Consider the following 111,642-nt stretch of genomic DNA (forward strand, 5'->3'; position numbering starts at 1 on the left):
CCGACTCCACCCCGCGACTCCGCCTCCCGGCGCCACCCGCACACCACCCCGCACCACCCGAGAACGAACGGACCCCATGACCGCCATCGCGCCTGCGCCGCTGCTGCTGACCAAGCGGCGCATCTGGATCATCTTCAGCGCACTGATCGCCGGGATGCTGCTCAGCAGCCTGGACCAGACGATCGTCTCGACCGCCATGCCGACCATCGTCGGCGAGCTCGGCGGTGTCGAGCACCAGGTGTGGATCACCACCGCCTACATCCTGGCCACCACCATCGTCATGCCGGTCTACGGCAAGCTCGGCGACGTGCTGGGGCGGCGGTGGCTGTTCATCATCGCCATCGCGGTCTTCACCGCGGCGTCCATCGGCTGCGCGTTCGCCGGGGACTTCTGGACCTTCGTCGTCTTCCGCGCCCTGCAGGGCCTCGGCGGCGGCGGGCTGATGATCCTGTCGCAGGCGATCATCGCCGACATCGTGCCGGCCAACGAGCGCGGCAAGTACCTCGGCCCGCTCGGCGCCATCTTCGGTCTCTCCGCCGTCGCCGGCCCGCTCCTCGGCGGCTTCTTCGTCGACCACCTCACCTGGCAGTGGGCGTTCTACATCAACATCCCGGTCGGGATCGCCGCACTGGTCATCGCGATCGTCGCGCTGACCCTGCCGACCAAGAAGGCCACGAACCCGATCGACATCCTGGGCATCCTGTTCCTCTCCATCGCGACGACCTGCCTGATCTTCTTCACCGACTTCGGCGGCGACAAGGACTACGGCTGGGGCTCGTTCGCGACCTGGGCGTGGGGCATCGGGATGCTCGCCGCGGCCGTCGCCTTCGTGATCGCCGAGGCGCGCGCGAAGGACCCGATCATCCCGCTGAGCCTGTTCAAGAACCCGATCTTCATCAACGCGACCGCGATCGGCCTCGCCCTCGGCATCGGCATGTTCGCTGCGATCGGCTTCGTGCCGACGTTCCTGCAGATGTCGTCCGGCACCTCCGCCGCGGCGTCCGGCCTGCTGATGATCCCGATGATGGTCGGCCTGATCGGCACGTCGATCCTGTCGGGCATGGCGATCACCAAGACGGGTCGGTACAAGCTGTACCCGATCCTCGGCACGATCATCACCGGCATCGCCATGGTGTGCATGACGACCCTGGCCGCCTCCACCCCGATCTGGCTGATCTGCGTCTACCTCTTCATCTTCGGCGCCGGTCTCGGCCTGATCATGCAGGTCGTCGTGCTCGTCGTGCAGAACGCGGTCCCGGCCGCGCAGATCGGCACCGCCACCTCCACGAACAACTACTTCCGCGAGGTCGGCGCCGCGCTCGGCACCGCCGTGTTCGGGACCCTGTTCACCACCCGCCTGACCGCGAACCTGACGGACGTGTTCACGAAGGCCGGCGCCTCGCCGTCCGATGCCGCCGGCGCCACGGCGACCCTCAGCCCGGAGGCGCTGAACAAGCTCCCCGAGGCCGTGCACACCGGCGTCGTCAACGCGTACGCCGACGCGCTCGCCCCGGTGTTCTGGTACCTCATCCCGTTCATCGTGGTGGCGCTCCTGTTGGCGATCTTCCTCAAGCAGATCCCGCTGTCCGACCAGGCCGGGCTCGTCGCCCGCGGGGAGGCGATCAGCGGTGAGGAGGCCGAGCGCCTGGAGGCCGAGCAGCGCGGCCGGGTGCCCGCCGGTGCCGGTGCGGGTTCGGGAGGCGCGACATCGGGAGGATCCGCAGGGGCGGGCGCCCCGGGTGCCGGGGGCGCGACCATCGCGCCGCCGACGGACCCTGAGGCCTGACCGTCCGTCCACCCCTCGTATCCACTTGGCGAGACACGCCGCCGTGGTGTGAGCGCAGACGGCGCGTCGTGACCATTGGATCGACCGCGGAAGGGGGCTAGCGTGTCCGCCATGAACGGGCTCACGGTCGACCGGCAGCTGGCCGCGCCTCCCGACCGCGTGTGGGAGGCGCTCACGGACCCGGACCGCCTCGCGCGCTGGTTCTGGCCCGCCCGGTTCGAGACGTCGGCCGCGTTGGAGGCGCGGGAGGGCGGTGCGCTCCGCATCGCGTCGGCGCCGGTCGGCATCGGCGTGACGGGGACCGTCACGGCCGTCGACCCCGGGCATCTCCTCGCGACGACCTGGCGGTGGGACGGCGAGGACCTCGAGACGCGCGTCACGATCGCGCTCACCGCCGACTCCGCCGGCACCCGTGTCACGGTCCGCCACGAGGGCTTCGCCGACGGGGAGGCCGCGGCCGACCACGTCCAGGGCTGGAACGACTGCCTCGACCGGTTGCGCGACGCGCTCTGAGGCGCGCGACCGTCGAGCCGGCCGGGGCGCGCTCCACCATCGCCCGGACACGAGCCGCCCTCCTGTCCTAAGCTGTTCCCCAGCGGCCCGCCTCCACCCGGCCGCCGGCCGGAAGGGGATGCCATGGGGACCATCGCAGTGCACGAGTTCGTCTCGCTCGACGGGGTCTTCCAGGACCCGAGCTGGACGGTCGACTACGGTTTCGATCCCGCGATGGGAGACGACCTCGGCCGCATCACCCGGGCCTCGGACGCCATCCTGCTCGGGCGCCGGACGTTCGAGATGTTCGCCCCGGCCTGGTCGACGCGCACGGCAGCGGACGACCCCGGAGCGCCGTTCTTCAACGACTCGCCCAAGGTCGTGGTCAGCGGCGGTCTGGACGACGCGGCGGCGGAGTCCGTCTGGCGCAATTCGCGCTCGCTCGGCGCGTACGACGCGGACCGGCTGCGGGAGTTCAAGGACAGCGTCTCCGGCGGCATCTACATCAGCGGCAGCGGCACCCTGGTGCGCGCGCTGCTCGCCGACGGTCTGATCGATGCGCTGCACCTGTTCGTCTATCCGGTCGTGCTCGGTTCGGGGGAGCGGCTCTTCCCGGAGGGCACGTCCACCGCGAAGCTGCGCCTGCGGCATTCCGACGCCTACGACAACGGCGTGCTGCACCTGCACTACGCACCGGCCTGAACCCCACCCTCCGCCCGCCCCTTCTTCCCTGCCTCCGACCCGGATTGCGGTCACGACCTGACCGCATGCCCGCCTAGCGTCGGAAGCGACAACTCCATCGGGTACGGATGTCGGCGACCCGCGCTACCGTAATCGTTGTTCGAGGGCACTCAGACAGCGGCGTCATGATCGCGGACCCACGGCGTCATGTTTGACTGGGGCGTTTGCGCCCCGGCCCACCCGGCACCTCACCAGCACTGCGACACTCAGGAATTCTCGTGACTCTTCTCCGAATGGCACTGCGGTTCGGTCGACCCTATTGGCGGTCGGCCCTCGCGGTCGTGCTCCTCCAACTGATCGCGACCCTCGCCGCCCTCTACCTGCCGACCCTCAACAAAGACATCATCGACAAGGGCATCGTCACCGGTGACACGGACTTCATCTGGTCCACCGGTGGGATGATGCTCATCGTCTGCTTCGTGCAGGTCGTCGCGGCCATCGCCGCCACCTACTTCGGCGCCCGGGCGTCGATGTCGGTCGGCCGTGACATCCGCCGCGCCTTCTACCGCAGGGTCGATTCCCTTCCCTCGCTCGACCTCGCCCGCTGGGGCATGCCGACGCTCATCACCCGCAACACGAACGACGTGCAGCAGGTGCAGATGCTCGTGCTGCTGACCCTCAACTTCATGGTCTCCACGCCAATCATGTGCATCGCCGGAATCGCGCTCGCGGTGAACGTGGATGCCGGTCTCTCCTGGCTCATCTGGGTCTCGGTGGCCGTGCTGTTCGTGGTCGTCGGCGTCCTGGTCTGGCTGCTGTTGCCGCTGTTCCGCGAGATGCAGGAGCGCATCGACGGCGTCAACGGCGTCATCCGCGAGCAGATCGTCGGCATCCGCGTGATCCGCGCGTTCGTCCGTGAGAAGTTCGAGGGTGTGCGCTACGACGAGGCGAACCTCGCACTGACCCGGGTCTCCGTGCGGGTCGGCAACATCTTCGTGCTGATGTTCCCGATCATCATGCTGATCCTCAACGCCGCCACCGCCGCCGTGCTCTGGTTCGGCGGGCACCGTGTGGACGCGGGCGACATCCAGATCGGAGCGCTCACCGCGTTCCTGCAGTACCTGCTGCAGATCCTGACAGCGGTGATGATGGGGGTCTTCATGGCCATGATGATCCCGCGCGCGATGGTCTGCGCCGAGCGCATCGACGAGGTGCTCAGCGCGACGCCGTCGCAGCAAGGCGGGGGAGTCGGCGCGCAGCTCCCGGCGAACGGCCGGGTGGAGGTCGAGGGCGTCACCTTCGGCTACCCCGGCGCCGAGAAGCCCGTGCTCAGCGACGTGTCGTTCACGGCCGAACCGGGACAGGTGACCGCGATCGTCGGATCCACCGGCTCCGGCAAGTCGACGCTCGTGTCGGTGATCGCCAACCTGTTCACGCCGCAGAGCGGACACGTGCGCATCGGCGGGGTCCCCGTCGACTCGCTCAGCCGGCAGCAGTTGGCGGGACAGCTCGGGCTCGTCCCACAGCGCCCGTACCTGTTCTCCGGCACGGTGGCGACGAACCTCCGATTCGGGCGTCCCGACGCCACGGACGACCAGCTGTGGGAGGCGCTGCGCGTGGCGCAGGCCGAGGACTTCGTCCGGGCGAAGGAGCACGGCCTCGACGAGCGGATCTCGCAGGGAGGCACGAACGTCTCCGGCGGCCAGCGTCAGCGGCTCTGCATCGCGCGGGCGCTCGTCGCGCAACCCACGGTGTTCCTGTTCGACGACTCGTTCTCGGCGCTCGACGTCGCGACCGACGCGCGGCTGCGCGCCGCGCTCGCGGAGTCCACGGGCGACGCGACGGTCATCGTCGTCGCACAGCGTGTGTCCACCATCCGGGAGGCCGACACGATCGTCGTGCTCGACGACGGCCAGGTCGTCGCGCGCGGCACCCACGACGAACTGCTCGAGACCAGCGAGACCTATCGCGAGATCGTCGAGTCCCAGCTGAGTCTGGAGGTGGCCTGAGATGGCGCGCGACACAGCGGCCGGGCGGCCGAAGAAGAAGCAGACCGAGGCCGATCGTGCGGCGCACGAGTCGGCCGTCGAGGCGACGCTGGAGGAGGTCGACTACGAGTACGAGCCGTCGGCGTCCGACGGCGACATGTTCGGCGACGCCCCGGCGCGCAAGGCCGAGAACTTCTGGCCGTCGTTCAAGCGCCTGCTCGGCCTTCTGAAGACCGAGTGGGTCGGGATGACGTGGGTCACCCTCCTGGTGACCGTGTCGGTCGTCCTCATCGTGATCGCACCGCGCATCCTGGGCAACGCGACCGACGTGATCTTCCAGGGCGCCGTCGGCACGATCGACTCGAAGGGCACGTTGATCCCGGGGACCGGCATCGACTTCGTCGAGCTGGGGCGCCTCTTGATGATCGTCCTGGCGATGTACATCGCGGCGTCCCTGCTGCAATGGTGGCAGGGCTACATCCTGAACGCGCTCGTCATGCGGGTGGTCTACGGCCTGCGCCGCGACATCGAGGACAAGCTCAACCGCATCCCGCTGCGCTACTTCGACGCCCGCCAGCGCGGCGACCTGATGTCACGCGTGACGAACGACGTCGACAACATCCAGACCGCGCTGCAGCAGGCGTTCTCGCAGCTGATCCAGTCGGTCCTGATGGTCGTCGGCATCGGCATCATGATGTTCATCGTGTCGTGGCAGCTCGCCCTGATCGCCCTCATCTCCATCCCGCTCTCCGGCATCATCGCCGGGGTGATCGGCAGCCGGTCGCAGAAGCTGTTCAAGCAGCAGTGGGCGTCGACGGGCAACCTGAACGGTCACATCGAGGAGTCGTACTCGGGTCTCGACCTGGTGCGCTCGTTCGGTCGCGACGGCGTGATGCTGGAGGAGTTCGACTCCCGCAACCAGAAGCTCTACCGCTCGATGGTCGGTGCGCAGTTCGTGTCGGGCATGATCATGCCGGCGATGAACTTCGTCTCCTACCTGTCGTACGTGCTGATCGCGGTCGTGGGCGCGCTGCGCGTGGTCTCCGGCCAGATGACGATCGGCGACGCGACGGCGTTCATCCAGTACTCGCGCGAGTTCTCGCAGCCGATCGGCCAGATCGCGGGCATGGCGAACATGCTGCAGTCCGGCGTCGCGTCGGCCGAGCGCACCTTCGAATTCCTGGACGCGGAGGAGCAGTCGCCCGACCACGAGACGCGGCACCTGCCCGCTCGCGCCGACGGCCGGGTGGAGCTGGAGGACGTCGAGTTCTCCTACGACCCCGCCGTGCCGCTGATCCGCGATCTCAGCCTCGCCGTGAAGCCGGGGCAGACCGTCGCGATCGTGGGGCCGACGGGTGCGGGCAAGACCACCCTGGTCAACCTCATCATGCGGTTCTACGAGTTGAACGGCGGCGCCATCCGACTCGACGGCATCGACACCACCGAGCTGTCGCGCGCCGAGCTGCGCGGCCAGGTCGGCATGGTGCTGCAGGACGCCTGGCTGTTCTCGGGCACCATCCGCGAGAACATCCGCTACGGGCGCCTCGACGCGACGGACGAGGAGGTCGTGGAGGCCGCCAAGGCCACCATGGTCGACCGGTTCGTACGCCAGCTGCCCGACGGGTACGACACCGTCATCGAGGCCGACGGCGGCAACGTCTCGGCGGGCGAGCGGCAGCTCCTGACGATCGCGCGCGCGTTCATCGCGAACCCGTCGCTGCTCATCCTCGACGAGGCCACCTCGTCGGTCGACACGCGCACCGAGCTGCTCGTGCAGCACGCGATGGCGGCCCTGCGCACGGACCGCACGTCGTTCGTGATCGCGCACCGCCTGTCGACCATCCGGGATGCGCACACCATCCTGGTCATGGAGAACGGCAGCATCGTCGAGCAGGGCGACCACGCCACGCTCCTCGAGCGTCGAGGCGCCTACTACGACCTCTACATGACGCAGTTCCACGGCGCCGCGGCCGAGGCCGACCCCGCGCCCGAACCGGACTCCGCCGAGATTCCTGCGTAGCGGTCGCGCACGCGGCGAAAAGTGCGCCGTCTCCGTGTGAGACGGCGCACTTTTCGCACTCTGGGCGTCGCGCTGCAGCGCGACCGGTGACTAGGCCAGTGCGCCGATGGCGAAGCTGACCGAGCCCTGCTCGTCGACCTGGGCGTCGAGGACCTTGTCGTCGAGCGCGGCCGCGGCTCCCTGCTCCAGGAAGAGACGGGCGCCTCCGGCGTCGACGATCTGGTCGGCGGGGTCGGGCGTCTCGGAGACGGCGGCGGCGAACGCCGTGTGCTCCGGGTTGCTGCTGCTGATGCGCAGTCCGGCGTCGTCCGCGGGGGACTGGTCGGTGAGGGTCTTGACGATCGTGCTGGCGTTCTCAGTGAGGGTGAGCATGAGCTCTCCTTCCGGTCGATGGCTCCAGGCCGTTCGATGGCCCCAGGAGCCAGCCACGTTCCCGCGGCCCCGGTGGGGCCGCAACCCCGAGGGACGGCATTGCCAGGAAACACTCACGAAGGCTCGGCAGCAGGCCGTTTCCGCGACAGAATGAGCGCATGACGGACTCCCACGACTGCTGTGCGCCGTCCCGCGCCGACCTTTTCCTCGGTGCGCGACCCGACGGGGTCCCGGCGGTGGCCGGGGGAGGCGGCCGGCACCCGATCGCGCAGGCCACGGTCCCCGCGCAGACGTTCACCATGGGCGACGCTCACGGAGACGATCGCTGGCACGACGGCGAGACGCCGCTGCACCCGGTCACGCTGGCGTCCTTCGCGATCGACACCACGAGCGTCACCAACGCGGCCTTCGCGGGCTTCGTCGACGCCACCGGCTATCGCACCGAGGCGGAGACCTTCGGCTACTCCGCCGTCTTCCACCTGGCTCTGGCGGCCGACGACGAGGACGTCCTGGGCCAGCCCCCGCAGACGCCGTGGTGGCTGGGCGTCGCCGGAGCGGACTGGCGTCACCCGGGCGGCCGCCATTCCGGCATCGACGGGATGAAGGAGCACCCCGCCGTCCACGTCAGCTGGAACGACGCCATGGCGTACTGCGCCTGGGCCGGCCGTCGCCTCCCGACGGAGGCGGAATGGGAGGCGGCGTCGCGCGGTGGCCTCGAGGGCGCCCGCTACCCCTGGGGCGACGACCGCGGCGGTGCCGAGGAGGAGCCCGGAGGCTGGCGTGCGAACATCTGGCAAGGTGCATTCCCGCACCGGAATACGATCGCGGACGGCTTCCTGACCACGGCGCCCGTCCACACCTTCGAGCCCAACGCCTACGGTCTGTGGCAGACCGTCGGCAATGTGTGGGAGTGGGTCGCGGACTGGTACGACCCGGGCTACTACGCCGTGTCGCCGACCGCCGACCCGCAGGGCCCGGAAGCCGGGGCACAGCGCGTGATGCGGGGTGGATCGTTCCTCTGCCACGACTCCTATTGCAACCGGTACCGCAATGCCGCGCGCTCCTCGAACACGCCGGACTCGTCGATGGCGAACACCGGGTTCCGCACGGTGGCGCTCTGACCACCGTGCGCCGACCGCCGACCCCTAGGCGAGCGCCGCGAGCAGTTCGCGGTTGAACGCGGGCAGGTCGTCCGGCTTGCGCGAGGAGATCAGGGGGAACGATCCGTCGTCGACGACGACCTCCTCGTCGACCCAGGTCGCGCCGGCGTTGCGGTAGTCGGTCTGCAGGCTCGGCCAGCTCGTGATGCGCCGCCCGTCGACGACACCCGCTTCCACCAGCACCCAGCCGCCGTGGCAGATCACGGCGATCGGCTTGCCGGCGGCCGCGAACGCTTGCACCAGCGCCACCGCTCCGGGGAAGGTGCGCACCTGGTCGCCGTTCGCGACGCCGCCGGGCAGCACCAGTGCCGCGAAGTCGTCGGCCGATGCGGCATCCAGCGTCACATCGACCGGGAAGCGGTCCGCCGGGGTCAGATGCTCGAAGGCCTGCACCTCGCCGGCGGCCTTGGAGATCAGCCGCGGGACGCCGCCCGCGTCGGCCACCGCCTTCCACGGCTCGGTGAGTTCCGCCTGCTCGATGCCCTCCGGTCCCACCAGGAAGGCGATTGCACGTCCGTCCACTGTCATGAGGACTCCTCTCGTCCCTCCACACCTACGCCGGGGGAGCGGGAGAATGAACCCATGACGAGCATCCCCCAGGTCCCTCTCAACGACGGCGGCAGCATCCCGCAGCTCGGCTTCGGTGTGTACAAGATCCCGGAGGCGGAGACGGTGGATGCGGTCGTCGCCGCGCTCGACGCGGGCTACCGCCACATCGACACGGCCGCCTTCTACGAGAACGAGCGCGGTGTCGGTGAAGGCATCCGGCGCTCCGGACTCGACCGCGGCGACATCTACGTGACGACCAAGGTGTGGTGGACCGACAACGGCTACGACTCGACGCTGCGCTCCTTCGACGCGAGTCTGGACCGGCTGGGCTTCGACACCGTCGACCTGTTCCTCATCCACTGGCCGGCCCCGAAGCACGACAAGTACGTGGACACCTGGCGTGCGCTCGAGCGGATCCGCCGGGAGGGCCGGGCCCGCTCGATCGGCGTCGCCAACTTCCACACCCACCACCTCGACCGGCTCGCCGCCGAGACCGACGTCGTCCCGGCGGTGAACCAGGTGGAGCTGCACCCGTGGCTGCCGCAGGCGGAGGTGCGTCGCTACGACGCTGCACACGGCGTCGTGACGGAGGCGTGGTCGCCGCTGGCGCGCGGCCGTGTGCTCGGCGACCCCGCCCTGGACGCGCTCGCGCGGAAGCACGGCGCCACACCGGCGCAGATCGTGATCCGGTGGCAGCTGCAGCTCGGCAACGTGGTCATCCCGAAGTCGTCGACCGCCGCCCGCATCCGCGAGAACCTCGACGTCTTCGGGTTCACCCTGGACGCGGACGACCTCGCTGCGATCGCCGCGCTCGAGACGGGGGAGCGGACGGGGAAGGACCCGGACGACCTGGGCTGACCGGTGCGCACGCGCCCGGCGGGGTGAGCGCGGTGCCCCGGGACGACCGCTGCTGCGCGCCGCGCCGCGGTCGTCCCGAACGACCGCGGGCAGGTTCCGCCGACCGTGGCCGGCGCCACGCTCACGACGGTGGCGCGGCAGCCTCCGATCGACCGGGGCCGCCCGGACGCCCGACGAGGGTCGTGATCCAGCCGGCGGCGACGATGCCGGCGGCGACGAGCAGCACCGTCGCGCCGCCGAGGGCGTCGAAGACGAGCCCGCCCGCGAACGCGCCGACCGCGATCGAGCCGTTGAAGACACCGGACCACATCGCGGAGCTCCGCTCGACCTGAGCGGGATCGGCGGAGCGGATCCAGGCCTGGGTGGCGACGCTGATGCCGCCGTACCCGGCGCCCCAGAGGGCGAGCACAACGAAGACGCTCGCGATCCCCGCGACGGCGATGGGGAGGAGGCCGATCCCGAGAGCGATCGCACCGAGGGTGAGGAGGAGTGCCATGCGCGGGCGACGGGCCGTGACGGGGCCGACGACGAGGTTGCCGATGATGCCGGTCAGACCGAACGCTGCCAGCGCCGCCACGATGAGCGCCGGGGTGATGGCAGGGTTGGTCTCGAGGACCGGTCGGACGTACGTGTAGGCCATGAAGTGCCCCATCACCACGAGAGCGGTGATGACGAAGCCGGTTCGCACCCCGCGGTCGCGCCACGGGAGGAACATGCCGGCGAGACGCGCGCGCTCCACGACGGGGAGCCGCGGCATCGCCAGCAGAGCGAAGAGCGCGACGGCCGCACTCAGCGCGGCGATCGCCCAGAACGCGGCGCGCCACCCGGCGAGTCCGGCGATGAAGGTCCCCGCGGGCAGGCCGAGGACCATCCCGATCGAGACGCCGGAGAAGATCGTCGTCATGGCCCTGCCGAGGTGGGCAGGATCCGCCAGCCGCGGTCCGAGCCCGCCGGCGGACGCCCAGACGACGCCCATCGAGACGCCGATGAGGACGCGCGCGATCGCGAACATGGCGAAGCTGCCGGAGACGGCGCTGGCGGCGTTGGCCAGCACGAGCAGCGCCAGGAACCCGGCGAGGAGCGTGCGCCGGTCCCGGCGGCCAGCGATCAGCGGCGTGAGAGGTGCCACGATCGCCGCCATCACGCCCGTGATCGTGAGGGACATGCCGGCCAGACCGGGGTTCACCTGAAGGTCCGCCGCGATCGAGGGGAGCAGTCCGACCGGCATCATCTCGGCGGTGACGACCGTGAAGGTCGACAGCGCCACGGCGATCACCGGAGGCCAGCGGAAGGCCGGGGCGACGGAAGGGGCAGGGGCGGGTGCGGGCGCGCGGGCGGGGGTGGTTCGGTGGATCGGCATGGAGGCAGGGTTCTTTCGTGTGGCATCGACAGAGACATACGCCGCGTATGTGAGTGAGGCTATTGGCATACGCCACGTATGTCAATTCAGCTGCGGCGCACCGGTGGGTTAGGCTGAAGCCCCACCCGGACCACCACGGAGAACCGATGGCTGCGACCTCCACCGCGAAGAAGACCGATCGGCGGTCGCGCGCGCAGATGATCGACGAGACGCGGGACCAGCTGCTCTCCGCCGCCCGGGCGCACTTCGCGGAGCACGGGTACGCGGCGACCTCCATGGACGACCTGACGGCCTCCGTCGGGCTGACCAGGGGCGCCCTCTATCACCATTTCGGTGGCAAGCAGGGTCTGCTGGACGCGGTCGTCCGCCGGCTCGACGCCGAACTGTGCGTGCAGCTCAGGGAGGTCTTGAGCGACCACGACGACCCCCTCGTCGCGCTCGACGAGCGCAGTCGCGCCTACATCGAGAAGACCCAATCGGTCGAGTACCAGCGGATCATGTTCACCGACGCCCCGGCCGTCATCCCGGACGCGGTCGAGGAGACGGCGGCCGCGTGCATAGCGACGCTGGCGGAGGTCGTCGATGAGGCCCGGGAGCGCGGCATCGTCGCGGAGCACGTGTCGCCGGTGGCCATCGCGACCATGCTGAACGGGGCGCTCGCGGATGCCTCGCGGTGGGTCGCCGCCGCACCGGAGGCGGACGCGTCGCGCCGCCGTCGCGTCGCGATCGAATCCGCATCCGCGCTCATCGGAGGGTTGCGCACCGCGCGGTAGCCCCACCCCCCTCCCGCCGTGCCGCCCTGCCGCCCCGCCGCCCCGCGAGCGCGGTGCTGCGGGACGACCGCTGCTGCGCGCCGCGCCGCGGTCGTCCCGAACGACCACAGACACGCCGAGGCGGTGCGTGTCGGGACACGCAGTGCGGGGCCGTCGGTACGCAATCGGGGAGGCGCGGCCCCGCGCATCTGCGTCGCGACCGCCGCACTTCGCTCCGCCGCCGCCCCTTCGGGGCCCCACCCTGCCTATCCTTCTCGACGTGAATCACCCGATCCCCGTCGACCCGACCCGTGAAGCCCTGCTGCGCCGACCCAACGGCGTCAGCCTCCTGCAGGTGTTCCTCGTCGACGGCGTGGCACCTGCGACGGTGACCCTCCCGTCGCCTCTGCCGACCGGAGGGTGCGATCGCTACCGACTCGTCCTCAGCTCGCCGACGCGCTTGGAGTACGTGCGCGAGGAGACGGTCGCCGCCGCGGCCTGACGCGCCCGCTCCGCGCTCGTGAGTGCGGTCCTGCGGGACATCCGCGGTCGCGCGCCGCACCGCGGTCGTCCCGAACGGCCGCGGTCGTCCCGAACGGCCGCGGTCGTCCCGTACGACCGCGGACACCGCACCGCAGCGCCGGCCGGGCGTCGCCGCGCGCTACTCCCCGGTCGGGTGCGCTCCGATCACGTCGAGCATCCAGGCGAGCGAGAACGCGCGCTCGCGCCATGCCGAGTACCGGCCGGAGACGCCGCCGTGCCCGGCGGCCATCTCGATCTTGAGCAGGGCGTCGGCGCCTGCCACGTCGCGCAGCTTCGCGACCCACTTGGCGGGCTCCACGTAGAGCACCCGGGTGTCGTTCAGGCTGGTGACCGCGAGGATGCGCGGGTAGTGCGTCTCGTGCACGTTCTCCAGCGGCGAGTACGACTTCATGTAGGCGTACACGTCGGAGTCGTGCAGCGGGTCTCCCCACTCGTCCCACTCGATCACCGTGAGCGGGAGCGACGGATCGAGGATACTGGTCAGCGGGTCCACGAACGGCACCTCGGCCAGCACCCCGGCGAAGTACTTCGGTGCGAGGTTGGCGATGGCGCCCATGAGCAGGCCGCCCGCGCTGCCGCCCTGGGCGACGAGGCGGTCGGGGGAGGTCCAGCCTTCGTCGATGAGGTGCCGCGCGCTGTCGACGAAGTCGGTGAAGGTGTTCTTCTTGTGGAGCTTCTTGCCGTTCTCGTACCAGAGCCGGCCCATCTCGCCTCCGCCGCGCACGTGCGCGATGGCGAAGACGACGCCCCGGTCGAGGAGGCTGAGGCGCGGGATGCCGAACGACGGGTCCATGCTGGCCTCGTACGATCCGTAGCCGTAGAGCACCAGCGGAGCCGGCTCGCCCGGGGTCACCAGGTCGGTGCGGTAGACGAGCGAGATCGGGATGCGCGTGCCGTCCGCGGCGGTCGCCCACTCCCGCTTCTGCGCGAACAGCGCAGGGTCGAACTCGCCGAGCACCGGCTGCTGCTTGCGCAGCGTCAGCTCGCGGGTGCGCACGTCGTAGTCGTAGACGCTCGACGGGGTGACGAAGCTGCCGTACCCGAGCCGGAGCGAGGGCTGGGTCCACTCCGGGTTGCCGCCGACGCCGACGGTGAAGAGCTCCTCGTCGAAGTGCAGCTCGTGGAGGGTGTCGTCCTGCGATCCGCCGTCCTCCGGGATGCACGCGACGGCCACACGGGTGAGGCCCTCGCGCCGATACTCCAGCGCCACGAAGTCGCGGAACGCGTCCACGCCTTCGATCCGGACGGTGGGGTTGTGGGCGAGGATCGTCTTCCTGGGCCCCTGGGGGTCCTCGGCGGAGACGCTCACCAGCTCGAAGTTGACGGCGTTCTCGTTGTGCACGATGAGGAGGCGGTCGTGGCCGTTCACGACGGCGTGCTCGAGGTCGTACTCGACACCCTCGGTCCGCGGCCAGACCACCGTGAACTCCCCGGTCGGGTCATCCGACCGCAGGAGCCAGGCTTCGCTCGTGACGTTGGAGCCCGCCTCGATGACGAGGAAGCGCCGGCTGCGGGTCAGCCCCACACCGATCCAGAAGCGCTCGTCGGGCTCGTGGAAGACCTGGACGTCGTCGATGTCGGCGCCGTCGCCGACCCGGTGCCGCCACACGGTGTCGGGGCGCCAGGCGTCGTCCACCGTGGTGTAGAAGATGAACGCGCCGCTCTGGTCGAACAGCGCGCCAGTGCCGGTGCCCTCGATCTCGTCCGCGAACTCCCCGTCCGCTGTCAGGGAGCGCACCCGGACCGTGTAGCGCTCATCGCCCTCGGTGTCGACGGCGTAGAGGAGGCGGGTGCCGTCCGCGCTCACGTCGAAGCTGCCGAGCGCGTAGAAGTCGTGCCCCTCGGCCTCCACGTTGTCGTCCAGCAGGATCTGCTCGCCCGGGAGGCCGGCGACCTGGGCCGCGTCGTCGAGCGCCGGCGGCTCCCAGTCGTCGGGGGAGGCGATGGGGGCGCGGCAGTGGATGCCGTACTGCTTGCCCTCCACCGTGCGGGTGTAGTACCACCAGTCGCCCTCGCGCACCGGAACGCTGAGGTCGGTCTCGCGGGTGCGGCCCTTGATCTCCTCGAAGATCTGCTCGCGCAGCAGCGACAGGTGCTCGGTGCGCGCGTTGGTGTACGCGTTCTCCTCGTGCAGGTGCGCGAGCACCGCCGGGTCATCCTTGTCGCGCAGCCACTCGTACTCGTCGATGTACACGTCTCCGTGCTGCAGGCGTTCGGTCGGCTTCTTCGCGGTGGTGGGCGGGGTGAGCATGTGCTCAGGCTACCGGGCCGCCCCGCAGCAGGGATGCGAGGGCGGTCAGCCGGGCGTGCACCCGCTCGAGGTCGGCCGGAGCGGCGAGGCTCGCGCGCGCCTGCCGGAGGGCGTCGCGGAGCTGCTCGCGCTGTTCCGGAGACCGGTGCCCCTGATCAGCTGCCCCGAGGCACGTGCCGAGCGTGGGACCAAGAGCGGTACCCAGTGCGCTCGCCGCGTCGATGCAGTCGATGGGCTGGATGCGGTTCCCGCCCAGCAGCCGCCTCGCCCGGTGGGCCGGGGCGAGCTCCTCGACCCGGCGGAGCGCCGAGCGGAAGGAGGCCGCACGCTGCGCCCGGTCGTCCGGGCCGGCCGTGAGCACCGCCCCGAGCGCGATCAGGAGGTCGGAGAGCCGCCGACGCAGCACATCCGTCGATCGCACCGGGAGCACGAACCAGGCCGCGCCGATCCCGAGCCCGGCGCCCACCACGATCGCCAGCACCCGTTCCAGCAGCAGGCCGGCCTCCCCGGCGGCCGGTGTCGTGCCGAACAGCTGCTGCAGCACGGTCAGCACCACGGTCACCGCGAGCGCCCAGAAGGCGTAGCTGTAGGAGCGCAGCCAGGTCCCGGCGAAGAGGGCGACGAACACGACGACCACCGCCGCGAAGCCGCTCGCCTGCGGTGCGGCGGCAGCGAGCCCGAGCGCCAGCACGGTGCCGCCGATCGCACCCGCCACCCGCAGCGCGCTCGTGTGAAGCACGTCCGCCCGGCCCCGGTTGCCGGAATTGACGATGAACGCGGTGAGCACGACCCACATCGCGTGCTGCGGGAACACCAGCCCGCCCACCACGAACGCCGCCGCGAGCGCGACCGCCATCTGGACGGCCATGCGCGTGCTCGCGGGCAGCCGGCGGGAGGGTGCGCGGGTCGCCTCCCGGCCGCGGGGAGGGGACGCCGACGTGCCCGGCGCGGGAGCCGTCGCCGCCGACGCCGCGCCACCGGGCGCAGTGCCGAGGCGCAGCAGCCCGGCCACCTCTCGGGCCACAGCGACCCAGAGCACCGCCACCACACCGGCGGCGGCCGTCAGCAGGGCGGCCTCCCACCAGGGCGTTCCGGAGGCCGCGGGGACGACCGGCACGACCAGCACGGCGGTCAGGGGCAGTGCGACGAGGGCCCCGAGCCGGGCGGCGGACGGTCCGAAGCGGCGAAGCCAGATCGGGACGCTCATCCCGCCGATGTAGAGCAGCGCGCCGACCGGAGGCAGCACGACGAGCAGCCAGCCGACCCCCGCCGCCGCGACGCCGATCACCGGCAGCAGGGCCGCCGATCGGACGAACTCCCTGCGGCCCGGCACGCTCTGGCCGGGCACGCTCTGGCCGGGCCCGCTCTGGCCGGGCACGCTCTGGCCGGGCACGCTCTGGCCGGGCACGCTCTGGCCCGGCACGCCGCGGCCCGAGACGCTGCGCCGTGCGAGGCTGAGGGCGACCACCGTGGCGAGCACCGCGGGCGAGCCCGCGGCGGCCGGTCCCGCGAACGCGGCCACAGCCAGCCAGACCGTCGCGCAAGCGGCTGCAGCGGCGGCCGTGGTGATGAGGGCCGCCAGGCCGAGCCGCAGGTGCTTCACCCGGTCATCTTCCCACCGGGTCCCGGAGGCGGAGCGCCGCGGTCAGCGTGCGGCGCCGAAGGCCAGCAGTCCCGCGCCGGTGCGCCCGGCATCGCCGCCGAGCGCGCTCTGCACGATCGCGGGGGCGGCGCGCCAGGCGAGGCCGGCGCGCACCTTCCGCTCCAACGGTCCGAACATCGCGTGGCCCGCTTGCGAGACGCCGCCGCCCAGCACGATCACGCCGGGGTCGAGCATCAGCGTCATCGTCACCAGCCCCTGTGCGAGCACGGTCACGGCCTCGTCCCAGATCCGGTCGGCGAGCGGGTCGACGCCGAGCCGGCCGACGATCGCGCGAGCGCTGAGCGCGTCCCCGCCGGCCTCCGCGTAGCGCCGCGCCACCCCGGCGCCGGACATGTAGACCTCCAGGCAGCCCCGCTGGCCGCAGGTGCAGGGCTCTCCGCCGGGGATGACGGGGATGTGACCGAACTCGCCCGCGGCGCCGGAGGCGCCGGTGATGGTGCCTCCCGCGGTGACGAGGGCGGCCGCGACGCCGGTCCCGATCGGGATCAGCACGAAGTCGTCGAACCCGCGGGCCGCGCCCAGGCTGCGCTCGGCGAGACCGGCGGCGCGCACATCGTGGCCGACCGCGACCGGCAGCCCGAGCCGGGACTGCAGGATGTCGAGCAGCGGCACGTCGCGCCAGTCGAGATTCGAGGCGTAGTGGACGATGCCGCGCTCCTCGTCGAGGATCCCGGGTGTCGCGACTCCGGCGCCGACGACCTCCTCGGGGGCGATGTCGCGCAGATCGTGCAGCAGGGTCACGAGGGCGCCGAGGATGTCCGCGGTGGGTGTCGGGCGGGTGAGCTCGGCGACGACGGTGCCGCTCTCGGACACCACGGCGCCCTTCATCGCCGTGCCGCCCAGGTCGACCGCCAGAGCCAAGGGGCCGCCGCTCACGCCGCGACCCCGCGCGCGGCCTCGGCGACGGCGGCGACGACCGCCGAGGACGTGACCTCCCGGTGCCCGTCGTCGTACCCGCTGCGGACGTGGGAGGCGCTGGGAGCCTGCTCCGCGGCGCGCAGGTGCACCTCGCGGACGCCTGTCCGCCGCACGAGGTCCGCGACGTTGCCGGGGCGGACGCCTCCCCCGGCGAGCACAGCGATCCTGTCGCCGGCCTGCTCGACGAGAGTCGCGAGCTGCACCGCCCCCTCGGGTGCGGTCGCCGCGCCGCCCGAGGTCAGCACGCGCCCGATCCCGAGCGCGATCAGCTCCTCGAGGGCGGCGGCGCGGTCCGGGGTCTGGTCGAACGCCTTGTGGAACGTCACCGGCGCGTCGCCGCACGCGTCCACCAGCGCCCGGGTGGCCTCCACGTCGACCGTGCCGTCGGGCCGGAGCGCCCCCACGACGAAGCCGAGCGCCACCGCGGCCGGGCGGTCCAGGTCGAGGAAGGCGCGGATGTCGGCGATCATCGCCGCCAGCTCCTCGTCGTCGAAGACGAAGTCCCCGGGCCGTTGTCGGATCAGGACGTGCACGCCGACACGGGTGGCGAGCGCGAGCGCGCGGGAGACCGTGCCGATCGACGGAGTGAGGCCGCCGGTGGCGAGGGCGGCGCAGAGCTCGATGCGATCGGCCCCCGCCTCCTCCGCGCGGCGCACGCCGGCGAGGTCGTCGAGGCAGATCTCGATGACGGTCACGCGAGGCGGTCCAGGGCCGAGACGAGGTCGGCGCCGAGCTCGATCCGGCCGACCGGGACGCCGCCGCCGAGCACGGGGAGCTCCACCAGCGGGAGGGCGCCGTCGATCGACGTGCCGAGGGCCTCGAGCACACGCAGGGCGATGAGTGTGGTGGCGCGCGGGCTGCCGTCCACGATCTTCATCGAGACCGCGGTGCCGTCCGCGGCGGCGACCCCGATGACGCCTTCGGCGCCGCCCTTGGCGAGGGCGCCGGGCACGCCCTCCATCAGGGCCGAGTTCTGGTGGCCGGTGCCGCCGACGTAGAACGGATGAGCGCGCATGGCATCCGCGACCGCGCGCTCCGGCGTTCCCGGCTCGGCCTGCACGAGCCGGCCGAACGCCCGCGCCACGCCGCGCACCGTCGTGCCGAAGAGCGGGGCGCCGCAGCCGTCGACGGCGTCGTGCGCGACGGGGACGCCGGTCAGCTCCGCCATCGTCGCCCGGACGTGCTGCTGCAGCGGATGCGCGGTGTCGAGGTAGCCGGCCGTGTCCCAGCCGTTCGCCGCGGCCGCGAGGATCATGGCGGCGTGCTTGCCGGAGCAGTTCATCCGCACCCGCGCGCGGGGCTCGCCGGCGCGCACCAGGCGCTCGAACGTCCCCTCGTCCTCGGGGCGGTCGACGGGGCAGCCGAGGGCGTCCTCGTCGAGGCCTGCCCGGGCGAGGAGCTCCCGGACCACCCGCACGTGCTCGTCCTCGCCGGTGTGGCTCCCCGCGGCGATCGCGAGCTCCGGGCCGGCCAGCTGCGCGCCCGCCGTCAGGCAGGCGAGCGCCTGCAGCGGCTTGACGGTGCTGCGCGGCAGGATGACCGCGTCTGGGTCGCCGAGTTCGAGCAGGGTGCTGCCGTCGGGGGCGAGGGCGACGAGGCTGCCGAAGTGGCGGCTCTCGATGATCCCCGAGCGACGGACGGCGGCGAGCTCGGCGAGGGCTCCGGCGGGGAGGCTGACGGTGCTAGGCATGGGACTCTTCCTGGTGCGGGGCCGCCGGTAGGGGCGGGAGGGGTGGCTGCGTGGAGGGTGTGCGCCGCGATCCGCGGCGCGTCCCCCGGCGGGGCCCGCGCTGCAGTCGTGACGCGAGCGCGGAGAGGCTGCCGTTGACGACCAGGTAGATGACGGTCACGGCCACATAGGTGGGGATGAGCAGGTGCAGGTAGGAGGCCAGCACCTGTCCGCGGTAGAGCAGCTCCGTGAAGGCGACGATGTAGCCGAGCGAGGTGTCCTTGAGCAGGCTGACCAGCTGGGTCACCAGTGACGGTGCGACGTTCCGCAGCGCCTGCGGGAGCACGACGAAGCGGGAGGCCTGCGAGGGCCGCATGCCGAGGCTCAGTGCCGCCTCGCGCTGCCCGCGCGGCAGGCTCAGCACACCGGCGCGGACGATCTCCGCGAAGACCGCCGAGTTGGCGATCGTCAGCGGGACGACCAGCTTCCAGAGCGTCGGAAGGTTGATGCCGAGCTGGGGGAGCCCGAACAGCATGAGGTAGATCATCAGCAGCACCGGGATGGTGCGTGCGACCTCCACGTAGAAGCCGCACAGCCAGCGCACCGGCCGCAGCCTGCTGAGGCGGCCGAGCGCGAGCAGGATGCCGAGGGCGCTGCCGAGGACGGCGACGATGGCCGCGGCCTCGAGGGTGCCGAGGAGGCCGACGAGCAGGTACTGCCAGATCGCCCACTCGGTGAACGGCGCCCAGCGCTCCGGCGCGAATTGGCCGTGGGAGGCGAGCTGCCAGATCCCGTAGCCGATCACGATGGCGAAGACGACGCAGCTGATCAGCGAGCCCAGCAGGATGTTCCGTCGGCCGCGCGGGCCCGGGGTGTCGTACATGAACGAGGCGGCATACGTCCGCTTCGGTCGCTTCGCCGGCGCGGGACGGTCGGGGATGAGCTGGGCGGTCATCGGGCGATCGCCACCTTTCGTTCGACCCAGCCGGCGGCCAGGCCGATGGCGAGCGCGATGGCCATGTAGACGAGGCCGGCGCTGGAGAAGATCAGGATGGGCTGGGCGGCGACGAGGTTCACCTTGTTGACCTCGGCCGTCAGCTCGACGACGCCGACCGCGGCGGCGAGGGCGGTGTTCATCGCCAGGGCGATCATGACGTTGCCGATCGGCTGCACGACGGCACGCAGCGCCTGGGGGACGACGACCAGCCGCAGCGTCTTCGCCAGGGTGAAGCCGAGCGCGCGGGCCGCCTCCACCTGGCCGACGGGGACGGTGTTGACGCCGGAGCGCACCGCCTCGGCCACGTAGGCGGCTTCATAGACGGTGAGGACGATGATCGCCGTCGGGGTCAGCGGGAGCAGGAGGCCGGCGTCGGGAAGGGCGAAGACGGCCAGCAGCAGGAGTGCCAGGAGGGGCACGTTGATGAAGAACTGCACGTAGAGGAAGGCCGCGGTGCGCAGGATCGGGATCGGGCTGACGCGCGCGATCGTGATCAGCACGCCGAGCACGATCGAGCCGACACCGGCGACGACGGCCATCAGCAGCGTCGTGCCGAGCGCCTGGACCAGCGGTCCGAGGTTGTCGATCAGGGGGTTCATCGCTCGCTCACTCGTGAGAGAAAAGGGGGAGGGCGGGACCGGCGAGCCGGTCCCGCCCGGTGGCTCAGGAGCCGGGGACCGAGCCGATCTTCGGCGGCGTCGGGATGTCCGAGTCGGTCACGGTGCCGAGCGTGGTCTTCCACGCCTGGCCCCACTGGCCGCCCTTCTGGATCTTCGTCAGCCAGTCGTTGACGAACGACTTGAAGTCGGAGTCGCCGTGCTTCAGGCCGATGCCGTAGGGCTCCTTGGTGAACGGCTGGCCGACCACCTTGATCTGCTTCTCGCTGGCCGCGTCGCTCGCGAGCAGCGTGTAGTCCTGGACGTACGCGTCGCCGCGGCCCTGGATCAGCGCCTGGACGGCGGCCGGGTCGGTCGCGAACGCGGTGACGGTCGCGGTCGGGGCGATCTTCGGCACCTCGGTCACGGCCGGGGTGTTGGCGCCCACGATGACGGTCTTGCCGTCGAGGTCCTTCGAGCTGGTGATGTCCTTGTTGTCGCTCTTGACGGCGACGGCGAGGCCGGACTCGAAGTACGGACCGGCGAAGTCGACCTGCTGCGCGCGCTCCTCGGTGATCGTGTACGTGTTGAACACGACGTCGACGGTGCCGTTCTGCAGCATCGCCTCGCGGGTCTCGCTGGCGGGCGGGACGATCTCCACGTTCGGCTTGCCGAGGATGTAGATCGCGAGCAGCTTGGCGAGGTCGGCGTCGAAGCCGGTCACCGAGTCGGGGTTGGTCGGGTCCTGCTGCGAGAGCAGCGGGGCGTCGAGGGCCTCGGCGACGATGAGCTTGCCGCGCTTCTTGATCTTCTCCATGGTCGAGCCGGAGATGATCAGGTCGGCCGAGGCGACCGGGGCTCCCGAGAAGACGGCGTCGGCGGAGGCCGACGAGCTGGAGCCGGCGCCGGGCAGGCTGGTGGTGCCGGACGAACAGGCGGTGACGGCGAGCGTCACGGCCGCGAGCAGGGCGCCGGCGAAGGCGGCCTTCCTGCGGGTCGTGCTGCGGGTCATGGTGCATCCCTTTCTGAGTCGGACATGTCGTGGTGCGGGTGGAGCCGGGTGCTGCGGTGGAACCGGTGGTGCGCAGGCCTCAGTGCGACAGCACGGAGGCCAGGAACGATCGCGCCCGCTCGGAGCGGGGCGAGTCGAAGAATTCGGCGGGCGTCGCCTGCTCGACGATCTGCCCGCGGTCCATGAAGACGACGCGGTCTGCCGCACGGCGGGCGAAGCCCATCTCGTGGGTGACGACGATCATCGTCATGCCCTCGCGGGCGAGGGAGGTCATCACGTCCAGCACCTCGCCGACCATCTCCGGGTCGAGGGCGCTGGTGGGCTCGTCGAAGAGCATGACCTTGGGCTGCATCGCGAGCGCCCGTGCGATCGCCGCACGCTGCTGCTGGCCGCCGGAGAGCTGCGCCGGGTGGCTGTGCGCCTTCTCGGCGATGCCGACCCGGTCGAGCAGCTCCATGGCCTGCTTCTCCGCGTCGGCCCGCTTCACGCCGCGGACCTTGATCGGTGCCAGAGCGACGTTGTCGAGCACCGTGCGGTGGGCGAACAGGTTGAACGACTGGAACACCATGCCGACCTCGGCACGCAGGCGGGCGAGGGCGGCGCCCTCTTCGGGCAGGGCCTCGCCGTCGACCAGGATCTCGCCGGAGTCGATGGTCTCCAGTCGGTTGATCGACCGGCAGAGCGTCGACTTGCCGGAGCCGGACGGACCGACCACCACGACGACTTCGCGGGGAGCCACGTCGAGATCGATCGTCTTGAGCACGTGCAGCTCGCCGAAGTGCTTCTCGACGCCGCGCAGGCTGACCATGGGCCGTGCGTTCGGGGCTTCCATCGCGTTCCTCGCATCATTGTCGGGCAGATTGCGATGAGCGTACTAAGTAATCGAAGTTCGTGCAATTTTGATTTTGGTTGATTCGAAATCGAAGAAAGTGACTACACTATCCTCATCACCAGCAGCGCGTCCGAGACCGCGCCAGACGAGGGGGACGCGCGGATGACGACCAGCACGTCGAGCAGCACAGGGACCGGCACAGGGACCGGCACAGGGACCGGTCCGGGGAACGGATCCGGGGCCGGCGCCAGGACCGCGGCGCAGGACACTCTGCCGCCCTTCCCCTCGACGGCATCGTCGGGCCCGGGCGGCGTCCTCGACCTCGTGCGTTCCGGGCGGGCGTCCTCGCGTGCCGACATCGCCCGGCACACCGGCCTCTCGCCCTCCACGGTCGCCCAGCGAGTGGACGCACTCCTGGCCGCCGGCTACCTGCGCGAAGCGGGCGAGGGAGTCTCGCACGGCGGGCGCCGGCCGCGCGCCCTCGAGGTCGACCCGAGCACCGGTGTGGTGCTCGCGGCGGATCTCGGCTCCCATCACGCCACATTCGGGCTGTTCGACCTGGCGGGCCGGCTGCTGGTGTCGCGTACCGATCCGATGGACATCGGCGCGGGCCCGGACCATGTGCTCGGCTGGATCGCCGCGGTCGCCGAAGACCTCCGCTCCGCTCACGCCGACCCCGGCCAGGTGCTGCGGGGCTACGGGATCGGCCTGCCCGGCCCGGTCGACTCGACGAACGGCCGTATGGTCTCGCCGTCGCGGATGCCCGGCTGGAACGGGCTCGACGTCGCCTCCGAGCTCCAGGCGCGCACCGGCCTCCCCGCGGTGGCCGACAACGACGCCAACCTGATGGCCCTCGGTGAGCACGACGCGCTCGGGGGCGGCACGGAGCAGCTCGTGTTCGTCAAGGCCGGGTCGAGCATCGGCTGCGGCATCGTCGCGTTCGGCGGCGTCTACCGCGGACATCACGGCATGGCGGGCGACATCAGCCACGTGACCGTCCCGGGCGCCCCGGAGATCCTCTGCTCCTGCGGGCGCATCGGCTGCCTCGACGCGGTCGCGGGCGGGGCGGCCATCGTGCAGGCGCTCCGGCGCGAGGGGGTCGATGTCGCCGACACCCGCGACATCCTCGCGCTGGCCAGGGACGCCCACCCGCTGGCGACGCTGATGCTGCGCGAGGCGGGGCTGCGCACCGGCGGCGTGCTCGCCACGATCATGAACTTCTTCAACCCGGAGCGACTCGTCCTCGGCGGGATCCTCGGCGAGGCCGAGGCGTTCGTCGCCGGCGTGCGCTCGACGATCTACTCGGACTGCCTGCCGATGATCACCGATCAGCTCGACATCGCCATCACCGTGGCGAAGGAGGAGGCCGGCATCCGCGGAGCGGGTCGGCTCGTCCTGAACGCGCTGTTCGACCCGGCGCAGATCGACCGGGCGGTCCGATGACCCACGCGGTCGCGATCGTCGGCGCCGGCCGGATGGGCCGGGCCCACGCCGCGGCCTGGGAGGCGCTCGGAGTCCCGGTGCGCTGGGCGGTCTCCCCCCGCCGTCGGCCGGTGCTCGCCGCCGCCCCGGCGGCCCGCTGGGCCACGGATCTCGATGAGGCCCTGGACGACCAGGCGGTCACGATCGTCTCGATCTGCACCCCGACGCCCACCCACGCGGACCTCGCCGTCCGCACGCTCGACGCCGGCCGTCATGTGCTGCTGGAGAAGCCGATCGCGCTCACGCTCGCCGATGCGCACCGGGTCGCCGCGGCGGCGGAGCGCGCGGCCGGGGTGCTGCTGGTCGCCCACGTCGTGCGCTTCTTCCCGGGCTACGCCGCCCTGCACGAACGGGTGGAAGCAGGGACGATCGGCCGGCCTCGACTGGTGCACGCCTCCCGCCTCTCCGCCGCATCGGGCGAGGCGGCCTGGCTGGAGGACGAGGACGCGTCGGGCGGACTCGTGGTGGACTTCGCGATTCACGACGTCGATCAGGCGAACGCGCTGCTCGGCTCACCCGTCGCGGTGACCGCGGTGCGGACGCCGGGCAGCGGATTCGGTGCTCCGGTGGCGCTGACCGTCGAGTACGCAGGCGGCGGGCTCGCGCAGATCCAGGCCGCCGCCGACCTTCCGCCCGGAACGCCGTTCCGGACGACGCTCGAGGTGGTCGGGGAACGGGGGATCGACGCCATGGCCGAGCTCCCCGGCGACCCGTTCCTGGAGCAGGCGCGCTCCCTGCTCTCGTGCGCCGAGACCGGCGCGCGGCCCGCTCGCGTCCCGGTCGAGGCGGCCGTCGACGCGCTGCGGGTGTGCCTGGCGGCCCGGGAGTCGGCGCTCACCGGCTCGCGGGTGCTCCTCGCCGAGTAGGGTGGCCTCCGTGAGCGACAAGTGGTGGCAGTCCGCGGTGGTGTACCAGGTCTATCCGCGCAGCTTCGCGGACAGCGACGGGGACGGCATCGGCGACCTGCGCGGCATCATCCAGCACCTCGACCATCTGAAGGAGCTGGGGGTCGATGTCGTGTGGCTGTCGCCGATCTACGCATCCCCGCACGACGACAACGGTTACGACATCAGCGACTACCGGCGCATCGACCCGCTCTTCGGCACGTTCGACGACTTCGACGAGCTGCTCGCGGGTCTGCACGAGCGGGGGATCAAGCTGGTGATGGACCTCGTGGTCAACCACACGTCCGACGAGCACCCCTGGTTCGTCGAGTCCGCGTCCAGCCGCGACAGCCCCAAGCGCGACTGGTACTGGTGGCGGCCCGCGCGCGACGGTGCGCAGCCGGGGGCACACGGAGCCGAGCCGACCAACTGGGGATCCTTCTTCTCCGGGTCCGCCTGGCAACTGGACGAGCAGACCGGCGAGTACTACCTGCATCTGTTCTCGCGCAAGCAGCCGGACCTCAACTGGGAGAACCCCGAGGTGCGCGACGCGGTCTACGACATGATGAACTGGTGGCTCGATCGCGGCGTCGACGGCTTCCGGATGGACGTGGTCAACTTCCTCTCGAAGGATGTCTCGCTCCCCGACGGCGTCATCCCTCCGGGCGGCCTCTACGGCGAGGCGTACCCGTTCTTCGCGCAGGGGCCGCGCATCCACGAGTTCCTGCACGAGATGCACGAGCGGGTCTTCGCCGGCCGTGAGGACCGCTACCTGACCGTCGGCGAGATGCCCGGGGTCGACATCCCGGAGGCCCGGCGGTTCACCGACCCGGCCCGCGGCGAGCTCGACATGGTGTTCCAGTTCGAGCACGTCGACCTCGATCACGGCCCCGGCGGCAAGTGGGACCATCGACCGGCGACCGTGCTCGACCTCAAGCGCAACCTCGCGCAATGGCAGGAGGGTCTGCTCGACACCGGGTGGAACAGCCTGTACTGGAACAACCACGACCAGCCCCGGGTGGTCAGCCGGTTCGGCGACGACGGGGAGCACCGGGTCGCCTCGGCGAAGGCGCTCGGCACGGTGCTGCACCTGCTGCGCGGCACCCCGTACGTCTACCAGGGCGAGGAGCTCGGGATGACGAACGTGCCGTTCGACACGATCGACGACTTCCGCGACATCGAGACCCTCAACCACTACGCCGAAGCCGTGGACCTGCTCGGTCGCCCGGCCGACGAGGTGCTGGCGGCGCTGCGCCGCACCAGCCGGGACAACGCGCGCACGCCGATGCAGTGGACCGACGGCCCGCACGCCGGATTCACGACCGGCGAGCCATGGATCACCGTGAACCCGAACTCCACCGTGGTCAACGCCGCAGCCGAGCGTGCCGACCCCGACTCGGTGTTCGCGCACTACCGCGCCCTGATCGACCTGCGGCACCGGTCGCACGTCGTCGCCTCGGGCGGCTTCGAGCTCGTGCTCCCCGATCATGAGCAGATCTTCGGGTACGTGCGCGCTCTCGACGACGACGCGCTCCTCGTGCTGGTGAACCTGAGCGGCACGGTAGCCGTGTACGACCCGGCGGACCTCCCCGGCTGGGAGGCGGCGACGGTGGTGCTCGCCTCCGGCGGCGACGGGCCGGCCGGGCTCACGGGCGCCGTGCAGCCGTGGGAGGCTGTGGTCCTCCAGCGCTGAGCCGGCCGATCGTTCGGCCGCACCGTCCGCTCGCGCGCGGAGGAACCGGTGACCCCTTGCACCCGACCGTGGTCGGGTGTGGGATGGGCGCACGACGCGGGAGGCGATCATGGGTGATTTCGTGGCGAGGGCCGAGGTGACGGTGCGGGCGCCGCGCGCGGCGGTCTGGCGGGTGCTGACCTCCGACGGCGCGCATCCCGAGATCATGTTCGGCGCCGAGATCCGCTCCGACTGGCGACTCGGATCGACCATCACCTGGAGCGGGGAATGGAACGGTCGCGCCTTCCAGGACCACGGCCGGGTCATCGAGCTGGAGGACCGCGAGGATCCGTGGCGCATCGTGCTCACGCACTTCAGTCCGCTGTCGGGCCTGCCGGACGAGCCGGAGAACTACCACACGCTCCGCTTCGAGCTGGAGGAGACGGCGGCGGGGACCGTGCTCACGCTCGATCAGGACAACAACCCCACCCGGGAGGCCGCCGAGCACTCGCAGCGGAACTGGGCGCAGATGCTCGACGGCGTCCGGTCGGTGGCCGAACGGGACGCCGGAGAGGAACGGGTCGCCGGAGCCGAACAGGACTCCTGAGCAGGGTCAGTCGCCCAGGGCCTCGCGCAGGGCGGCGTCGAGGACGAGGTCGAAGGCGGCCACCGTCGCCGTGCGATCGCCGGTCAGCAGGAAGCCGAATTGCAGCCCGGCCGCCGCGTCCACCAGCGCGTGCGCCAGGACGCCGGCCCGCCGGCTCTCGACCCCCTGCCTCTTGAGCCAGGCGCGCACCGTCTCGCGCCACTCGGTGAAGGCGGTCGTGATGCGCTCGCCCAGGTCCGGCTCGATCGGCTCGAGCACGCCGGCCTCGAACTGCAGACGCAGGCCGGTCCGATTGCCGTCGCGCAGCGAGTGACGGAACGCCTGGCGGTACCAGTCGCGGAACTGCTCGCGATCGAACGACGGGATGTCGAACCCGATCTGCGACTCGGTCTGCTGCCGCACGCCCTCCTCGAGGATGGCGTCGATCATCTCCTGCCGGGAGCCGAAGTGGTAGACGAACGAGTACGTGCTGACGCCGAGTGCGTTCGCGAGGCTGCGGAACGTCATGCGGGAGAGCGGCTCGGTGGCCACATGGTCCATGATGCGGCTGAGGAGCTCCGGTTTCCGTGTCGGATCAGGTGTGCGTCCCACGCGCTAACGATAACGGAGTTTTCGTCATTTGTGCGGGGGAATTCGACGGCCTGCGGCAGCGGGGATCAGTGCCCGGCACCGCCTCCGCCGCCTTGGCCGCCGCCTCCGCCGTTGCCCTGGCCCCCGCCCTGAGCGCCGCCGTTTCCGCCGCCGGTCCCGGTCCCGGTGCCGGTCCCCGGCTGAGCGGGCGCGGTGGGCGTCGCCGGCTTCGGCGCCGGCGCCTCGTACACGTACTTCGAGGGAGGCGACGGGAAGGCGCTGCCTCCGTACGCGGCGTTGAGGGCGGCCACGATCGGCTTGACGATGGAGAACTTGACGTTGCCTCCGCCGACCCCGTTGAAGCTCTGACTGCGCAGGGCGACGGCTCCTTCCACATTCCCGACCCAGGTCGCTTGGGCGGTCTTGGTGGTGGAGGTCACCAGCCAGTTCTCGAGCGAGTCGTCTGTCGTGCCGGTCTTGCCGAAGATCGGGACGCCGTCGCCGGGGTTCGCGGACGCCGCCGTTCCGCCGCCGCGGAGAACACCCTGGAGTGCGTAGATGGCGGCCGCGGCCACTCCCGGATCGATCGGCGTCGGCGAGCACGTGCTCTTGGGGACCGCGTGCTCGCTGCCATCCGCGTCGACGATCTTGTCGATGGCGATCGGACTGCACGCGACGCCGTTGTTGGCGATGCCCGCGTACGCGGTCGCCATCGTCAGCGGCGCGATGTAGTTGGTCCCGAGCACCGACGACGGGTTCGCACGGAACGGGTTGATCGACTCGTCGGCGCCGTGCACGAGCAGGTCCTGCGCGCGTTGCTTGATGCCGCAGAGATCGAGCTGCGTGGCCATCTTCGCGAAGATCGTGTTGATGGACTGGGCGGTCGCGTTCATCACGGTGGTGCTGCCGACCGTCTCGCCCTCGTCGTTCGCCACGTTCCAGGGCTGACCGCCGATGTCGGCGCACGGGTCGCTCTCGTGGAACGCGCTCTGCGGGAAGCTGTGCTGGGTGCCGCTCACCGTCTGGTAGAGCGAGTGGCCCTCCTGCAGCCACTCGAGCAGGTCGAACGCCTTGTACGACGAACCGGTCTGGAACCCTTGGGAACCGCCGTAGTCGCTGTCCGTGTTGTAGTTGACGGCGGTGGTCCCCGGCGCCGGTTGCGCCGTGTTGTCGTACGGCCGGTTCTGCACCATCGTGATCACCCGCCCGCTGCCGACCTCCACCGATACATTGGAGGCGCCCAGATCGAGACGCGGACTGGTGGGCGGGATGTAGGCGCTGAGAGCGGACTGCGCCGAGTGCTGCAGATCGAGGTTCAGGGTCGTGTAGATCTTGAGCCCGCCACGGGTGAGGAAGCTGGAGCGCTCGTCATCCGTCTTGCCGAAGGTCGGATCCTTCTCGATGATCCGCTCGACGTAGTCGCAGAAGAACGCCGCGTTGTACTGTTGCGCCGTCATGCACCCGTTCTGCACGGGGGTGATCTTGGGTTCGACAGGCGTCGCCTTGGCCGCGTCGTGCTCCGCCTGGGTGATCTTGCCGTTGACCAGCATCCGGTCGAGCACGTAGTTGCGGCGGTCGAGGGTGGCCTTGTACCCGTTGGCCGCGCCGTTCTCTTTACTGTCCGGCTGGTCGATGCGCAGGTTGTCCGGGTTGTTCAGGATGGCGATGAGTGTCGCAGCCTGCTGCAGGTTCACGTCTTTCGCGGAGACGCCGAAGTAGTACGCCGCGGCGGACTGCACCCCGTAGACGCGGCCGCCGAAGAGGGCGATGTTCAGGTAGCTCTGCAGGATCTCGTTCTTCGAGTACTCCTTCTCGAGCCCGATGGAGTAGCGCATCTCCTTGAGCTTGCGTACCGGGTCGACCTCGGTGGCGTCGTTGTAGCAGGCCCTGTAGGCCGCGAGCTGCTTCTTCTGCACCTCGGCGGAGGCGGTCAGATCAGGCTGCTTGTTCTCGCAGCGCTGCACGAGGATGTTCTTCACGTACTGCTGGGTGATGGAGGACCCGCCCTGCACCGACTTGTGCAGAGCCGTGAGCACGGCGCCGCGCAGCGTGCCCGTCACATCGATCCCGCCGTGCTCATAGAAGCGCGGATCCTCGGTGGCGATGGCCGCATCCTTGAGGTTCTGCGAGATCGCGTCCCAGCCCACCTCGACCCGGTTCTGCGAGTAGAAGCTCGCGATCGGCACCGGCTGGCCGTTGGAGGTGGCGTACATCGTCGATGCCTGCGCCAGCGGCTCGACCTTGATGTACTCCGGGAGGCCGTCGAACACGCCGATGGTCGAGTCCGCGGCGGAGCCGGTGAGGGCGACGGCCGGGGTGACGGCCGCCGCGGCGAGGACTCCCGCGATGCCGCTCAGCGCGACGAATCCGACGAGCGCAGGCGCCCACTTCCATCTTCTGCGTGTCGTCGAGGCCATGCGCGTCATGATACGCGCGGCGTCCCGCACCTTCGCCGAGGCAGACGCTCAGATTCCGGAGAGGCGACGGGACGGCCCGTGGCGGGGATGACGAGATGCGCGCGTGCCAGCGGGGACGGCGCACCCGACGCCTGAGCATGCTCGCAGGAAATGCCCTCACGGGTCGGACCTGCTGTGGCGTCAGCGCGCTCGCATCCGCCGGGGAACGATCAGGCCGCGCCGCGCAGTTTGTCGCAGAGGGCCGCCAGCGTCTCCAGCTCGTCGGGATCGAGCCGTCCACCGACACGGTCGGTGATCGTCTTCATGTGCTCCACCGCCACGCTGCGGAACATCTCGAACCCGGTGTCGGTGAGCATGATCAGGGTGCCCCGCGCATCGACGGGGTCGGGGCACTTGGCGACCAGTCCGCGGGCCACGAGGCGGTCGACCAGCCGGCTGACGCTGGGCTGGGTGAGGAGCACGTGCTTGTTGAGGTCGCGCAGTCGCAGTCGGCGGTCCGGCTGGCGGGAGAGGTTGAACAGCACGTCGTACTCGTTGAACGAGATGTCCTTGGTGGGGAACTCCGTGGCGAGGGAGCGCATGACGGCCACCTGGGCGCGGAAGAGCGATTCCCACGCCGTGACGGCGGTGATGCGGTGTCGGGCGGGAGCCGTCCCGGTGGCGCTGCTGCTCATGACGCCTGCCTTCCCTGTTCGAGCGCGACTCAATGCATTCGCATCTTCTCATCATCCGCCGACAGCGCCATCCGTGCCAGCACGGCAGGAATCGGGACCGACGAGAGGGGGGACCGAGAGGGGGGACCGAGAGGGGAAGGAGAGGACGGGGAGACAGATTGAGGGCCGGCCGCAGAGGCTAGCGGCCGGCCCTCTCCCTTGCACCAAGAGTGTCCTGCAATCACATTCCGCGATGGCTGCCACAGCAAACAACCATTGCTCTTGAACTATATAACGAAGTGGTAACGGGATCTAGTTATCAAGTCGTTATTTTTGCTGCGAGTTCGCTATGTGCCGATGCGGAGGCGCTCAGTTCAGGGTGAACGTCTGCGCCGGGGCTCCGTTGCAGTCCCAGATCCGCAGCTGCGTGCCGTCGGCGGTCGCCCCGTTCGGCGCGTCCAGGCAGTAGCCGGACGCGGGGTTGCGCAGAGCGCCGTTCGCCTGCGGGACCCAGTGCTGGCCGCCGACCCCGTTGCAGTCGTGCAGCTGGACGCCCGCCCCCATCGTCGTCGAGTTGTCGATGACATCGAGGCAGCGACCGATCGTCCGGACGCTCTGGTCGGCGGGGGAGTACGTCCACTGCTGGTCGCGCGCCTCCGCGTTGCCGCCCGGTGCGCCGGTGACGATGTTCTGGCAGGTCCAGAGCTGCACGCGCTGGTTGTTCACATCCAGATCGTTTCCGGCGACATCGACGCACTTCGACGCGGCGCCGGAGACCGGGTGCAGGATCGGCGTGGTGATCGTGAACTTCTGCGCGGCGGCGCCATTGCAGGTCCAGATGCGCAGAGGCGTGCCGTTGGCCGTGTTGCCGTTCGGCGCGTCGAGGCACAGGCCCGAGGCGGGGTTCTTGATCGAGCCGTCCGCCTGCGGGAGCCACTGCTGGCCGGCGACCCCGTTGCAGTCGTAGAGCTCCACGCCGGTGCCGAGGGTGGTGACGTTGCCGTCGACGTCGAGGCAGCGGCCGAGGGTGCTCAGCGTCCCCTCTCCGATGATGCTGCCCGCCCAGTGCTGGTCCGCCGCCAGGTCGCGGCAGTCCCACAGCTGGACGACGGCGAGGTTGCCCCCGGTGTCGTCGCCAGCGACGTCGACGCACTTGCCTCCGGGCCCGACGATCGCACGGCCGGGGCCGCCTCCCGTGCTGACGCCGTCGTAATGCTGCGCCACGATGTTGGCCTGGACGGCGTCCTCGGCGGCGTTGGTCGCGTAGCCGGTGGTCATGACGCCCTCGAAGAACGACTGGGTTCCGCGGTTGGAGTTGTCGCCGCCGGCGCCGAGTCCGATCGAGCCTTCGAGCTTCATCGGCTTCCACGTGCTCCCGAATCGGTCGACCCCGTCGGGGAGGGCGCCGTCGTACCAGGTCGAGAGTGCGCCGGACTGGGAGTTCCCGCCCTTCAGGGCGAAGGTGTTCACGCCGTTGTTCTTGAGCACGGCGGTGACGAACTTCGACGCGTTGCCCTGATTGGGCGTCCAGACGGCGGTCTTGCCCTGGAAGACGCCCTCCTCCAGATCGGCCTGCACCCACGGGCCGTGACCGGTCGCTCCCTTCGCGCCGAGGGTGGAGAGGTTGAGCGTGTCCATGTGGCCGGCGCCGGTGTCGACGGTGTCGGTCTCGACGTTCCCGAAGTCGGAGCAGCAGGCGCTGTTCACGTTCGTCCCGCTGGCGACCTCGTACATCGACTCGGGGTTCGCGCCCCGCGCCGTCCCGATCGTCACGGTGCTGGAGCGCCGGTACGCGACGCCCGGCGGCAGGTAGAGGCCGTAGGCCTTGGTGCCGCCGACCGTGATCGGCAGGGCGGCCGCGTTCGCGGGGGCGTTGGCCGCGCCTTGCTCTCCGGCGGGCGCCGGCGTGAGGTCGTTGTGGTTCGCCGACTGGTCGTAGACGATTGGGATGGCGCAGCTGGTCCCGGCGCAGAACGCGTCCTGCTGCGAGGCGTCGGCGTAGCCGCCCGCGGAGAGCAGGCCGATGTTCCGCGTGGCGCCGTCGGAGGCGCGCTTCACCTGGTACAACGGGCCGTTGTAGGCCGAGTAGAGCGCGCGCGCCGGGCTGTAGGCGGCCACGCACGGCGTGCCCGCCGTCGCGTAGATGTCGCACGGCCCGGTGCCGGCCGCCTCGGCGGGGGAGGCGGTGGCGAGCGGCGCGGTCAGAAGCGCGAGGACGAGGGCCAGGAGGCCGAGCGCCGCTGTGAGCGGCCGCCTGCTGGTCGGTGGGTTCGCGGTGTGCACGTGTGTCCATCCTTTCGAGCGTCGTTGCTGTCGGATGCGATCCAGTCAATCGTTAAAGCACGGCGATCGTCACGCGGTCCCTTCGAATGATCCTCAGTGCTTAATCGTTAAAACATCGATCGCACTCAGGACTATAGAGGACGGCGACGCGCGAGGGAAGATCCCCTCGGCGGGGAGAGCCCGCTCGCCGGAGAACCAGTCAGACGGGCAGGACGGCCGCCTCGTCGGCCGTGGAGTCCAGCGGCTGGCAGCCGCAGGACTGCCGGAGCACCAGCTCGACATCGACGACGTGCCGGCGCCAGCCTCCCTCGTCGCCGGCCATGATCTCGAACAGCCGGGCAGTGGCCAGACGCGCGAGCCGCTGAGCCGGCACCCGCACGGTGGTGAGGCTGGGGGTGGTGACGCGGGCGAGGCCGAAGTCGTCGAATCCCGCGATCGAAAGGGCTCCCGGCACGTCGACGCCCGCGGCCCGCAGCGTCGTCAGCGCCCCGAAGGCCATGTCGTCGTTGGCGGCGACCAGGCCGTCGATCCTCTGGATGCCCGAGCCCAGGCCGCGGATGGCGGCGGCGCCGGACTCCTCGCTCAGGTCGCCTTCCACGATCTGGGCGTCGCGCTCGAGTCCGTGCGCGCTCACCGCGTCCAGGAAGCCGTCGCGGCGGTCGACACCGGTCTGGTGATCGAGGGTGCCGGTGAGGTGCAGCAGCCGGCTGCGCCCGTGCGCGACGATGAGATGCTCGGTGATGGCGCGGGAGGCGGCACGGTCGTCGACGCCGACCGTGATGGCGGCGGGCAGGTAGGGGAAGCTGCCGATCATCACCACGGGCAACCCGCTGTCGATCAGGCGCTCGACGGTCGGATCCTCGATCGCCGCGCTGGTCAGGATGGCCCCGTCGGCGCTGTGGGAGCGCATCACGCGCTCGTATGCCGCGAGGCCGTGATCGTTGTCGGGGTTGGTGGAGACGAGCAGCTGGACGTCGTGCTCGTTCGCGACGGACGAGGTGCCCTCCAGCACGTGCATGAAGTAGCTGTGGCCGAACACGTGGGTCGCCGTGGTGGGCACGATCAGGGCGATCGTGCCCGCGTGCTGGTTGCGGAGCGCGCGAGCGGCGGAGCTGGGGACGTAGCCGAGCTCGCGCGCGGCCTCCTGGATCGTCTTGCGGGTGTCGACGCCGATGCGCGGGTTGTCCGCGAGCGCCATCGAGACGGCGGACGGCGTCACGCCGACCTTGTCGGCGATGTCTCTGAGGGTGACGCGTCGCATCCGCCCGCGATCCACCATTCCTCGACTCCTCCCGCGCCCGGACGATCCCGAGTGCTCCTTACCGTAGCTCATGCCTCAGGCGCCGCCGGCCTCCTCCCGCCCGGTCACGATCGACCGGATCACGGCCACCGGGAGCTTGGGCCTGCGGTCCTCCGTGAGCAGCCCGTTCGCCTCCTGCATCGTGTCGGTCAGCTGCGTGTAGCAGGTGCCCGCGAGCACGGTGCTGGACCGCAGCGCGCCGTAGAGTCCACGGAGCGCGCCCTCGAACTGCTCGGCGGTCGTGGCGGTGGAGTAGCCCCAGCTGTCGTCGGGCGCGTTCGTCCGGTCCGGCTGGAACTCGACACCGCCGAACTCGGTCAGCATGAGCGGCGCCGACGGGTCGAACGCGTCGGTGAGCACCATCGCGCGCCCGGCCGGGCCGACGCCGGTGCGCAGGGCGGCCGCGGCCGCCGCGTCGCGGTAGCGGTCGCGCACCGTGTCCGGGTCGTGGTCGTAGTCGTGGACGCTCAGGATGTCCGACTCCAGGTGCTCCCACCCGTCGTTGGAGATCACCGGCCTGGTCGGGTCGATGGCACGGGTGAGCTGCACGAGGGCGCGGGCGAACGCCTGCTGGGCCGGGTCCGCCGCGACGTCCTGGATCCCCCAGCTCTCGTTCATCGGCACCCACGTGACGATCGAGGGATGCGACCGGTCGCGGTCCAGCGCCTCCAGCCACTCCCGGGTGAGCCGCTCGACCGCGGTCGGCGAGAAGCGATAGGCCGCAGGGGCCTCGCCCCAGAGCAGCAGCCCGAGCCGGTCCGCCCAGTACAGGAACCGCGGGTCCTCGATCTTCTGGTGCACGCGGGCGGCGTCGAAGCCCAGCGAGAGGATGAGCTCGACCTCCTCGCGGAGCGCGGCCTCGCTCGGTGCGGCCAGGTGCGATTGCGGCCAGTAGCCCTGGCTGAGCACGGAGCGCAGATCCCGTGGGAGGCCGTTGAGCACGAAGTGCCCGTCGCGGACGCCGGTCGTGCGCAGGCCGAGGTAGCCGGCCACGGCGTCGATCGGCCCGGGCTCGTCCTCCCCCTCGTCGGCGCCCTCGAGCACGACGCCGACGTCGATGAGCCGCGGCGACTCCGGCGTCCACAGGATCCCCTCCCTGTCCTGCCCGTTGAGCAGGCGCGGGATGGTGACGGTGCCGGTGTGGCGCTGCGCGGACACGGCGGTGGTGGTCGCGGCGATCCGCTCGTCCCCGTCGAACAGCTCGACGCGGCAGCGCGTGCCGGGTGCCGGCGGGCGGTTGAGCCGGATCTCGTAGGCGACCGCGCCGCGGGGGAGGTCGGTGCTGAACTGGAGCTGCTCGACGAACGTCGCCGGGGTGGCCTCGAGCCAGACCGGCTGCCAGATCCCGGTCGTGCGCCGGTACCAGATGACGTGGGCGTCCTCCTGCCAGTCCTGCTTGCCGCGCGGCTGCTCGACGTCGGCCGCGCGGTCCTCCGCCCGCACCACCACGTGCTGCTCCCGGCCCGGGCGGAGCGCATCGGCGATGTCGAACGCGAAGGGCGTGTGGCCGCCCTCGTGCTCGCCGACGAACCGTCCGTTGACCCACACCCGAGCCCGGTAGTCGACCGCGCCGAACCGCAGATGCAGGCGCGGCCTCTCCTCGCCGTAGCCGGCTTCGAGGACGGTGTCCCAAGCGATTGTCCGCTGGTACCAGACGACGTCGTGGAAGCGGTCGTCGGCCACGCCCGATGCGGCGCTCTCGGGAGGGAAGGGGACGACGATCGTGCGGTCGAGGCGGTGGCCCGGGTCGAACCAGGACTCCCGCTCGCCCACCTCGGCGTCGTCGTGCGCGAACCCCCACTCGCCGTCCAGCGGCGCCCAGTGCTCACGCAACAGGGTGGGCCGGGGACGCGCGACCTCCTGGCGCCCGGCGCGCAGCGGCGCGCTCACTGGACACCCTCCGCGGGGGAGATGCGTGCGGCGTCGCGCGGGAACGCGCCGGCGGCGACCGTCGCGGTGCGACTCAGCGTGCCGTCGGGCTCCTCGGCCAGCTCGAACAGCCCCATCCGGCGGAAGAACGGCGTCAGTCCGCGCCCCGTCTCGGCGAAGGTCTCGGCGGTCGCATCGGTCGACGTCTCGGGGTCGAGCACGAACTCCTCCACGTTGCGTCCACCGGACGCGTACGACCAGTCGACGAAGTCGAGCAGGGGCCACCAGGTGAGCCCGCGCACGTCCATCCCCTCCTGGTGGAGGTCGTGGACGGTCGCGGCCGCAGCCTCGAGCCAATCGCGGCGCACCTCGGCGCTTCCCTCGATGCTGGTTTCGGTGACGAGCATGGGCAGATCGTAGCGTGCGCTCCACTCGGTGAGGACCGCACGCAGCCCCGTGCTCCACCGGTTGGCGGTCACCTGGCGCACCGCGCCGTCGGCGATCTGCAGCACACGGGGTGTGAGGTCGGGGTAGTAGTTGACGCCGAGCAGGTCGATCTCGGCCGCACCCGTGTGCAGTTCGGCGAGGTGCTCCGGGGCGGCGCCGTGCTCGCGCACCCACGCCTCCAGCGGATGCCGGTCGCCCACGCGGCCGAGCACCAGGTCGGTGGGGAGCGTCGCGAGGGAGCGCAGCAGTGCGACCTCGTCGCGCAGGGCCGACTCGCCGGTCTCGTAGATGGTCGAGGCCTCCACGTGCACGATCACCACGTCGGGGTTCGCCGCCCGTGCGGCCGCGATGGCGCGCTGCACACCGCGGGCGATGCCCACGGTCACCGTGGTCCAGCCGTCCCACCCGGTGAGCGCGGGAGGCCAGACGCCGCGCAGTCCGCAGAACGACGCGGTGGTGAGCGGCTCGTTGAGCGGCGTGAGGTGGTCGACCACCCCGCGGTAGCGCTCGGCGAAGGCGCCGGCGAACTCCGCGAGGGCATCCGGGAAGCCAGGGTCTGCGAAGGAGCCGTCCAGCCAGGTGGGGGTCCCGTAGTGCACCAGGTCGGCGATCACGGTGAGACCCTCCTCCTGCACGGCGTACGCGATCCGCTCGTCGAGGACGCTCCAGTCGAAGCGCCCCGGGGCGATGTGCACGAGCGGCCAGCTGACCCCGTAGCGCAGGCCGGTGGCGCCGAGGGCCGCGGCGGAGGCGATGTCCGAGCGCCAGTTCGTGTCATGGGCGGTGAGCTCGAACTCGTTGAGCGGACCCATCGAGGACCCGGGGGCGGGGTAGACGCAGGTGTCCTCGATCCCGATCAGCCAGTGCAGGCGGTCGTGCGGGAAGCCGGCGATGTGTGTCGTCACTTGAGTCCTGTCGTTGCGACGCCCGCGACGAAGTATCGCTGGGCGAGGAAGAATGCGATCGCGATGGGGAGCAGGGAGATCACGGCCCCGGCCATCAGGACCGCGTGGTCTGTCACGTGCTGGCCGCCGAAGAGGGCGAGGCCTGCGGGTAGCGTCCGCATCTCTGGTGTGCTGGTGACCACCAGCGGCCAGAGCAGGTCGTTCCAGAGGGCCGTGAAGTTGAGCACCGCCACGGTGGCGATGGCGGGCTTCGCCAGCGGAAGGATGATCTGCCAGTAGATCCGGAAATGGCCGGCGCCGTCGATCCGTGCCGCCTCGTCGAGCTCGCGCGGGATCGAGACGAAGAACTGCCGGAAGAGGAAGATGCCGAACGCGCTGGTCGCGCGCGGGATGATCAAGCCCTGGTAGCTGTTCAGCCACTGCAGGTGGAAGAGCTCGACGAAGACCGGGATCAGCGTCACCTGGAACGGCACCATCAGCGTGATGAGCACCAGCCAGAAGGCGATGGTCCGCCCGCGGAAGTCGATCCGCGCGAGCGCGTAGGCGCACATCGAGTCGAACAGCAGGGTCAGCAGGGTCGTGATGCCGGCGAAGACGATGGTGTTGAACACCAGCAGCAGGAACGGGAGCTGCTCCCACACGCCCTGGTAGCCGTGCAGCGTCCACTCGGTCGGGAACAGGCTCGCCGGGTTGCCGAACAGGTCGCGCTCGGTGCGGAACGAGGTCGAGAGCATCCAGATGAACGGCACCAGGGCGAAGATCAGACCCACTCCGACGAAGACCCAGCGGGAGACCGCGCCGAGCGTCGACGGGGCGTCGCGCCGCCGCGAGCGGCGCTCGGAGGCCCGGCCCGACGGCCGGCGGAGGGTTTCAGTCGACATCGTTGTACCTGAAGATTCTGAGTTGGAGGGCGGAGATGACCACGATCACCAGGAACAGCGCCCACGAGATCGCGGCCGCGTAGCCGGTCTGGAAGTTGACGAAGCCCTCGCGGAACAGCATGGTGACCAGCGTGTCCGTCGAGAACAGCGGACCGCCGCCCGTCATCACGTAGACGAGGTCGAAGAGCTGGAACGACTGGATCGTCATGATCAGCGTGCCGAAGAGCATGGTCGGGCGCAGTGCGGGCAGCGTGATGTAGCGCAGCAGCGCCCAGGAGCCGGCGCCGTCCAGCCGCGCTGCCTCGTACCGCTCGGCGGGCACGCCCTTCAGCCCGGCGATCAGGATGATCATGACGAATCCGGCGTTCTTCCAGATGTTCACGAAGATGATCGTCGGCAGCGCCAGCTCCGGCGACTGCAGGAAGCCGACGTTCCCCAGCCCCAGGGACGAGGTGATCGCGCCGACCAGCCCGAGTTCGGGGTCGAGCAGGAAGCGCCAGACCAGTCCGATCGACGTCAGCGAGACGACGGTGGGGAAGAAGAAGGCCGAACGGATGATGCGGGTGCCCAGGCCGTCGCGGGCGAGGGCGAGGGCGAGCGCCAGACCCAGCACGACGATCCCGGCGACCGAGATCACCGTGATCTCGATCGTGTGCAGCAGCGCGCCCCAGAACTTCGGGTCCTGGGTCAGCGCGATGTAGTTGCCGAGTCCGACCCACGGCTGGTCGTCGGCGCCGATCGTCCACTCGTGCAGGCTGTACCAGAACGAGACCAGGATCGGCCAGAGGACGAAGACGCCCAGGATGAGGAAGCTCGGAGCGAGGAACAGCAGGGCGGGGGAGAGGCGGAACCGGCGACGTCTCCGCTGCGCTCCGGGGACCCCGGTCCGGGAGCCGTCGAGCGGCTCCCGGACCTTCGTCAGAACGGTCATTTGGCGGAGCAGCCCGTCAGGTCGTCGATGGTCGCGGAGGCATCCTTGGTGCCCTGCGCCACCGAGGTGCCGCGGGTCAGGTTGCCGATCAGCGGCACGTAGCCGTCGGAGTCGACCTTGGTCGCGTTCGGCACCTGCGGCAGGTAGAGCCGGGAGCCGGGCACCTGCGCCGTGAACACCGACACCACCGGGTCGGCCTTGAGGTCGGCATCGTCGGCGAGATCGGTCCGCAGCGACGGGAATCCGGTCGCCAGCGAGAACTTCTTCTGCGCCGTCTTGCCGGTCCAGTAGGCGAGGAACTCCTGCGCCTCCTTCGGGTGCTTGCTCTTGGCCGAGATCGCGAGCGGGGCGGTCGAGCCGAGGGTCACCGGCTTGCCGGCGGAGTCGAGCGGCACGGAGATGATGCCCAGGTCGATCCCGGCCTTCTTGTATCCGGGTGCAGCCCAGGGGCCGTTGATCTCCATCGCGGCCTTGCCGGCCGAGAACAGCGCGTCGGCCTCGGCGCCGGTGAGCCCGACCGGGGAGATCTTGTCGTTGACGACGAGGTCGACCCACGGCTTCAGGCTGTTCTGGCCCTTCTCGCTGTCGAGCACGCTGCAGTTCTTGCTGTCGACGATGTCGCCGCCCTCGAGCCACTGCAGCACGGGCCACATCTGGATGGTGTTGTTGTCGGCGAGGACGAGACCGTAGGTGTCGCCGCTGGTCAGCTTCTTCGCCGCCGCCTTGAACTCGTCGACCGTGGTCGGCGGAGTGACGCCGGCGGCGGTGAAGAGCGCCTTGTTGTAGTAGAGGCTGAGCGTCGCGTAGTTCGCGGGCACGGCGTAGAGCTTCTTGTCGTACGTGAACTCGTCGACCAGGGCCGGAGCGAAGTCGTCGACGTTGATCGCGCTGTCGCCCGAGCCGGTGAGGGTGAGGGGCAGGACCGACTTGGTCTTGACGTACTGCGCGATGACGTTGGGGTCGGAGGCGGGTGCGGCGATGTCGGGGCCCTGGCCGGTCATCCACGCCGACGGCAGCTTCTGCTGGATGGTGTCCCACGGCTCCGCCGACATCGTGACCGTGATCCGCTTCTGCGAGGCGTTGAAGTCCTTGACGATCTGCTCGTAGCCGGGGGCGTCGCCGCCGGTGAATCCGGTCCAGACGGACAGCTTGACGGGGCCGGAGGAAGTGCCGCCGCCGCTGGAGCAGCCGGTGGCGAGCAGTCCGACCGCCGCAGCGACGGCCACGACGGCGAGCTGTTTCTTGTAGTGCATGGAGACTCTCCCTTGAGCGATGGGTAACGATGCTCGGATTGAGTGCTTCATCGTTAAAGCAGATCGTAGACGACGGACGGCATGGAACGCAATCCATGCTTCTCCGTCTTGGTCGCCGACGGGCGCGGCGGTCAGGCGGCGGGCGCCGGCGCAGGCGCCTCCCGCCGCAGGTGCAGCAGCGGGAACGGCCGCCCTTCGCCGTCGAGCTCCGATCGGCCGGTCTGGACGAACCCCTTGGCGGCGTAGAAGGCGCGGCCGCTCGCGTTGTCCTCGTTCACGTCGACGCGGAGCACGGGATGCTCGGCCGCGACGCCCTCCAGCAGCCGGGTGCCGATCCCCGAGCCGTGCCGGGCGGGGTCGACGAAGAGCATGTGGATCTCGCCGTCGTCCTGGGCGAGGAACCCGACGGGGTCGCCGTCGCGCTCGGCCACCCGCAGATCGGTCATCTGCGGCAGGTACTGCGCCACCATCCCCTCGTACCAGTCGATGTCGGCGGGGGTGAGGAAGTGGTGCGTGGCCTCCACGGCCTGTCGCCAGATGGCCAGCAGGACGGAGTGGTCGGCGGTGCGGGCGGGGCGGATCTCGAGAGGCACGGAGTCCACGCTAGCGAAGATCCTCCGCGCGCTGGACACGGTGCTCGGGATCGAATACTCTAAGCAAAGTATTCGGAGGTGAGCAATGTCGAAGCGCGCGATCGCGAACCCGCTGGCGCTGGCCGTCCTGGCCTGCCTGTGGGAAAAGCCGATGTATCCCTACGAGATGCAGACGACCATGCGAGAGCGCGGCAAAGAGGACAGCATCCGGCTGAACTTCGGCTCCCTCTACGCGGTCATCAAGTCGCTGCTGAAGCACGGGTTCGTCGAGATCGCGCAGACCGAGCGCGAAGGCAATCGCCCCGAGCGCGTCGTCTACCAGATCACCGAGGCCGGGCGCCGGGAGGCCGTCGACTGGCTCGGCGACCTCATCGCCGTCCCGGTGAAGGAGTATCCGGCCATCGAGACCGGGCTCTCCCTGCTCCCGATGCTGCCGCCGGCCGCCGCCGCCCACCTCCTGGAGCAGCGACTCGAACGGCTGGACGCCGACATCGCCGAGCGCCGTGCGCTCGCGGAGTCCAGCGGCCCGGCGCTCCCCGAGCTGTTCATGATCGAATTCCGCTACCGGCAGGCCGTGCTCGACGCCGAGCGCGCCTTCGTCGCCGACCTGCTGGCGCGGCTGCGCGCCGGGACGGTCGGCGGCTACGAGTGGTGGGAGCAGCTGCACGTGCTGCTCGAATCGGGCCTCAGCATGGCCGAGATCCAGCAGAGGATCGCGGCCGGCGCCTTCGGTGAGGAGGTGGCCGACCTGCTGGGGAACTGAACACCGCGGCACCCGCCGCACGCAGAACGATGGCCGAGGAGCGGCAACTCCCCGGCCATCGAGAAACCTTCAGTCGTTCCGTACGGAACCTGCGTCAACAGTCACCGAGGGTCGTATCGATGATATCGCCCGCTTCGGTGACCTCACAGAGAGGAAGCCATCGTGGCCTCATCCACCGGTCCGGCGCTCGCCGCCGACCAGCTCGTCAAGTCCTACCCCGGAGGGCGGGGAGCCCCGCCGGTCCGCGCTCTCGACGGCCTCGACTTCACGGTCGAACCGGGAACCGTCTTCGGCCTGCTCGGCCCGAACGGCGCCGGCAAGTCCACCACCATGAAGGTCCTGTCGACCCTCGCCCGCGCCGATTCCGGCCGAGCCTTCGTCGCCGGGATCGACGTCGCGCGGCATCCCGCGCGCGTGCGCCGCGCCATCGGGTTCGTCGCACAGAAGGCCGTCTCCGACCCGATGGACACGGGCCTCGAGAACCTCGTCCTCGCCGGCCGGCTGCAGGGCATGAGCGGACGGGACGCCCGAGGCCGTGCCCGCGAGCTGCTGGAGCGCTTCGGGCTGACCGGGCACGCCGGCCGACAGGTCAAGACCTACTCCGGCGGCATGGCGCGCAAGCTCGATGTCGCTCTCGGCCTCATGCACCGCCCGCAGGTGCTCTTCCTCGATGAGCCGACCACCGGTCTCGACCCGGAGGCGCGCACCGAGCTCTGGCTCGAACTCGAGCGGCTCGCCGCCGACGAACGCCTCACGGTGCTGCTGACGACGCACTACCTCGACGAGGCCGACCGCCTGGCGGACCGGCTCGCGATCGTCGACCACGGCCGGGTCGTCGCGGGCGGCACGCCCGACGAGTTGAAGAGCGGACTCCACGGCGACACCGTCATCGTCGAGGTCGCGCCGGACGGCGACCCGTTCGCCGCCCTCGCGGCCCTGGAGGCAGTGGCGGCGCTGCGCGACATCGGCGGCGACGGGCGCACCCTGCGCGCCCGCGCCGACGACGGTGCCGCGACCCTGCCGCTCGCCCTCGCCGCCCTCGAGGCCGCGGCCGTCGCCGTCGCCTCCGCCACCGTCGCCCGGCCGAGCCTGGACGACGTCTACCTGCGGCACACCGGCCGCACCTTCACGCGGGCGCAGGCGTCCGCCGAGCACGTCCTGGAGAACGCATCATGACCACCGTCACCGCCCCCGTGCGCACCGCCCGTCGCAGCACGGGCCCGACCTTCCTCACCCACACGCTTCTGCTGACGGGCCGGCAGCTGCGCTGGGCCATCCGCATGCCGGCGTTCCTGGTGATGAACCTGGTGCAGCCGATCATCTGGCTGCTGCTCTTCGGCCAGCTCTTCAAATCGGTCGTGGAGATCCCCGGCTTCGGGGTCGGCCAGAGCTACCTCGAATACCTGACTCCCGGTGTCGTCATGATGCTCGCCCTGTTCGGCAGTGCGTGGTCGGGCACGGTCTACATCCAGGACATGGAACGCGGGGTGATGGATCGGCTGCTCACGTCACCGGCGAACCGCGGCGCGATGATCGTCTCGACGCTCGTCTACCAGTCGATCCTCGCGGTGTTCCAGTCGCTGATCGTCGTCGGCATCGCGTTCTGGGCCGGCGCCCGGTTCGACGGCGGCGTTGGCGGCATCCTGCTGCTCCTGCTCGGCGTCGTGCTGCTCACCGCCGTGTTCTGCTCGCTGTCGAACGCGGTCGCACTGCTCGCACGGGATCAGACCGCCCTGATCGGGATCTCGCAGCTGATCACCCTGCCGCTGATGTTCCTCAGCTCGGCGATCATGAACACCACGCTGTCGCCCGAGTGGGTGCGGAACGTCGCCGCGTACAACCCGTTCGAGTGGGCGGTGATCGTCGGCAGGGAGGCGCTCAGCGCGCATCCCGACACCGCGGCCCTCTGGGCCCATGTCGGGCTGCTCGCCGGCCTCGCCGTCGTCATGGCCGCCCTCGCGACCAGCGCCTTCCGCGTCTACCAGCGCAGCGCCTGATCACAGCCACCTCGCATCGGGCCGGGCAGCCGTCGAGTACGCGCATTCTCTGCGTACTCGACGGTTCCCGCCCGACTTTCCGCGTACTCGGCGGGCGTCGGGTCGGGACGGGGCTCAGAACAGGTCGGGGGAGGGGGCGCTCGCGTGGCGGATCGAGACGTCCGCGTGGCGGTCGAACCGGTAGCCGACGCCGCGCACCGTGCGCACGATGTCCTCGTAGCGGGCCAGCTTGGCGCGCAGGCGCCGCACGTGCACGTCGATCGTGCGCTCGTTCGGCACGTCCTCCTCGTCGGCGGCGCTCCACAGCGACGAGATCAGCTCGGCACGCTCGATGGTCCGGCCCTCGCGCAGCACCAGGTACTGCAGCAGCTCGAACTCCTTGTAGGTCAGCGCGACCGTCTGGTTGTCCAGGATGAGTCGCTTGCGCGAGATGTCGACGACGACGCCGGAGGCGGCACGGTCCTCGTCCTCGTCGATGGCGGCGGTGTGGCGGTGCTTCGCGATCGCCGACGGGTCCTGCAGGGCGAGGCGCACGACGTCGACGTCGCGGCCGCCGGCGCCCGCCGGGGCGATCGCCACGGCGGCGTAGGTCTCGGAGGCCGGAGCGAGCTCGGCGGTGAGGGCCTTCAGTGCCTCCACGATGCGGCCGAGGTCGGTGCCGGCGGCAGCGGCCTTGGCCTCGTCGATGCCGACGTACAGGACGAAGCCGCGCGCCTCCGTGCCGGTCGGGACGGCGCGGATCTTGGGGGCGGTCGGGGTGGACTCGGCGGGGCGGAGAGCGGTGGGGGCGAAGGTGTCGACGGTGGCGAGAGACATGGGAAGGGAGTCCTTAGATGATGTCGCGATCCCGATGATCCACCGTCGCCGCGGGACGGTCGTCCCGAAGGTGTGAGAGTGCGGTCGACGGTGTGGAGAATCGCAGGAGATTCGTGTTGGCCGTGTCAGAGACGGCTGATGCGCGGGAGCCTGGATGTGGCGGTCCCGGGGAGCTCTCGCCCGATCACGAGGGGGTGGTCGGAGGGCGTTCGGCTCGGCGAAGGGTCGTCAGATCAGCGACACATTCGGCAACACATGACGGAGTCGCGGCCGGCCATCATCATGCCGGCATCCCCAAGGGCCTCGAAGGAGGTCAGGGTACGCGAATTGTCAGTCATGGTGGTAGTAAAGCGAACCATGACTCGCGGTGTCAAATCATTACGGAATATTGCGAGGGTTCACACAGCCCCGCGGCGGCTCAGACGGTGCCGTAGAGACGATCGCCGGCGTCGCCGAGACCCGGCACGATGTACCCGTTCTCGTTGAGTCGCTCGTCCAGTGCGCCCAGCACGATCGTCACATTGCGGCCCTCGGTCGCCTTCTCCAGGGCCTCCAGCCCCTCCGGGGCGGCGAGGATGCAGATGGCGGTGACGTCGACGGCGTTGCGCTTGAAGAGGAAGTCGATCGCCGCGCCGAGCGACCCTCCGGTCGCCAGCATCGGATCGAGCACGAAGCACTGCCGGTCGGAGAGGTCGTGCGGCAGGCGCTCGGCGTACGTGGTCGGCTGGAACGTCTCCTCGTCCCGGGCCATGCCCAGGAACCCGACCTCGGCGGTCGGCATCAGCCTGACCATGCCCTCCAGCATCCCCAGGCCGGCCCGCAGGATCGGCACGACGAGCGGGCGCGGCTCGCTGATCGCGACGCCGGTGGTCGTGGTGACGGGCGTCTCGATCTCGATCGGCTCGACGCGCACGGCGCGGGTCGCCTCGTAGGCGAGCAGCGTCACCAGCTCCTCGGTGAGTGCGCGGAACACGGGCGACGGCGTGGTCTTGTCGCGGAGCACGGTCAGCTTGTGGGTGATGAGGGGGTGGTCCGCTACGTGCACTCGCATAGGCTCAAGGCTAGCCGACATCCCGCCTGGAGGAGCCTGTGTCCCTGTCCGTCCCCGCCGACTACGAGCAGTGGATGCGCCGCGCCGTCGCGGACGCCCGGCTCGCGTTCGGCACCGGGGACGTCCCGGTCGCGGCGATCGTGCTCGACGAGCACGGCGAGGTCATCGGCACCGGGCGCAACGAGCGCGAGCTGCACCACGACCCCACCGCGCACGCCGAGGTGCTCGCGCTCCGTCAGGCGGCGGCCGTGCGCGACGACTGGCATCTCGAGGGTTGCACCCTGATCGTCACCCTGGAGCCGTGCGTGATGTGCGCCGGCGCGGTGCTGGCCGCACGCGTCCCGACCGTCGTGTTCGGCGCGTGGGACGAGAAGGCGGGGGCCGCCGGCTCGGTCTACGACGTGCTGCGCGACCGTCGGCTCAACCACCGGGTCGAGGTCTTCGCCGGGGTGCTGGCCGAGGAGTGCGCCGAGCTGCTGCTCGACTTCTTCCGCGCCAAGCGCTGAGGCTTCTTCCGCGCCACGCGCTGACGCGCCGGCACGCTCGCGCCGCGTCAGCGGGGCAGCTGCTCCAGCCACTCCGAGAACGCCGCGCGGGAGGCCTCCTGCATCCGCGCCGAGTACAGTTCCCGGTCGCGGCGCAGGGCGTCGGGATCGATCGCCTGCTCGTCCAGCTCGTTGTATCCGTCCGAGACCCAGGTCTCATGCATCTCGTCGGTGACCTCGGGGTGGAACTGCACGGCCAGTGCGAAGTCGCCGATCGCGAACGCCTCGTTGGAGTAATCGCTCGACGAGGCCAACCGGGTCGCCCGCTCGGGCAGCTCGAACGTGTCGCCGTGCCACTCCACCACCGGCACCCCCTCGAAGTGGCGGATCGGGGAGGCCGCACCGGCCTCCGTCGCCTCGACGCGGCGGTAACCGATCTGGGTGGTGTCGCCCTTGTAGACGCGCTCGCCGAGCGCGCCCGCCATCAGCTGTGCGCCCAGGCACACCCCGAGGGTCGGGCGCTCCGCGTCCAACCGCTCGCGCAGCAGGGTCTTCTCCGCCTCCAGGAACGGGAACTCCTCGGTCTGGTAGGCGCCCATCTCGCCGCCGAGCACGACCACCAGATCGGCCTCGCCCGGGTCGATCGCGGCCACGTCCTCCGGCGTGCGCACCTCGACCACGCGCACGGCGTACCCGTGCTCCTCCAGGGTGGGGCCGATGTTGCCGAGGTGGATGGTCGGGTCGTGCTGCAGGACGAGCGCGGTGCGGGAGGCGGTGCCGGTCACTCCAGGCCCTTCAGGATGATGGTGTCGGTGGCGGGGTGCGCCTCGTTGGGGTCGATCCAGACGTCGGGCTCGATGTAGATCACCCGGGCCGCCGGGACGGCATCCCGGATGCGCCGCTCGACCGTGTCGATCGCGGCGGCCACGTCGGCCAGCCGCTGCTCGCCCGGGACGGCCAGCTTCGCGGCGACCATCAGCTCGTCCGGGCCGAGGTAGAGCGTCTTCATGTGGATGATGCGCTCGACCTCGCCGCCGCCGAGGATCGCGCCCTCGATCGCGGCGACGTCGGCGTCGCTCGCGCCTTCGCCGACCAGGAGGCTCTTGGTCTCGATGCCGAGGATGACCGCGACCACGATCAGCAGCGCGCCGATGAGGAGCGTGCCGACCGCATCCCACACGCCGTTGCCGGTGAGGACGGTGAGGCCGACGCCGATGAAGGCGAACACCAGACCGGTCAGGGCGGCCACATCCTCCAGCAGCACGACCGGCAGCTCGGGGGCCTTCGCGCGGCGCACGAACTGCGGCCACGACATGCCCTTCTTGTGCGGGCGCGACTCGTGCACGGCGGTGCGCAGCGAGAACGATTCCAGTCCGATCGCGATCAGCAGCACCAGGACCGGCAGCCACCAGTTGTCGAGCGGGTGCGGGTTCGCCAGCTTCTCGAAGCCCTCGTAGAGCGAGAACACGCCGCCGACGGAGAACAGGATGATCGAGACGACGAACGCGTAGACGTAGCGCTCCCGGCCGTAGCCGAACGGGTGCTCCCTGTCCGCCTGGCGCTTCGCCTTGCGGCCGCCGAGCAGCAGGAGCAGCTGGTTGCCGGAGTCGGCGAGCGAGTGCACACCCTCGGCGAGCATCGACGAGGAGCCCGAGAAGAACCAGGCGATGAACTTCGTCAGCGCGATCCCGAGGTTCGCGGAGAACGCCGCAACGATCGCCCTGGTGCCTCCTGATGCGCTCATATCCTCATCCTAGGATGGCCGCATGACCGACACGCAGAACGTGACGTTGCCCACCATCGCGATGCTCGGAGCCGGCTCCATGGGCCGCGCCATCCTCTCCGGACTGCTCGCCCCGGGCGTCAGCGTCGCGGGCGGGGTGCGCGTGACCAACCGCTCCGCCGCCCGTGCCGCCGAACTCGCGGACACCCCCGGCGTCACCGCCTTCGCCACGGACGACGACCCCGAGGCGAACCGTCGCGCGGTCGAGGGCGCGGAGATCGTCATCGTCGCGGTGAAGCCCGCCATGGTCCCGGATCTGCTGCGCGAGATCTCGTCGTCGCTCACGCCCGGCGCCGTCATCGTCAGCGTGGCGGCCGGCGTCACCATCGCGACGTTCGAGTCGTTGCTGCCCGCGTCCGTCTCCGTCGTCCGGTCCATGCCGAACACGCCGGCGGTCGTCGGCAAGGCCGTCACCGGCATCAGCGCGGGCACTCGCAGCGAGCCGGAGGACCTCGCCCTCGTGCGCGCCCTCTTCGAGACCGTCGGCCAGGTCGTCGAGGTGCCCGAGTCGCAGCTGGACGCGCTCAGCACCATCTCCGGGTCCGGTCCCGCGTACGTCTTCCTGCTCATCGAGGCGCTGACGGAGGCCGCCGTCGCCAAGGGCTTCAGCCCCGAGCAGGCCGCCATCCTCGTGAACGGCACCTTCCTCGGCGCGTCGGAGCTGCTGGCCGCCTCGGACGAGGAGCCGGCCGAGCTGCGCCGCCGCGTCACAAGCCCCAAGGGCACCACCGAGCGCGCCGTCGCCGTCCTCCAGGAGGCCGACCTCCCCGCCCTCTTCGCCCGCGCCACCGACGCCGCCCTCGCCCGCGCCCGCGAACTCGCCGCCGGCTGACCCCCCCGCCCACGGCATCCGCCGACTACACAAAAAGTAGGGTCAAAACCGCCGAGTACGCAGAGATTTCGTGTACTCGTCGGCTACTTGCCCGCAGCGCGGCGAAGGGCGACGCGAACCCGGCGGGCGGCGTCGGCGAAATCGTCGCCTCCGGTGACGAAGACGACGTACCAGCCGCGATCGGCCAGCCACTCGCGTCGTTCGATGTCCTTCCGGTAGGCGGCGGCCGTCGCGCGATGGTGGTCGCCTAGGTATTCGACCGCGACCTGGTACGACGGGAAGGCGAGGTCGATCATGGCGCCGACGCGCCCGTCCCGACCCTCGATCCGGTAGTTCGGTTCGCAGGGTGGGAGGCCCGCGTCCTCCAGCGCGAGCCGCAGGCGCGTCTCTTGAGGAGAGAGCGACCCGTACCTCACGCGTTCGGCAGCACTCCGCAACTGCCGCACTCCTCGGTGGCTCCCGAAACGGTGGAGGGCGCCTTCCAGTTGCTGCCGCGTCGCAGGCGGTGCTGACCCGCTGTAAGGCTCATCGCCAGTGATCAGGAAGTCTCCGGCGACGATGAGGTCTTCTACGCCGAGGCACGTCCCGAGTTGGATCCACGTGTCCTCGGGAGAGAAGACCCGAAGACCGTCGACGGACACGATGCGCTGGCCGTTGGATGTCAGCTGATGGGACCGCATGCCGCCGCGTCGCGGCGGCCTGTCGGGATCGAGGACGCTCACCTCGACGGAGTCGGGTCGGAGGCGCCGCGGGAGCGGGATGCCATGCAGAACGGCCGCCGAGCGGTGGGAGAACGCGGCCCGAGGCGGCAGGGCAGGCACCGCCGCCCGGCAGAGTTCGGCGTGCGTCGACGGAGCCCGTTCTGTGCGCACGCCGTGGAACGGCCGGTGGTAGCGCGAGCTGTACAGACTCGCGCGAGGGAATCCGACGGCCAACGCATCCCCGGTTCTGATCGCATCCATCCCCTCACCCAACCGGACGGGCGAACCTCTCGCAGATTCTCTCCACAGCCCTGTCCGCGAGTACGCAGAATGTGGGGTGAAAACCGCCGAGTACGCAGAGAATTCGTGTACTCGGCGGGCGGGTTAGGAGTCGAGGGCGGCGAAGCGTTCGATGTCGGCGGAGGTGCCGGAGATGATGATGAGGTCGTGGTTGGAGACGACGGTCTCGGCGGTGGCGTAGGTGAACGGCTTGCCCGGGCTCTTCACGCCGACGACGGTGATGTTGTACTTGCTGCGCACGCCCGACTCGGTCAGGTTGAGGCCGCGGATGGGCTTCGGCGGGTACATCTTCACGAGCGCGAAGTCGTCGTCGAACTCGATGAAGTCGAGCATGCGCCCGGAGACCAGGTGGGCCACGCGCTCGCCGGCCTCCGCCTCCGGGTAGATCACGTGGTTGGCGCCGATGCGCTCCAGGATCTTGCCGTGCGACTGGGAGATGGCCTTCGCCCAGATCTGGGGCACCTTGAGGTCGACGAGGTTGGCTGTGATGAGCACGCTGGCCTCGATGGAGGAGCCGACGGCGACGACGCCGATGGAGAAGTCCTCCGCGCCGATCTGCCGCAGGGTCTCGATCGAGCGCGCGTCCGCCTGGACGGTGTGGGTGACGCGGTCGGCCCACTTCTGCACCAGGCCGGCGTCGGTGTCGATGGCCAGGACCTCCCGGCCGAGGCGGTCGAGCTGGCCGGCCGTCGCCGCTCCGAACCGGCCGAGGCCGATCACCAGGACGGGGGCGTTGTGCTTGATCCGGTCAACCAACGAGCGGCCTCTCCTCGGGGTTCTGGTACAGCTGCTTGCGCTGGCTCTGCGCCAGCGCTGCGGCGAGTGTCACTGTACCAACGCGCCCGCAGAACATGGTGGCCGCCAGCACGTAGACGCCCGCGTCGGGCAGCTTCTCCGTGAGCCCGGTGGAGAGCCCGCAGGTCGCGAACGCCGAGATGACGTCGAACAGGACGTGGTCCAGCGGCGCCTTGGTGATCTGCAGGATCAGGATGCACGACACCGCGACGATCGTCGCGCCCCACAGCGCGACGGCGACCGACAGTCGCAGCACGTCGACGGGGATGCGGCGCCGGAACGCGTCCATCGACTCCACCCCGCGTGCCTCGGCGACCGCCGCCAGGAACAGCACGGCCAGCGTGCCGACCTTGATCCCGCCCGCGGTGGAGGCGGATCCGCCGCCGATGAACATCAGCATGTCGGTGACCAGCAGGCTCGACCCGTTCAGTTGGCTGATGTCGATGGTCGAGAAGCCGCCTGAGCGCGCCATGGTCGACAGGAAGAACGACTGGAAGACGGTGTGGCCGGCATCCAGATGCCCGAAGGTCTTGGGGTTGTTGTACTCGAGGACGATGTAGAGCAGGGCGCCGGCGACGAGCAGGATCACCGAGGTCAGCAGCGTCAGCTTCACGTGGATGGACCAGCGCCGCCGCTTCTTGCGCAGGTTGGACGCGATGGCGAGGATCACCGGGAAGCCGATCGCCCCCAGGAACACGCCGATCATCAGCGCGCCGAGGAACCAGTAGTCGTCGGCGAACGGGGTCAGCCCCTCCACGTTGGGCGCGAATCCGGTGTTCGTGAAGGCCATGGCCGAGTAATAGAGGCTCTCCCAGAGGGCCGAGCCGAACGGCATCCCGGCGATCAGCATCCGCGGCAGGAGCAGCACGGCGACGAGCCCCTCGATGACCACCATGCTGAGCGCGACGGTGGTGAGCAGCTTGCCCACCTCGCCGAGGCGCACCGCCTGGCCTTCGGCGACGGGGCCGGCGTGGATGCGCAGCGGGTTGCTGTCGCTGGCGGCCATGAGCTTGGCGCGCAGCCCCAGTCGCCGGGAGATGATCAGGCCCAGGATGCTCGCCATCGTGAGCACGCCGACGGCGCCGATCTGCACGCCCAGGTAGACGAGCAGGTGCCCGAACACCGACCAGTGCGTCGCCATGTCGACGGTCGACAGCCCGGTGACGCAGATCACCGACACCGCGGTGAAGAGGGCGTCGGCGAGGGGAGTGGTCGTGCCCTTCACCGTCGCGATCGGCAGGGAGAACAGGAGGGTGAAGATCAGGATCAGGAGGGTGAAGACCAGGATCGCGAAGCGCGACGGGCTGCGGGACGCGAATCCGTTGATCGCGCCGCGCACCCGGTCCAGGGGAGCGGTGGTCCTGCGCCGGACCGCCGGGGTCGTAGCCATCGTCCGTTCCCTCCCACCGAAGCTTCGGACATGGTACTCCGCCTGTGGAGTGACTAGCCTGGGGGGATGGCCGACATCTTCGACGTGATCGCCGACCCCACGCGGCGCGAAATCCTCCGCGTGCTGCTCGACCGGCATTCGGAGGCGGCGGACGGCGTCGGCGAGATCTCGGTCTCGGAGATCGTCTCGACCCTCGAGCTCAGTCAGCCCACGGTGTCGAAGCACCTCAAGGTGCTGCGGGAGGCCGGGCTCGTCTCGGTGCGCGAAGAGGGCCAGCACCGGTATTACCGGCTGGACGCGACGCCGTTGGAGCTGGTGGAGGATTGGGTGATCCCGTTCACCGCGGCGGACGTCGACGCGGCGGCGCTCTCGGCCCAGCTGGCGGAGGAGACCCGCGAGTTCGCCAGCACCGTCGGCAAGGTGCTCGCCGACACCCGGCACGCGGTGACGAACGCGACCGAGCGCGTCACCAAGTGGCGTCGGGACTGAGCCGGACCTCCCGACCCCGGCGCTTGCCGTGGATGCCCGCAGCCGCATAGAGTGCCTGTCACCCGCCATGACACCCGAGTACCATGGCGGCCGGAGAGGTACGGCGATGGCACACGATCTGAAGGACGTGCGCTTCTTGACGGTCGCGGAAGTGGCCGACATGATGCGCGTCTCCCGCATGACCGTGTACCGGATGGTGCATTCCGGCGAGCTTCCCGCGATCCGTTTCGGGCGTTCGTTCCGGGTCCCGGAGTCGGCCGTGGACCAGGCTCTGGAGGCTCTCGTGCACTCCGAAAAAGGCGGCGTCGCCGATTCGGCGTGACGTCGGGTAAACTGGTTGCTTGTGTCGCCGCGCACCCCGCGGCAAACCCCCCTAACTTTGTGAGGTCTACGTGGGTTCCGTTATCAAGAAGCGTCGCAAGCGTATGGCGAAGAAGAAGCACCGCAAGCTTCTCCGCAAGACGCGCCACCAGCGTCGCAACAAGAAGTAGACCTCAGAGTCTGCAGCTCAAGCGTCGGTCCGTCCTGGCCCGGCGCTTTTTGCTGTGCACGGACGCGCCATGCTCGCGCGAGCTAGGCTGGACGCCGTGTCCGCCGTCTCCCTGACCCTCATCGGCAAGCCCGGCTGCCATCTGTGCGACGACGCCCGTGAGGTGATCCGCACGGTGGTGGACGACCTCCCCGCCGGCGCTCCGGACGTCGAGCTCGTGGAGCTCAGCATCCTGGACGATGCGGCGCTGCACGAGAAGTACGTGGAGGAGATCCCGGTGGTGCTGGTCGGCGGCCGGATGCACACCTACTGGCGGGTCGATCCGGCCCGGCTGCGCACCGCGATCCTGGAGGACCGATGACCATTCGCCACGTCGTCACGTGGAAGCTCGCTTCGACCGATGCGGCCGAGCGCGCCGAGCAGGCCGCCGCCGTGAAGGCGAAGCTGGAAGCGCTGGTGGGCGTCGTCCCCGAGATCGAGCGGCTGGAGGTCGGCGTCAACGTCCTCCCCGGCAACTTCGACCTGGTGCTGATCAGTGATTTCGCCGACCTGGACGCGGTGGCGCGGTATCAGGTGCACCCGGCGCACGAGGCGGTCGCGGCGTACATCCGCTCCGTGGTCGACGGACGCAGCGCGGTCGACTTCGAGGTCTGAGCGCGGGCGAGCGGCGGGCGTCGGAGAGATCCCGACTGCCCAGGAGAGCAGCTACGGCGCGTCCATGCCGAGACGCCGCGCTCCCACCGGTGTCGCTACGGACATCTGAGCCCGCGACTACCGAGCTCTGCCGCTCCCTCCCCGCTCGGACCGCGGCCGTCCCGCACGCTGGGACGACGTCGCCGTCGCCGTACGACTAGGGAACGCGTATCGGTGTGCGACCTCAGCTGCCGACGCTTCGGGTGCGCCGGCCGCTACGAGTGCGGGCGGGACCTCGGGGTTCTCCGCCCGCACACTCGTACCCACGGTGCGCCGGCAGCACAGTGAAGGTCCGGCGACGAATTCCGGACCGGTTCGCCTCAGTAGGCCGGGCGCTCGTCGATCTCGCGGTCGGTGCGGCGGTACTCCGTCAGGAACTGCTCCAGGGTGGAGGCGTAGAGCGCGGCGACGAGGTCGCCCGCCTTCTCGCCGTCCCGGGCCTTGGCCGCCTCGAAGATCTCGGTGATGCTGCCCACCAGGTCGGTGGCGGCGAACGGCTGCTCCCACACCGCGATGTAGCGCAGCAGCTGCGGGCTGAGCCCTTCGCTCACGTCGAGCAGCACGGCGTTGTCCGCGCCGCGCTCGAACTCCAGCAGGAAGTCGTTGAGCGCGCGTCCCAGCGCCGGAAGGTCGGAGGCCTTCTTCGCCTTGCGGACCTCTTTGAGTGCCTTGTCGAGGCGGCCGACCGCGGCCGCGTCAAGGTTCGGCACCGCGGTCCGTGCGGCGTACTCGTGCAGCAGGCCGGTCGTGTAGATGGCCTCGTCGATCGCGCGGCGGTCGATCGGCGCGACCCGCGTGTAGCGGTTGGGTGCCATCTCGACCAGGCCGATGTCGGCCAGCTTCATCAGCGCTTCCCGGATCGGGGTGCGCGAGACGCCGAGCCACGCGGTCAGCTTGTCGTCGAGCAGGGTCTCACCCGGCTCGAGCGTGCCGTCGAGGATGCCGTCGTAGAGCCGGTTGTAGACGACGTCGCGCAGCAGCTGGCGCTCGACGGGGGCGGTGTCCTTCACGGGCAGCGGCATCAGGCGGTCTTCCCTTCGAGGGCGGTGAACTCGTCGACCACGGTCGCGAGCCCGTCGTTCCAGTAGCCGGTCGCGGCCTGGGCGGCCGCGGAGGCATCCCCGGCGACGGCGGCGGTCACGAGCGTCTTCGCGAAGGGGAGGCTCGCGTCGTACGGGGCGCTGGACGGGGCCGCGATGAGCGCCCGGCGCACCTCGGGGAGGTGACGCTTGAACAGGCGCGCGACCGTGGCGTTGTCGAGTCGGCGGATGAACACGGCGGTGATCCCCGTGAGGACGCCGTCGCGCTCGAGGGGCGTCGACGCGGTGCCGGCGCGCGTCAGGAGGTCGTTCAGCGCGACGCCGTCCTGGTCGGTGAGAAGGGGGGTCGCGTCGCGGACGACGCCGTGCAGCAGGGTGCCGACCGTGTCGACCAGCCCGCGAAGGCGGTCGGGGTCGATCGGGGTCACCCGGGTGCGCTTCTGCGGCATGATCTCGACCAGGCCCATGGTGGCCAGCTGGTTGAGCGCTTCACGGACCGGCGTGCGGGAGACTCCGACCCACTTCTCGATCTCGGCATCGTAGAGCTGTTCGCCGGGGGTGAGGTCTCCCTCGATGATCGCGTCGAGGAGGCGGAGGAAGACTTCGTCTCGGATGAGCCGTCGGGGGCTGACGGCCTCGGTTACGGGTACAGGCATACTTGAATATTACATCCGCTCTGCCGAGATTCAAGGATGCCGTTCAGTAGCGCTGGCCCAGTGCTTTCGCCTTGAGCGCGTCGAACTCGTTCGCCGTGATCACGCCACGATCGAGCAGGTCTTTGGCCTGTGCGATGTCGCTGGCCGGGCTGGCCGAGGCGACGGGATGGAGGCCGTAGTCGTCGTCCTCGGGCACCGTCTGGCGGCGCGCGGCGCTCCGCTCGGCCATCCCACGACCGCGCGCGATCAGGTAGACCAGCGCGGTCAGCCAGGGGAAGAACACCAGGAAGATCACCCAGAGCGCTTTCCACCAGCCGTTGAGATCGCGGTCGCGGAACAGGTCGCCCAGGATCGAGAACAGCACGATCAGGTACGCGACGAACGCGAACGACCAGAAGATCAGCCAGAGGACATCCCAGAAACTGTTCATCGACGACTCCCATCGCTTGTGGCGTTCACCGTATCGGGAGGGCCACGACGGTGGCTAGACGCGACCTCGGCGCCGCTCGTCGGGGAGCCCGGGATGTCGGGCCCTGCGGGCTAGGCTGACCGCATGCCGCCGCAGTCGCCACCGCACCTCTGGCGAGGTCGGTCGGCCGGCGGCTGGGCCGCGTTGATCGCGGGGTTCGTCGTCGGTGTCCCGCTCACGTTCGCCGCGGGCCTGATCCTGCTCGTGCTCGGCGCCGCGGCCGCGGTGATCGGCCTGCTCGGGCGGCTGGTCGGCCTCGCCGCGGCGTGGGTGTGGTTCGTCGTGCAGCGGGCGCGCCGCGTCCCGTACCCGTTCCCTTCCCCGCCGCCGACGCGCCGTCGTGCGCGGCGGGTGGCGCTGAGCGGGCTCTACCTCTCGCTGGTCCCACGGACCATCGGCGGGGCCGCGCGGCTCGCGGGCTGGCTCCTCGCCCCGCTGGCACTCGGCGCGAGCGTCGCCGGGATCGCGTTCCCACGCTGGCGGGCCCGTCCGTACCTCGCCGTCTTCACGCTCCCCGAGTTGCTGAGCAAGGTGGTCGGGCTCGGGCGGCGGCGCGGACTGTTGCGGGACGGCCATGATGCCCGCCTGTTCGGGTACGACGAGTTCCTCGCTGCGGCGTTCCCGCTCCTCCACGACTTCTTCGGCTGGTGGGCCGACCCGGATGCTCCCGCGCACTACCGGCCGCCGGCGTCGCTCGGCGACACGGCCTCCGCGCGGCTGGGCCTGCGGCTCGGACCGGCGCCCGATCCGCTCGGGCAGCCGGGGCTGGCGGCGGGCGCGATGCGGCGCCGGGCGGTCCGGTCGCTGCGGGAGATCTTCCTCAGCCAGCGTGAGATCGACGATCTCTGCGATCCGGACCTCGACGACCGCTCGGACGTCGCCGTCATCCGGCTCGTGCACCGGAGGGACGAGGCGGGGGTGCGTCGGTGGATCGTGCAGCTGCCGAGCACCAAGTCGTGGCATCCCCGGGCGGGCGCCGCCCCGAACGACCTCACCGCCGATCTCGTCATCGGCACCGAGCGGCAGGCGACGATCACCCGCGCGGCGATCGCGACCATGCGCGCGGCGGGGATCGGGCCGGACGAGCCCGTCCTGCTGACGGGCTTCAGCCTCGGCGGGATGGTCGCCGCCCAGATCGCCCTGGCGGCGGCCGCGGACGGGTTCACGGTCACGCACCTCGTGGTCGCGGGATCGCCGCTCGGGCGGTTCCCGCATCCGCCGGGCGTGCGCACGCTCTCCCTCGAGCATGTGCTGGACATCGTCCCGCGCATCGACGGCCGGGAGAACCCGGTCGACGCGGGACCGGACGGTCTGCTCACCGTGAAGGCCGGCCCTCCGCTGACCGTCGGCTTCCGCCTCGGCGCCCTCCACCAGTCGACCGCCTATGCGGACACGGCGGCGGAGGTCGAGGCCCGGCCGCCCGACGGACGGGTGGCCGCCTTCCTGGACGGGCTCGCCCCGTTCCTGGGTCCCGGCCAGGTGGTCGACGACCGGGCGGCCGTCCGGGCCGGGGATCTGCCGCCGCGCGCCTCCGTGCCGCTGTACCTGCGCAGCACGGTGGAGGAGGGGATCACCCGGCAGAGCCTGCGGCTGACGGTGCGCCGCATCCCCGGTGTCGTCGCGGTGGACGTCTACCAATCGCGCTCGGGATTCGCGACGACCGTCATCTGGAACGCCGACATCCTGAGCCGGGACCTCGCGCCGTGGCTCTCGCGCCGGGGGCGGGCGGCGGTCTACCGCGGCCTCCTCTCCCTTCTGGGGCGGCGCGGTGCGGTGGGCGTGCACCTGCGGGTCCAGGCCAAGCGCACGCCGGGGGTGACCTGGGAGGCGACCCTCCAGCGCACGGCGGACGGCCGCTGGCGCGAGACGATCGACATCACGGTCGACGACCGTGCCGATCCCGTCGCCGTGGTGCGCCTGTTCCCCGGCGGGACGCAGCCCGTCGTGCTGATCCATCCTCCGAGCGCGTTCGGCGAGATCGTGGGCGTGGCGCTGCCGCGCTGACGTCCCTACGATGGACCCACCCGATCGAGGAGGCACCGTGGGACGAGAGAGCTACTGGAGCACGGACCCGGACGACCTGCTCCGCGTCGGCGACGGCTTCCTGCTGTCGGAACGCGACCCGGACGCGAAACCCGCGTTCGACGGCGGCAAACGCGACGGCGAGAAGGCGCTCGCCGAGGGTGCCGGCATCCTGGCGGACCTGCAGGAGCGCCTGTACGCCGCCGGGACGCAGGGTGACCAGCGCCGCGTGCTGCTGGTGCTGCAGGCCATGGACACGGCAGGCAAGGGTGGAATCGTCTCGCATGTCGTCGGCGCGATGAATCCTGGCGGCGTGCGCTACACGGGCTTCAAGAAGCCCACGGCGGAGGAGCTCGCCCACGACTTCCTGTGGCGCATCGAGAAGGCGGTGCCGGCCGCGGGCCAGGTGGGGGTCTTCGACCGCTCGCACTACGAGGACGTGCTGATCGGGCGCGTCCGCCGACTCGCCCCGCCCGAGGAGATCGAGCGCCGGTACCGGGCGATCAACGACTTCGAGCGCGAACTCACCGAATCGGGCACCAGCATCGTCAAGGTGATGCTGCACCTCGGTGAGGACGAGCAGAAGAAGCGGCTCATGGACCGGCTCGACCGCGCGGACAAGCGCTGGAAGTTCACGACCAACGACGTCGACGAGCGGATGCTGTGGGACGACTACCAGCAGGCGTTCCAGGTCGTGTTCGACCGCACCTCCACGGTGGACGCTCCCTGGTTCGTGGTGCCGGCGAACCGCAAGTGGTACGCGCGGATCGCGGTCCAGCACCTGCTCATCGACGCTCTCGAGCGGATGGACCTGGGCTGGCCGCTGCCGTCCTACGACGTCGACGAACAGCGGGCACGGCTCGCGGCGACCTGATCGGTCAGCCGAACGCCTCCACGATCGGGCGGAACTTCATGGTGGTCTCGACGAGTTCACGGTCGGGCTCGGAGTCGGCCACGATGCCCGCGCCCGCATAGGCCGTGATGTCGCCGTCCGGGTCGATCTGGGCGCACCGCAGGGCGATCGCCCACTCCCCGTCCCCGTCGCCGCCGACCCAGCCGACCGGTCCGGCGTAGCGGCCGCGGTCGAACGGCTCGAGCTCGCGGATCAGCGCGAGGGCGTCCCGGGTGGGAGTCCCGGCGACCGCGGCCGTCGGGTGCAGGGCGTCGGCGAGATCGAGCGAGCTCGCGCCGTCGCTGAGGGTGCCGGCGACATCGGTCGCCAGATGCCACAGGTTGGGCAGCTTGAGCGTGAACGGCAGATCGCTGACGTCGAGGTCGGCGCTGTGCGGTCGCAGTGCCTCCAGCACGCTGGCGACGGCGAAGCGGTGCTCCTCCTGGTCCTTCGTGCTGCTCGCCAGGGTGACGGCCGCGTCGTGATCGGCGCCGGCGTCGGCGCCGCGCGAGATCGTGCCGGCGAGCACGCGCGCGGTCACGGTGCCGTGGTGGACGCGCACCAGGGTCTCGGGGGATGAGCCGACGAGGCCGTCGACGGCGAACGTCCAGCACTCCGGGTAGCCCAGGGCCAGTTCCACCAGCGCGCGGCGCACGTCCGACTCGCGCGGCAGGTGCCCGGTCAGGTCGCGCGCCAGGACGGCCTTCGAGAGGTCGTGCTCGCGGATGCGGGTCACCGCGGCGGCGACCGCCTCGCGGTATCCGGCCTTGCCGAGGGAGCCGGGGAGGAGGGTGAGCCGGTACTCGTCGCCGAACGGGGTCGGCCGCGGCGGATCGACGGGCGCCGGGTCGGCGGCGGCCGGGTCGATCGGTCGGATGCGGGTGATCCAGCTGCGGCCGTCGCGGCGGCCGAGGACGATCTCGGGAACGATCAGGGTGCTCGCCGCCGCGCTCTCGTCGGCGAACGCGAAGGTGCCGAAGGCGACGAGGCCGGTGCCGGGCGTCCGTACGGCGTCGTCGACCGTCGCGGCGGCGGCGGTCGCGCGCCAGGCCGTGGAGGCGTCGCGGATGCGGTCGGGGCCGGAGAACTCGAGCCGGAGGGCCTCGCCGATCCCGGCGATCCCCTCGCCCTTGCGCAGCCAGAGCAGGGGGTGGCGGGCATCGATGAAGGGGATGAGCTGGCGAACGTCGTCGAGGGGGGTCGTCTCGACCGAGAGCGCCGTCACGTCCGTCGCCTGTCGCGTGGTCGCTGGTGCTGTCACCGCTACAGACTACGCCCGGGACGCTGGGCGTCCGATGCGCGCCCCCTGCACGTTCACCGCGCAGGTGCCGTCCATCCCGCCCCAGGAATGCATGGGATCACGGCGCAGCCTAAGCTGGTGTGGTGAGTAAGGCCGACCTCGACAAACAGCCCGCCCAGGTCGCCGCCATGTTCGATGAGGTGTCGACCCACTACGACCGGACCAATACGGTCCTGTCGGTGGGGAACGCATCCCTCTGGCGTGTGGCGACGACGCGTGCCGTCGGTCCGCGCGCCGGCGAGAGGATCCTCGACGTGGCGGCCGGCACCGGGACGTCCAGCGCCTCGCTCGCCCGGAACGGTGCGAGCGTCGTCGCCGCCGACTTCTCCGAGGGGATGATCGAGGTCGGGCGCCGCCGTCAGGCCGACAATCCGTACGTCACCTTCGTGCAGGCGGACGCGACCCGGCTGCCGTTCGAGGACGAGTCGTTCGACGCCGTCACCATCTCGTTCGGGCTGCGCAACATCGTCGACCCGCGCGCCGCGCTCGCCGAGTTCTACCGCGTCACCAAGCCGGGCGGCCGCGTCGTGATCTGCGAGTTCTCCCACCCCCCGGTCGCGCTGATCCGCGCGGGATACAGCGCCTACCTCAAGTACGGCATGCCGGTGCTCGCCAGACTCGCGAGCTCGAACCCGGCCGCGTACGAGTACCTGATGGACTCCATCCAGGCGTGGCCGGCCCAGCCGGAACTCGCGACCTGGCTGCGCGACGCCGGCTACGAGTCCGTCGCCTGGCGCAATCTGACGGCCGGCATCGTCGCCTTGCACCGAGGCCGCAAGCCCGTGCGTGCGCAGGCAGCGCCCATCGAGGCGGCGCCCGTCGTGGACGAGCCCGCTGCTGCGAAGCCCGCTGCTGCGAAGACTGCTGCGGCGAAGCCCACTGCTGCGAAGACTGCTGCTGCGAAGCCTGCTGCTGCGAAGACGCCCGCCGCCAAACCTGCTGCTGCGAAGACGCCCGCCGCCAAACCCGCTGCCGCGAAGCCTGCTGCCGCGAAGCCTGCGGCCAAGCCCGCCGCTGCGAAGCCGGAGCCCGCGAAGCCGACAGCAGCGAAGCCGGCTGCAGCCAAGCCGCCGGCAGCCAAGAAGACCACGACCGCGGCGAAGCCGACCGCACCGGCGAAGCCGGCGGCCGACGGAACGTCCTCGACACCTTCCGTCCCATCCAAGGGGGAGTAGTGCCACGAAGTGTTCCTGCGGTGCGCCGTCCGGCATCGGTGTCCAGCCAGCTGGGCCTGACCGAACGGATCTTCGCACGCGGTGAGGACCGCGCTCTCGCCGCCGCGATCGACGACGGACTCGTGCAGATCGAGGACGGCCTGCGCTCCCAGATGCGGTTCGCCGACGACCTGGCCGACGTCACCGCCCGTTACCTGCTCGAGGCCGGCGGCAAGCGGGTGCGACCGATGCTCACGCTGCTCGCGGCCCAGCTCGGCCGCGGCACCACCCCGCAGGTGCTGCAGGCCGCCCAGGCGGTCGAGATCACGCACCTCGCCTCGCTGTACCACGACGACGTCATGGACGACTCGCAGATGCGCCGCGGCGTGCCCAGCGCGCAGTTCGTGTGGGGCAACTCCGTCGCCGTGCTCACCGGCGATCTGCTCTTCGCGCGTGCGAGCAAGCTCGTCTCCGCGCTGGGCGAGCGTGCCATCCAGCTGCAGGCCGACACGTTCGAGCGGCTGTGCCTCGGCCAGCTGCACGAGACCATCGGCCCTCGCGACGGCGAGGACCCGATCGCCCACTACATCACGGTGCTGGAGGACAAGACCGGCTCCCTGATCGCGGTCGCCGCCCAGATGGGCGTGGTCTTCTCCGGCGCCGACGAGAGCTACGAGCAGCCCGTGGTCACGTTCGGCGAGAAGATCGGCGTCGCGTTCCAGATCATCGACGACGTCATCGACCTCTCGGCCAAGGGCGTCGAAGAGACGGGCAAGACCCCGGGCAACGACCTGCGTGCCGGTGTCGCGACCCTCCCCGTGCTCCGCCTGCGCGAACGGGCCGCCAGCGACCCCTCCGCGGCCGAGCTGCTCGAGCGCCTCGAGCGCGACGTGATCGGCACCGCGGACGAAGGCCCGGTCACCCCGCAGGCCACCGCCGCGATCGCCGCCCTGCGCGAACACGAGGTCACCCACCAGACCCTGGAGGAGGCCCACCGGTGGGCGCGCGAGGCCGTCGAGGCGCTCGGACCGCTGCCGGACGGCCCCGTCAAGAAGGCGCTCGTCCGATTCGCGGACACGATCGTCGAACGCTCCAGCTGATTCACGAAGGACGCAACCTATGACCAAACTCCGACTGGCCATCGTGGGCGCCGGGCCCGCCGGCATCTACGCCGCGGACATCCTGCTCAAAGCCGAACGCGGCTTCGACGTGTCGATCGACCTGTTCGAGCAGCTCCCGGCTCCCTATGGCCTGGTCCGGTACGGCGTGGCTCCCGACCACCCGCGGATCAAGGGCATCATCACCGCCCTCCGCGACGTGCTCGACCGCGGAGACATCCGCATCTTCGGCAACGTGACCTTCGGCACCGACATCACCCTCGACGACCTGAAGCGCCACTACAACGCAGTGATCTTCTCCACCGGCGCGGTGCGCGACGCCGGCCTCGACATCCCGGGCATCGACCTGAAGGGGTCGTACGGCGCCGCGGAGTTCGTCAGCTGGTTCGACGGGCACCCCGACGTACCGCGCACCTGGCCGCTCGAGGCGCAGTCCGTCGCGGTCATCGGCAACGGCAACGTGGCGCTCGACGTCTCGCGCATCCTGGCCAAGCACGCCGAGGACCTGCTGCCGACCGAGATCCCGGACAACGTGTTCGAGATCCTCAAGGACTCGCCGGTCACCGACGTGCACGTGTTCGGCCGTCGCGGCCCGGCCCAGGTGAAGTTCACCCCGCTGGAGCTGCGCGAGCTCGGCGAGCTGCGCGATGTCGACATGATCGTCCACGACGAGGACTTCGACTACGACGAGCAGTCGAAGGACGCCATCGCCAGCAACAAGCAGGTCATGGTGATCGACCGGGTGCTGCAGCAGTGGCGGCAGCGCGAGGTGGGGTCGGCCTCCCGGCGCCTGCACCTGCAATTCTACGCCAAGCCTCTCGAGGTCGTCGCCGACGAGGACGGTCGCGTGCGCGCCTTCCGTTACGAGCGCACCGAGCCGGATGGCGAGGGCGGAGTGCGCGGGACCGGCGAGATCCGCGAGGTCGAGATCCAGGCCCTCTATCGCGCGGTCGGCTACTTCGGATCACCGCTGCCGGAGATCCCGTTCGACGCCGAGCACGGTGTCATCCCGAACCACGAGGGCCAGGTGCTCCGCGCCGAGGACAACGAGCGCATGTACGGCGTCTACGCAACGGGGTGGATCAAGCGCGGGCCGGTCGGCCTCATCGGGCACACCAAGTCCGATGCGATGGAGACCATCAAGCACGTGATCAACGATCAGGGCAACTGGTGGTCCCCGGCCGATCCGGAGGAGGCGTCCGTGGACGCGCTCCTGCGTGAGCGCGGCGTGGAGTACACCGATCTCGACGGGTGGCACAACCTGGACGAGCACGAGCAGGCCCTGGGCTCCGAGCGCGGGCGTGCCCGGATCAAGGTCGTGCCGCGCGACGAGATGGTGCGGGTCTCGAACCGGACCGCCGTTTCCGCCTCGTCGGAGGACTGAGCCCCGGGCGACGTGGGCACGACACGTCGGGAGTAGGCGTCCGCGACGCGACCTGGCACGCTGGGAGGATGACGCGAGCGCAGGAGTGGCGACCGGATGTGCTCGGCGAGCCGTTCGAGCAGCTGACCCTGCCGTTGCGCCCGGATAGCGAGGGCGACGTCGTCGCGACCCTGGTGCGGTTCGTGCCGCCGCCGCGGATCGCCGACCTGCGCCCGCATCGCCCGGCCGCCGAGGTGGACGTGCTCTACGTGCACGGCTGGTCGGACTACTTCTTCCAGAAGGAGCTGGCCCGGTTCTGGCACGATCGCGGCGCCCGCTTCTTCGCGCTCGACCTGCGCAAGTACGGCCGGAGCCTGCGCGAGGGGCAGACGCCCGGGTTCGTCGACGACCTGGCGACCTACGACGAGGAGATCGCCGCGGCACTCGAGGCGATGGGCCACGGCGAGGGAGATCGCGAGAGCACCGGCACGGGGGCGCGTGGGCCGGGGCGCCGGCTCCTGCTGCTGGGCCACTCCACCGGCGGCCTCACCCTGAGCCTGTGGACGCAGCGGCACCCCGGCCGCGCGCACGCGCTCGTGCTCAACAGCCCGTGGCTGGAGTTCCAGGCCGGCGGTCCGGGCCGCGCCGCTCTCGCGCCGATCATCGACCTGCACGCCCGGCTCGATCCGAAGGCGGCGCTGCCCAACGTCGACCTCGGCTACTACACCCGCTCGGTGTCGAAGACGATGGACGGCGAGTGGGACTACGACCTGGCCTGGCGGCCGGTCCGTGGTTTCACCGTCCATCCTGCGTGGCTCACCGCTATCCTTGCCGGGCACGCCCGTGTCGCCGCCGGCCTGTCGCTGGACGTGCCGGTGCTGACGCTGCTGTCGGCACGCTCGGCCCTGTTGCCGTACTGGACCCCGGAGATGACGAAGAGCGATGTCGTGCTGGTGGTCCAGGACATCGCGGTCCGCGCCCTGAAGCTCGCGCCGACCGTGACCGTCGCGCGCATCGATGGGGCGCTGCACGACGTGTTCCTGTCGAGCGAGCGGCCGCGCGCCGACGCCTACGCCGAGATGGAGCGCTGGCTCCGCGGGTACGTCAGCGGAAGTTGACGAACTGCAGGGCCACGTCCAGGTCGGCGCCCTTCAGCAGGGCCATGGTCGCCTGGAGGTCGTCGCGGCTCTTCGACGAGACGCGCAGCTCGTCGCCCTGGATCTGCGCCTTGACGGACTTGGGTGCCTCGTCGCGGATCAGCTTGGTGATCTTCTTCGCGGCGTCCTGCTCGATGCCGTTCTTGAGCCCGATCTCGACGCGGAACTCCTTGCCCGAGGCGTAGGGCTCGCCGGCGTCGAGCGACCGCAGCGTGATGCCGCGCTTGATCATCTTGGACTCGAGGACCTCGAGGACGGCCTTGACCCGCTCCTCGGTGTTGGCCTTGAGCAGGATCTTCTCCCCGCTCCACTCGACCGAGGCGCCGACGTTCTTGAAGTCGTAGCGCTGCTCGACCTCCTTGCGGGCCTGGTTGACGGCGTTGTCCGCCTCCATCTTGTCGACCTTGCTGACGACGTCGAACGTGGAGTCTGCCACGGTATCCATCCCATTCTCAGAATAAAGCTGTTCAAGCGGTGTTCTCGTGCACTCGAGTCTACGGCGGCTCAGAGCTGCGCGGTGATCCCGATGACCAGCAGGCTGGTGCCCGCGACGAGGGTGGAGAGGGTCGCGCCGAGCAGGAGGGGGCGCCAGCCGGCACGTCGGATGGCGGCGAGATCGGTGGAGAGGCCGATGCCGGCGAGGGCCACGGACACCATGAAGACGCTGGCCGTGACGAGCCCGTCGTGCACGCCGGCGGGGATCGGGACGAACGTGTTCGCGACGGCGACCAGCAGGAAGCCGATCAGGAACCACGGCACGAGGCCGACGACCCGGCGGGCGGTCATCGGCGTGCCGGCGTTGGTGCGACGGTTCTCCGCGATCGCCAGGCCGATGCTGATCGGGATGATCATCAGGGTGCGCACGAGCTTCACGACGACGGCGAAACCGAGGGCCGAGGTCGCGAACAGGCTGGCGGCGGCGACGACCGAGCTGGTGTCGTTGACGGCGGTCCCGGCGAACAGGCCGAACGTGTGGGGGTCCATCCCGAGCGCGTGACCGAGGTACGGGAAGACCACTACCGCGATCGCGTTGAACAGGAAGATCGTCGAGACGGCGTAGGCGATCTCGGCGCTGGTCGCTCCGATGATCGGCGAGACCGCGGCGATCGCGGAGGCCCCGCAGATGCCGGTTCCGACGCCGATCAGGGTGCGCTCGCGGCGCGGGATGCGCAGGGCGCGGCCGATCAGCCATGCCGCCAGCAGACACACGACGAGGGAGCTCAGCATCACCGGGAGCGATTCGACGCCGACCACCAGGATGCTCGACAGCGAGAGCTGCACGCCGAGGAGCACCACCGCCAGCTGCAGGACGAACTTGCCGGAGTAGGCCACGCCGGGGACGAATCGTCCCGTGGGCTTGCGCACGACGGCCACGACCACGCCGATCAGCAGGGCCGGCAGGGCGCTCCCGAGCGCCGGCACGACACGGGCGATCGCCGTCGCGACCAAGGCGATGGCCACCGTGATGCCGACGCCGGGTGCGACGTCGATCCCGCGGGTGACGAGACGGGCCGGGAGGGTGCGCACGGGGGAGACGTTCATTCCATCGAGCATCCCGCGCCCGACCACGACCCGGCCAGCGGTGCGCGGTTGTGGGGCCACAACCGCGGTTTGTGTGCCGGCGCCGCCCTCAGCCCTGGCGGCCCTTGAAGCGCGGGTTGAGCTTGTTGATGACGAAGACCTTCCCCCGGCGCCGCACGACCTGGGCTCCTGGCTGGCTCTTGAGGGACTTGAGAGATGCGCGGACTTTCATAGTGAACCTCCTATTGAGAACGGTTATCGTTAACCATAGACCCTCCTTCCGGAGGGTGATCGGACAGGAGACCCCCGTGCCCCAGATCGACGTGATCGCCGTCGTCGGACCGCGTTCCCCCGAGCGCCTGCGCTGCGCCAAGCGGCTCGCCGAGCGCACCCGGCGCGCCTTCATCCCCGCCACCCGGTTGGCGGTGGCCACCGATCCGATCCAGGAGGCTCTGGATCTCGCTCCCTGGGCGACCCCGGCCGGTGGGGCCGTCATCGAATTCCCGGGCTCGACCTCGGTGATCGAGCTGATCGGCGCGCTCGCCGACCCCGGAGCGCCGACGCGCCTGCTCGCCCTCGTCTGCGTGGCCGACGCCACGCACCTCGCCGTCGATCTCGCCGACGAGGAGTACGTGACCGCTGTCGACGCCGACGGGGACGTCGAGCACACCGCCCGCGCGTGGCTGACGGTCACCCAGCTCGAGTACGCGACGACGATCGTGCTCGCGAACGCCGACCGCGTGCCGACCACGCACCGCGACGAACTGCTCGGTCTGCTCGGACTCATCGCGCCCGACGCGCGGCTGCATGCAGCCGATGCGGACTCGCCCACGGCCGTCCCTGTCGACGGCGTCCCGATGGGGCGCAGCCACGACCGCGCCGGCTGGACCCGCGCGCTGAGCGGGGACCCGGTGCGCCCGGGCCGCGGAGGGGCGTCGGCGTTCCGTTACGAGAACCTGCGGCCCCTGCATCCGTGGCGGCTGCACCTGCTGCTCGAGGACCGGTTCGGCTCCGGCGCGTTCGGCACGGTGGTGCGCTCGGCGGGGTTCTGCCGACTGGCGAGCCGACCGGGTGTGGTGGCCCGCTGGGAGCAGGTCGGCGGGATGTTCGACCTCATCCCGATCGCCGACGCCGTCGCCGCCGGGGACGAGGGCGAGCTACTGTCGATCGGGCAGGACCTCTTCATCGTCGGCACCGATCTCGACCGGGAGTCGCTCGCCCGCGCGCTCGACGACGCGGCGCTGCGCGACGACGAACTCCTCGCCGGGGTGACGGACTGGCTCACCTACCCCGACCCGTTCCCCGATTGGTTGGTGCCCGGCGGATCGGACCTCTGACCGCGGCCGGTCGCGGTCAGTCGATCGTGACGGCGGTGCCGTACGCGCAGACCTCGACGCCGCCCTGGCCGTAGTCATTGGTCTCGAAGCGGAAGGCGAGGACGGCGTTCGCGCCCTTCGCCTGCGCTTCGTCGGCCAGGCGCCCCAGCGCCTCGGTGCGCGCGTCGTGCAGCAGGGTGGTGATGCCCTTGAGCTCACCGCCGGCGAGCGATTTGAAGCCGGCGCCGAGGTTCGAGCCGAGGTTGCGGGAGCGCACGGTGAGTCCGAACACCTCGCCGAGGACGGTGGTCACGGTGTGGCCCGGGATGTCATTGGTCGTCACGATCAGCATGGTCCGACCATCGCACACCCCGGGTCGGGCATCCAGCCTCCGATACGGGGCACACGACCGCGGGCCTCACGACCGCGGGGCACACGACCGCGGGGCCGGCCGGGTCAGGCCGTCTGCTCCAACTCGGCGTAGTAGGTCACGTGGCAGCCGTCGCCGGTGCACTCCACGCACACGGTGATCTCCTCACCGTGCTGGACGGGGTCGGCTCCGGTCCCGTCGCACCGTTCGCAAATCTCCAAGGTCCTCATGCCGACGATTCTGCGCCCGGCCACCGACATCCGTGGAAGCGGACGCGGGGTGTCGCCGATCGGTCCGGCTGGTCGCGATCGGCGGGGCCGGGTCCGTCGAGCGGAGGAGGCGCGAAGTGGTACGACGGTCCGACGACAGCGCCGGGCCGTCCCCGTAGCGTCGAATCATGCGCATCGTCTACGATCCCGAGCTGGATGTGGCGCACCTCCTGTTCGACGAGGGCGCCCCGATCTCCCCCGCACGCGTCGCGGTCGGCGGAGTGCCGGCGGGCGGGTATGTGGACGCCGAGTACGACACGGACGGGCGCCTCGTCGGTCTCGAGGTGCTCGGCGCCCAGCGCGTGCTCCCGCCGGAGGTGCTCGCCGGCGCGGAGCCGGCCTGACCGCTCGTGGGTTCTGCTCGCGGGTTCTGCTCGTGTGTTCTGCCCTGGGCAGAATCGCCGCATGCGGCAGGCGCGGATCGGCATCATCCGGCTTAGGCTGACGCCATGCTTCTGCGGCACGCGCTCGGGTCCGTGCTCCGTCGGATCCGGACGGAGCAGGGGACGACGCTGCGCCAGCTCTCCGAGACCTCGCGCGTGAGCATCCCGTACCTCTCCGAGATCGAGCGGGGCCGCAAGGAGGCGTCGTCCGAGATCCTCGCGGCGCTGTGCCGCGTGCTGGAGGTGCCGGAGGGTGAGCTGCTGACGCGGGTCGCGGCTGAGTTCGCGCACGCCCAGGCGCCGGCGCAGGCCGCCCAGGTGCTGAGCCTGGTGCCGGAGCGCGACACCGCACGGCAGCCCGAGACCCTCGTGGCCGCCGCCCCGGAGCCGGTGTCCACCGACACCGCCGCGCCCGCCGCGCTCCTGCTGGTCGCCTGAGCCGTCGCCCTCCCGCGCCTCGCTCTTCCCCTCTCCGTTCCCCGCGGCTCTTCCCCTCTCCGTTCCCCGCGATTTGGACCGAATGTCGCGAAAGAGCTCTCTTTTCGCGACATTCGGTCCACATCGCGGCATCGCGGCATCGCGGGGGACCGCGTCAGCGCGCGAGCGCGCTCGTCGTCCCGACCACGGCATCCACGAAGCCGTAGTCCAGCGCCTCGTCGGCGGTGAACCAGCGGTCGCGGTCGCCGTCCTCGACAATCTGCTCGACCGTGCGGCCGGTCTGCTCGCTCGTCAGCTGGGCCATCCGGCGCTTGAAGTGCAGGATCTGGTTGGCCTGGGTCTGGATGTCGGCGCTCGTGCCGCCGAAGCCGCCGTGCGGCTGGTGCATCACCACGGACGCGTTCGGCAGCGCATAGCGCTTGCCCCGTGCCCCCGACGACAGCAGGAACTGGCCCATCGAGGCGGCGAAGCCGAGCGCGACCGTCGCCACGTCGGCCCGCACGAAATTCATCGTGTCGTAGATGGCGAAGCCGGCGGTGATCGAGCCGCCGGGGGAGTTGATGTAGAGGTAGATGTCCTTGTCCGAGGCGATCGAGTCCAGCAACAGCAGCCGGGCGCACACCTCGTTGGCCGTCTCGTCGGTCACCTCGCTGCCGAGGAAGACGATCCGCTCTTCCAGCAGACGCTGGACCGGGGAGTTCATATCGGTGTCCATGGCCTCATCCTGCGACGGCCCCGCGCGCCTGTCGCCGGCTTCTGCCGGGCGCGAATTCGCCGCCGGCAGACGCGGACGGCGAGAGTGGGAGTGGGCTGGACGCGGTCTGATTTCGCGACCGGGCACTGGACCAGTATTCTTATGTGGCGCCTTCGGTCAGCAGCTGACTGGTGGTCGGGAGCGCGAACGGCGAGTTACCCAAGCGGCCAAAGGGATCTGACTGTAAATCAGACTGCTCAGCATTCGGGGGTTCGAATCCCTCACTCGCCACCGAGAACGACCCCCGGTCCCCCCGACCGGGGGTTTCGTCGTCCAGGGCGGCGCACATTCGGCACGAATGCGCGTTCTGGGGCGTTGATACCCGACATTCGGCACGAAGGTGCGCGCCGTGCCAGGGTGGGGAACATGGCCTCCTCCTCTGCTGAGCTCCGCGACATCGCCGTGTCCATCGCCAAGCGGGCGGCGACGCTCGCGCAGCAGCGACGGCGCGACGGGGTCGAGATCGCCGCGTCGAAGTCGTCCGTGTCGGACATCGTGACGCGGGCCGACCGCGAGGCCGAGGATCTGATCCGCGGAGCGCTCGCGGCGGCCCGGCCGGCCGACGGGTTCTTCGGCGAGGAGTCCGGCGGCGACGGCGGGACGAGCGGGCTCACCTGGGTGGTCGACCCGATCGACGGCACGGTGAACTACGCATACGGCATCCCGGACTACGCGGTGAGCATCGCGGTCGTGGAGGGCGATCCGGATCCGGCCACCTGGCGCACCCTCGCCGGGGCGGTCGTGAACCCGGAGTCGGGCGAGGTATTCGCCGCCGCAGCGGGCGCGGGCGCCACCCGCAACGGGGAGGCTCTGCGGGTCAACGAGGGGGTCCGGCTCCCCCTCGCCCTGGTGGGGACCGGTTTCAGCTACGACGCCGGCGAGCGACGACGCCAGGCGGAGTTCGTGGCCCGGCTGATCGGTGAGGTGCGCGACATCCGGCGGATCGGCTCCGCGGCCCTGGACCTGTGCGGTCTCGCCGCCGGCCGGCTCGACGCGTACTACGAGCGCGGCCTGAACCCGTGGGATCACGCGGCGGGGGCGCTCGTGGCACGGGAGGCGGGGGCGCGGGTCGGGGGCCTCGACGGCGGCCGGGAGGGGCGGCGATTGCTGCTCGCGGCGGCTCCCAGACTGTATGACGCGATCGAGCCTCTGGTGCAGGAGTTCTACGCCGGCTGGGAGTGACGACGCGCCGGCGACGCCCTCTCGCACGGCCGCCCTTCCCGCCTCGACTGGCGTGATGGTTACCGATTTGTTACTTTTGGTCGAGTGCGCCCCCGAACCGACCACAGCGCCGGCACGTCCGAGCCGGGCGCTCCGCTGACCCGCCGGGCCGCTCGGGAGGCGCGCGAGGCCGAGGAGGCCCAGCGCAGAACCACCGCCCGACTCGCCGCACTGCGGGCATCAGCACTGCGGGCATCAGTGCTGCGGAATCGCCCCGGCCGCGACGGCAGCGCGTCCGCGTCGGGCTCCGGTCGCGCCACGCGCGGCGTCAGCCTCATCGCGATGCTGGCCGTTCTCGGCATCGGCGTCGCGACCTCCCTCCCCGCCATGGCCCTCCTCACGGAGGAGCAGGTGCGGGCCAACGCCGTCGCGGAGGCCTTCCCGGGCGCAGGCGGCTCCGGGACGACCGAGGTGCAGGCACTGGACCGCGTCGAGTCCGACCAGATCGCGGTCGTCGACAGGGAGAGCCCCGAGGTAACAGCGGCCGAGCAGCTGGCCGCCCTGCGCTCGATGCGCATCGCGAACACCTTCACGAACAACCCGCGCGGCGCCATCCAGTGGCCGTTCCCCGTCGGTGTCCCGATCTCGTCCGGCTTCGGCCCGCGGGTCGCCCCGACGGCCGGCGCCTCGACCAATCACCTCGGTGTCGACTTCACGCCGGGCGATGGCGTCCCGATCCAGATCATCGCCGACGGCGTGGTGCGGGAGGTCGTGCTCGGCGACAACGGCGGCTGCGGCGTCAACGTGACGATCGACCACATGATCGACGGTGCGCTCGTGAGCAGCAAGTACTGCCACATGCAGCGCGGCTCGGTGCAGGTGCAGGTGGGTCAGGCCGTGAAGGTCGCCGACATCGTCGGCAAGGTCGGCAACACAGGCGTCTCCACCGGCGCGCATCTCCACCTGGAGATCCGCCTCAACGGAACAGAGCCGGTCGACCCCTACGCGTGGCTGAAAGCCAACGCGTCCTGAGCCGACCGGCTCACCACGTCATCGCGTGGTCGCGTCAGATCAGCCAGGCCGTCGTGTCCCGGGGGAGGCTGCGTCCGTCGAGCGGGCCGCTCGCCAGCAGCAGGTCGCCGTCGGGCAGCTCCAGCGGCTCCTCACGGAGGTTGGCCACGACCGTGACGACACCCGTCCGGAACGCGAGCGTGTCCGGCCCCAGGTCGAACCAGTCCAGCTCGCCGAACGCGAGGTCGTGGGCGCGGCGCGCGGCCAGTGCCTCCTGGTACATGGTCAGCGTCGAGCCCGGCACGCCCTCCTGCGAGGATCGGGTGTAGGTCGCCCACGAGGCGGGCTGCGGCAGCCAGCTCTGCGCGCCGGGGCCGAACCCGTACGACGGGTCCGTTCCCTCCCACGGGATCGGGACGCGGCAGCCGTCGCGGCCGTAGCGCTCGCCGTTCGTGCGGAACCACGTCGGGTCCTGGCGGGCGTCGTCGGGAAGGTCGATGGCCTCGGGGAGGCCGAGCTCCTCGCCGTTGTAGAGGTAGGCGGAGCCGGGCAGCGCGAGCATGAGCGCGGTGGCGGCCCGGGCGCGGTTGAGCGCGAAGGCCGGATCGGGCAGCCCCGTGGTCTTCGGGCCGATGCCGTGCCCCTGCAGGTTCTCGCCCGTGAGGGCGAGCCGGGTGGCGTGGCGCACGACGTCGTGGTTCGACAGCACCCACGTGCTCGGCGCGCCCACGCTCCCGAAGACCGAGATCGAGCGGTCGATCACGGTGCGCAGGGCCGCCGCGTCCCACGGGGTCTCGAGGTAGCCGAAGTTGAAGGTCTGCTGCATCTCGTCCGGGCGCACCCAGCGCACCAGCTTCTCCAGCGGCTCCACCCAGGCTTCGCCGCACAGCACGCGGTCGCCCTCGTACTCCTCCAGGACCCGGTGCCAGTCCCGGTAGATGTCGTGCACGCCGTCCTGGGCGAAGTACGGCGGGGTCGGCGGCTCGTCACCGGCGTGACCCTCGATGCCCGGTTCGAGCGCGACGGAACCCGCGCCTCCGCCCATGCTGCCCATGTTCTCGGGCGGCGTGTAGTCGGGGAGGCCGGCCTCCTTGATCATGCCGTGGGCGACATCCACGCGGAAGCCGTCGACGCCGCGGTCGAGCCAGAAGCGCAGGATGCCGCGGAACTGCTCACGCACCCACGGGTTGGTCCAGTCGAAGTCGGGCTGCGACTTGTCGAACAGGTGGAGGTACCACTGGCCGGGGGTGCCGTCCGCCTCCGCGATGCGGGTCCAGGCGGCGCCGCCGAAGATCGACTCCCAATTGTTCGGCGGCAGCTCGCCGTGCTCGCCCTTGCCGTCGCGGAAGAGGTAGCGCGCGCGCTCCTCGCTGCCCGGGGCGGCGGCCAGCGCCTCCTGGAACCACACGTGGTCGCTGGAGGAGTGGTTCGGGACGATGTCGATGATGACGCGCAGGCCCAGCTCGTGTGCGGTCGCGAGCATGGTGTTGAAGTCCGCGAGCGTGCCGAACAGCGGGTCGACGTCGCGGTAGTCGGCGACGTCATATCCGGCGTCGCGCTGCGGCGAGGTCTGGAACGGCGACAGCCAGACCGCGTCGACGCCGAGGGCGCGAAGCGCGGGAAGGCGGTGGGTGATGCCCGGGAGGTCGCCGATCCCGTCACCGTCGGCGTCCGCGAACGAGCGCGGGTAGACCTGGTAGATGACGGCGGAGCGCCACCATTCGCGGCCGGCGGTGCCCGGTTCGAAGGCGGAGCGGGAGTCGGGGGTGTTCGTAGCGGTGATGGCCGTCACCTCTCGTTCGGGCTGTCGGCGGACAGCGCTGGCTGTGTGGGGGACGGGGGCGCCGTGCTGGTGCGCACGACGAGATCGGCGGCCACCGGGACGGTGACCGGGAGGTCGGAGTCGGGGCTACCGGCTTCGAGATCCTCGGCGGCCGCACGTGCTCCCGGGCGTCGTCGCCCGCTCTCCACGTTGCGCAGGAGCAGCGCGACGGCCTCTTCGCCCTGCAGCTCGGGGTGCTGGGCGATCGTGGTCAGCCCGAAGAACGCGGCGAGGGAATGGTCGTCCACCCCGATCACGGAGAGGTCGCCCGGCACCGACAGGCCGAGGTCGCGCGCGGCCAGGATGCAGCCGATGGCCATCTCGTCCGACGCGGCGAAGATCGCGCTCGGCCGGGCCTCGGGATCCGCGAGAAGCTCGAGGGCGGCAGCGTGGCCGCCCGGGAGGGTGAAGTCGGCGCCTCGATAGTGGGCGGGATCGGGTTCGATCCCCGCGTCGCGCAGGGCGGCCTCGTAGCCGTGCCGGCGGTTCGTGGGGGTGTGGAACTCGAGGTCGTACTCCTCGTTGCCGCCGATGTGGGCGATGCGGCGGTGTCCGAGGCCGATCAGGTGCTCGGTGGCCATCCGCCCGATGGCCACGTCGTCGATGGTGACCGCGCTCGCCCCGGGGAGGGGGCCCCCGACACCGGCGATGGGCTTGCCGAGCGAGAGCAGCCGGCCGACCTCGTCGCCGTCGAGGGCGAGGGCGACCGCGATCACGGCATCCACGCGATTGCGCAGCAGGTGGTGGTCGAAGACGCGTCGGCGCTCGCCGTCGTCGCCGCTGAGGTTGTAGAGCGTGAGGTCGTACCCGCGCCGCAGCAGCGCCCGCTCGGCGCCCTCGATGACGGAGGTGAAGAACCACCGGTTCAGGTGCGGGACGACGATGCCGACGTTGCGGGCCCGCCCCGAGGCGAGGCTCGACGCATCGGAGGAGACGACGTAACCGAGGGAGGCGGCGACCTCGGCGACCCGGGTGCGGGTGCGCTCCGAGACGGGGCCGTTGCCGCTGAGAGCGCGGGACACCGTGGCGGTCGAGACGCCGGCGAGGCGCGCGACGTCGTCGATGCCGGGCATCGGACCCCTTCCTCGGTTCCGTGGAGGCCGCCGCTGGACGCGTGGCCGGTCGGTCGAGTGACCGACGGATCGAGTCTAGCGGCGGCTCCTCCGCGGAATGGAAGCGTTTTCAGTGCCCGCGCCGGAGGGACGCTCGCCCGTGGCGGTCCCCGGGAGCCCGGCGGCCGCGCCGGACGGTGACGAGGGCGATGCCGGTCAGCAGGGCGAGCGCGGCGGCTCCGGCTCCGAGGAGGTCGGGCCTCCCATCGGATCCGGTGCGGGCGAGCGCCGTCGCCGGCGCCGGTGTGGGGGAGCCCGTCGTCGCCGAGCCGTCGGTGCCGGACGACGGGGACGGCGCGGGTGTCGCGCCCGACGACGGAGGCGGTGTGCCCGTCCCGCCGCCGGGGCGGACCGGCGCGGCCGTGAAGGTGTTGGTCACGGTCACCTGCACCGGCCCGTCGCCCGCGGTGATGGGGATCGCCCCGGCGGGCGCGTAGGCCACCGCCGACGCGCCGCGCGCGTCGGTCTCGGTCACCACGCAGACCGCTCCGACCGGGATGCGGGGGAAGACGTGTGTCTCACCCGCGGCGATGCTCGCCGTGAGTGGAGATCCGGGGACGGCCGCGCCGTCGACGGTGCAGGCGACCGCGATCGGGAAGCCGCCGGCGGGGGCCGGGGCGGAGCCGTCCACCCGCTTGGTGACGGCGAGGTCGCGCGCCTCCTGCCCGCTGGCGACTCCGCCGGCCGAGACGTAGGAGACCGCGGCCTGATCTGAGCCGACGCCGTCGCCGCGGACGCTGTTCTCGAAGACGGTGCCGTCCGGAGTCCCGGCCGGCACGCTCAGCTGGTAGTAGACGACGTAGGTGCTCTGCGGGTCGGGGTCGTGCACGGTGAGCTGGAAGGTGGGCGCTGCGAGGGTCGCGGTGTACGTGCCCGGTCCGGTGCCCTCGGTCAGGCGCACCGACGACCCCGACCAGTCGCCACCGTTCCAGTCGGCGTCGGCCACCCGCTCGATGGAGAGGGACGCCGGGAGGAGGGAGAGCCGGGCGTCGTAGGTGTCGGTGACCGTCACCTCCGCTCCGTCGTGCATCAGCAGGTCGCCGGGCAGATAGACGAGCCAGCCGAGGCTGCCGTCCGCGTTCTGCCAGCCGCCCTTGGCGAGAGCCGTCGGCGGGGAGGTCGCTGCGCCGCCCGTCCCCTCTCCGATGCCGCCGTTCGGGACGGTCACCGTGTAGACGGTGCCGTCGGAGGTCTGGAACAGGAGGGTGCTGCCCGAGGTCTGCACCGCGCTCGCGTAGAAGAAGAGGGTCCCCGTGATGTCGGTGTGGGAGGACACGTAGTCGCCGAGGGTGCAGTCGAACGAGTCGGAGTCGACCGTGCAGGTCCCGACCTCCGCCCCGGAGGCGTCCTTCAGGGTGAAGGCGGACGTGTACCCGTGGACGGGGGAGGGGAAGGAGACGGAGAACGTGTCGCCCGGAGCGGCCGTGGCCGGCAGCGCCCAGGCCACGTCGACGCGGAACATCTGACCGACGGTGAGGGGCACCGACGGGTCGCCCGGGTCGGGCGATGAGATGGTGATGGAGGTGACCGGGTCGGTCTCGGCGGCGATGGCGGGCAGCGAGGGGAGCAGGGCGAGCGCCGCGACTCCCAGGGCGGCGAGTGCGGATCTGAAGACGGGCATCGGGCTTCCTTGCGGTGGTGACGGGGAGGCGCGGGTCGCCTCCCCTCATCACTGAGACCGACCGCCGGCCTCTTCATGACGCAATTAGTGAATATTTCTCAATTCGCGAGGCGTCCGGCGGCGGCACAGGCCGGGCGGGACGGGCTCAGGCCACCCAGTGCGACGGACGGCTGAGCCCGGTGGGGAGCAGCGTCCCGGCGTCTCCGGTCGCGGCGGTCACCTGTGTCTGGGTGACGAAGAGGGCGTCGCGCAGGTCGGCGCCGTCGAGGCGGGCGTCACGCAGGTCGGCGCCGAGTAGCTCCGCCGCCGACAGGTCGGCCCCGCGCAGGTCGGCGGCGATCAGGAGGGCTCCGCGCAGTTCGGCCGCGCGCAGGTCCAGACCGCGCAGGTCGGCCCCCAGCAGGTCGGCACCGGGGCGCAGGCGGGTGGCGGCCACACGGGACCGCCCGGGGGCTCCGGCGTGCGTCCGGGTCGGCGTCCGCTTCGGTTCACGCGTCGCCGCCTCGCGGGTCAGCCGTGCGGCCTCCCGCAACAGCGCGGCGGCGGGCGCCCGCAGCGTGTCGACGTCGAGCTCCCGGAGGTGCTCGGGAGTGCCGTCGGCGGCCGCGCGCACGTCGCGCTCGGCCGCCCGGAGGCGGGGGTGGAGGCTCGCGGCCGCCGGGAGCCGCAGCGCCTCGCGCAGGTACCAGAGCAGCTCGTGCAGCTGCCGGACGATCGGGAAGACGGCGAACATCCCGTCGCGGGTCGCGCCGCCGTCGTGCCAGGTCGCGCCGTCGAAGGTGTGCTGGGTGACGTGCTGGCCCGCCCCGAAGCAGTCGAACACGGTGCAGCCCTTGAACCCGCGGTCGCGCAGGTGCGGGTGGATGCGGCAGCGGAAGTCGTCGTCGAGGTTGTCGCAGGGGTCGCCCGCCGCCTTGTCGACGGCGAAGTCGGCCGACTTCGCGAACGCGAGCGCCACGCAGCACAGGCCGGCGCAGTTCGTGCAATCGGCGGAGAGCGATCGTGCCGCGGAATCCATCCCTCCACAGTACGGGTCGCGCAGTGGCAGGTGCCGTGGACGAGCGACGGGGACCATGCCAAGATCGAGGGAATCGATCGAGGGGGACCGATGTCGACGAACCAGATGGCTCCGCCGGAGCTCTCGACGCTGCCCGGGGCGGCGATCCTGCTCCGCCTCCGGCGCCTGGTGCTCTGCGTGATCGTGGCCGCACTGGTCTATGCGCTGATGACCCAGGGATCGCGTGGCTACTGCGCCGACCTGGGGGAGGTGGAGAGTCCGAGCGGGGACGGATCGGTCTCCGCCGTGAGTTCCTGCGTCTCCCTCGACCTGCGCCCGAGCCCGCTGGTGTTCATCGCGCTGGCGGTGGTCGTGTTCGCGGCCATGGGACGCGTGCTGCGGTCGGCTCTGACCGTCCCGCGAGCGATCCAGATCATCGATCGGGCCGCGATCGTCGCCGTGTCGGTCGCGGCACTGTCGTGGCTGATCAGCGTCGTGTGGTTCGCCCTCATCCCGATCGAGACCTGGAACGGCGGCGGTTCGTTCTGGTTCCCTTTCCCGTTCGGGGCCGTGGACCTCAGTTCGAGCACCACCGGCTGACGCGCGGCGTCATCTGTGCGCCCTTTCACCGTCCTCCGGAATTTCGTCCGGGCTGGCGCGTTACGGTCAGCAGACCGACACGACACGACCACGGAGATCCCCATGACTGCATCCCGCCGCCGCATCGGCGCCTCTGACCTCGACGTCTTCCCGCTCTCGCTCGGCGGCAACGTCTTCGGCTGGACCGCCGACCGCGACACCTCGTTCGCTGTGCTGGACGCGTACACCGCCGCCGGCGGCAACTTCGTCGACACGGCGGACGGCTACTCGGCCTGGGTCCCGGGGAACACCGGGGGCGACTCGGAGCGCATCCTGGGCCAGTGGTTCGATGCCCGCGGCAACCGCGAGGACGTCGTGCTCGCGACCAAGGTGAGCCAGCACCCCGACTTCAAGGGACTCGCGGCCGACAACATCCGTCGCGCCGCCGACGCGTCCCTCGAGCGTCTCGGCAGCGAGTACATCGACCTCTACTACGCCCACTTCGACGACGAGACGGTGCCGCTGGAGGAGACCGTCGCCGCGCTCTCCGGACTCGTCGACGCGGGCAAGGTCCGCTACATCGGCATCTCGAACTACAGCCCCGAGCGCATCGAGGAGTGGTTCCGTATCACCGAGGCGGAGGGCCTGCACCGTGCCGTCGCGCTGCAGCCGCACTACAACCTGGTCGAGCGCTCCTACGAGCAGACGTACCGCCCGATCGCGGAGCGGGAGAACCTCGGCGTCTTCCCGTACTTCGCACTCGCCGCCGGCTTCCTCACCGGCAAGTACCGCGACGGTGTGACCGTCGACAGCGCCCGCGCCGCCGGTGCGGCGAAGTATCTCGACGAGACCGGTCGCGCCGTGCTGACCGCCCTCGACGAGGTCGCCGCCGCTCACGACGTGTCGGTCGCCTCCGTCGCGCTGGCGTGGCTCGCCGCCCAGCCGACGGTGACCGCGCCGATCGCCAGCGCGCGCACGCTCGATCAGCTCCCCGACCTGCTCGCGTCGGTCTCCCTCGAGCTGACGGCGGACGAACTCGACGCCCTCGACGGGGCGTCCCAGGCGGCCCGGGCCGCCTGACCGGTCCGGGCGTCAGTCGCGTCCACGGTGGTCGGAAGCACCCCCGCGGTGATGGTATCCTCGTACGGTTGCCAAAATCGTTCGGGCCTTCCGGCCAGGACCGGCTTCGCCCCCTTAGCTCATTGGTAGAGCACTTCCTTGGTAAGGAAGAGGTAGTGGGTCCGATTCCCACAGGGGGCTCCGTCTCCCCGTCACGCGGTGGAGGCTGCGGCGGGGTAGCTCAGGTGGTTAGAGCACACGGCTCATAATCGTGGTGTCGCGGGTTCGAGTCCCGCCCTCGCTACAGACACAGACGAAACGGCAGTCCGAAAACGGACTGCCGTTCGTCGTTGCCGGCCATGTGACGGCGCCGCCGGATCGCCCCGTCGAGCGGTGGCTACTTCAGCGCCTGCCGGATCGTCTTCGCGTCGGACTTCGCCTTCGTGAGTGCCGTGCGGGCCGCGGTGATGGCGGCCTTCTCGGAGGCCAGCACCGAGTGGTTGGCGTTGTAGGCGGACGGGGTGACGGCGAGGGCCGCGGAGTCGACCCCGCCGGCGTCGTGCGCGGCGGTCTTCGTCTGCGAGCTCATGTCGCTGAGGTCGGCCTGCAGCGCCGCGGTCGACTTCGCCTTGTCCTTGCCGGAGAGGAGTCCGGCCAGCGTCGACTGCTCCTTCGTGAGCGTGGTGGTCGTAGAGCTCGTGATCCGGTCGGAGTCGGAGGCGAGCCGTGCCTGCGGGAGGGCGACGGCGAGGACGCGGTAGGTGTCGAAGACGGCCTTGAGGTCGGTCTGCGCCTGGCCGACCGTGGTGTCGGCGGCGATGCGCGCGGCCGACGACTTCATGGCTGCGAGGTCGGCGTTGAGGGTGCCGAGGATGGTGGAGCGATCGCTGGAGGAGAGGCTCTTGTCCGCGGTGACCTTCGTGATCGCGGCGGAGAGCTTGTTCTCGCGGTCGGTCGTCGCCTTGGCGCCGGCTGCCTGCACCTGGGCGAGCGTCTTGGGCGCGTGGGCGGCGGAGCTCGCGGTGGGAGCAGGCGACGGGGTCGAGGTGGTGTCGGCGAAGGCCGGGACGGCGAGGAGGGAGAGGCACGCGACACCGGCCGAAGCGACGGTGGCGAGTGCGAGGGAACGGGCGGTCATGGGGACTCCTTTTCGGGGCGCGGGTGCCGGAGGACGTACCGACATCCAGCAGCCTGCGTCAGCCATGTTCGGGCGAGGTAAACCGTGCGTTCGCGTCCGGTACGGCCGCGTCGTGCCGATGCGCCTCAGGTGAAGCTCAGCACCTCGTCGCCCCACCCCGCCCGGATCCCGGCGTCGAGGTCGTCCACGATCGCATCGTGCCGGTCGATGACGAGCGTCGCACGCGCGGCGGCGGGGTCGTACGCCGGCCAGCCGCCACCGTCGGCGACGATGTCCGGTGCGCCTCCGCAGGCGAAGGCCAGCCAGCGTGCCTGCAGGCGTGCCGAGAGGGCGCGACCGGTCGCGCGGCCGCCGAGTCTGAAGGTGATGTCCTTCGGCCCGCCGTCCAGGTTCCCCCAGACGTACGGCAGCTCGGTGGCGTGGGTGGCCCCGATCCCGAGCAGCTTGAGCATGGGGGTGGCGTAGTCGAAGCGGTAGAGCCACACCGGGGCGATCGCGGCGTGACCCTCTGCGGCCCACACCGTCGGCATCCGGAAGCCGATGTCACGCGCGACGGCGAGGCCGACCGCGTGCGCGCGCAGGCCCTCGTAGGCGTCGAGGACCTGCTCCCGGGAGGGGATCTCCACGTCGGGGTTCTCCTCGGCGATCCGGGCGACCATCGCGGTGAGCTTGTCATCCGTGATCGGGATCAACGGCGACTTCATGAACTTGAAGAGGGCGGCTTCGTCCTTGTTGGTGCCGATGATCAGGGGGACGGGGTGCCCGCGGCCGTCGCGCAGCACGGTGATCGGATGCTCGGGGAGGATGTCGCCGTCGACCACCGGGGCGAATGCGAGGGTGCCGGGCTCCTCGGACGGGACCGCCGCGTAGACAATGGCGGCCGCGTCCACGATCGCATCGGCGGGCAGCTCGCGCATCCGCCGGATGTCGCCGTCGGCGATGTCCAGCTGGCGGAGCATCCGGGTGGCGACGGCGCGGGAGCGCTCGGTCCCGTACATCGACGACACCGGCGAGCTCTCCGCGATGGCCCGGTGGAAGAGACCGGCCGCGGACGGCGTGGCCAGCAGGGAGGTCACCAGGCCGCCTCCCGCGGACTCGCCGAAGACCGTGACGTGCTCGGGATCGCCGCCGAACGCGCCGATGTTCTGCCGGACCCATTCGAGCGCGAGCAGGACGTCGCGCAGGGCGAGGTTGGAGTCGAACCGCTCCTCCTCGGTCGCGTACGAGGTGAGGTCGAGGAACCCCAGAGCGCCCACCCGGTAGTTGACCGTCACCAGCACCACCTCGCCGGTGGAGACGAAGGCGGAGCCGTCGAACAGCGGCTGGCTGGAGGCCCCGAAGGTGTAGGCGCCGCCGTGCAGCCACACCATCACCGGGAGCGGCTCGGCGGCATCGGCGGCCGAGCGCCAGACGTTGAGCCGGAGGCAGTCCTCGTCCATCACCGCGTCCGGTCCGAGCGGCACCGCCGGGTTGCGGAGCTGCGGCGACACGGGGCCGTACGCGGTCGCGTCGGCGACGCCGTCCCACGGGGCGGCCGGTCGCGGTGCACGCCAGCGGAGTGGGCCGACCGGGGCCTCGGCGTAGCGGATCCCCTTCCAGGACAGGGTCGTGCCCGTCCGCCCGCCGCGCACGACGCCGGCGCGCGTGGCGACGAGGGTGTCCGTGTCGTCGGCGGTCGTGTCGTCGGCGGCCGTGGCGTCGGCGGCCGTGTGGCTGGAGTCCTGGGTCATGGCATGCTCCGTTCCGCAGTGATCATCTCGCCAGAGCGGCGACGACGTGGGAGATCTGGACGGCCGCGAGGATTGCGAAGAGGACCGTCATGATGATGGCGTTGTGGGCGATCAGCTCGGCCTTGAGCCGGGCCAGACCGCTCTCGATGGCTCGCGAACCCGTGGAGGCGAGGAGCGTCGGGAGCAGGATCCCGAGGGAGGCCGCCAGCGCGAAGACCGCGCTGAGCAGGACGGCCAGGGCGATGCCCAGGTCAGCCGCTCCGATCAGCGCGCCCGCCTTGAGCTCGAGCGGGATGTTCTTCGCGTTCGTCACGGCCATCACGGCGCCGAGGCCGAAGGTCTTCGCGGCCGACATGTCGTCGATCGCCCGCAGCCAGCCCGGGGCGACGGCCGCGCCCGACTTCGGCCGGGTGAGCCAGCTGGCGATGGCCAGGCCGAGGAAGCCGACCGACAACAGGATGCCGAGCACCAGCACGATGACATCGTCGTTCGCGGAGCCTCCCGCGCCCGCACCGGTGGTCGTCAACGCGGCGACCACGGTGAACGCGAACGACACGAGGACGGACGCCCCCACGTACGCGAAGCCGTTCACGCGCGCCCGCGGCGAGAGCAGGATGGCGATGATCGCCGCGATCGGCAGCGGGCTGATGATGATGCCGGCCGCGAGTGGGATCAGCTGTTCCAGGTCGTGCATGGCGGGCGGCTCCTCCGGGCGGTCGATGCGGTGCTCACGCTAGGGGAGGCCGGATCGGGCTCTCTCGGGATGGTCGGTATTCGCGACGGAGCACCGCCGCGACGGAGCACCGGCGCGCGAGGGCGGCGTCGGTCAGGGGAGGGCGACCTGGAGGCGGGCGTCGCCCTGCATCGCGGTCAGGCTCACCGAGAGCGACCGCCTCCGGAGCTGTCGCAGACCGTAGCCGTCCGTCGGGTCAGCGGGGATCGGGCCCGTCGAGCGCACGTCCAGGACCACGCGGCCGGGGCCGGGACGGCTGTCCGTGATCGGTGTCAGCCGCAGAGCGATCGTCGCGCGGGGCTCCGCCGCGTGCCGCGCGACATTGGTGAGCGCCTCCGACAGGGCGTCGACCGCCAGCGCTCGCCGGGCCGGGTCCGCGTCGAGCACCTCCCACGCACCGTCGTCGACGTGGAGCGTCAGGTCCAGCGCGTATCGCCAGGCCGCGACGATGCTCTCGACGGCGTCCCGGGCGGACGGCTGGTCGGTCGGCCGCTCGTCGTCGAGCAGCGCCACGATCCGGGTGATCGCCTCCCGTGCGTCGGAGTCTCGTGCGTCGGAGTCTGAGTCGGAGTCGGATTCGGAGCCGGAGCCGGAGCCGGAGGCGGGGGACGGGGCGCGGGCGAGCGTGAGCGCGGCGGACACGCACGCGGCCTGCACCTCGACGTGCAGCAGGTGGGCGACGCGGCGGCGGGCGAGGACGAGACGATTGCGCTCGCGCAGCGCCAGAGCGTAGGCGTCGTCGACCGCGCGCGCCGCGGCGGCCTCGGCCGTGCCGAAGCGGCGCAGGGCGGCACGGGCGATCGCCACGAGGGAGACGAACAGCGGGTAGGCGAGCACATGCACCACGGGCACGGCGACGACGCCCGTGATCGACAGGATCGCTGCCGAGCTCCCCGCGATCGCCGCCCCGGTGACGGCTGCGGCGCCGACGAGGACCGCCGTGCGCGATCGTGGCCGCGTCCGCCGCCACAGAACCGTCGCGGCGGTGTTGCCGGCCGCGGCGACCAGCACCACGGCGAGCAGCGCGACGAGCACAGCGGCCAGGGGGAAGCGACCCGCCGCGAACGGGACCCACAGGCTCGCGTACGCGATGCCCGTGATCCACACGGGTGCGGGATGCAGTCGGATCGGGCCCAGGCGCCCTCGGGCGGCGGCGCCCGCGGGCGCAGCGGTGGTGGTGGCGGTGGCGCGGACATCGGGTGCGACCGGCGAGAGCGCGTCGACCGGGGCGACCGGCGCGACCTCCGACTCGTCATGGAGGGCATGGCTGAGGGGGCGGATCACCTCCTCGGAGAGCCGCCGGACCGTGGCGGCGGCATCCTCGGGTCCCGCCGTCCTCCCGTGTCCGGCCGACAGGTGGGCGTCGACGGCGCCGCGCACCGTGGCGAGTGTCTCGCGCGTGAGCTCCGCGACATCCCGATGGTCGCGGGCCCGCTGCTCGGAGAGCGCCTGTCGTACCGTTCGCAGCCGAGCGGTCGCCGCCCGCTGCCGCCGGGTGGTGGTCACGAGCTGCGCGACGACGGTCAGCAGGACCGTCGCGCCGACCAGGTTGGTCGCGATCCGCGCACCGAGCGGGCCGTCGTACAGCGTCGTGCCCGACCAGGCGGCCAGACCCGCGAGGAGCAGGGGGCGCAGCACGCCGATCAGCGCGAGGGAGACGATGACCGCGCCGACCCGGGCCTTCCGCGAGCGCATCCGGCGCTCGATGCGCGCGCAGAGGAGGCCCGTCACCCCGAGCATCACGTGCACGAGGAGAGCGAACCCGAACCCCAGCAGCCGGCCGCGGGCGTCCGTCGCCGCGTCATAGCCGCCGAGCACCGTCACCGCGAGGGGGAGGGTGGCCAGCCACGACCACCGGGAGAAGAACTGCCCGCTCCCGGCGAGATCGATCCAGGGCCGCAGCACGCCGACTCCGCTCACGACGGGTCGGGGTGCCGGTGCCCGAACGTGCTCGTGTACAGCGTGACCGCGAGCACGCGCGGGTTCGTGTTCGGGCGTGCGGAGAGCCCCAGCCGGTCGAAGGTGCGTGCCACGAGCCGTTCGACAGCGCGGGTGGACCGCCCGGTCCGCCGGGCGATCTCCTCGTTGGAGTGCCCCTCGACCATCAACGCCAGCACACCCAGCTGGGCTCTGCTCAGGGTCGACAGCGCGTTGCCCGGCGGAGGGGCGACGCTCTCGGCCGCGCCGTGGCGTGCGGAAGCGTCGACCGCCGCGATGAGCTGCTCCGTCGAGTCGACGGCGTTCTTCGCGATCACGGTGGCGTCGCGCATCACGGTCGCACGCGGGGCCGCCGCGGGCGGGTAGTTCGTCAGGAACACGATCGGGAGCGCAGGCGCCACCCGGCGGAGGATGGTCGCCAGTTCGGCCCCGTCGGGCCGGGAGCCCAGATCGATGTCCGTCACGACGACATCCGGATCGAAGGCGCGCGCCGCCGCGAGCGCCGCGGCGGCATCGGCATGGTCGGACACGACGAACCCGGCGTCACGGAGTGTGCGAGCGAGCAGGACCCTCACGATCCGCTGGTCCTCGACGAGCAGCACGCGCCGGGTCGGGTCAGCACTCACGGCCTCAGGATAGCGAGCGGATCCCCGTCACGGAGCGCAATGCCGCCGTGACGCGCGCGCCGGTCTCCCGTAGGGTCGGTGCGCCCGCCGGCGAAGCACGTCCGGCGCTGAAGGAGAGATGGATGAGCGACTACTTCGACCGCGAGGCCGACCGGACCTACACCCGGGTCTACAAGAACGAGACCCCCGACATCCTGAAGGCGTTCGCCGCCTTCGACGAGACGGTCTTCGCCTCGGAGGGCCGCGCCATCCCACTGAAGTTCCGGGAGCTCATCGCGGTCGCGGTGGGCATCACGACGCAGTGCGTGTACTGCATCGACACGCATTCGCAGCGGGCCGTCGCCGCCGGGGCGACCGAGCAGGAGCTGGCGGAGGCCGCCTGGGTCGCAACGGCCATCCGGGCGGGCGGTGGCTTCGCCCACGGCCGCCTGGCGTTCAAGTTCGGCGAGGCCGCCCACTCCCACTGACCTCACCCCTGGCATCCAGCTGTCGCGACGCGCCGTCCGCGCTCCGGACCAGGCGGCGTGTCGTGACCACTGGATGGTCGGGTGGGTTGAGGGGTCAGCGGGCGGAGAGGGGCGCGAAGAGGTTGACCAGGTTGCCCTCGGGGTCGGTGATCAGCAGCGACCGGTTGCCCCAGGGCATGTCGCTCGGCTCCAGCACGATCGGGACGCCGGCCGCGCGCAGTGCCGCGAACGCCGCATCCACGTCGTCAGGACCGTCGACGCGGAAGTCCAGGCAGACGGAGTGGTTGGCGCCGGCCCGCATCCCGCTGTCGCCCATCGCAGCCACGGTCTGCGTGCTCGCGATGGCGAGGGTGCCCGATGGCGTCCTCAGCTCCGCGAAGAGGGGGTGGATGCGCTCGGCGGCGACACCGGTCACCTGCTCGTAGAACGCGACCGTCCCGTCGACGTCATCGGTGAAGATGCGGGTCGCTGCGAGGTTCATGCGGGTCGGTCCTTTCATCGGGGAGCGCCGCCTCGGCGCCCGATCTCGACGCTAGGCCGCCTTGCGGTCAGCTCCCGGCCGCAATAGCGGTCGGGACGTGGATCAGACGGCCGCCGTCCGGATCCTGACCTCGCGCTCCATGCGCTTCTCGTGCCGCTGCCGCCCCTTCACGGCCTCGGCCTCGCGGCTCTTCGGCGGCGCGTTCGTCACCAGCTGGTCGAGCATCCGCCGGGTGGCCTGCGCGATCTCGTCGATCGCCTGGTCGAACGCCGGGGTGTTCGCGCGCGAGGGATGCGTCGACCCGCTGACCTTGCGGACGAACTGGAGGGCGGCCTCCCGCACCTCGTCGTCGGTCGTCGGCGGCTCGAAGTTGTGGAGGCAGCGGATGTTGCGGCACATGCGGCGACGATAGTCCCGATCGTCGCTCGGCGCAGCCCTCCCCGCGTCGGAATGCCGGCGGCCGGCTCAGGCCTTCGCGCGCAGGTTCTGCGCGATCGCGGCGAGCGACCCGTCGAGCGCTTCCTGCATGCCGGGGAACTCGGCCGTGGTGTGGATGCTGAGCTCCACGCCGTCGTCGGTCAGCCGCAGCGACCCGTGGTAGTCGTGCGGGCCCGGAGCGGACCACGTCACGGTGCGGGCGGCGTCGTCGACGTCGAACCGCGCCTGCGAGGTGACGGTCTCGTCCTCGCCGTCACGGTCGGCGTCGACGTGCGCCGTGGTCTCGACGGTGCCGTCGGGGAGTTCGTGCGCGTCGGTCATGCGCGGGAAGTAGGCGGGGAGGTTCTCCGGATCGGAGATGTAGTCGAAGTACTCGTCGGCGTCGCCGTCGAGTGCGCGGGTCGCGGTGTAGGTGGGCATGACGTGACGGTACGTCGCGGGTCGGCTCCGCGGGACCCATTGACGCGACGCGCTCACGGGTGTCGCGATGGGCTCGGAGCTGCCAGAGGGCGCTCAGCCTGGAAACGTGTTCGCGATCGTCGCCGATTGTCGGCGGTGAGACGGATGGCGCACTGCAGATACGCAGCAGCGATCGCCAGAGACACGACGGCACTCAGCCACACCGCACAGGCCGGTTGTCGTGCCGAGATCGACAAAGTGCTGATTGATTGGACGAAGAACCATCCTGACAGCGCGAAACCAGCCGGCGCATTGGCCGTCATCCGCCACCACGCGCGGGGCGCATCGGACTCGTTCTCGCCCCGAAACACTCGAGTGAGGACCAACACCACGAGCAGGACGATTGCGACGCTCGCGACGACACCCCACTCCAGCAGAGCGACGGTCCCGACAGCGATGCCGACGAGCATCGCCAGGGCGTACCCGATGATGATCAGTATCGCTTTGGTCGCACCGTTGCGTACTCGCATGGTCAGTTCACGACCACGTACTCGTAGTAGTTGCAGTACGTGAAACCGCAATTGTAGAACGTTGCTTTGACGCGCTTCTGTTGATAGTGGGCGCTGCTGACTGCGTCGCGAAGCCGTGCGCCTCCCGGACAAAGAAGCGTGGTCATGTAGTTGAGACCGGGGACCAGGTTACAAATCGCCCCCATCGTCTGGTAGGTGCTCCACATCCGCTCGACGTCCGCGCGTGAATACGTGTAGGTCGTGGTGATCACCGAAGGATCTGCGACAACAGGAAACGCCGCATCGGCGCTGAAGTCGACAACCTGCGTCAACGTATCGCCCGACACTTCGTAGTGCGTGGCGACCGCCGTTCCTCGCGAATCTCGTGCCCATGGCGCGGCGATCTCGACGACGAATGAGCCTTCAGCGTTCGCGGCGGTCACCGAGCCATCGGCATTCAGCGTCAGGGTCGTGCCTCCGGCTCGTTCGAACACGTAGTCGTACGAGTGCGGTGCCGAGGCCTCCTCGATGACGGTGTTGATCCGAACACCTCCGTCGTCGCCGATGACCGGCACCGTCGTCGAGCCGTTGCGATTGTCAAAGGCCACCACGCCGGGAATCTGGGACGTTGACGCTGCGCTGGCCTGCCCAGCGAACGGAAGAGAGATCCGAAGCTGGTCGCCGCCCTCACCGACTCGTACTCCGTCCTCCGCATTGACCGGCACGGTCAGTGCCACCCCATCCACTCGCGACTCCACAGCCGCGGTCGGCGACGAGGAGAACTCCGCCGCCCGGCTCAGCGTTTCCGGGGCAGCTTCTTGAACAGCCGCGACAGCGGCCGACGAGCCTGAAGCAGACGTATCGTCCGCTGCAAAAGCGGTGAGCATCCCGCTGACGGTGCCGGCCCCGATCACCAATGTCAGAGCCTTCACGTATCCACGCATAGTCATTCCCCCTGTTCGACATTGAACGGAATCGCGATGCGGCCAACTGCCCAAATTCATGGCCAGTCGAAGGCTACCTGCGACCCTCTGCCTCTAGTCCGCCCGACCGGTGCCCAAAGCGTAGGGGGCGCAGCCACCGGCAGCCAGCTCTCCTGCTTGGATTGCGTAGTCAGAGCCGAATAGTTCAGCCCTTGAGCTCTGCAACGTCAGTAGCCTGCTCTGTCGTCGTGGGTTGGAGGGTTCTCCCGTCGGAGGCGTAGCCGAAGCACTCGCCGTAGGCCCCGTCACATGAACGGTGGCCGGCTCCCGCACTGCGGGAGCCGGCCACCGGCGCGGGCGTGCGCGCTCAGCCGATGAGCTTCCAGGCGGCGTACTGCGCCGTCGGGCTCGGTGCGACACCGGAGGTGTACCACTGGGCCTGGTAGCTGCGGCCCTGGTAGACGACCTTCTCGCCGCCGTAGTAGATCGTCGCGGCGCTCCACGCGGGCAGGCCGCCCGGGGTGGTCGGGACGACGACCTCGCTCCACGGGCCGCCGATGCCGCCCGGGGTCTGGCCCCGGGTGTACCAGAGCGCCGTGAACGTGCGGCCCTGGTACACGACCTTCTCGCCGGCAGTGAAGGGGCGGGTCACCGTCCAGACGGCGGTGCCGTTGGCGGTCTTCGCGATCTCGGACCACGCGCCGGCCTTGTTCGCTCCCGGAGTCTCGCCCGAGGTGTACCAGAGCGCCTGGAACACGGACCCGTTGTAGCTCACCTGATCGCCGTTGACGTAGACCTTCTTCTTGTCCCAGGCGTCCGGACCCTTCGGCACACCTTGCTCGCCGAGGTGGAGGTCGCAGTCGATCCGGCCGCTGTACAGGGCGTGGCCCTCGGTGGCGCTGCCGGTGCCGGTGCCGTAGATGCCGTCATCGGACCAGACGACCTCCTTGGTTCCGCCGACGCACGTCGAGTTGGGCGCCAGCGCGAAGCCCTCGAGGTTGTCGACGGGCAGGCCGGCCGGCTTGCTGTAGACCACGTCCGGGACGATCGCGCCGGTGCTGCTGACCTTCAGCACGGTCGAGGCCACCCCGCAGGTGTTGTCGCACAGCGCCCAGATCCGCTGGGTGTCGGCGTCGAACGCGACGTCCATCACGTGGCCCATGCCGGTGTCGGCCACCGAGACCCGGTGGAAGGTCCCGTCGGAGTTCAGTGCGTAGGCGTAGAGCTTGCCGTCGTTCTCCAGGGCCGCGAAGTACAGGCCGGTGCCGTGCTTCGGATAGTTCGCCGGGATGTAGGTCTTCCCGGTCGACTGGTCGACGAAGCCGTTCGCCGTCAGGTAGCTGTCGGGCACGAACGTGACGCCCTCGAAGCCGAGGTTGGCCTCCGTCTTGTTGCCGGCGTGCAGCTCCGGGAACTCGGCCGTCAGGTCCCACTGCTGGGTCGCGACCAGCTGGGTGCCCGCCTGCGCGGGGTCGAAGCGCAGGATGGAGTTGAGCGGGATGGTGTTGGCCGCGTTGTTGCGCTCGGTGGTGACGTAGAGGGCGCCGTCCGGTCCGACGGTCATCCCCTCGGAGTCCGGCTGGTTGGTCGCAGTGTCGGTGCTGCCCGGGAAGAAGATCTGCTTGCCGGCGCCCCAGCCGTTGCTGGTGTCGGCGACCCAGAGGCCGTCCTGCTTCACCATCCGGAACACCCAGGATTTGTTCTTGACGCTGTAGAGCACGTTCGCGTTGCTCGGGTCGAAGACCAGCCCGCTGACGTCGCGGCCCTCGGGGCCGGTCGTGGTCGTCCAGGCGCACTGCTTGTCCGAGACGGCGACGTCGGCGCTGCCGGGCCACGCGGCGGGGCTCAGGGCGGTGGCGGGGAGGGTGCCGGTGCCGGACGGCGCCTCCGGCTGACACTTCAGGGTCGGGCCGCCCGGGGTGCCACCGTCGGCGGGGTTGGTGAGCGGGGTCTTGCAGGCGTCGGCGTTGGAGGCGCCGAAGCTCTTGTCCTTCACCGAGACGAAGGTGCCGGTGCCGTCCGGGCAGCGGGCGAAGGCGCCCGCGCCGAAGTTGTTGCCCTCGTCGGTGCCGGCCTCGCCTGCGGTGTAGTCGACCGAGTCGACGAGGGTTCCTGCGGTGCCGTTCGCGCCGTCCGGCAGGTACAGCTTGACGCTGTCGCCGCTGCTGCCCAGACCCTTGGTCGAGGAGAAGTAGACGTAGCCGTGCGCGGGGACGACCGTGGTCGCGGTGCCGTCGGCCCGCTTCGCCGAGAACGTGGTGGCGGCGCTCGCGGCGCCGCTGTCGATCTGCAGCCAACCGGCGATGCTCACGTCGGTGGAGCCGCTGTTGAACAGCTCGATCGCGTCGCCCACCGGGGTGGCGCCGTTGTCGGAGGAGACTTCGTTGATGTGGATGCCCGCCCACTCCGGGGTGGTGCCTCCACCGGTGGGGGCGAAGCGACTCGTGCCCGGAGAGCCGATGTCGCCGGTGGTCGACTTCCGGGACGCTTCGGCGTCGCCCACCGCGGAGAGCTGCCACTGCGACGCATCGTTGGCGCCGAGGGCCGCTGCCGTCTTCGGCACGCCCGCGACACCCTGGGTGCGCGGGCCCTTGACCGTGCCGGTGCCCTGGTCGTTGTAGGTGAGCCGATCGACCAGGTTCGCGACCGGGTCAGAGCCGTCGAAGAGGTTGATCTCGTCCGCGCGGCCGAGGTTCGTCGTGTTCCCCGCGAGGATCTTCACGTCGGCGCCGAGGCCCCACTCGCTGCGGAAAGTCGCGTCCGTCGACTCCGTGACGATCGCCGACTGCCCGACGGCGAGCGTGCCGAGGCCGTCCAGCGGCACGGTCCCGGGAGCCCGGCTGTCGTCGTCGAAGGACCAGCCCGCGAGGCTGACCGGCGCAGACCCGAGGTTGGTGATCTCGAAGTACTCGCCGGAGGAGTTCAGCGGGTTGTACATCCACTCGGTGATGCGGACGGAGGGGGCGTCCGCAGCGCTGGCCGCGGTCGGGAGCGCGATGGCGAGGACGCCGGCGGTCGCCGCCGCGGCGAGGGCCGCGACGGTGCGCGAGATGTGAAGTCTCATAACGACGGAAACTATCGATGCCGCCCGTACGAGGGGGGAAGCGACGGTGAACGGGAGGAGAACGCGCGGGGCGGGCCGGGGAGGGGTGCGGCGTCAGGCGGGGCAGCCGCAGCTGCACCGCACCACCAGCTCGCCGGGGAGGACCGTGTGCGTCGGCAGGCGCGAGGGGGTGGCGATCTGGGCGAGCAGCCCGTCGACCGCGGTGTGCGCGATCCGATCGACCGGCTGACGGTAGGAGGTGATCGACGGCACGGCGTAGGCGGTGGAGAGGGCGCCGTCGAATGAGGCGACGGCGAGGTCCCCCGGCACCCGCACGCCGAGATCCGCGCACGCCCGGAACGCACCGGAGGCCTGGATGTCGGACGACACGAACAGGGCCGTGGGCGGCTCGCCGCCGGCCCGCTCGAGCAGCTCGCGCATCGCCGCGTATCCGCCGTCCTCGGTGAAGTCCGCCCGGGCGAGCAGGGCGTCGGGGTCGGAGGCGACCGGAGTGACGAGCTCGCGCCATGCGAGCACGCGCTCGTCGGCCGACTCGGTGCCGACGCGTCCGCCGATGCAGGCGACCGCGGTGTGGCCGTGCTGGAAGAGATGCTCGACGGCCGCAGTGACCCCGGCACGGTTGTCGACCGCGACCGAGGAGACGGGCAGGCGGTCGGGGACGCGGTCGAGGACCATGACGGGCGTATTCACCTCCGCGAGCCGGGTGAGGGTCTGCAGGGAGTGCGAGGAGATCACCATGATGCCGTCGACGCGGCGGTCGACGAAGGTCTCGATGTAGCGGGTCTCGCGCGCCGGGTCGTCGGCGCTGATGCCGACGGCCAGTGTGTTGCCCGTCGCGAAGAGCGCCTCTTCGATGGCGGTGGCCAGCTCGCCGAAGAAGCGGTTCACCGCCGAAGGCAGCAGCAGGCCGATGGTCCGCGTGGACGCGCCGCGCAGAGCCTGGGCGATGGAGTTGGGCCGGTAGTCGAGCTCCTGGATGGCCCGCTCGATTCGGGCGCGCGCCTCGGCCGAGACCGGGCGCGGCCCGTCGTTGAGCACATAGCTGACCAGTGCAGGCGACACGTTCGCCATCCTCGCCACATCCGCTCGCGTCGCCGCCATGCCCCCGCCCTTCGCCCGCGTCACCGTTGATGCAACGATAACGCCTATCAACACGTGTTGCATCCTTCCGCGCCATCCGCTACGTTTGCCTCGTCAACTCGTGTTGAATGAAGGAGTTCAGATGACAAAGACGCCGTCGACGGTTGGCACTGCCGCATGAGCCGCCCCATCGTCCTCGATTGCGATCCGGGGCATGACGACGCGGTCGCGCTGTTCATGGCCCTCGCCTCGCCCGAGGTGGATCTGCGGCTGATCACGACTTGCGCGGGCAACCAGCGCCCCGACAAGACGTTCGCCAACGCACGCAAGCTGCTCGCCCTGGCTGGACGCGAGGAGGTGCCCGTCGCACAGGGCGCGCCGAAGCCGATCCGGCGCGAGCTCATCATCGCCGACTACGTGCACGGCGAATCCGGGCTCGACGGAGCCCAGCTCCCGGAGCCCACGGTCGCCGCGGGGACCGAGCATGCGCTCGATGCGCTCACCCGGCTGCTCCGCGAGAGCGACCAGCCGGTCACGATCGTGGCCACCGGCCCACTCACGAACGTCGCGATCCTCCTCCTGGCCCACCCCGAGCTCAGCGACCGGATCGCCGGCATCTCCCTGATGGGCGGCGCCTGCTTCGGCGGCAACTACACGCCGAACGCCGAGTTCAACATCTACGTGGATCCGGAGGCGGCCGACATCGTCTTCTCCTCCGGCGTCGAGATCGCGATGTTCGGGCTGGACGTGACCCACAAGGCCCAGATCTTCCAGGAGGAGATCGACGCGATCACCGCGCTCGGCACGCGCACCGGAGAGGTCTTCGGCGGCCTCCTGGAGTTCTACGGCCGCAGCAACACCCTGCCCTTCCTCGCCCCCGAGGGCCATGTCGAGGGACTGCACATGCACGATCCCTGCGCCATGGCGTACCTCATCGATCCGTCGTTGTTCACGATGGTGCCGGCGAGGGTCGATGTCGTCACGGCCGACGGCCCCGCCCTGGGAGCCACGGTCGTCGACTACAACCGCACCACCGGGAAGAGCCCCAACGCACTGGTCGGGTTCGACGTCGAACGCGAACGGTTCGTGCAGCTCATCCACTCCTCGCTGGCGACCTTCGCCTGAGCGCACCCCTCTCACCCCCACTCGAAAGGCCCACCATCATGTCCAAGTTCGCCGACGCGGTGAAGCGCGACTTCTCGCTCATCGCACTGCTCCTCATCCCGGTCTGCGTCGCGATCAACATCGTCGGGTTCCAGTTCTGCCAGCTGCTGCGCCTGCCGATCTTCCTCGACTCGATCGGGACGATCCTCGCCGGCGCCGTCGCCGGGCCGTGGATCGGCGCCATCACCGGGCTGCTGACGAACGCCATCAACGGCATCTTCAACCCGGTCTACTTCCCCTACGCGCTTACCTCCATCGCGGTCGGCATCGCGGCAGGACTGCTGGCTCGCAAGGGGATGTTCACCAAGGTCTGGAAGGTGATCGTGTCCGGGCTGGTCATCACCCTGGTGTCGACCATCTGCTCCGGCTTCATCACGGCCATCGTCTTCGGCGGCGCGACCGGCGGCACCGGCTCCATCATCACCGCCACCCTGCTCGCGGCCGGCAACAACATCTTCACGAGCGTGTTCTCGGTGCAGATCTTCCAGGAGATCGCCGACAAACTGATCTCGGTCTTCGTGGTCTACATCGTCATCAAGGGGATGCCGTCGCGCTACCTGACGAAGGTCAAGTACGGCGCCCAGTACATCCGGGCGCCGAAGAAGCGGGCGCGGGCCACCGCGCCGGTCGCGTGAGCATGGGGGCCGCGATCAGGGGCCTGTACCCCGGGACCAAGTTCATCGCCGCGCTGTTCCTCGGCGCCAGCGCGTTCGTCGTGCCGACCTATTGGTACGGCTACGCCGCCTTCGTCCTCTGCATCGTGCTCGGCTTCGTCACCGGCGAGGGCGTCGGATACGTGAAGACGATCCGCAACACGCTGCTGGTGCTCGTGATCTTCATGTTCGCGATCCGGGTGCTGTTCAGCGGCGGGAGCCACGTCTACTGGGCGTGGGGCAACCTCAGCGTGACGCAGGAGAGCCTCGACGCCGCGCTCACGATCGTCGCGGGCGTGCTGGCTCTCGGCTCCGCGCTGCTGCTGTTCTTCCGGATCACACCGGTGAAGGACATCACGGCCGCGCTCGAGAACGCGGGGTTGCCGCCGTCGGGCACCTACGTCGTGCTCTCCGCGATCCAGATGATCCCCGAGATGCGCAAGCAGTCCGGCACGATCATGGACGCGCAGAAGACGCGCGGCGTGGAGACGGAGGGGAAGCTGATGACCCGCGTCAAAGCCTTCATCCCCACCCTCGGCCCGCTCGTGCTCTCCTCCATCGCGAGCACCGAGGAGCGCGTCATCACCCTCGAGTCGCGCGCCTTCACCGCGCGGGTGCCCAAGACCCGCCTGTACACCGTGACGAAGCGACGGGTGGATGTCGTCATCCAGGTCGTCCTGATCGCCGTCTTCGTCCTCCTCCTCGCCGGAAGGATCGCCCTGTGGCTGCTGTAGAACTCCACGACGTCACGTTCACCTATGCGACCGCGGAGACCCCGGCGGTCTCCGGGGTGTCCCTCGCGGTCGAGCCGGGCGAGCTCTGCGCGCTCGTCGGACCGAACGGCGCGGGCAAGACCACGATCTGCAACATCGTGCGCGGGTTCATCCCGAAGTTCCACACCGGCGAGCTCGCGGGATCGGTCCGCATCCTCGGCGAGGACGCGGCCGACAGCGATCTCGGCCTGCTGGGGCTGTCGATCGGCTTCGTCTTCCAGAACCCGTTCGTGCAGATCAGCGGCGCCAAGGACACCGTGTTCGAGGAGGTCGCCTTCGGTCTCGAGAACCTGGGCGTCGAGGTCGGCGAGATCCGCCGACGGGTGGAGGAGACGCTCCGGCTGATCAGCATCGAGCACCTGCGCGACAAGAACCCCGTCGAGCTCTCGGGCGGGCAGAAGCAGCGCGTCGCCTTCGCATCGACCCTCGCCATGGACCCGCCGATCTTCGTGATCGACGAGCCGACGTCCCAGCTCGACCCGCAGGGCACCGAGGAGATCTTCCGGATCATCGGTCTGCTCAAGGAGCGCGGCAAGACGATCATCCTGGTCGAGCACAAGATGGAGCTGGTGGCCGAGCACGCCGATCGGGTCGTGGTGCTCGACGGCGGTCGCGTGGTGATGTCGGGCACGCCGTCGGCGGTGTTCTCGTCGCCGGAGCTCGCCCGCCACCGCGTCGCCTACCCGCAGTACGCGGGCGCCGGCCTGGCTCTGCGCGACGCCGGGGTGCCGGTCGGGCGCATCCCGGTGACCCGGCGGCAGGCCCTCGACGAGTTCAGGCCGTTGCGCCCCCAGACGGAAGGAGCGGTGGCATGAGCGACCTCATCCGGTTCGACGACGTCAGCTTCGCCTACCCCAACGGCCATGTGGCGATCGAGAACGTCTCGCTCGCCATCGGCGCCGGGGAGGCGGTCGCCATCGTCGGGCAGAATGGCGCGGGCAAGACCTCGACCGCCAAGCTGATGAACGGGCTGTTCCGGCCGACCACCGGCACCGTGACCGTCGGCGGGGAATCGACGGCGACGCGCACCACCGCCCAGGTGGCGAGGACGGTCGGGTACGTCTTCCAGAACCCGGACGACCAGATCTTCCACAACGACGTCTACAGCGAGATCGAGTTCGGCCCCAAGACGCTGGGCTTCACCGGGGACGACCTCGAGAAGCGCGTGTACGACGCGGCGGAGCTGGCGGGCATCGGCGAACTCCTCGACGAGAACCCGTACAACCTGCCGTTCTCGACGCGGAAGTTCGTCGCGATCGCCTCGACGCTCGCGATGGGCTGCGAGGCCTACATCCTCGACGAGCCCACCGCCGGGCAGGACCTCGCCGGGATGGAGACGATCGGGCGGATCGTCGCCTCCCTCCGTGAGCAGGGGCGGGCCATCGTCACCATCACGCACGACATGCAGTTCGTGGTCGACAACTTCGAGCGCGTCGTGGTCATGGCCAACAAGAGGGTGGTCGCCGACGCGGGCAAGCGCGAGATCTTCTGGAACCACGCGGTGCTCGACGAGGCCATGCTCAAGCAGCCGTACCTCTCGGAGCTGGCGCACGACCTGGGCGTGCGCGGCGACGTGCTGGAACTGTCCGAGTTCGTGCGCGCATTCGGCCGGTCGGAGGCGGTGACCGGTGCCTGACGCGCCTGTCGTCGTCGTCGCGAGCCTCAATGTCGACCTCACCGCCGTGGCCGCGCGCATCCCGGGTGTGGGGGAGACGATCATCGGCTCGGCGTTCGCGACCTCCCGAGGAGGCAAGGGAGGGAACCAGGCCGTCTCCCTCGCCCGGCTCGGCGTCCCGACCGTGCCGATCGCGTGCGTCGGCGACGACGACGCCGGTCAGGCGTATCGGGACGCTCTGGCCGAAGAGGGGATGCCGACCGTGCACGTCCGCACGGTGACCGGGGAACCGACGGGGACCGCGCTCATCACGGTGAGCGACGCGGGGGAGAACAACATCGTGGTCGTTCCCGGTGCGAATGCCCGGCTGACCGCCGCCGACGCCGACGCGGCTGCGGGCACCCTTGCGGCGGCGCGCGTCGTGCTCGGCCAGCTGGAGGTGCCCGTGGCCGCGACCGCCCGCGCGTTCGCGATCGGACGGCGCTCCGGTGCGATCACCGTCCTCAACCCGGCACCGGCCGGGCCGGACATCGCGGCACTGCTCCGCGACACGGACGTCCTCGTTCCGAACGAGGTCGAGTTCGCCCAGCTCGTCGGGTGCGACGGATCGGACGACGCCGCCCTCCGGCGCGCCTGCGCCTCCCTCTTCGCACACGGCATCCGCTGGATGGTCGTCACGCTCGGCGAGCGCGGCCTCGCCCTCGTCGGCCCGGACTCCCTCACCCGGATGCCGGCGCTGCCGGTCCAGGCGGTCGACACCACCGCGGCCGGCGACTCGTTCGTGGCCGGTCTCGTGAGCGTGCTGGCCGAGCGTGGCGATCTCGAACGCGAGACGCTGCTGCGCGCCTGCGAACGCGGGACCCGCGTCGCGGCGCGCACCGTCCAGCGGCGAGGCGCCCAGCCGTCGCTGCCCTGGGCGGCCGAGCTGGAGGACGACCTGTCCGCGTCCCCCACCGAGCGGGTGGTCCTCCAGCGCTGAGGCCGGCGGCACCCGAGAATCGCGGGTGCCGCCGCCGCCCGCACGGCGGTAGCCTTCGAGCGTGGCGGACGGCGAGACGGAACGACGCGGCCGCGCGACGGGCGCACGCGTCGCCGACTGGCTGCGTCGTCACGACCCCGGTCTCAACGCGCTGCGCCGAGCCGGGCGGGCGGCGATCGTCATGCCCTTGCTGTTCCTCCTGGGCGGCCGCGTGCTCGGGAGCCCGGATGTCGCCCTGTTCGCGGCGTTCGGCACCTTCGCGATGCTCCTGTTCGTCGACTTCGGCGGCCCCTTACGCGAACGGGTGCAGGCGCAGGTCGCGCTCGCCGTGGTCGGCGCGGTGCTCGTCTGCCTCGGGACGCTCGCGTCGGACCCGGCCTGGTGGTCGGCGGTCGCGATGGCGGTGGTCGGGCTCGCGGTGCTCTTCGCCGGGTCGGTGAGTTCCGTCACGGCGTCGGCCGGCACGTCGCTGCTGCTGGCGTTCATCCTGCCGGTGATGCTGCCGGGCGGCATCGCGGTCCTGGGGCCGCGCCTGCTCGGCTGGGGGATCGCCGCGGTGGTGAGCATCGTGGCGATCACCGTGCTGTGGCCGGCGCCGACCCGGGAGCCGCTGCGCGGCCCGGCCGTGGAAGCGTGCCGTGCGCTCGCGGCCCGGCTGCGCGCCGAGACGGCCTTCCTGCGCGGCGGTGCGGAGCTCGACCTCGCGGGCGAGCGCGACCGCACCCGGGCCGTCGCAGACGACGCCGTGGCCACCGTGCACCGGGCCTTCCTCGCGACGCCGTACCGACCGACGGGGTTGAGCACGCCGGCGCGCACCATCGTGCGGCTGGTGGACGAGCTCGCCTGGCTGAACGCGGTCATCGCCCAGTTCGATCGACTGGGCCGGATGCCGTCGACGGCCCCCGAACCGGTGCACGAGGCCGCCTGGGCCGTGAAGAACGCCGCCGCGGACGTGCTCGACGAGAGCGCGGTCGCGCTCGCCGAGCACGGCGGCGACCCGGCCGCCCTGGACGACGCGCTCCACCGGCTCGCCGTGGCCCGCGCCGCCGTGGAGTCGGCGATGCTCGCGCAGCCGCCCTCCTCTCGTGCACCCGCTCGGGCAGCGGCTCCCTCGGCCGTCGGGGCCGTGCCGCCGGACGGTGCGCCGAACGGGGCCTCCGATCCGGGCGGCTGGATGATCACGGCGCTCGACCCGGGCTTCCGGGCGCAGGAGCTCGCCTACGCCGTCGCCACCGTCGGCGGCACCATCGCCCTCACCGCTCGAGCCGAGCGGCGGACATGGTGGCAGCGGATGCTCGGCCGGCAGCCCGGTGACCTGCCCGGCCCGCTCGCCGCCGCCGCGGAGCGGGCGAGCGGTTTCGTCGGCTGGAACTCGGTGTGGCTCCGCAACAGCATCCGCGGGGCGATCGGGCTCGGACTCGCGGTGCTGCTGGCGAAGCTCACCGGCGTCGAGCACTCGTTCTGGGTCGTGCTCGGAACGCTCTCCGTCCTCCGCTCGAACGCGCTGAGCACCGGGCAGACGGCGGTCCGGGGCGTGCTCGGGACGGTCGTCGGCGTCATCGTCGGCGCCGCCGCGCTGTTTCTGATCGGCGGCAACCCCGTCGTCCTCTGGATCGTGCTGCCCGTCGCAGTCCTGGTGGCGGGCGTCGCCCCGGCGACCATCTCGTTCCTGGCCGGGCAGGCGGCGTTCACCATCGTGATCGTCCTGCTGTTCAACATCATCGCGCCGACCGGGTGGAGCGTCGGGCTGTCCCGCATCGAGGATGTCGCGCTCGGGTGCGGGGTCAGCCTCGTCGTCGGCGTGCTGTTCTGGCCGCGCGGTGCCTCGGCGGCCCTGCGCAGCGCGCTCGCCGACGCCTATCGTGAGGGGATGCGCTATCTGCGCGCCGTGGTCGACTCCGCGATCGGGGCGCAGGAGGCTCCGGCCGGTGCGGCGGACGCACGCAGCCGGTCGGTGCGAGCGGCGGCGGCGTCCCGTCGCCTCGACGACGCCTTCCGCACCTACCTCGCCGAGCGCGGCACCAAGCGTCGTCCGCTCGCCGAGGTGTCGGCGTCCGTCAGCGGGGTGGCCGGCGTGCGCCTGGCGGGCGACGCCATCCGCGAGCTCTGGGACGGCCAGGAGATCGCGGGACGGGGCACCGCCGAGGCCGCCCGGATGCTCGACGCGACGATCGTGCGCCTCGAACGCTGGTACGACGGACTCGCCGCACAGCTGGCCGCGCGCGAGCCGCTCCCGCGTCCGGCGCCGAAGGATCCGTCGGCTCCGACGCGACTCGCGGTCGCGGTCGCGGACGATCTCGAGTCCGGCGGCCCCGACGCCCGGGGCACGGCCGTGCGGGTCATCTGGACCGCGGACTACCTGGAGGTCGTCCGCCGGCTGCAGGCCGCCATCGTGCCGCGGGCGCAGGCGCCGACGTGGACGCGGACGCCGACGCAGACGCGGGAGTCGAGGGACGGTGCCTGACGGACGGATCGCCCTGGTTCCGCGTGCATGTCAGTGACAGACTGTCGATGCACCTCTCATCGGATCGACAGCCCGTACAACAAGCGCGTTCGACCCGCGGCCTAGCATCGCGGTGACCTATCGAGGAGTGATACCCATGAGCAGCATCGAACGTGACGTCGTCATCATCGGAGCTGGGGCGTCCGGCCTGACCGCCGCGACCGACCTGAAGAAGGCGGGCCTGACCGTCGCCGTGCTCGAAGCGCGCGACCGGGTCGGCGGCCGGCTGTGGACAGACGACATCGACGGGGCGACCCTCGAGATCGGTGGACAGTGGGTCTCGCCGGACCAGGACGCCCTCATCGACACGCTGGCCGAGCTCGGACTCGAGACCTACGAGCGGTACCGCGAGGGTATCAACGTCTACCTCGGCGAGGGAGGCGAGCGGCGCACGTTCGAAGGCGAGATCTTCCCGGTCGCCCCGACCACCGAGCGCGAGATCGTGAGCCTCATCGACCGGCTCGACGCCCTCGTCTCCGAGATCGACCCCGACCGGCCGTGGGACCACCCGCAGGCGAAGGAGCTCGACGAGATCTCGTTCCGCCGCTGGCTGGAGACCCAGACGGAGGATGAGGAGGCTCGGCGCAACATCGGCATGTTCATCGCGGGCGCCATGCTGACGAAGCCCGCCCACGCGTTCTCCGCCCTGCAGGCGCTGTTGATGGCCGCCAGCGCGGGCAGCTTCTCCCACCTGGTCGATGCCGACTTCATCCTGGACAAGCGCGTCAAGGGCGGCCTGCAGCAGGTGCCGCTGCTGCTCGCCGAGCGTCTGGGCGACGACGTCTTCCTGAACGCGCCCGTGCGCACGCTGCGGTGGAGCGACGAGGGCGTCGTCGCGATCGCCGACGGCGTGGAGGTGCGCGCGCGTCGCGTCATCCTCGCCGTCCCGCCGGTGCTGATCAGCCGCATCTCGTACGAGCCGCCGCTCCCGCGCCGCCAGCAGCAGATGCACCAGCACCTGTCGATGGGCTTCGTCATCAAGGTGCACGCCGTCTACGAGACGCCCTTCTGGCGTGAGGACGGCCTCTCCGGCACCGCGTTCAGCCCCTATGAGCTCGTGCACGAGGCCTACGACAACAGCTACCACGGCGACCCGCGCGGCACGCTCGTCGGCTTCGTCTCCGACGAGGCGGCCGACGACGTCTTCCGCCAGTCCCCGGAGGAGCGCAAGGCGCGCATCCTGGAGTCGCTGTCGCACTACTACGGCGAGAAAGCGCTCAGCCCGGTCGTCTACTACGAGAGCGACTGGGGCAGCGAGGAGTGGACGCGCGGCGCCTACGCCGCCAGCTTCGACATGGGCGGCCTCGCCCGCTACGGCTCCGATCTGCGCGCTCCGGTCGGCCCCGTGCACTTCTCGTGCAGCGACATGGCCGGCCGCGGCTACCAGCACGTGGACGGCGCGATCCGCGTCGGCCGCGAGACCGCCGCGGCGATCATCGCCTCCCTCACCACCGCAGGAGCCGCTTCGGCCTCCTGAGCTCAGACCGCGTGCGGCCCGTCGTGGATGGTCGCACGCCCCCTCCGCCACCGGCCCCCAGAGCCGTGCGGAGACGCGGAGCGGGCCGGCATCGTGGAGCCGGCCCGTTCTGTGTTGCGCGGGCCGAGACGCGGCTACGCCGTGGTGTGCGTCCCGACCAGCTCCTGCACCGCCTTCTCGACCGCCGCGAACTCGTCCTGCTTGCGCGCCACGAGCTCGAGAGCGTCGAGGCCGACGGTGAGGAGGTCCTCCGTCAGCGCGCCCGGGTCGGCGAACTTGTGGCTGGCGTCGCCGGTGAGGCCGCCCTCGAGGGCGAGCCGGCCGACCAGGCCGAGCTTGAGCACCTTCGTGCCCTTCGCGAAGCTGACCTTGTCGAAGTCGACCCAGACGATGTTCGGCCGCGTCGTCGACTCGAACGCGTAGCGCTTGTTGGTGAGGTCGAGCACCACCTGCCAGATCGTCTGCGACGCGTCCGGCTTGCCAGGCTCCGGAGTGCGGAACGGCTGGGCGGCGTTGCGGATGATGCTGAACATGGCCGCCATCGCATCGATCTGCGTCTTCGGCTGCACCTGGTGCGCGATGTAGTACGAGGCCCGCGCGAACCGGTCGCTCGCCAGCGTCGATCCCGGGAGCGGCGTGTCGCCGCCGAGCCCCGCGACCTGCTGCACGAGTTCGAGCTGCTTGTCGAACGTGGGGGAGTTCGTCATGACCTGGTAGTCGCGGCTGTGGTAGACCGTCGGCGTGCCGTCGGTGTACTCGATGATCGCCGAGTCGCCGGTGGCGTCGTTGATGGCGAGGTGCAGCGTCGGCACGATGTGACCGGTGGGATCGAAGAGCTGTGCGATCGCGACCTGGGAGGTGTTCGTCCACTCGACGGCCTCGGCGACGGTCGCGAAGTTGTCGAGGTAGTACTGCAGCCAGACGGCCTGGCTCAGCTGCACGGCGCCGGCGGCGGGCGTGCCGTAGTCCGACTCCGCGAGCCACAGGATGTGACCGGCGAAGCCCTCTTCGTTCATCCCGTCGGTCGCGATCAGGTCGAAGGCGGTCGCGACGACGCTGCCGTACTTCGCCGTCCAGGTGAGGGCGCCGTCCACTCCGTCCGTGCGCTGGATGCCGCGCGGCAGCTTCCAGAGGTTCGTCAGGAGGTCCAGGTGGAAATCCATGTTCCGCCCGACGATCACCGATCCGTTGGCGTCCGGCCAGACCACTCGTGTGCACATCGATCGCGTCCGTTCTCTCGTTCCGCCCCGGCGACTCGGGGCCGGGCACTCCCCATCCTGCTGGTGGCGGGCCCGGGACCGAATAGGGAGAATTCTGCGGCCCTCGCGTCGCGTCCGCTTGTGGGAACCGGGTGATCCCGGGCTTCCTGCGCATCCCGCATCCAGGCTTCTAGGATCTGGAGTGCATTGTGCAGATGTGAAATTATAAACTCTACACCGGGACAAAGGTGTCCGATGTGGGAGGAAAGACGCGATGAAGAACGTATTCAAGCGATCGATCGCGACCGTGGGCTCTGTGTTGGCGACCGCCGTACTGGTCATCTCGGCGGCGGTCCCGGCCCAGGCACGCTCGGATGTCGATCTCGACGGGATTCGATCCCGGTTGTCAGATGCCGGAGTGGACGCTGCAACACAAGATCGACTCGTGGCCAAGCTTCTCGCAGGAGGGACGTGGGATTCTGTCAGCGGAGCACAGCCGGTGACCGAGACCACGGTCATCACCGGCGATCGAGAGATCACCACACGCGTGTACGCCGACGGGTCTCCGATCGTGTCCTCCATCGAGATTCCACGGGCAGGAGTCGACGATCGAGCGGGCCGCACGGTCTCGGGTTGCCGAGAGGCGTCAGGTGCAGGCAACTTCCCGTTCTACGACTGTCGGGTCCAGACGAACACCGCCCTCTACACGATCACGTTTCTCTCCGACGGCCGGAGGAGTTCCATCGGTCAGGCTCAGGTCTCGAACTACAGGCAGATCGGTTACTGGACGGGCGCCGCGACCGTGAACTCGACCGGCTTCAACCTCGTGCGGCGTGACCAGAGTGGTTCCTCTCCGGCTCACGTTCAAGGCACGCTCTACGTGACGTTCCTTCTCGGCAGCGGTTCGGGTGTCTACAACCTCTCGTTCTACGTGAGGGACATGTCCCGCTGGGATTCGACACCGTGATGGATATCATCCACGGCCTCGTCATCGTCGGGGTGATTGGCGGAATCGCCGGCGTTTTCGTCGCAGGCCTGGTCGTCATCGTCCTCCTCATCCGCCGTGCGTCGCGGCGACAGCCGCGGGGGTGACGACCCACACACACAGAACGGGCCGGCCCGAAGGAGCCGGCCCGTTCCGGGAAGGGACCTCGCTGGTCGCCCGGGGCTACTTCGTCGCGTGCTCCAGCTCGCTGAAGTCGTCGACGCCGGCTTCGGCCGCCTCGCGTCGGCGGGCGCGCAGCGACGGCGCGGCCAGCGCGGCGATGATCGCGATGGCCCCGACGCCCGCCGAGACCCAGAACCCGATCGTGAAGGCGTCGTCGGTGGGGGCGCCCTGGGGTGTGACGTTGGAGGAGATCACCGCCGCGATGACGGCCGTGCCGATGCTGCTGCCGACGGTGCGGATGACGGTGTTGGCGCTGATCGCCTCACCGGTCTGGGCGGCCGGGACGCTCTCCACGATCGCGTTGGAGATCGCCGCGAGCGCCATCCCGATGCCGAGGCCCGTGAGGATGCCGGAGACGATGATCTGCCACTCCGCGCTGTGCCCGAGCGCCGGGATGAGGAAGGCGACGGCCACGGCGACACCGCCGATGATCATGGGGATCTTCGGGCCGATCTTGCGGATCAGGACACCGGCGACGACACCCGCGATGACCATCGCGACGACGGTCGGGAGCAGGTAGAGGCCGGAGTCGCTCACGGACTTGCCGAACCCGTAGCCGAGCACGGTGGGCAGCTGGAGCAGGGTGGGAACCAGGATGAACGTGCCGAACATCGCGAAGCCGAACGCCAGGGCGACGATGTGCGAGGTCCAGACGCCGCGGTGGCGGAAGAGGCGCATGTCGATCAGCGGCTCCTTGACCCGCAGCTCGACGAAGACGAACACGATCAGAGCGATGCCGCCGAGGATGAGCAGGCCGATGGTCTTGCCGTCGCCCCAGCCCCACTTCTCGCCCTCGCTGATGGCCAGGAGGACGGCCACGAGGCCGATCGAGAGGATGATGGTCCCGATCCAGTCGAGTCGGCCCGGCGTCCGCACCGGGGACTCCGGGATGCCGAAGATCGCGCCGAGCAGGGCGATGACGACGAGGACGGCCGGGAACCAGAACAGCCAGTGCCACGACAGCGCGTCCACGATCGGGCCGGCCGCCACGATGCCGACGCCCGCGCCGATGCCGAAGATGGCGGAGAGCAGGCCGATCGTCACGCTGACGCGGTCCTTCGGCAGTTCGTCGCGCACGATGCCGATCGACAGCGGCATGACGGCGCCGGCGGCCCCCTGCAGGATGCGTCCGACGATGAGCACGCCGAGGTTCGGGGCGAGCGCCGCCAGCACCGTCCCCGCGAGCAGGAGCACGAGCACGACGATGATGACCTTGCGCTTGCCGACCATGTCGCCCAGTCGCCCGAGGATCGGCGTCAGCACCGCGGCGGAGAGCAGGTAGGCCGTCAGGACCCAGCTCGCGTCGGTCGTCGCGACGCCCAGGTCCTTTCCGATCGTGCCCAGGGCGGGCGCGACGAGCGACTGGAGCACCGCGAACGAGAGTCCGCCGAGCGAGAGGAACAGGATGATCGCGGTTCCGCGCGACCGCTTCGCTCGCGAAGACGGCACCGAGCCCGTTGCGGTGCTCGGAAGGGTGTCGGACATGGAACTCCTCGATATGTAAACAGATGCTGACTTACCGAGTATGCGCGGTGTATATCGCTATGTCAACATCTGTATACATCGACTGGAACGGGATAGGTTGGCCGTGGAGGAAGAGACATGATGGACCACGCACCGGCCGTTCCCGGCACCGTCGCCGACGAGATCCCGGAGGAGCTCGACGGACAGCCCCGCCCGTCCCGCGACGCGACCGCGACGCGGAGCGCACTGGTGCGGGCGGCGCGTCGCCGGTTCGCCACCGACGGCTACCGGGCGACGACGGTACGCCAGATCGCGGCGGACGCCGGGGTGAACGTCGCATTGATCAACCGCTACTTCGAGTCGAAGGAGGGGCTGTTCGAGGCGTGCATGCGACGGACGTCGAGCGAACTGGATGCGGCCACCCCGACGCCGGCACCGGGGGTCGACATCGCGCGCCTCATCGCGCACGTCGTCAACACCCCCGACGGCGACGACCCGCTGCAGCTGCTCCTGCTGCTGCGCTCCTCCGGGGACGAGAACGCCGACCGGATCCGGCGGAAGACCCTCGAGCACTTCACCGAGGGCCTGGCGGCGAAGGCGGGGTGGCGGCCCGACGATCCGGCCAGCGCACCCGTCCTCCTGCGCGCCCAGCTCGCGATCGCGACGATGCTGGGCGTAGTGATGCTGCGCACCTCCGCCGCCGTCGAACCGGTCGCCTCCGCCGGGATGGCCGAGCTGGAGGGCCCGCTCGGCCAGATCTTCGAGATCCTGCTGGCCGAGGGCGGCGAGCAGCGAGGGAGCTGATCCGGCGCTGCGGGTGCGTTTCTACTCCAGCGCGCGGATGCTCCACGACGCGGTCGCGGACCCGCCCGGCTGCAGCACGACGAGGTCGGTGCCGGAGTTGAAGGCGTCCGGCGGGCAGGTCATCGGCTCGACGGCGAGGCCGATGCGGTCGAGGGCCGGGTCGGGCTGGTCGGCGGTGTGGATCTGCACCCACGGGCAGGCCTCGTCCCACACCATCTCGACCCCCGAGCCGTCGGCGGCGCGCAGGGCGACGGTCGCGATGCCGTCGGCGCCGCGGCTCAGGCCGGTGAACGCGTGGTCGATGAACGTGTCGCCGATGCGGCGCGGGGTGCGGAAGTCGAAGGCGCCACCCTCTGCTGTAGCGACGGGGGCCAGCTCCGACGGGATGAGGCGCACGTCGTCCACCAGCAGGACCTCCTCGGCGGGGAGGCTGAGCGTCCAGTCGTCCACCCGGCCGTCGCCGGCGACGAGGTACGGGTGGGGTGCGGTGCCCCAGGGTGCGGCGGTCGGCCCGGTGTTGGTGGCGGTGACGGCCGTGTGCAGGCCGCCCTCGTCGAGGCTGAACGCGACCGAGATCTCCACGCGGTGCGGGTAGCCGGCCTGCGCCTCGATCGTGGCGGAGAAGGTGACGCTGCTGCCGGAGCGGTCGACGGCGACGAAGTCGAGCCAGGCGGCGAGGCCGTGCAGCGCGTGACCGCGCCCCGGCTCGGTGAGGGCGAGCTGCTGCTCGACCCCGGCGAAGGTGTACCGGCCGTCGACCACCCGGTTCGGCCACGGGGCGAGGGTGGCGCCGCGGAAGGCGGGGCGCACCTCGTCGGCGGCGTACGGGACCACCAGGGCGCGGCCCTTGTGCTCCAGGGTGCGCAGCGAGGCGCCGACGGAGGCGATGGTGGCGTGGTAGTCCCCGGCGCTCAAGCCGAAGTGGGTGCCGGAGATCGGAGTGGTCATCCGCCCATTGTGGCGGTGCCGGGTGACCGGACACAAAACCGGACGGCGGGGCAACATCCCGGAAACGTGCGGAAATCTCGGGGTAACGCCCGCCCGCTAGCGTCGGCGCATGGGAGATCTGTTCGGCGAGTACGGCGCGCAGGCGGCGCGGCGCCGGCGCGGACGCGCTGCGCCGTTCGACGAGATGTTCGGCGACGCCCGCACCGCGCACGGCTCCGCGACCCGGCCGGCCTACCGCGAACTGTTCGCCGCGCTGGCGGCCCTCACCCAGGAGGAGCTGCGAGGGCGCACGGACGCGCTCGCCAGCTCGTATCTGGCGCAGGGGGTCACGTTCGACTTCGCCGGCGAGGAGCGGCCGTTCCCGCTCGACGCGGTCCCGCGGGTGATCGAGCAGCCCGAGTGGGCGCACATCGAGGCCGGTGTGGGCCAGCGGGTCCGCGCACTGGAGGCGTTCCTGAGCGACGTGTACGGAGCCCAGAACGCGGTGCGCGACGGCGTCATCCCGGCCGGGCTCATCACGTCGTCCGCGCACTTCCACCGGGCGGCGGCGGGGGTGGAGAGCGCCAATGGCGTGCGCATCCAGGTTTCCGGGATCGACCTCATCCGCGACGAGCGCGGCGACTGGCGGGTGCTCGAGGACAACGTGCGCGTGCCGAGCGGCGTCAGCTACGTCATCTCGAACCGGCGGGTGATGGCGCAGACGCTGCCCGAGCTGTTCACCTCCATGCGGGTGCGGCCGGTCGGCGACTACCCCTACCGTCTGCTGCAGGCGCTGAAGGCGAGCGCGCCGGGCGGGATGGAGAACCCCAACGTCGTCGTCCTGACACCGGGCGTGCACAACTCCGCCTACTTCGAGCACACGCTCCTCGCCCGTCTGATGGGCGTCGAGCTGGTCGAGGGGCGCGACCTGTACTGCTCGGCCGGCCGGGTGTGGATGCGCACCACGAGCGGGCCGCAGCGGGTCGACGTGATCTACCGGCGGATCGACGACGACTTCATCGACCCCCTGCAGTTCCGCGTCGACTCGGTGCTGGGCACGCCCGGCCTGATGCTCGCCGCGCGGCTGGGCAACGTGACCATCGCGAACGCGGTCGGCAACGGCGTCGCCGACGACAAGCTGGTCTACACGTACGTGCCCGAGCTGATCCGCTACTACCTGGCCGAGGAGCCCATCCTCCCGAACGTGGACACGTGGCGGCTGGAGGAGCCGGAGGCGCTCGCCGAGGTGCTCGACCGCCTCGACGAGCTCGTGGTGAAGCCCGTCGACGGCTCGGGCGGCAAGGGCCTCGTGATCGGGCCCGACGCCTCCCGCCGCGAACTCGCCGACCTGCGCGCACGCCTCCTGGCCGACCCGCGCGGCTGGATCGCGCAGCCCGTGGTGCAGCTGTCGACCATCCCGACGCTCGTGGAGGACGGCATGCGCCCCCGTCACGTCGACCTGCGGCCCTTCGCGGTGAACGACGGACGGGACGTCTGGGTGCTGCCGGGCGGGCTCACCCGGGTGGCGCTCGCCGAGGGGCAGCTCGTCGTCAACAGCAGTCAAGGCGGCGGGTCGAAGGACACCTGGGTCGTCGGGACGGCCGGCGCGGCGGTCGAGGCGGAGGGCGGCCACGAGCCGCGCGTTGTCGCCGAGCCGCGCGCGATCGCCGGGCTCGTCGCCGATCAGGCCGCAGCGCAGGCCACCCTCCCCGCCGCGCACGCCCCGGACCAGCATGCCCCGGATCGCCGAGCACCCGATCACTCCGAGGAGGACGCCCCGCGCGCCGACCAGCAGCAACAGCAGCAGCAGACGCGCGCCGACCGGCAGGAGGCCCCCGCATGCTGAGCCGCATCGCCTCGTCGCTGTTCTGGATCGGCCGCTACATCGAGCGCAGCGACGGCACCGCCCGCATCCTCGATGTGCACCTGCAACTGCTCCTCGAGGACCCGTGGATCGACGAGGACACCGCCTGCCGCTCGCTGCTCGGGGTGATGGGCAGCAGCGCCCCGGAGGGTGTGCTGGTGCGGGAGGACGTGCTGCGCATCCTCGCCGTCGACCGCGGTGCCCCCGCCTCCATCGTCTACTCGCTCGCCGCCGCCCGCGAGAACGCCCGCCGCGCCCGGGAGATCGTCTCGACCGAGCTGTGGGAGTGCCTCAACACGACGGCGGCGCGCATGCCGCGGCGGGTCACCAGCGACAAGGTGCACGAGTTCTTCACCTGGGTCCGCGATCGCACGGCGCTCGCCGTGGGGATCATGGAGTCGGGGGCCAGCCGCGACGAGGCGTGGCACTTCTTCACCCTGGGCCGCAGCCTGGAGCGGGCGGACATGACCGCGCGGCTGCTCGCCACCCGGTCGCTCACCGAGGCCAGCGGCCCCAGCTGGACGACCATCCTGCGCTCGTGCGGCGCCTACGAGGCGTACCTGCGGACGTACCGCGGTGTCCCGTCGGCGCGCAACGCGGCCGAGTTCCTGCTGCACGACCGCCTCTTCCCGCGCTCGATCCTGTACTCGGTCACCCGTGGGGTGGACAGCCTGCGCGACATCGAGCCGCGCACCGAGCGCGCCGGGGTCTCCGACCGGGCGGTGCGGCTGCTCGGGCAGGTGCAGAGCGAGCTGGAGTTCCGGTCGGTCGCCGACGTGCTCGACGACCTGCCCTCGTACATGTCCGCGATCCAGGACGCGACCAGTGCGGCGACCGCCGCCGTCACCCAGCGCTACTTCCCGGAGCACGCGGCGCCCAGCTGGATCGGAGAGAAGGTATGAAGCGCCTCCGGGTCACGCACTCGACCGGCTACCGCTACGACGGCGAGGTGACCGCGTCGTACAACGAGGCGCGCATGCTGCCGCTCTCGGGGGAGCGGCAGCTGGTGCTGCACGCCTCCCTCGACGTGCAGCCGGTGTCGTCGCACCACCAGTACACCGACTACTGGGGCACCCGCGTGCTGGCGTTCGACGTGCTCGACCCGCACCGCGAGCTCACGATCACCGCGAGCAGCCTGGTGGAGGTGCTGGAGGCGCCGCACCCCGCGGCCGGGCTCGGCTGGGCGGAACTGGCGGAGGCGGTGCAGCGGTCGGGGGAGTGTGTGCAGCAGCTCAGGCAGACCCGGCTGACCACGCCTCCGGAGTCCCTCGCCGTGCGTGCCGCAGAGGTGGCGGCCTCGGCGGCCGACCCGTGCGCGGCGGCCCGCGCCATCGTCGCCGCCGTCGGCGAGGGGATGGAGTACGTCCCCGGTGTGACCGGCGTGCGCACGACCGCTGCAGAGGCGTGGGACTCGCGGAGCGGTGTCTGCCAGGACATCGCGCACGTCGCCATCGGCGCGCTCCGGTCGGCGGGCATCCCGGCGCGCTACGTGTCGGGCTATCTGCACCCGAAGGCGGAGGCGGCGATCGGGGAGACCGTCACGGGTGAGTCGCACGCGTGGGTCGAATGGTTCTGCGGCGGCTGGCACGGCTTCGACCCGACGAACGGCATCGACATCGGCGACCGCCACGTGCGCGTCGGCCACGGCCGCGACTACACCGACGTCACCCCGCTGCGCGGCGTCTTCGCCGGCAGCAGCGGCTCGGAGCTGTTCGTGTCGGTGTCGATCACCCGGGAGGCGTGACCCGGCTGCCTCCTCCACCCCCTCGAAGTTCACGTCGTTGTGCTCATTCGGGCGGAATGAGCGCAACCACGTGAACTTCGGCGGACGCGTGGGCCGCGCAGGCGGCGCAGCCGCGCCGCTACGCGGTGGCGCGCAGCGCGGCGTAGAGGTCGGCGCGGGCGGCGAAGCCGCTGAGGTCGCGTCCGAGCAGACGCTCGGCCTCGGCGACGCGGGCTCGCAGGGTGTGGCGGTGGATGCCGAGGCGGCGGGCGGCGATGTCGTAGACGCCGTCGCTGTCGAGCCAGGTGCGCAGCAGGTCGGTCAGCCCCGGATCGGCGGCGGTGAGCGGGGCGAGGGCGGTCTGGGCGACGGCGCGCGCGTCGGGCGT

110 protein-coding genes and 3 tRNA genes (1 of these 113 only partly in view) are annotated in these 111,642 nt (G+C 70.8%); 53 read left to right on the forward strand and 60 right to left on the reverse strand.

Going from position 1 to position 111,642, the window contains the following annotated elements; translation table 11 throughout:
* Positions 1-76 precede the first annotated feature (76 nt).
* From U870_RS0103225 to U870_RS0103245, 5 genes are all read left to right on the forward strand, one after another.
* Positions 77-1,786 carry an MDR family MFS transporter gene (locus U870_RS0103225; RefSeq protein WP_025155978.1) on the forward strand — a complete coding sequence of 570 codons (1,710 nt, stop codon included), beginning with the start codon at positions 77-79 and terminating at the stop codon, positions 1,784-1,786.
* A 111-nt stretch (positions 1,787-1,897) separates the two neighbouring features.
* On the forward strand, positions 1,898-2,299 hold the full coding sequence (locus U870_RS0103230; RefSeq protein WP_025155979.1) for an SRPBCC family protein: 402 nt from the start codon (positions 1,898-1,900) through the stop codon (positions 2,297-2,299).
* Positions 2,300-2,422: 123 nt separating this feature from the next.
* Positions 2,423-2,980 carry a dihydrofolate reductase family protein gene (locus U870_RS0103235; protein WP_025155980.1) on the forward strand — a complete coding sequence of 186 codons (558 nt, stop codon included), beginning with the start codon at positions 2,423-2,425 and terminating at the stop codon, positions 2,978-2,980.
* 257 nt (positions 2,981-3,237) lie between these two features.
* Positions 3,238-4,968 (forward strand): ABC transporter ATP-binding protein, encoded by a 1,731-nt coding sequence (locus tag U870_RS0103240; protein WP_025155981.1) that lies wholly within the window; start codon positions 3,238-3,240, stop codon positions 4,966-4,968.
* Position 4,969: 1 nt separating this feature from the next.
* Positions 4,970-6,967 carry an ABC transporter ATP-binding protein gene (locus U870_RS0103245; protein ID WP_025155982.1) on the forward strand — a complete coding sequence of 666 codons (1,998 nt, stop codon included), beginning with the start codon at positions 4,970-4,972 and terminating at the stop codon, positions 6,965-6,967.
* Between the two features lie 90 nt (positions 6,968-7,057).
* Here the strand turns inward: U870_RS0103245 and U870_RS0103250 are convergent, their stop codons facing one another.
* Positions 7,058-7,339 (reverse strand): Fe-S cluster assembly protein HesB, encoded by a 282-nt coding sequence (locus tag U870_RS0103250; protein ID WP_025155983.1) that lies wholly within the window; start codon positions 7,337-7,339, stop codon positions 7,058-7,060.
* A 158-nt stretch (positions 7,340-7,497) separates the two neighbouring features.
* Between U870_RS0103250 and U870_RS0103255 the strand changes: the two genes are divergently transcribed.
* A complete protein-coding gene (locus U870_RS0103255) occupies positions 7,498-8,460 on the forward strand; it encodes a formylglycine-generating enzyme family protein (protein ID WP_025155984.1) in 963 nt (320 codons plus the stop codon).
* 24 nt (positions 8,461-8,484) lie between these two features.
* Here U870_RS0103255 and U870_RS0103260 read toward each other — a convergent pair whose 3' ends face one another.
* Entirely contained in the window at positions 8,485-9,027 is a 543-nt protein-coding gene (locus U870_RS0103260; RefSeq protein WP_025155985.1) for a type 1 glutamine amidotransferase domain-containing protein, read from the reverse strand.
* Between the two features lie 54 nt (positions 9,028-9,081).
* Here U870_RS0103260 and U870_RS0103265 point away from each other — a divergent pair, with 54 nt between their 5' ends.
* Complete coding sequence (locus U870_RS0103265; protein WP_025155986.1) at positions 9,082-9,906, forward strand: aldo/keto reductase; 825 nt, start codon at positions 9,082-9,084, stop codon at positions 9,904-9,906.
* A gap of 121 nt (positions 9,907-10,027) precedes the next feature.
* Here the strand turns inward: U870_RS0103265 and U870_RS0103270 are convergent, their stop codons facing one another.
* Positions 10,028-11,266 carry an MFS transporter gene (locus U870_RS0103270; RefSeq protein ID WP_025155987.1) on the reverse strand — a complete coding sequence of 413 codons (1,239 nt, stop codon included), beginning with the start codon at positions 11,264-11,266 and terminating at the stop codon, positions 10,028-10,030.
* Positions 11,267-11,412: 146 nt separating this feature from the next.
* Here U870_RS0103270 and U870_RS0103275 point away from each other — a divergent pair, with 146 nt between their 5' ends.
* Both U870_RS0103275 and U870_RS0103280 read left to right on the forward strand, forming a co-directional pair.
* Positions 11,413-12,039, forward strand: coding sequence for a TetR/AcrR family transcriptional regulator (locus U870_RS0103275; protein WP_025155988.1), 627 nt, complete (start codon positions 11,413-11,415; stop codon positions 12,037-12,039).
* Positions 12,040-12,298: 259 nt separating this feature from the next.
* A complete protein-coding gene (locus U870_RS0103280) occupies positions 12,299-12,520 on the forward strand; it encodes a hypothetical protein (protein WP_025155989.1) in 222 nt (73 codons plus the stop codon).
* A gap of 159 nt (positions 12,521-12,679) precedes the next feature.
* Here the strand turns inward: U870_RS0103280 and U870_RS0103285 are convergent, their stop codons facing one another.
* The 9 genes from U870_RS0103285 to U870_RS0103325 all read right to left on the reverse strand — a co-directional run bounded on the left by U870_RS0103285 (position 12,680) and on the right by U870_RS0103325 (position 22,499).
* Positions 12,680-14,812, reverse strand: a complete 2,133-nt coding sequence (locus U870_RS0103285; RefSeq protein ID WP_025155990.1) for a S9 family peptidase — start codon at positions 14,810-14,812, stop codon at positions 12,680-12,682.
* Positions 14,813-14,816: 4 nt separating this feature from the next.
* The gene (locus U870_RS0103290; RefSeq protein WP_025155991.1) at positions 14,817-16,415 is read right to left on the reverse strand and encodes an FUSC family protein; all 1,599 of its coding nucleotides are present in this window, start codon (positions 16,413-16,415) and stop codon (positions 14,817-14,819) included.
* 42 nt (positions 16,416-16,457) lie between these two features.
* Complete coding sequence (locus U870_RS0103295) at positions 16,458-17,351, reverse strand: ROK family protein (RefSeq protein ID WP_025155992.1); 894 nt, start codon at positions 17,349-17,351, stop codon at positions 16,458-16,460.
* Entirely contained in the window at positions 17,348-18,088 is a 741-nt protein-coding gene (locus U870_RS0103300; RefSeq protein WP_025155993.1) for a copper homeostasis protein CutC, read from the reverse strand. Before U870_RS0103300 ends, U870_RS0103295 begins: the two co-directional genes overlap by 4 nt.
* On the reverse strand, positions 18,085-19,083 hold the full coding sequence (locus U870_RS0103305; RefSeq protein WP_025155994.1) for an asparaginase: 999 nt from the start codon (positions 19,081-19,083) through the stop codon (positions 18,085-18,087). Before U870_RS0103305 ends, U870_RS0103300 begins: the two co-directional genes overlap by 4 nt.
* Positions 19,076-20,017, reverse strand: coding sequence for an amino acid ABC transporter permease (locus tag U870_RS0103310; RefSeq protein WP_025155995.1), 942 nt, complete (start codon positions 20,015-20,017; stop codon positions 19,076-19,078). Before U870_RS0103310 ends, U870_RS0103305 begins: the two co-directional genes overlap by 8 nt.
* Complete coding sequence (locus U870_RS0103315) at positions 20,014-20,658, reverse strand: amino acid ABC transporter permease (protein ID WP_025155996.1); 645 nt, start codon at positions 20,656-20,658, stop codon at positions 20,014-20,016. Before U870_RS0103315 ends, U870_RS0103310 begins: the two co-directional genes overlap by 4 nt.
* 64 nt (positions 20,659-20,722) lie before the next feature.
* On the reverse strand, positions 20,723-21,667 hold the full coding sequence (locus U870_RS0103320; RefSeq protein ID WP_025155997.1) for a glutamate ABC transporter substrate-binding protein: 945 nt from the start codon (positions 21,665-21,667) through the stop codon (positions 20,723-20,725).
* Positions 21,668-21,746: 79 nt separating this feature from the next.
* Positions 21,747-22,499 carry an amino acid ABC transporter ATP-binding protein gene (locus U870_RS0103325; protein WP_025155998.1) on the reverse strand — a complete coding sequence of 251 codons (753 nt, stop codon included), beginning with the start codon at positions 22,497-22,499 and terminating at the stop codon, positions 21,747-21,749.
* Positions 22,500-22,661: 162 nt separating this feature from the next.
* Between U870_RS0103325 and U870_RS0103330 the strand changes: the two genes are divergently transcribed.
* From U870_RS0103330 to U870_RS0103345, 4 genes are all read left to right on the forward strand, one after another.
* Complete coding sequence (locus U870_RS0103330) at positions 22,662-23,942, forward strand: ROK family transcriptional regulator (RefSeq protein ID WP_025155999.1); 1,281 nt, start codon at positions 22,662-22,664, stop codon at positions 23,940-23,942.
* Positions 23,939-24,847, forward strand: coding sequence for a Gfo/Idh/MocA family protein (locus U870_RS0103335; protein WP_025156000.1), 909 nt, complete (start codon positions 23,939-23,941; stop codon positions 24,845-24,847). Before U870_RS0103330 ends, U870_RS0103335 begins: the two co-directional genes overlap by 4 nt.
* Positions 24,848-24,857: 10 nt before the next feature.
* On the forward strand, positions 24,858-26,558 hold the full coding sequence (locus U870_RS0103340; RefSeq protein ID WP_025156001.1) for an alpha-glucosidase: 1,701 nt from the start codon (positions 24,858-24,860) through the stop codon (positions 26,556-26,558).
* Positions 26,559-26,667: 109 nt separating this feature from the next.
* Positions 26,668-27,144, forward strand: coding sequence for an SRPBCC family protein (locus U870_RS0103345; RefSeq protein ID WP_025156002.1), 477 nt, complete (start codon positions 26,668-26,670; stop codon positions 27,142-27,144).
* Between the two features lie 6 nt (positions 27,145-27,150).
* Here the strand turns inward: U870_RS0103345 and U870_RS0103350 are convergent, their stop codons facing one another.
* The 11 genes from U870_RS0103350 to U870_RS0103405 all read right to left on the reverse strand — a co-directional run bounded on the left by U870_RS0103350 (position 27,151) and on the right by U870_RS0103405 (position 41,246).
* A complete protein-coding gene (locus tag U870_RS0103350; RefSeq protein ID WP_025156003.1) occupies positions 27,151-27,735 on the reverse strand; it encodes a TetR/AcrR family transcriptional regulator in 585 nt (194 codons plus the stop codon).
* Positions 27,736-27,800: 65 nt separating this feature from the next.
* Positions 27,801-30,131 (reverse strand): transglycosylase domain-containing protein, encoded by a 2,331-nt coding sequence (locus tag U870_RS0103355; RefSeq protein WP_025156004.1) that lies wholly within the window; start codon positions 30,129-30,131, stop codon positions 27,801-27,803.
* A gap of 209 nt (positions 30,132-30,340) precedes the next feature.
* Positions 30,341-30,805, reverse strand: coding sequence for a MarR family winged helix-turn-helix transcriptional regulator (locus U870_RS0103365; RefSeq protein WP_025156005.1), 465 nt, complete (start codon positions 30,803-30,805; stop codon positions 30,341-30,343).
* Between the two features lie 348 nt (positions 30,806-31,153).
* The gene (locus U870_RS0103370; RefSeq protein WP_025156006.1) at positions 31,154-33,067 is read right to left on the reverse strand and encodes an arabinofuranosidase catalytic domain-containing protein; all 1,914 of its coding nucleotides are present in this window, start codon (positions 33,065-33,067) and stop codon (positions 31,154-31,156) included.
* A gap of 199 nt (positions 33,068-33,266) precedes the next feature.
* The gene (locus U870_RS0103375; protein WP_025156007.1) at positions 33,267-34,346 is read right to left on the reverse strand and encodes a LacI family DNA-binding transcriptional regulator; all 1,080 of its coding nucleotides are present in this window, start codon (positions 34,344-34,346) and stop codon (positions 33,267-33,269) included.
* Between the two features lie 57 nt (positions 34,347-34,403).
* Complete coding sequence (locus U870_RS0103380) at positions 34,404-36,257, reverse strand: glycoside hydrolase family 2 protein (RefSeq protein WP_205288716.1); 1,854 nt, start codon at positions 36,255-36,257, stop codon at positions 34,404-34,406.
* Positions 36,254-37,588, reverse strand: a complete 1,335-nt coding sequence (locus U870_RS0103385; protein ID WP_025156009.1) for a family 1 glycosylhydrolase — start codon at positions 37,586-37,588, stop codon at positions 36,254-36,256. Before U870_RS0103385 ends, U870_RS0103380 begins: the two co-directional genes overlap by 4 nt.
* The gene (locus tag U870_RS0103390; protein ID WP_025156010.1) at positions 37,585-38,469 is read right to left on the reverse strand and encodes a carbohydrate ABC transporter permease; all 885 of its coding nucleotides are present in this window, start codon (positions 38,467-38,469) and stop codon (positions 37,585-37,587) included. The genes U870_RS0103385 and U870_RS0103390 overlap by 4 nt, the downstream gene beginning before the upstream one ends.
* Complete coding sequence (locus U870_RS0103395) at positions 38,459-39,400, reverse strand: carbohydrate ABC transporter permease (protein WP_025156011.1); 942 nt, start codon at positions 39,398-39,400, stop codon at positions 38,459-38,461. The genes U870_RS0103390 and U870_RS0103395 overlap by 11 nt, the downstream gene beginning before the upstream one ends.
* On the reverse strand, positions 39,397-40,653 hold the full coding sequence (locus U870_RS0103400; protein WP_025156012.1) for an ABC transporter substrate-binding protein: 1,257 nt from the start codon (positions 40,651-40,653) through the stop codon (positions 39,397-39,399). The genes U870_RS0103395 and U870_RS0103400 overlap by 4 nt, the downstream gene beginning before the upstream one ends.
* A 131-nt stretch (positions 40,654-40,784) precedes the next feature.
* Complete coding sequence (locus U870_RS0103405; RefSeq protein WP_043709353.1) at positions 40,785-41,246, reverse strand: acetyltransferase; 462 nt, start codon at positions 41,244-41,246, stop codon at positions 40,785-40,787.
* An 85-nt stretch (positions 41,247-41,331) separates the two neighbouring features.
* On the opposite strand from U870_RS0103405, the gene U870_RS0103410 reads away from it, so the two are divergent.
* From U870_RS0103410 to U870_RS0103420, 3 genes are all read left to right on the forward strand, one after another.
* Positions 41,332-42,009, forward strand: coding sequence for a helix-turn-helix transcriptional regulator (locus tag U870_RS0103410; RefSeq protein WP_025156014.1), 678 nt, complete (start codon positions 41,332-41,334; stop codon positions 42,007-42,009).
* Between the two features lie 162 nt (positions 42,010-42,171).
* Complete coding sequence (locus U870_RS0103415; RefSeq protein ID WP_025156015.1) at positions 42,172-43,185, forward strand: ABC transporter ATP-binding protein; 1,014 nt, start codon at positions 42,172-42,174, stop codon at positions 43,183-43,185.
* The gene (locus U870_RS0103420; protein ID WP_025156016.1) at positions 43,182-44,006 is read left to right on the forward strand and encodes an ABC transporter permease; all 825 of its coding nucleotides are present in this window, start codon (positions 43,182-43,184) and stop codon (positions 44,004-44,006) included. The genes U870_RS0103415 and U870_RS0103420 overlap by 4 nt, the downstream gene beginning before the upstream one ends.
* Positions 44,007-44,120: 114 nt before the next feature.
* Here the strand turns inward: U870_RS0103420 and U870_RS0103425 are convergent, their stop codons facing one another.
* On the reverse strand, positions 44,121-44,822 hold the full coding sequence (locus U870_RS0103425) for a winged helix-turn-helix domain-containing protein (RefSeq protein WP_025156017.1): 702 nt from the start codon (positions 44,820-44,822) through the stop codon (positions 44,121-44,123).
* Positions 44,823-45,240: 418 nt separating this feature from the next.
* Positions 45,241-45,873, reverse strand: a complete 633-nt coding sequence (upp, locus tag U870_RS0103435) for a uracil phosphoribosyltransferase (protein ID WP_025156018.1) — start codon at positions 45,871-45,873, stop codon at positions 45,241-45,243.
* A 38-nt stretch (positions 45,874-45,911) separates the two neighbouring features.
* On the opposite strand from upp, the gene tadA reads away from it, so the two are divergent.
* A complete protein-coding gene (tadA, locus tag U870_RS0103440; RefSeq protein ID WP_025156019.1) occupies positions 45,912-46,379 on the forward strand; it encodes a tRNA adenosine(34) deaminase TadA in 468 nt (155 codons plus the stop codon).
* A 47-nt stretch (positions 46,380-46,426) separates the two neighbouring features.
* On the opposite strand, the gene U870_RS0103445 is transcribed toward tadA, so the two are convergent.
* Complete coding sequence (locus tag U870_RS0103445) at positions 46,427-47,143, reverse strand: glutamine amidotransferase-related protein (protein ID WP_025156020.1); 717 nt, start codon at positions 47,141-47,143, stop codon at positions 46,427-46,429.
* The gene (locus tag U870_RS0103450) at positions 47,140-48,102 is read right to left on the reverse strand and encodes a cation diffusion facilitator family transporter (protein WP_025156021.1); all 963 of its coding nucleotides are present in this window, start codon (positions 48,100-48,102) and stop codon (positions 47,140-47,142) included. The genes U870_RS0103445 and U870_RS0103450 overlap by 4 nt, the downstream gene beginning before the upstream one ends.
* Positions 48,103-48,124: 22 nt before the next feature.
* Between U870_RS0103450 and proC the strand changes: the two genes are divergently transcribed.
* Positions 48,125-48,973: a pyrroline-5-carboxylate reductase gene (gene proC / locus U870_RS0103455; protein WP_025156022.1), complete on the forward strand. Its 849-nt coding sequence runs from the start codon at positions 48,125-48,127 to the stop codon at positions 48,971-48,973.
* Between the two features lie 83 nt (positions 48,974-49,056).
* Here the strand turns inward: proC and U870_RS24775 are convergent, their stop codons facing one another.
* The 3 genes from U870_RS24775 to U870_RS0103470 all read right to left on the reverse strand — a co-directional run bounded on the left by U870_RS24775 (position 49,057) and on the right by U870_RS0103470 (position 52,159).
* Positions 49,057-49,269, reverse strand: a complete 213-nt coding sequence (locus tag U870_RS24775; protein ID WP_240183619.1) for a hypothetical protein — start codon at positions 49,267-49,269, stop codon at positions 49,057-49,059.
* Between the two features lie 789 nt (positions 49,270-50,058).
* On the reverse strand, positions 50,059-50,730 hold the full coding sequence (locus U870_RS0103465; protein WP_021758525.1) for a potassium channel family protein: 672 nt from the start codon (positions 50,728-50,730) through the stop codon (positions 50,059-50,061).
* The gene (locus tag U870_RS0103470) at positions 50,723-52,159 is read right to left on the reverse strand and encodes a TrkH family potassium uptake protein (protein WP_025156024.1); all 1,437 of its coding nucleotides are present in this window, start codon (positions 52,157-52,159) and stop codon (positions 50,723-50,725) included. The genes U870_RS0103465 and U870_RS0103470 overlap by 8 nt, the downstream gene beginning before the upstream one ends.
* Positions 52,160-52,225: 66 nt before the next feature.
* Here U870_RS0103470 and U870_RS0103475 point away from each other — a divergent pair, with 66 nt between their 5' ends.
* The 5 genes from U870_RS0103475 (at position 52,226) to U870_RS0103490 (ending at position 53,792) form a co-directional block, all read left to right on the forward strand.
* Positions 52,226-52,648, forward strand: coding sequence for an ArsR/SmtB family transcription factor (locus U870_RS0103475; RefSeq protein ID WP_025156025.1), 423 nt, complete (start codon positions 52,226-52,228; stop codon positions 52,646-52,648).
* A 106-nt stretch (positions 52,649-52,754) separates the two neighbouring features.
* On the forward strand, positions 52,755-52,970 hold the full coding sequence (locus tag U870_RS0103480; RefSeq protein ID WP_025156026.1) for a helix-turn-helix domain-containing protein: 216 nt from the start codon (positions 52,755-52,757) through the stop codon (positions 52,968-52,970).
* A gap of 70 nt (positions 52,971-53,040) precedes the next feature.
* The gene (locus U870_RS23515) at positions 53,041-53,139 is read left to right on the forward strand and encodes a 30S ribosomal protein bS22 (protein WP_003792170.1); all 99 of its coding nucleotides are present in this window, start codon (positions 53,041-53,043) and stop codon (positions 53,137-53,139) included.
* Between the two features lie 96 nt (positions 53,140-53,235).
* Positions 53,236-53,499 carry a glutaredoxin family protein gene (locus U870_RS0103485; protein ID WP_025156027.1) on the forward strand — a complete coding sequence of 88 codons (264 nt, stop codon included), beginning with the start codon at positions 53,236-53,238 and terminating at the stop codon, positions 53,497-53,499.
* Positions 53,496-53,792, forward strand: a complete 297-nt coding sequence (locus U870_RS0103490; protein ID WP_025156028.1) for a Dabb family protein — start codon at positions 53,496-53,498, stop codon at positions 53,790-53,792. The genes U870_RS0103485 and U870_RS0103490 overlap by 4 nt, the downstream gene beginning before the upstream one ends.
* A 359-nt stretch (positions 53,793-54,151) precedes the next feature.
* Here the strand turns inward: U870_RS0103490 and U870_RS0103495 are convergent, their stop codons facing one another.
* The 3 genes from U870_RS0103495 to U870_RS0103505 are packed head-to-tail and all read right to left on the reverse strand — an operon-like array spanning position 54,152 to position 55,957.
* Positions 54,152-54,853 (reverse strand): GntR family transcriptional regulator, encoded by a 702-nt coding sequence (locus tag U870_RS0103495; RefSeq protein ID WP_025156029.1) that lies wholly within the window; start codon positions 54,851-54,853, stop codon positions 54,152-54,154.
* Positions 54,853-55,527, reverse strand: coding sequence for a GntR family transcriptional regulator (locus U870_RS0103500; RefSeq protein WP_025156030.1), 675 nt, complete (start codon positions 55,525-55,527; stop codon positions 54,853-54,855). The genes U870_RS0103495 and U870_RS0103500 overlap by 1 nt, the downstream gene beginning before the upstream one ends.
* 43 nt (positions 55,528-55,570) lie before the next feature.
* Positions 55,571-55,957 carry an SHOCT domain-containing protein gene (locus U870_RS0103505; RefSeq protein WP_025156031.1) on the reverse strand — a complete coding sequence of 129 codons (387 nt, stop codon included), beginning with the start codon at positions 55,955-55,957 and terminating at the stop codon, positions 55,571-55,573.
* A 123-nt stretch (positions 55,958-56,080) separates the two neighbouring features.
* Here U870_RS0103505 and U870_RS22330 point away from each other — a divergent pair, with 123 nt between their 5' ends.
* Both U870_RS22330 and U870_RS0103515 read left to right on the forward strand, forming a co-directional pair.
* Positions 56,081-58,000, forward strand: a complete 1,920-nt coding sequence (locus U870_RS22330) for a hypothetical protein (RefSeq protein ID WP_025156032.1) — start codon at positions 56,081-56,083, stop codon at positions 57,998-58,000.
* Between the two features lie 10 nt (positions 58,001-58,010).
* The gene (locus U870_RS0103515) at positions 58,011-58,892 is read left to right on the forward strand and encodes a PPK2 family polyphosphate kinase (RefSeq protein ID WP_052357524.1); all 882 of its coding nucleotides are present in this window, start codon (positions 58,011-58,013) and stop codon (positions 58,890-58,892) included.
* Between the two features lie 4 nt (positions 58,893-58,896).
* Here U870_RS0103515 and U870_RS0103520 read toward each other — a convergent pair whose 3' ends face one another.
* Positions 58,897-60,171: an isochorismate synthase gene (locus U870_RS0103520; RefSeq protein ID WP_240183620.1), complete on the reverse strand. Its 1,275-nt coding sequence runs from the start codon at positions 60,169-60,171 to the stop codon at positions 58,897-58,899.
* 122 nt (positions 60,172-60,293) lie between these two features.
* Between U870_RS0103520 and U870_RS0103525 the strand changes: the two genes are divergently transcribed.
* From U870_RS0103525 to U870_RS0103540, 4 genes are all read left to right on the forward strand, one after another.
* Positions 60,294-61,385, forward strand: coding sequence for a demethylmenaquinone methyltransferase (locus U870_RS0103525; RefSeq protein WP_025156035.1), 1,092 nt, complete (start codon positions 60,294-60,296; stop codon positions 61,383-61,385).
* Positions 61,386-61,405: 20 nt separating this feature from the next.
* Positions 61,406-62,464 carry a polyprenyl synthetase family protein gene (locus tag U870_RS0103530; protein ID WP_025156036.1) on the forward strand — a complete coding sequence of 353 codons (1,059 nt, stop codon included), beginning with the start codon at positions 61,406-61,408 and terminating at the stop codon, positions 62,462-62,464.
* Positions 62,465-62,483: 19 nt separating this feature from the next.
* Positions 62,484-63,866 carry an FAD-dependent oxidoreductase gene (locus U870_RS0103535; RefSeq protein WP_025156037.1) on the forward strand — a complete coding sequence of 461 codons (1,383 nt, stop codon included), beginning with the start codon at positions 62,484-62,486 and terminating at the stop codon, positions 63,864-63,866.
* A gap of 68 nt (positions 63,867-63,934) precedes the next feature.
* Positions 63,935-64,963 (forward strand): alpha/beta hydrolase, encoded by a 1,029-nt coding sequence (locus tag U870_RS0103540; RefSeq protein ID WP_025156038.1) that lies wholly within the window; start codon positions 63,935-63,937, stop codon positions 64,961-64,963.
* On the opposite strand, the gene U870_RS0103545 is transcribed toward U870_RS0103540, so the two are convergent.
* The 3 genes from U870_RS0103545 to ykgO all read right to left on the reverse strand — a co-directional run bounded on the left by U870_RS0103545 (position 64,950) and on the right by ykgO (position 66,755).
* Positions 64,950-65,438: a YajQ family cyclic di-GMP-binding protein gene (locus U870_RS0103545; protein WP_025156039.1), complete on the reverse strand. Its 489-nt coding sequence runs from the start codon at positions 65,436-65,438 to the stop codon at positions 64,950-64,952. The genes U870_RS0103540 and U870_RS0103545 overlap by 14 nt on opposite strands.
* A 68-nt stretch (positions 65,439-65,506) precedes the next feature.
* Positions 65,507-66,544 (reverse strand): YeiH family protein, encoded by a 1,038-nt coding sequence (locus U870_RS0103550; protein ID WP_025156040.1) that lies wholly within the window; start codon positions 66,542-66,544, stop codon positions 65,507-65,509.
* A gap of 88 nt (positions 66,545-66,632) precedes the next feature.
* Positions 66,633-66,755: a type B 50S ribosomal protein L36 gene (gene ykgO, locus U870_RS0103555; protein ID WP_025156041.1), complete on the reverse strand. Its 123-nt coding sequence runs from the start codon at positions 66,753-66,755 to the stop codon at positions 66,633-66,635.
* Positions 66,756-66,831: 76 nt separating this feature from the next.
* Here ykgO and U870_RS0103560 point away from each other — a divergent pair, with 76 nt between their 5' ends.
* Positions 66,832-67,860, forward strand: coding sequence for a GTP-binding protein (locus U870_RS0103560; RefSeq protein ID WP_025156042.1), 1,029 nt, complete (start codon positions 66,832-66,834; stop codon positions 67,858-67,860).
* A gap of 16 nt (positions 67,861-67,876) precedes the next feature.
* Here U870_RS0103560 and U870_RS0103565 read toward each other — a convergent pair whose 3' ends face one another.
* Together U870_RS0103565 and U870_RS24230 are read right to left on the reverse strand one after the other, a co-directional pair.
* Positions 67,877-68,191 (reverse strand): YbjQ family protein, encoded by a 315-nt coding sequence (locus U870_RS0103565; protein ID WP_025156043.1) that lies wholly within the window; start codon positions 68,189-68,191, stop codon positions 67,877-67,879.
* A 104-nt stretch (positions 68,192-68,295) separates the two neighbouring features.
* Positions 68,296-68,439, reverse strand: coding sequence for a hypothetical protein (locus U870_RS24230; RefSeq protein WP_162819073.1), 144 nt, complete (start codon positions 68,437-68,439; stop codon positions 68,296-68,298).
* Positions 68,440-68,606: 167 nt separating this feature from the next.
* On the opposite strand from U870_RS24230, the gene U870_RS0103575 reads away from it, so the two are divergent.
* Positions 68,607-68,822 carry a DUF2283 domain-containing protein gene (locus tag U870_RS0103575; RefSeq protein ID WP_025156044.1) on the forward strand — a complete coding sequence of 72 codons (216 nt, stop codon included), beginning with the start codon at positions 68,607-68,609 and terminating at the stop codon, positions 68,820-68,822.
* Positions 68,823-68,927: 105 nt separating this feature from the next.
* Positions 68,928-69,299, forward strand: coding sequence for a helix-turn-helix domain-containing protein (locus U870_RS0103580; protein ID WP_025156045.1), 372 nt, complete (start codon positions 68,928-68,930; stop codon positions 69,297-69,299).
* Between the two features lie 154 nt (positions 69,300-69,453).
* On the opposite strand, the gene U870_RS0103585 is transcribed toward U870_RS0103580, so the two are convergent.
* On the reverse strand, positions 69,454-70,014 hold the full coding sequence (locus tag U870_RS0103585) for an ATP-dependent Clp protease proteolytic subunit (RefSeq protein WP_025156046.1): 561 nt from the start codon (positions 70,012-70,014) through the stop codon (positions 69,454-69,456).
* Between the two features lie 188 nt (positions 70,015-70,202).
* Here U870_RS0103585 and U870_RS0103590 point away from each other — a divergent pair.
* The 3 genes from U870_RS0103590 to U870_RS22335 all read left to right on the forward strand — a co-directional run bounded on the left by U870_RS0103590 (position 70,203) and on the right by U870_RS22335 (position 72,246).
* Positions 70,203-70,284, forward strand: a tRNA-Tyr gene (locus U870_RS0103590).
* A 135-nt stretch (positions 70,285-70,419) separates the two neighbouring features.
* Complete coding sequence (locus U870_RS0103595; protein WP_025156047.1) at positions 70,420-71,235, forward strand: inositol monophosphatase family protein; 816 nt, start codon at positions 70,420-70,422, stop codon at positions 71,233-71,235.
* 84 nt (positions 71,236-71,319) lie between these two features.
* Positions 71,320-72,246: a M23 family metallopeptidase gene (locus U870_RS22335; RefSeq protein WP_025156048.1), complete on the forward strand. Its 927-nt coding sequence runs from the start codon at positions 71,320-71,322 to the stop codon at positions 72,244-72,246.
* Positions 72,247-72,280: 34 nt separating this feature from the next.
* Here U870_RS22335 and U870_RS0103605 read toward each other — a convergent pair whose 3' ends face one another.
* The 4 genes from U870_RS0103605 to U870_RS0103620 form a co-directional block, all read right to left on the reverse strand.
* A complete protein-coding gene (locus tag U870_RS0103605; protein ID WP_029947129.1) occupies positions 72,281-74,017 on the reverse strand; it encodes an alpha-amylase family glycosyl hydrolase in 1,737 nt (578 codons plus the stop codon).
* A complete protein-coding gene (locus U870_RS0103610) occupies positions 74,014-75,120 on the reverse strand; it encodes a LacI family DNA-binding transcriptional regulator (RefSeq protein WP_025156050.1) in 1,107 nt (368 codons plus the stop codon). Before U870_RS0103610 ends, U870_RS0103605 begins: the two co-directional genes overlap by 4 nt.
* A gap of 109 nt (positions 75,121-75,229) precedes the next feature.
* The gene (locus U870_RS0103615) at positions 75,230-76,780 is read right to left on the reverse strand and encodes a DUF5979 domain-containing protein (protein WP_025156051.1); all 1,551 of its coding nucleotides are present in this window, start codon (positions 76,778-76,780) and stop codon (positions 75,230-75,232) included.
* Between the two features lie 145 nt (positions 76,781-76,925).
* On the reverse strand, positions 76,926-77,798 hold the full coding sequence (locus U870_RS0103620; protein WP_029947131.1) for a pentapeptide repeat-containing protein: 873 nt from the start codon (positions 77,796-77,798) through the stop codon (positions 76,926-76,928).
* Between the two features lie 90 nt (positions 77,799-77,888).
* On the opposite strand from U870_RS0103620, the gene U870_RS0103625 reads away from it, so the two are divergent.
* The 4 genes from U870_RS0103625 to U870_RS0103640 all read left to right on the forward strand — a co-directional run bounded on the left by U870_RS0103625 (position 77,889) and on the right by U870_RS0103640 (position 79,719).
* Positions 77,889-78,377, forward strand: a complete 489-nt coding sequence (locus U870_RS0103625; protein ID WP_025156053.1) for a hypothetical protein — start codon at positions 77,889-77,891, stop codon at positions 78,375-78,377.
* 102 nt (positions 78,378-78,479) lie between these two features.
* Positions 78,480-79,436, forward strand: coding sequence for an aldo/keto reductase (locus U870_RS0103630; RefSeq protein ID WP_025156054.1), 957 nt, complete (start codon positions 78,480-78,482; stop codon positions 79,434-79,436).
* A 108-nt stretch (positions 79,437-79,544) separates the two neighbouring features.
* Positions 79,545-79,616: transfer RNA gene (locus U870_RS0103635), tRNA-Thr, on the forward strand.
* 29 nt (positions 79,617-79,645) lie between these two features.
* Positions 79,646-79,719 (forward strand) — tRNA-Met (locus tag U870_RS0103640).
* Between the two features lie 93 nt (positions 79,720-79,812).
* Here U870_RS0103640 and U870_RS0103645 read toward each other — a convergent pair.
* The 5 genes from U870_RS0103645 to U870_RS0103665 all read right to left on the reverse strand — a co-directional run bounded on the left by U870_RS0103645 (position 79,813) and on the right by U870_RS0103665 (position 85,580).
* Entirely contained in the window at positions 79,813-80,553 is a 741-nt protein-coding gene (locus tag U870_RS0103645; protein ID WP_025156055.1) for a hypothetical protein, read from the reverse strand.
* A 125-nt stretch (positions 80,554-80,678) separates the two neighbouring features.
* Positions 80,679-82,283 carry a carboxylesterase/lipase family protein gene (locus U870_RS0103650; RefSeq protein ID WP_025156056.1) on the reverse strand — a complete coding sequence of 535 codons (1,605 nt, stop codon included), beginning with the start codon at positions 82,281-82,283 and terminating at the stop codon, positions 80,679-80,681.
* Positions 82,284-82,305: 22 nt separating this feature from the next.
* Entirely contained in the window at positions 82,306-82,977 is a 672-nt protein-coding gene (locus U870_RS0103655; protein WP_025156057.1) for a GAP family protein, read from the reverse strand.
* Between the two features lie 132 nt (positions 82,978-83,109).
* Positions 83,110-84,936: a hypothetical protein gene (locus U870_RS0103660; RefSeq protein WP_025156058.1), complete on the reverse strand. Its 1,827-nt coding sequence runs from the start codon at positions 84,934-84,936 to the stop codon at positions 83,110-83,112.
* Positions 84,933-85,580 (reverse strand): response regulator, encoded by a 648-nt coding sequence (locus U870_RS0103665; protein ID WP_025156059.1) that lies wholly within the window; start codon positions 85,578-85,580, stop codon positions 84,933-84,935. The genes U870_RS0103660 and U870_RS0103665 overlap by 4 nt, the downstream gene beginning before the upstream one ends.
* Positions 85,581-85,702: 122 nt before the next feature.
* Between U870_RS0103665 and U870_RS0103670 the strand changes: the two genes are divergently transcribed.
* Entirely contained in the window at positions 85,703-86,047 is a 345-nt protein-coding gene (locus U870_RS0103670) for a carboxymuconolactone decarboxylase family protein (RefSeq protein ID WP_025156060.1), read from the forward strand.
* 94 nt (positions 86,048-86,141) lie between these two features.
* Here U870_RS0103670 and U870_RS0103675 read toward each other — a convergent pair whose 3' ends face one another.
* The 7 genes from U870_RS0103675 to U870_RS0103700 all read right to left on the reverse strand — a co-directional run bounded on the left by U870_RS0103675 (position 86,142) and on the right by U870_RS0103700 (position 93,025).
* On the reverse strand, positions 86,142-86,528 hold the full coding sequence (locus U870_RS0103675) for a VOC family protein (protein WP_025156061.1): 387 nt from the start codon (positions 86,526-86,528) through the stop codon (positions 86,142-86,144).
* Positions 86,529-86,630: 102 nt separating this feature from the next.
* Positions 86,631-86,927 carry a DUF2277 domain-containing protein gene (locus U870_RS0103680; RefSeq protein WP_025156062.1) on the reverse strand — a complete coding sequence of 99 codons (297 nt, stop codon included), beginning with the start codon at positions 86,925-86,927 and terminating at the stop codon, positions 86,631-86,633.
* A 66-nt stretch (positions 86,928-86,993) separates the two neighbouring features.
* Positions 86,994-87,386: an SRPBCC family protein gene (locus U870_RS0103685; protein ID WP_025156063.1), complete on the reverse strand. Its 393-nt coding sequence runs from the start codon at positions 87,384-87,386 to the stop codon at positions 86,994-86,996.
* Positions 87,387-87,439: 53 nt separating this feature from the next.
* On the reverse strand, positions 87,440-87,895 hold the full coding sequence (locus U870_RS24235; protein WP_162819075.1) for a hypothetical protein: 456 nt from the start codon (positions 87,893-87,895) through the stop codon (positions 87,440-87,442).
* Between the two features lie 2 nt (positions 87,896-87,897).
* Entirely contained in the window at positions 87,898-88,806 is a 909-nt protein-coding gene (locus U870_RS23005; protein WP_162819076.1) for a hypothetical protein, read from the reverse strand.
* Positions 88,807-89,164: 358 nt separating this feature from the next.
* Positions 89,165-91,861, reverse strand: a complete 2,697-nt coding sequence (locus U870_RS23520; RefSeq protein WP_081815160.1) for a lamin tail domain-containing protein — start codon at positions 91,859-91,861, stop codon at positions 89,165-89,167.
* Between the two features lie 93 nt (positions 91,862-91,954).
* A complete protein-coding gene (locus U870_RS0103700; RefSeq protein WP_081815161.1) occupies positions 91,955-93,025 on the reverse strand; it encodes a substrate-binding domain-containing protein in 1,071 nt (356 codons plus the stop codon).
* A 93-nt stretch (positions 93,026-93,118) separates the two neighbouring features.
* Here U870_RS0103700 and U870_RS0103705 point away from each other — a divergent pair, with 93 nt between their 5' ends.
* From U870_RS0103705 to U870_RS0103740, 8 genes are all read left to right on the forward strand, one after another.
* A complete protein-coding gene (locus U870_RS0103705; protein WP_025156067.1) occupies positions 93,119-94,066 on the forward strand; it encodes a nucleoside hydrolase in 948 nt (315 codons plus the stop codon).
* 38 nt (positions 94,067-94,104) lie between these two features.
* Positions 94,105-94,740, forward strand: a complete 636-nt coding sequence (locus tag U870_RS0103710; RefSeq protein ID WP_029947136.1) for an ECF transporter S component — start codon at positions 94,105-94,107, stop codon at positions 94,738-94,740.
* 2 nt (positions 94,741-94,742) lie between these two features.
* Positions 94,743-95,492 carry an energy-coupling factor transporter transmembrane component T gene (locus U870_RS0103715; protein ID WP_025156068.1) on the forward strand — a complete coding sequence of 250 codons (750 nt, stop codon included), beginning with the start codon at positions 94,743-94,745 and terminating at the stop codon, positions 95,490-95,492.
* Positions 95,480-96,346 carry an energy-coupling factor ABC transporter ATP-binding protein gene (locus U870_RS0103720; protein ID WP_025156069.1) on the forward strand — a complete coding sequence of 289 codons (867 nt, stop codon included), beginning with the start codon at positions 95,480-95,482 and terminating at the stop codon, positions 96,344-96,346. The genes U870_RS0103715 and U870_RS0103720 overlap by 13 nt, the downstream gene beginning before the upstream one ends.
* Entirely contained in the window at positions 96,343-97,167 is an 825-nt protein-coding gene (locus U870_RS0103725) for an energy-coupling factor ABC transporter ATP-binding protein (protein WP_025156070.1), read from the forward strand. Before U870_RS0103720 ends, U870_RS0103725 begins: the two co-directional genes overlap by 4 nt.
* Complete coding sequence (locus tag U870_RS0103730) at positions 97,160-98,125, forward strand: ribokinase (protein ID WP_025156071.1); 966 nt, start codon at positions 97,160-97,162, stop codon at positions 98,123-98,125. Before U870_RS0103725 ends, U870_RS0103730 begins: the two co-directional genes overlap by 8 nt.
* Before the next feature lie 61 nt (positions 98,126-98,186).
* The gene (locus U870_RS0103735; RefSeq protein ID WP_025156072.1) at positions 98,187-100,589 is read left to right on the forward strand and encodes an FUSC family protein; all 2,403 of its coding nucleotides are present in this window, start codon (positions 98,187-98,189) and stop codon (positions 100,587-100,589) included.
* A gap of 136 nt (positions 100,590-100,725) precedes the next feature.
* Positions 100,726-102,105 (forward strand): flavin monoamine oxidase family protein, encoded by a 1,380-nt coding sequence (locus U870_RS0103740; protein WP_025156073.1) that lies wholly within the window; start codon positions 100,726-100,728, stop codon positions 102,103-102,105.
* A gap of 134 nt (positions 102,106-102,239) precedes the next feature.
* Here U870_RS0103740 and U870_RS0103745 read toward each other — a convergent pair whose 3' ends face one another.
* Positions 102,240-103,646, reverse strand: a complete 1,407-nt coding sequence (locus U870_RS0103745; protein ID WP_345817660.1) for a linear amide C-N hydrolase — start codon at positions 103,644-103,646, stop codon at positions 102,240-102,242.
* On the opposite strand from U870_RS0103745, the gene U870_RS24595 reads away from it, so the two are divergent.
* A complete protein-coding gene (locus tag U870_RS24595) occupies positions 103,621-104,271 on the forward strand; it encodes a hypothetical protein (protein WP_205288718.1) in 651 nt (216 codons plus the stop codon). The genes U870_RS0103745 and U870_RS24595 overlap by 26 nt on opposite strands.
* Positions 104,272-104,472: 201 nt before the next feature.
* On the opposite strand, the gene U870_RS0103760 is transcribed toward U870_RS24595, so the two are convergent.
* Entirely contained in the window at positions 104,473-105,957 is a 1,485-nt protein-coding gene (locus tag U870_RS0103760) for an MFS transporter (protein WP_025156076.1), read from the reverse strand.
* 117 nt (positions 105,958-106,074) lie between these two features.
* On the opposite strand from U870_RS0103760, the gene U870_RS25025 reads away from it, so the two are divergent.
* Positions 106,075-106,740: a TetR/AcrR family transcriptional regulator gene (locus tag U870_RS25025; protein ID WP_025156077.1), complete on the forward strand. Its 666-nt coding sequence runs from the start codon at positions 106,075-106,077 to the stop codon at positions 106,738-106,740.
* Positions 106,741-106,761: 21 nt separating this feature from the next.
* On the opposite strand, the gene U870_RS0103770 is transcribed toward U870_RS25025, so the two are convergent.
* Positions 106,762-107,688 carry an aldose 1-epimerase family protein gene (locus U870_RS0103770; RefSeq protein WP_025156078.1) on the reverse strand — a complete coding sequence of 309 codons (927 nt, stop codon included), beginning with the start codon at positions 107,686-107,688 and terminating at the stop codon, positions 106,762-106,764.
* 109 nt (positions 107,689-107,797) lie between these two features.
* On the opposite strand from U870_RS0103770, the gene U870_RS0103775 reads away from it, so the two are divergent.
* The 3 genes from U870_RS0103775 to U870_RS0103785 are packed head-to-tail and all read left to right on the forward strand — an operon-like array spanning position 107,798 to position 111,275.
* Positions 107,798-109,513: a circularly permuted type 2 ATP-grasp protein gene (locus tag U870_RS0103775; RefSeq protein WP_025156079.1), complete on the forward strand. Its 1,716-nt coding sequence runs from the start codon at positions 107,798-107,800 to the stop codon at positions 109,511-109,513.
* Positions 109,507-110,433: an alpha-E domain-containing protein gene (locus tag U870_RS0103780; protein ID WP_025156080.1), complete on the forward strand. Its 927-nt coding sequence runs from the start codon at positions 109,507-109,509 to the stop codon at positions 110,431-110,433. Before U870_RS0103775 ends, U870_RS0103780 begins: the two co-directional genes overlap by 7 nt.
* Entirely contained in the window at positions 110,430-111,275 is an 846-nt protein-coding gene (locus tag U870_RS0103785) for a transglutaminase family protein (RefSeq protein WP_025156081.1), read from the forward strand. The genes U870_RS0103780 and U870_RS0103785 overlap by 4 nt, the downstream gene beginning before the upstream one ends.
* Positions 111,276-111,393: 118 nt before the next feature.
* On the opposite strand, the gene U870_RS0103790 is transcribed toward U870_RS0103785, so the two are convergent.
* Positions 111,394-111,642 carry the end of a PucR family transcriptional regulator gene (locus tag U870_RS0103790; RefSeq protein ID WP_025156082.1) on the reverse strand. It continues 1,224 nt past the right edge of the window, so only the last 249 of its 1,473 coding nucleotides appear in the window; its start codon lies off the right edge, out of view; the stop codon is at positions 111,394-111,396.

It is taken from the genome of Leifsonia aquatica H1aii, from assembly GCF_000633535.1.
GTDB classification, from domain to species: Bacteria; Actinomycetota; Actinomycetes; order Actinomycetales; family Microbacteriaceae; genus Leifsonia; species Leifsonia aquatica_A.

Coding starts and splice junctions, on each gene's coding strand:
- U870_RS0103225 (WP_025155978.1), top strand. CDS start 77: ATGACCGCCATCGCGCCTGCGCCGCTGCTGCTGACCAAGCGGCGCATC.
- U870_RS0103230 (WP_025155979.1), top strand. CDS start 1,898: ATGAACGGGCTCACGGTCGACCGGCAGCTGGCCGCGCCTCCCGACCGC.
- U870_RS0103235 (WP_025155980.1), top strand. CDS start 2,423: ATGGGGACCATCGCAGTGCACGAGTTCGTCTCGCTCGACGGGGTCTTC.
- U870_RS0103245 (WP_025155982.1), top strand. CDS start 4,970: ATGGCGCGCGACACAGCGGCCGGGCGGCCGAAGAAGAAGCAGACCGAG.
- U870_RS0103250 (WP_025155983.1), bottom strand. CDS start 7,339: ATGCTCACCCTCACTGAGAACGCCAGCACGATCGTCAAGACCCTCACC.
- U870_RS0103255 (WP_025155984.1), top strand. CDS start 7,498: ATGACGGACTCCCACGACTGCTGTGCGCCGTCCCGCGCCGACCTTTTC.
- U870_RS0103260 (WP_025155985.1), bottom strand. CDS start 9,027: ATGACAGTGGACGGACGTGCAATCGCCTTCCTGGTGGGACCGGAGGGC.
- U870_RS0103265 (WP_025155986.1), top strand. CDS start 9,082: ATGACGAGCATCCCCCAGGTCCCTCTCAACGACGGCGGCAGCATCCCG.
- U870_RS0103270 (WP_025155987.1), bottom strand. CDS start 11,266: ATGCCGATCCACCGAACCACCCCCGCCCGCGCGCCCGCACCCGCCCCT.
- U870_RS0103275 (WP_025155988.1), top strand. CDS start 11,413: ATGGCTGCGACCTCCACCGCGAAGAAGACCGATCGGCGGTCGCGCGCG.
- U870_RS0103285 (WP_025155990.1), bottom strand. CDS start 14,812: ATGCTCACCCCGCCCACCACCGCGAAGAAGCCGACCGAACGCCTGCAG.
- U870_RS0103305 (WP_025155994.1), bottom strand. CDS start 19,083: ATGCCTAGCACCGTCAGCCTCCCCGCCGGAGCCCTCGCCGAGCTCGCC.
- U870_RS0103310 (WP_025155995.1), bottom strand. CDS start 20,017: ATGACCGCCCAGCTCATCCCCGACCGTCCCGCGCCGGCGAAGCGACCG.
- U870_RS0103315 (WP_025155996.1), bottom strand. CDS start 20,658: ATGAACCCCCTGATCGACAACCTCGGACCGCTGGTCCAGGCGCTCGGC.
- U870_RS0103320 (WP_025155997.1), bottom strand. CDS start 21,667: ATGACCCGCAGCACGACCCGCAGGAAGGCCGCCTTCGCCGGCGCCCTG.
- U870_RS0103325 (WP_025155998.1), bottom strand. CDS start 22,499: ATGGAAGCCCCGAACGCACGGCCCATGGTCAGCCTGCGCGGCGTCGAG.
- U870_RS0103330 (WP_025155999.1), top strand. CDS start 22,662: ATGACGACCAGCACGTCGAGCAGCACAGGGACCGGCACAGGGACCGGC.
- U870_RS0103335 (WP_025156000.1), top strand. CDS start 23,939: ATGACCCACGCGGTCGCGATCGTCGGCGCCGGCCGGATGGGCCGGGCC.
- U870_RS0103345 (WP_025156002.1), top strand. CDS start 26,668: ATGGGTGATTTCGTGGCGAGGGCCGAGGTGACGGTGCGGGCGCCGCGC.
- U870_RS0103355 (WP_025156004.1), bottom strand. CDS start 30,131: ATGGCCTCGACGACACGCAGAAGATGGAAGTGGGCGCCTGCGCTCGTC.
- U870_RS0103365 (WP_025156005.1), bottom strand. CDS start 30,805: ATGAGCAGCAGCGCCACCGGGACGGCTCCCGCCCGACACCGCATCACC.
- U870_RS0103375 (WP_025156007.1), bottom strand. CDS start 34,346: ATGGTGGATCGCGGGCGGATGCGACGCGTCACCCTCAGAGACATCGCC.
- U870_RS0103390 (WP_025156010.1), bottom strand. CDS start 38,469: ATGTCGACTGAAACCCTCCGCCGGCCGTCGGGCCGGGCCTCCGAGCGC.
- U870_RS0103395 (WP_025156011.1), bottom strand. CDS start 39,400: ATGACCGTTCTGACGAAGGTCCGGGAGCCGCTCGACGGCTCCCGGACC.
- U870_RS0103400 (WP_025156012.1), bottom strand. CDS start 40,653: ATGCACTACAAGAAACAGCTCGCCGTCGTGGCCGTCGCTGCGGCGGTC.
- U870_RS0103410 (WP_025156014.1), top strand. CDS start 41,332: ATGTCGAAGCGCGCGATCGCGAACCCGCTGGCGCTGGCCGTCCTGGCC.
- U870_RS0103420 (WP_025156016.1), top strand. CDS start 43,182: ATGACCACCGTCACCGCCCCCGTGCGCACCGCCCGTCGCAGCACGGGC.
- U870_RS0103425 (WP_025156017.1), bottom strand. CDS start 44,822: ATGTCTCTCGCCACCGTCGACACCTTCGCCCCCACCGCTCTCCGCCCC.
- upp (WP_025156018.1), bottom strand. CDS start 45,873: ATGCGAGTGCACGTAGCGGACCACCCCCTCATCACCCACAAGCTGACC.
- U870_RS0103450 (WP_025156021.1), bottom strand. CDS start 48,102: ATGAGCGCATCAGGAGGCACCAGGGCGATCGTTGCGGCGTTCTCCGCG.
- proC (WP_025156022.1), top strand. CDS start 48,125: ATGACCGACACGCAGAACGTGACGTTGCCCACCATCGCGATGCTCGGA.
- U870_RS24775 (WP_240183619.1), bottom strand. CDS start 49,269: ATGATCGACCTCGCCTTCCCGTCGTACCAGGTCGCGGTCGAATACCTA.
- U870_RS0103470 (WP_025156024.1), bottom strand. CDS start 52,159: ATGGCTACGACCCCGGCGGTCCGGCGCAGGACCACCGCTCCCCTGGAC.
- U870_RS0103475 (WP_025156025.1), top strand. CDS start 52,226: ATGGCCGACATCTTCGACGTGATCGCCGACCCCACGCGGCGCGAAATC.
- U870_RS0103480 (WP_025156026.1), top strand. CDS start 52,755: ATGGCACACGATCTGAAGGACGTGCGCTTCTTGACGGTCGCGGAAGTG.
- U870_RS0103490 (WP_025156028.1), top strand. CDS start 53,496: ATGACCATTCGCCACGTCGTCACGTGGAAGCTCGCTTCGACCGATGCG.
- U870_RS0103495 (WP_025156029.1), bottom strand. CDS start 54,853: ATGCCGCTGCCCGTGAAGGACACCGCCCCCGTCGAGCGCCAGCTGCTG.
- U870_RS0103500 (WP_025156030.1), bottom strand. CDS start 55,527: ATGCCTGTACCCGTAACCGAGGCCGTCAGCCCCCGACGGCTCATCCGA.
- U870_RS0103505 (WP_025156031.1), bottom strand. CDS start 55,957: ATGAACAGTTTCTGGGATGTCCTCTGGCTGATCTTCTGGTCGTTCGCG.
- U870_RS22330 (WP_025156032.1), top strand. CDS start 56,081: ATGCCGCCGCAGTCGCCACCGCACCTCTGGCGAGGTCGGTCGGCCGGC.
- U870_RS0103515 (WP_052357524.1), top strand. CDS start 58,011: ATGGACCCACCCGATCGAGGAGGCACCGTGGGACGAGAGAGCTACTGG.
- U870_RS0103535 (WP_025156037.1), top strand. CDS start 62,484: ATGACCAAACTCCGACTGGCCATCGTGGGCGCCGGGCCCGCCGGCATC.
- U870_RS0103540 (WP_025156038.1), top strand. CDS start 63,935: ATGACGCGAGCGCAGGAGTGGCGACCGGATGTGCTCGGCGAGCCGTTC.
- U870_RS0103550 (WP_025156040.1), bottom strand. CDS start 66,544: ATGAACGTCTCCCCCGTGCGCACCCTCCCGGCCCGTCTCGTCACCCGC.
- ykgO (WP_025156041.1), bottom strand. CDS start 66,755: ATGAAAGTCCGCGCATCTCTCAAGTCCCTCAAGAGCCAGCCAGGAGCC.
- U870_RS0103565 (WP_025156043.1), bottom strand. CDS start 68,191: ATGCTGATCGTGACGACCAATGACATCCCGGGCCACACCGTGACCACC.
- U870_RS24230 (WP_162819073.1), bottom strand. CDS start 68,439: ATGAGGACCTTGGAGATTTGCGAACGGTGCGACGGGACCGGAGCCGAC.
- U870_RS0103575 (WP_025156044.1), top strand. CDS start 68,607: ATGCGCATCGTCTACGATCCCGAGCTGGATGTGGCGCACCTCCTGTTC.
- U870_RS0103580 (WP_025156045.1), top strand. CDS start 68,928: ATGCTTCTGCGGCACGCGCTCGGGTCCGTGCTCCGTCGGATCCGGACG.
- U870_RS0103585 (WP_025156046.1), bottom strand. CDS start 70,014: ATGGACACCGATATGAACTCCCCGGTCCAGCGTCTGCTGGAAGAGCGG.
- U870_RS0103595 (WP_025156047.1), top strand. CDS start 70,420: ATGGCCTCCTCCTCTGCTGAGCTCCGCGACATCGCCGTGTCCATCGCC.
- U870_RS0103610 (WP_025156050.1), bottom strand. CDS start 75,120: ATGCCCGGCATCGACGACGTCGCGCGCCTCGCCGGCGTCTCGACCGCC.
- U870_RS0103615 (WP_025156051.1), bottom strand. CDS start 76,780: ATGCCCGTCTTCAGATCCGCACTCGCCGCCCTGGGAGTCGCGGCGCTC.
- U870_RS0103620 (WP_029947131.1), bottom strand. CDS start 77,798: ATGGATTCCGCGGCACGATCGCTCTCCGCCGATTGCACGAACTGCGCC.
- U870_RS0103625 (WP_025156053.1), top strand. CDS start 77,889: ATGTCGACGAACCAGATGGCTCCGCCGGAGCTCTCGACGCTGCCCGGG.
- U870_RS0103630 (WP_025156054.1), top strand. CDS start 78,480: ATGACTGCATCCCGCCGCCGCATCGGCGCCTCTGACCTCGACGTCTTC.
- U870_RS0103645 (WP_025156055.1), bottom strand. CDS start 80,553: ATGACCGCCCGTTCCCTCGCACTCGCCACCGTCGCTTCGGCCGGTGTC.
- U870_RS0103650 (WP_025156056.1), bottom strand. CDS start 82,283: ATGACCCAGGACTCCAGCCACACGGCCGCCGACGCCACGGCCGCCGAC.
- U870_RS0103655 (WP_025156057.1), bottom strand. CDS start 82,977: ATGCACGACCTGGAACAGCTGATCCCACTCGCGGCCGGCATCATCATC.
- U870_RS0103670 (WP_025156060.1), top strand. CDS start 85,703: ATGAGCGACTACTTCGACCGCGAGGCCGACCGGACCTACACCCGGGTC.
- U870_RS0103675 (WP_025156061.1), bottom strand. CDS start 86,528: ATGAACCTCGCAGCGACCCGCATCTTCACCGATGACGTCGACGGGACG.
- U870_RS0103680 (WP_025156062.1), bottom strand. CDS start 86,927: ATGTGCCGCAACATCCGCTGCCTCCACAACTTCGAGCCGCCGACGACC.
- U870_RS0103685 (WP_025156063.1), bottom strand. CDS start 87,386: ATGCCCACCTACACCGCGACCCGCGCACTCGACGGCGACGCCGACGAG.
- U870_RS24235 (WP_162819075.1), bottom strand. CDS start 87,895: ATGCGAGTACGCAACGGTGCGACCAAAGCGATACTGATCATCATCGGG.
- U870_RS23520 (WP_081815160.1), bottom strand. CDS start 91,861: ATGAGACTTCACATCTCGCGCACCGTCGCGGCCCTCGCCGCGGCGGCG.
- U870_RS0103700 (WP_081815161.1), bottom strand. CDS start 93,025: ATGCAACACGTGTTGATAGGCGTTATCGTTGCATCAACGGTGACGCGG.
- U870_RS0103705 (WP_025156067.1), top strand. CDS start 93,119: ATGAGCCGCCCCATCGTCCTCGATTGCGATCCGGGGCATGACGACGCG.
- U870_RS0103710 (WP_029947136.1), top strand. CDS start 94,105: ATGTCCAAGTTCGCCGACGCGGTGAAGCGCGACTTCTCGCTCATCGCA.
- U870_RS0103715 (WP_025156068.1), top strand. CDS start 94,743: ATGGGGGCCGCGATCAGGGGCCTGTACCCCGGGACCAAGTTCATCGCC.
- U870_RS0103725 (WP_025156070.1), top strand. CDS start 96,343: ATGAGCGACCTCATCCGGTTCGACGACGTCAGCTTCGCCTACCCCAAC.
- U870_RS0103740 (WP_025156073.1), top strand. CDS start 100,726: ATGAGCAGCATCGAACGTGACGTCGTCATCATCGGAGCTGGGGCGTCC.
- U870_RS0103745 (WP_345817660.1), bottom strand. CDS start 103,646: ATGACCAGTACGGCGGTCGCCAACACAGAGCCCACGGTCGCGATCGAT.
- U870_RS0103760 (WP_025156076.1), bottom strand. CDS start 105,957: ATGTCCGACACCCTTCCGAGCACCGCAACGGGCTCGGTGCCGTCTTCG.
- U870_RS25025 (WP_025156077.1), top strand. CDS start 106,075: ATGATGGACCACGCACCGGCCGTTCCCGGCACCGTCGCCGACGAGATC.
- U870_RS0103770 (WP_025156078.1), bottom strand. CDS start 107,688: ATGACCACTCCGATCTCCGGCACCCACTTCGGCTTGAGCGCCGGGGAC.
- U870_RS0103775 (WP_025156079.1), top strand. CDS start 107,798: ATGGGAGATCTGTTCGGCGAGTACGGCGCGCAGGCGGCGCGGCGCCGG.
- U870_RS0103780 (WP_025156080.1), top strand. CDS start 109,507: ATGCTGAGCCGCATCGCCTCGTCGCTGTTCTGGATCGGCCGCTACATC.
- U870_RS0103785 (WP_025156081.1), top strand. CDS start 110,430: ATGAAGCGCCTCCGGGTCACGCACTCGACCGGCTACCGCTACGACGGC.